Source organism: Mesorhizobium sp. P2_C5_2 (assembly GCF_056404535.1).
Genome location: NZ_JBFUDV010000004.1, coordinates 1 through 108,361, shown reverse-complemented (window position 1 = coordinate 108,361; position 108,361 = coordinate 1). Strand labels below are relative to the sequence as shown.

Below are 108,361 nucleotides of genomic sequence, written 5' to 3'. Positions count from 1 at the left end.
TCCAGCCGCTCGTTGCGGCGACGGTAGAGCGAATAGGCGGCGGTCTCGATGGTCTTGCCCCAGTCGGAATCCCAGAACATCTGCGTCGTCACCGTCGAGCCGGTGAAGCCGGGCGTGGCCGCCTCGTCCGGCGATGGCGAATGGAAGGGGATGACGAGCCCGGGCGACGGCCGGTCCGGATCGATCTGCTCCAGCATGCGGGCTTCGACGCAGCGCTCGTAGAGGATGTCGGCGGTGCGCGAGGCAACCGCATCGACGCGGTCGCCCCAGAAGCCGCGGACGTCGACCTGCGGCACCGGCAGCGGGCGGAAGGCGTGGCTCAGTTTGCCGGTCTTCCGGGCGGCGGATTTGTCTGCGGTCATCGGCTGGCTCCGTTCAATTTCGTCATTGTCATTTCACCGCGGGTCATTTCACAGCGCCGGCCATCAGGCCGCGTATGTAGAAGCGCTGCAGCAACAGGAAGAGGATCAGGCAAGGCACCATCATCACGGTGACGCCGGCCTGCACGGCGCCCCAGTCGATGGCGCCGAAGCGGCCGGATTGAAGTGCGGTCATCATGATCGGCAGCGTGAATTTGGACTGGTCGGTCATCAGCACCAGGGCGGCCAGGAACTCGTTCCAGGCGCCGAGGAAGGCGAACAGCGCGATGGTGACGATCCCGGGCCAGACCAAAGGCAGCATGACCTTCAGCAGCATGGTGAGGTTGTTGGCGCCGTCCATGCGGGCGGCCTCCTCGATCTCGCGCGGCACAGCGTCGAAGGCGTTGCGCATCATGAAGATCGAGAACGGCAGCTGCAGCGTGACATAGACGAAGACCAGCCCGGTCAGCGTGTTGTGCAGGCCGACCTTGGTCAGCACCAGGAAGATCGGCGTCAGAATCGACTGGAACGGGATCATGATCGTCGACAGGATGACGACGAAGAGCAGGTCCTTGAACGGAAAGCGGAAGCGCGAGAAGCCGTAGCCGGCAAGCACGCTGACGATGACGGAAAACACCACCGTCATGACGGAGACATAGAGGCTGTTTTGCGCCGGCAGCAACAACCCGTCGCCAAAAGTGTTGAGCGTGCCGTAATTCTCGACCGAAAAACCGGTGGTCGGCCAAGGCGGCAGCGGCGGCAGGCGCGCCTCCTGCGACGGCTTGAACGCCGACAGCACTGTCCAGACGATCGGCGCCAGGAACAGCACCGAGGCGATCATGCCGGTCAAGTGCTCGGCGATGCCGAGGCGCAAGCGGCTGTTGCGGCTTCTTGCCTGCGCCATCAGTCGACCCCCTCGGGCTTGCGCAGCAGCCAGAGCTGGAACGTGCTGAGCGCGACCAGGATGGCGAGCAGGATCATCGACAGTGCGGCGCCATAGCCCAGCTTGAACGACACGAAGGACTGGTTGAATATCCAGTAGACGGCGGTCAGCGTCTGATTGCGCGGGCCGCCGCGCAGGATGATGTAGAACTGGTCGAAGGCGAGGATGGAGCCCGCGACCGACAGGATCAGCGCGAGCGCCAGGGTGCGGCGCATCAAGGGCAGCGTGATGGCGCGAAAGCGTGCGAACGGCCCTGCCCCGTCGATCATCGCCGCCTCCTGCAGATCGGTCGGGATCGACTGCAGGCCGGTCATCAGGATGATCATGGTGAAGCCCGCCACCTTCCACACGACCATGGCGATGATCGACCAGAAGGCCGGCTGGAAGGTGGCCAGAAGGTTGAATTTCTTCCCGGTCAGGCCGAGGTCGTAAGCGGCCGGGCTGAACAGGCCGGAATCGACATTGAGCAGCCACGACCAGAGCAGGCTCGCTGAAGCAAAACCGATGACCGCCGGCATGAAGAAGGACGTGCGGTAGAAGCCGGTGAGCCGCCGGGGACGCTCGATGAACAGCGCCAGCGGAAAAGCGACGGCGAAGATCGCGATCGTCACCACCACCGTGTAGAGGCCGGTGAAGCGCAGCGCGTTCCAGAACCTGGTGTCGCGCAGGATCGCCGCGTAATTGGCAAAGCCGATATAAGAGTGCTCGCCCATCAGCGGCCAGTTGTTGAGCGACATCCAGGCCGTCATGCCGAGCGGGATGATGAAGAACACGACCACCAGCGCCACCGCCGGCGCGACATAGAGCAAGCCGATCCACTGCCGGCGGCCGGCACCGACCAGTTTCCTGGGGCGCGCCGAGGCGGAGGTTGCTGCTGCGATCGATGTCATGCTTGCTCTTCCGTTGACGATGCGATGTCCGGCCGCCCGTCCAGGGAGACGGGACGGGCGGCCGGGTCAGGACCTCGGACGGCAGGGCGTTGCGCCACCGCTGCCGTCCAGCCAGTCCCTATTTCTGCGGCGCCTGGTCGATGATCGACTGCATGGTCTCCTGCGCGTTCGAAATCGCGCCGTCGACATCGTCGCCGAAGAAGACCTCGTTGACCATCTGCGTCCACGGGCCGTTGGCGGAGTTGATCAAATCGTTGAACACCACCGAATAGGGCGTGCGGCCCTTGGCCATGGCCTCGGCGGCGATCTGGTAGCGCGGGTCGAGATCCTTCAGCGCCTCCTTGGCGATGTCGCCGCGCACCGGCAGGCTGCCGTATTTCGCCAGGATGGTCTGGCCCTCCAGCGAATAGGCGAAGTCGAGAAACTCCTTCACCACGGCGAGCTTTGTGGTGCCCTTGGTGACGACGAAATTGTCACCGCCGGCGAAGGACGACCAGCCGCCATCCTTACCCGGCAGGAAGGTGACGCCGTAATCGACATTAGGATACTGCGTGTTGAGCGCGCCGATGGCGAAGGCGCCGGAGGGCGAGATGCCGATATTGCCGGCGGCAAAGGCGGCAAAGAAGTTGGAACCGGTGTCGGTCTGCGCGCCGGCCGGCACCAGATCCTTCTTGACCATCGACCGGTAGAGGTCGATGGCGCCGCGCAATTGCGGGCTGTCGAGCGTCGCCTTGGAGCCGTCCTCGGAGAGGATGTCGCCGCCCGAGGCCCAGACCAGCGGCGTGAAGGTGAAGATGTTGCAGCCGCCGCAATTGCCGGAGAAGTAGAAACCCTTGATATCACCGCCGAGCGCGTTGACTTTCTCGGCGTCGGCTTCGATTTCGGCCCAGTTGGTCGGGCCCTTTTCAGGGTCGAGCCCGGCCTGCTTGAACAGCTTCTTGTTCCAGATCAGCACCGAGCTGTCAGCCGAGAACGGCAGGCCGTAGATGCGGCCCTTGTAGGTGCCGGTCTTGACGTGCGCCGGCGACAGGCTGGCGAAATAGGGCAGCGACTTCGCCCAGTCGGTGATGTCTTCTAGCTGGCCGGCGGCAGAAAAGGCCGGCGTGTAGATCAGGTCGAGTGACAGCGCGTCGGGCGCAGTGCCGCCGGCGGCCGCGGCGCCATATTTCGGAATGATCTCGGCATTGGGAATGATGTCGAGCTTGACCTGGTTCTCATGCGCCTTGTTGAAGGCATCGACGATGCGCGGCATGAAGTTCGAGCCGTCGGCGCGCACCCAGATGTTGGCGGTGTCGGCGGCCATCGCAGGCATGGCGAAAATACTCGCGGCAAGGGCAAGCCCGGCAGTGATGGTCTTCATGGTTTTCCTCCTCATGGTTCTGTTCTCCTCCTATTTTTCGGCCGTGCCTCCCGCGCGACGGCCTTCATCTCAGCCGCCTGGTGAGCGGCCGCATGACTGACGCACCACCAGCCGGCACGGCAGTTTCCGGATACCCGGCGCAGCCGGTTGGCCGCCGACGAGCAAAAGCAGCGCCAGCCCGGCCTCGCGGCCAAGCGCTGAAAGGTTCATGTCGACCGAGGTAAGCGGCGGCCGCGTCGCTTCCGCCACGATCTCCCAATTGTCGAAGCCAATGACGCCGACATCGCCGGGCACGTTGATGCCGCGCTCGCGTAGCGCATCGATGACGCCGCGCGCGATCTGGTCGTTGCCGCAAAAGACGGCATCCGGCGCCGCGTCCCTGTTGTTGAAAGCCTGGCCCGCCTTGTCGCCGAACAGTCTTGCCACCGCCTCGTGGCCCCAGGCTTCCGACCAGGCGCCGAGCAGAGGCTCGGCAACCGGCAGGCCCTGTTCGGCCAGCACCTCGCGATAGGCGCGGGCGCGCTCATGCACCACGGCGAAGCTCGCGGGACCGCTGACATGGGCGATGCGCCGCCGCCCGAGCGCGCAAAAATGCTCGACGGCCAGCCGCGCGCCACCGGCATCGTCGGAGACGAAGCCGATGGCGCCGGGATCGGGCTGGGTGAAGGCGTAGATCACCGGAACACGCAAATTGGCGAGATCGACCGGCAGATGGCGGTCGATGCGCTTGCCGGTGGCGATGATGCCGTCGACGCGCTTGTCGAGCATGGCCTCGACATGCAGCTGGCCGAGCCGCTGGTCGTCCTCGACGTTGCACAGGAACACCGAGACGCCGGCATCGACCAGCGCATCGGAGACGCCGGCCATCAGCGGCAGCGAGAAGCGGCCGTAGGTATCGTTGGTAAGCAGCCCGACGGTGAAGGAGCGCTTGCGCAACAGGCTCTGCGCCAGGCTGTTCGGCCGGAACCCGAGCCGCTGCGCCGTCTCGCGGATACGCTCGCGCGTCTGAGCCGTCATCCGCCCCTGCCCGTTCAGCGCTTTAGAGGCCGTGGCGACACTGACGCCGGCGACCGAGGCCACCTCGCGCAGGGTGACCGGTGGCTTGGCGGGCGAGGCGTCGGAGGACATGGCGCGCGGCGGATCCCTTAGCTGGGAAAAGGTTTTCTCCTAGTGCCCCTGTGGAGTGATGACTGGTGAGGTCAGCGGCCGCGGGGCGATTTGGGAAAAGGTTTTCTCAGAGGAGATTAGGGGAAGGATTTAGGGATGGCAAGGGGGAAGGCTAGAGCGATGATTGCGTTCGGCGAACAGCGGATTCGTTATCGACAAAGCGCCGCGCTACTTTTTTCGAAGCGTGTAGCATCGGCTCAGCGCCATCCGTCCTCTGACTAAAGAAGGAGAACGTCATGCGAAACTTGATCGTCACCGAATTCATTAGCGTCGACGGCATTGCCGAAGTCGAGAAGCTGCCCAAGGTGACCTGGAACGACGAGATGCAAAGGTTCAAGGAAGACGAGCTTGCCGACAGCGGCGCCATGCTGTTGGGACGCAAGACCTATGAGATCTTTGCTGGCTCATGGCCGAGCGAAACCGGCGATTTTGCCGACCGGTTCAACGCGCTGCCGAAATATGTCGCCTCGACCAGCCTGAAGGCACTGGACTGGAAGCCGGCGGAATTGCTTACGGGTTCCTTGCCGGAAGCGGTGAGCAAGCTGAAGCAAGGCAGCGGCGGCAACATCTATGTGCATGGCAGCCTCAGCGTCGCGCAGGAATTGCTGCGCCACGGCCTGGTCGACCGCGTCAGGTTGCTGAGCTACCCCGGCTCTGTCGGTGAGGGCAAGAAGCTGTTCCCGTCCGATATGCCCGTGGCGCTGGAGCCGGTCTCGGCCATGACGTTCAGCAATGGCGTGGTGGCGCTGGAATATGCGGCTGGGAATTGAAGGCTAATTTCCCCCCTCGTGGGGGAGATTAGCAGCTCCCCCTACCCAGCCTTCTTCCCTCGCTTGCCCTTGGCGCGCGCCTCTACCACTCGCTCCACCTCGCGCTTCAGCTCGTCCTTGATCTCCTCGGTCTCGGCCATCAGCGTGTCGATCTTCATGAAATCGAGCACGCGGTATTTCGACACCGGCGGGCGGATCAATATGTCGGGAGGGTGTTGGTTCAGCTTGTGGGCGATGATCGACTGCATCATCAATTGCGTGGCGCCGTACATCAGGTCGACGGTGGTCGGGTGCTTGCGTTCGGCCTCGCTGGGTGCGCCGACGACGTCGATGGCGATGATGATGTCGGCGGCGTTTTCGATGAGGTCGAACGGCACCGGATTGTAGATGCCGCCGTCGATCAGCACGCGGTCGTCGCGCGTTACCGGGCGGAACACGGCTGGGATGGCAGCCGAAGCGGCCAAAGCCGAATGCAGGTCGCCATCGTCGAAGACAGCCAGCTTGTGGCCGAAATAGTCCGTCGCCGTCACCTTGAGCGGGATCTTCAGTTCGGCGAAGGTTTCGGGGATGGCTTCGGGCAGGAAGGCCTTCAGGATACGCTCGATGTTGAACTGGCTGACGCGGATGCCGCCCTGCATGGCCTCGGCGATGGTGCCCGGCCGCGAGCGCCACATGCGTGCCGCGACCTCGGCGCGGCGGCCCAGGATCGATCGGGCATAGTCCTCGATCTCCTTGCCGCTCATGCCCGAGGCCATGCCGGCGCCCATGATGGCGCCGATCGAGGAGCCGGCGATGGCCACCGGCTTGATGCCGAGTTCATCCAGCGCCTCGACGATGTGGATATGGGCAAGGCCACGGGCGCCGCCGCCGCCAAAGGCGATGCCGAAGGTGGGACCTGTCATTTGGCCTCCAGCTTCGGGCCGATGCTCATGATCGCGGGCTCAGGCGTCAGCAGCTTCTTCGCCGCCGCCTTGACCTGATCGAGCGTCACGCCGTTGATCAGCGCCGCGCGGCGCTGCATGTAGTCGATGCCGAGATTGTCGAGTTGCAACTCCACCAGCGTGGCGGCAATGGAGCTGGAAGAATCCAGATTGCTGATGGCATAGGCGCCGACCATGTATTTCTTGGTCGCGTCCAGTTCGGCCTCGGTCGGGCCCTCCTCAGCCATCTTCTTGACGACATCCTTGACGATGCCGAGCGTCTCTGCCGCGCGGTCCGAACGCGTCGCCGTGGTGATGATCAGCGCGTTGGAATGCTGGTGATCGACCAGGTTGGAATCGACGCTATAGGCAAGGCCGCGCTTTTCGCGCACCTCGTCATAGAGGCGCGAGGTGAAGGTGCCGCCACCGAGAATCTGGTTCATCAGCACCGCTGCGAAGAAATCCGGCGCATCGCGCTTCACGCCGGGATAGGCAAACTGCAACGAGGTCTGCGGCAGGTCGTAATCGACCTCGAGCTGCTGACCGAGTTTCAGCTCGGTATCGGCAACCGGCTGCAGCAGCTGCTTTTCCGGCAGACCGCCAAAGACGTCATCGAGCTTCTGTTTCAGCGTTGCGGCGTCGATGTCGCCAACCACCGCAACATGCAGGCCGTTGCGGGCGAAATTGGCCTTATGGAAGGCAGCCAGATCCGCCGCCGTGATGGTGGCGATACTGTCCTTGGTGCCCTGGTCGGGCCTGGAATAGGGATGGTCGCCATAGATGGCGCGCAGCCATTTGGTCTGCGCGACGGTGTTGGGGTCACGCTCACTGGCGATGATGCCGGACAGGATCTGGGAGCGGATGCGGTCGATCGGCGCCTGGTCGAAGCGTGGGCTGGTGACCGCCAGCCGCAGCAGGTCGAAGGCAGCATCCTTCTGCTCGGCCAGCATGCGCATCGAGCCATAGGTGCCGTCGCGCGCCGCGTCGAAACCCATTTCGGCGCCGGCATCGTCAAGCTTGGTCTGAAAGGCCTCGCTGTCGAGGTCGCCGGCGCCCTCGTCGAACAGGCCGGTCATCAAATTGACCAACCCTTCCCGCCCCGCCGGATCCTGCGTCGAGCCGCCATCGAAGACGAAGCGAATGGCGATGATCGGGATAGAGTGATCTTCGACCAGCCAGGCGTTGATGCCCTTGGAGGAGGTCACCTGCTGGATGTCCATCGCACGCGCGGAAAGCGCCGGCAGGACGAGGAAGAAGACGGCGAGGAACAGGGTGGTGAAGGCGCGGAGCGCCTTACCTTCTCCCACAAGGGAAGAAGGGGGAGTCCGGCGGAGAGAAGAAAGCGATACGTCCATGGAAACCAGGCTCATCATCAATTCCCCGCCTGTTGCTGCGGCAAGAGATAGCCGGTGGTCGAACGGTCGAGCAGCAAATAGCGTGCGGCGACCGCCTTGATCTCGTCGGCGGTGACCTTGCGGATGCGGTCCGGCCATTCCTCGATATCCTTGACGTTGCCGCCGGTGGCGAGCTCGGCGCCGTAGAGATTGGCCATCTCGTCCTGCTTGTCACGAGCGAAGATCATGGCCCTGATATAGCGGGCCTTGGCCTTCTCCAACTCGTCAGCGGTGACGCCATCCTTGACGATGCGGGCGATCTCGGCGTCGACGGCCGCCTCGACGTCGCTGAGCTTGGCGTCGCCGCGCGGTGCGCCATAAACGGTGAAATTGGTGGCGTCGAGCATCGAGCCCTGGAAGAAGGCGCCGGTCCCCGATGCGATGCCTTGCTTGACCACGAGCTGCTGGTAGAGCCGGCTGCGGGTGCCGCCGCCAAGGATCTCTCCCAACAGGTCGAGCGCCTCGGCCTCGCCGGGTTTTGCCGTGTGGTAGGACGGAACCACCCATTGTGTCGAAAAGCTCGGCACCGAAACACGCGCATCGGTGAGCGTCACTGTGCGCCTGGTGTTCTGCTCCGGCTCGACCGGGCGGATGCGAGGGGGCAGATCCGGACCGCGTGCGACCTTGCCATAGGTCTTTTCGGCCAGCGCCTTCACCGCGTCCGGCTCGACATCGCCGGCCACGATCAGCACGGCATTGTTGGGGCGGTAGTACTTGTCATAGAAGGCAACCGCATCGGTGCGGTTCAGCTGCTCCATCTCCTGCATCCAGCCGATCACCGGAATGCGGTAAGGCTGGTTCTGCCAGAGCGTCGCATCGACCTCTTCATCGAGCACGGCCTCGGGGTTGCTGTCGATGCGCGAGCGGCGCTCTTCCAGGATCACGTCGCGCTCGGTCTTGATGACCTCGTCGGTCAAGATAAGGTTGCGCATGCGGTCGGCCTCGAAGCTCATCATCAGTTCGAGCGCCGAGGGCGTCACCGTCTCGTGGAAGGCGGTGTAGTCATAGGAAGTGAAGGCGTTGTTGGAGCCGCCTATGTCCGAAATGGCGCGGTCGAATTCGCCCGCGGCGTGGTTGGTCGTGGCCTTGAACATCAGATGTTCGAAGAAATGCGCAATGCCGGATTTGCCTGCCGGCTCGTCGGCGCTGCCGATCTTGTACCACACCATATGGGTGACGATTGGAGCGCGGTGATCGGGGATGACCACCACCTCCATGCCGTTGTCGAGCAGGAAGTTCGCCACCTTGCCGTCGTCCGCGGCCAGTGCCGGGCCGGCGACGGTCAGCGCGGTGGCGAGCAGCGCTCTCCGCAGCCATTCAGTATGAAGTGTCATTGATGGCTCCGGTTTGTTATCGCGCGACGATAGGCAGGTTAGCCATGGAGGCAAAGTGAATTGTGCGTCATTTTGAAGGCGCCAATCGCGCCGCCCTCACCCAGCCTCGATGAACCGGATCACCGTCTCGCCGTAGTTGCGCTCATCAACCACCGAGAATTCGAGCCCAACCTCGAAGGGCGCCGAGGCGGCTTCCTCGACCACGCAGAGCGCGCCGGGCAGCAGCCACCCGCCTGCCTTGGCCGAACGCAGCGCTAGCTCGCCGAGGCCTTTGCCATAAGGCGGGTCGGCGAAGATCAGGCCGAATGCCGCAAGCGTACCGGCCTCACCCAGGGCCGACGCGTCGCGGCGAAAGATCTTGGTGCGCCCGGTGAGGCCAAAGGCTTCGACATTGGTGCGGATCAGGCCGCGCCCCTCGGCCGATTCTTCGATGAAGACGCCATAGGAAGCGCCGCGCGACAGCGCCTCAAGGCCGAGCGCGCCGGTGCCGGCGAACAGGTCGAGCACGCGGGCGCCCTCGAGCTTGTCGGCGAAGCGGTGCGCCAGCACGTTGAAGACGGCCTCGCGGGCGCGGTCGGTGGTCGGGCGGATGGCATGGTCGCGCGGCGTCGCCAGCGGACGCCCGCGAAATTGGCCGCCGACGATTCTCATTTAAGTCCGGGTCTCATTTAGGTCCGGCTCTCATCTGGTCCGGGGACCCTTGGGACCATTGCGCGGCCGCTCGGCGCCTCGACCGCCATCCGGACGCTCGCCGCGCGGCTTGCCGAACGGCTTGGCGCCGCCCGGTTTGCCATAGGCCGGCTTGAACGAGGCCTTGCGCGCCTTGGCGTCGGCCGCCTTGGCGGCATCGGCTTCCGCCCTGCCCTTGCCGATCGGACGTGCGCCCGGTGCCATCCAGACATTGGCCTTGCGCTGGCCCGGCGGTTCGATCGGCCGCTGCTCGCGCTCGGGTTTCTTGCCGCCGCGTGGCTTGTCGCCAAAACCGCCGCGGGGTTTATCGCCAAAACCACCGCGCGGCTTATCGCCGAAATCGCCACGTGGCTTGTCACGAAACTCACTGCGCTCGGGCCGAGGGCCGCGCTCGCCAAAGCTCTTTGCCGGCGCAGCGCCTCTTTCGGGGCTGGTCGACAGCTTGCCAAGCGCTTCGTCGCGGCTGCCCTCGCGACGCTTGCGGTTCTTGATCAGACCGCCCTCGCCGATCGGCCGGCGGTCGCCCTCGCGGGTGAATTTCGGCCGCTCCGGCTCCACTTCGCGCTCACGCCGCACCGGATGGTTGGAGAACGGCTTGGTGATCTCGGCGTCGAAATTGGCGCCGGAATCCTCGATCAAGCGTTCGCCGAGCTGGTCGCGCAAGACACGGCCCTTGATCTCCAGCACATGGCCTTCGGCGAGGTCGTCAAGCTGGAACGGCCCGTAGGAGATGCGGATCAGCCGCGTCACGTCGAGGCCGAGCGAACCAAGGATGTTCTTCACTTCCCGATTCTTGCCTTCACGCAGGCCGATCGTCAGCCAGGCGTTGGTGCCTTGCTCACGGTCGAGCGTCGCCTCGATGGCGCCGTAGAAGACGCCGTCGACGGCAATGCCTTCACGCAGGCCTGCGAGCAAGCTTTCCTCGACCTTGCCATGAACACGCACGCGGTAACGGCGCAGCCAGCCGGTGGCCGGCAGTTCGAGTACGCGCGACAGCCCGCCATCATTGGTGAGCAGCAGCAGGCCCTCGGTGTTGATGTCGAGCCGACCGATGGTCATCAGCCGCGGCAACTCGGCCGGCAGCACGTCGAACACGGTCTTGCGTCCCTCGGGGTCGCGGTTGGTGGTGACGACGCCGGCCGGCTTGTGGAACAGGAACAGCCTTGTGCGCTCGATCGGCGGGATTTCCATGCCGTCGAGATGGATGATGTCGCCGGGCATGACGTTGAAGGCCGGCGAGGTCAAAGCCCGGTTGTTGACCTTGACGCGGCCCGCCGCGATCAGGTCCTCGGCATCGCGCCGCGAGGCAAGGCCGGCGCGGGCCAGCCGCTTGGCAATGCGCTCGCCTGCTTCTTCAGCCTCGGCGGGACGCGGGCGCGGCTTGAAGCCGCCGCCAGATGCACCTTGTGGCCGGTCGCCGCCGAAATCGCGCTTGGGGCGATCGCCAAAATCGCGCTTTGGCCGGTCGAAACGCTTTTCGCCTTCGGCGGAAGCGGGCCGATCACCGCGCGGTGCGTAGGGCTTGCGGGGACCTTCGCGCTTCTCATAGGGCTTGCCTTCAGGGCGCGGCCCTTTGCTGAACGGCCGGTCGCCGCTCTTGAAGTCGCGCTTCGGCCGCTCGCCATCGGCCGCCATCGGCCGGTCGCCGCGCGGCGCATAGGGCTTTCGCGGCCCTTCGCGCTTTTCATACGGCTTGCGTTCACCCTCGGCTGCCATAGGGCGATCGCCACGCGGTGCGTAGGGTTTGCGCGGCCCTTCGCGCTTTTCATACGGCTTGCGCTCGCCCTCGGCCGCCATCGGCCGGTCGCCACGCGGCGCATAGGGCTTGCGCGGCCCTTCGCGCTTTTCGAAAGGCTTGCCTTCCGGGCGTGGTCCCTTGCTGAACGGCCGGTCGCCGCTCTTGAAGTCGCGCTTCGGCCGCTCGCCTTCAGCCGCTGCCGGCCGGGCGCCGCGCGGCGAGTAGGGTTTCTTGGCCCCGAAGGAAGGCTTGCCGCCTTTTCCGGCGGCGCCATCACGGCGCGGCCCCGCGGCTCTCGGGCCGCTTTTGCCCGAGCCTTTGTGGCGCGAAGATTTCTTGTCGTTGTCGTCCATGTGGCCTTTGTCCGTTTGCGCTGCTACAGCGTGGCGCATCCTTTGGGGCGCGCAACGAACGCTATAGCACTTTGATGTGGCGCATGATCATTTCCGAAAATCTGTTCCGACGTTCGGGTTGACGCGCTCCATAACAGGATCACCGCTAAGTGGCGAGGAGATAATCGGGATGGAAACCGCGTGAAGCGGCCGGATTTCATGGCGCTGGCGCTGAAAGAGGCGAAAGCCGCCGCCTTGCGCGGCGAAGTTCCGGTCGGCGCTGTCATCGCCAGCGGCGATACGGTGGTGGCATCCGCCGGTAACCGCACCCGCGAACTTGCCGATCCGACGGCGCATGCCGAAATGCTGGCGATCCGTGCGGCCTGCCAAAAGCTCTCCAGCGAGCGGCTGACCGGGCACGACCTCTATGTGACGCTGGAGCCCTGCGCCATGTGTGCCGGCGCCATTTCCTTCGCCAGGCTGCGCCGGCTCTATTTCGGCGCGGCCGACGAGAAGGGTGGCGCGGTGGTCAACGGCGTGTGCTTCTTCGCCTCACCGACCTGCCACCATACGCCCGATATCTATCCGGGCATGGCCGAGGCCGATGCGGCCTTGCTGCTCAAGGAATTCTTCAGGGAAAGGCGGGAACCGTAGAGCCTTGGGAAGGCGTACGGTCCTACCAGGAGGGCAGCCAGTCGAACAGCCCGCCGCTCTTGGTCTTGGCGGCAGCTTCCTTCTTGAGGCGGCGTTCCTTCTTGTATTCATCCTCGCCGAGTTCGCCCTGCGGCGCGGTGTCGGCGGCGGCGCGATAGGCCAAAGGCGGCTCGCTCAGATATTTGCGGCTGGTGGGATCGCCCTGCTTGGCCTCCGCCGTGCGGCGCTGGATTTCGGCGGCGCGGCCCTTGTCCGAATCCGCGGGCGACCAGCGCGGCGGGTGGCTCGAGCCTGAATCCGCCATAGCCTTCTTCACCGCAGCCGGATCGCTCTGCACATCGTCGACGATCTGTGACTGATAGGACGGATCGTCCTGATGAGCGGTGGCGTCTGCACGCAGGCGGGCGCGGCGCTGTTCCGGCGATTCGGGCCAATCGGTGCTCGCCGTCTCGATGCTTTCCTGCGGCGCCGGCAGCACTTCCTTTTGCCCCGGTGCGGGCTTCACCAGCTCCGGACGCGGCTTGTAGTCAATCTGTTCCTTGCGCTTCGGCGAGACCGCGAAAGCGCCGGACAGGTCACCGGCAAGCTGCTCGCCAGCCGTCTTGTCGGTGCCGTAGGTCGGCGAACTCATGCAGCCGGACAGAGCGAGGCCGGACGCGACAAGCGGCGCCAGCAGCGCAACGCGCACGGAAGTTCTGTCGGTCATGCCAAAAAGTCCCACTCTAGACAGCCTCTTGATCGTCACCGGCCAAAGGTCCGGTCCCCATCGTCCACGCTCTTGCGACGGAAATCCGGCGACAATTTGTCTTCCGGAGTTTCGCGTGTTTACCTCAACCACCCGTTAAGGGCAACGCGCGGGCGGTTTCCGCCCACGCGGCGTGGCTTTTGTGCACCGCCTTATGCACTCACAAACGTCCCAGAGCCTGCAGTTCATGCAGCACGGCGGCATCGCGGGCCGAAACATCGGAGAATTCGGCGTCCTGCCCGACATCGGCCGTATAGCGCCACGAGCGCGCGCATTTGACCAGGCCGCGGTCCTCGGCCTTTTCGACCACCACGGCGACACCTTTGACATCGTCGAGCGCAAAGGCGCCTTCCGGCGCCTTGCCATGGGCGATGACAAGATCGCTGGTGATCGCCATTTCGGCCATGTCGACATCGGCGATTGCGGCTTCAAGCGCGGCATCGTCGAGGGTCACGACCGGAACCGCTTCCAGCGATGAGCCGATGACCTTCTGGGCCCGGGCGATCTCGAGGGCGCCGGTGACGACGCGGCGGACCTGCCGCACCTTGCGCCATTTCTCCGCCAGCGCCTCGTTCTTCCAGTTGGCCGGAATTTCAGGGAACTGGTCAAGATGCAACGAGACCGCATCGGGATGACGGTCGAGCCAGGCTTCTTCCGTGGTGAAGGGCAGCATCGGCGCCAGCCATTTCACCAGGCAGTCGAAGAGGTGGCGCACCACTTGCACCGAGGCCTTGCGCTTCACGCTGGAAGGCCCGTCGCAATAGAGCGCGTCCTTCCTGATGTCGAAATAGAAGGCCGACAGCTCGACCACCATGAAGTCGAGCAAAGTGCGGGTGATGCGCTTGAACTCGAACGCGTCGTAGCCCGAGCGCACGACCTCATCGAGCTCGGCCAGCCGGTGCAGCATCAGCCGCTCCAGCTCAGGCATTTTTTCCAGCGGCACCTCTTCGCCATCGTCATGGGCGAGCGTGCCCAGCATCCAGCGAATGGTGTTGCGGAGCTTGCGGTAGGCATCGATGTTGGTCTGCAGCACATTCTTGCCGAGCCGCTGGTCTTCCCAATAATCCGTCGTCACCACCCACAGCCGCAGGATGTCGGCGCCGGACTGCTTGATGACGTCCTGCGGCACGACGGTGTTGCCAAGCGACTTCGACATTTTGCGCCCCTCCTCATCCATGGTGAAGCCATGGGTGACGACGGTGTCGTAGGGCGCCCTGCCCCTGGTGCCGCAGCTTTCGAGCAGCGAGGAGTGGAACCAGCCGCGATGCTGGTCGGAGCCTTCGAGATAGACGTCGGCCGGCCATTTGAGGTCCGGACGATCCTCGAGCGTGAAGACATGCGTCGAGCCCGAATCGAACCAGACGTCGAGAATGTCCATCACCTGCTTCCATTTGGAGGCATCGTGATTGCCGAGGAAACGCTCCTTGGCGCCGGCAGCGAACCAGGCGTCGGCGCCTTCCTGTTCGAAAGCATCCATGATGCGCTGGTTGACCGCTTCGTCCTTCAGCACATTGCCGTCCTCGTCGGCAAAGACGGCGATCGGCACGCCCCAGGCGCGCTGGCGCGACAGCACCCAGTCGGGGCGCTCCTCGATCATGGCGCGGATGCGGTTCTGGCCGGCCGCCGGCACGAAACGCGTGTCGTCGATGGCCTTCAGCGCGCGGCTGCGCAGCGTCGTGCCGTCGCCGAGGTCCTTGTCCATATAGACGAACCATTGCGGCGTGTTGCGGAAGATGATCGGCTTCTTCGAGCGCCACGAATGCGGATAAGAGTGCTTCAACCGGCCGCGCGCGAACAGCGCGTTGCGCTTGATCAGCTCGTCGATGACCGCCTGGTTGGCATTGCCCTTCTTGCCATTGTCGTCGATGACGCGCGCAGCGCCACCTTCGCGGTCCGGGCCAAAGCCCGGCGCATCCCGGGTGAAGAAGCCGGCATCGTCGACGGTGAACGGGATGGCGGGGTCGATGCTGCGCGCCCGCAAATCCGATGCCGCATCCATCCAGGCGTCAAAGTCCTCGCGGCCATGGCCGGGGGCGGTGTGAACGAAACCGGTGCCGGCGTCGTCGGTGACGTGATCGCCGGCAAGCATTGGAACAGCGAATTCATAGCCGCCGCCGAGCCCTTTGAAGGGATGCGAAAGCGTAAGGCTTCCAAGCTCTTCAGCCGAAACGCTGCGAAGCCGATTCAAGGTGACCTTGGCCTTGGCCGAGGAGTCTTCGGCCAGTGCGTCCGCAAAGATCAGCTTTTCACCGGGCTGTGGACCGAACGCATTTTCGGCTGCCGTGACCTCATAAAGGCCATAGCCGATGCGTGACGAATAGTTGACGGCACGGTTGCCGGGGATCGTCCACGGGGTCGTCGTCCAGATGACGACGTGAGCCTGCAGCAGATCGAGCGCGCCTTCCGTCAGTTTGGCCTCGCCACCATCGATCGGGCTGACCAGACTGGCGACGGGAAACTTCACCCAGATCGTATCGCTCTCATAATCCTGGTATTCGATCTCGGCCTCGGCCAGAGCGGTGCGCTCGACCACGCTCCACATCACAGGCTTGGAGCCGCGATAGAGCTGGCCCGACATGGCGAACTTCAACAGTTCGCCGGCGATGCGTGACTCGGCGTGGAAGGCCATCGTCGTATAGGGGTTCTTGAAGTCGCCGACGACGCCGAGGCGCTGGAATTCGCCGCCCTGGACCGAAATCCAGTGCGCGGCGAAGTCACGGCATTCCTTGCGGAATTCGTTGACAGGCACCTCGTCCTTGTTCTTGCCTTTGGCGCGGTATTGCTCCTCGATCTTCCATTCGATCGGCAGGCCGTGGCAGTCCCAGCCCGGCACATAGTTGGAGTCATAGCCGCGCATCTGGAACGAGCGGGTGATGACGTCCTTGAGTATCTTGTTCAGTGCATGGCCGATATGGATGTTGCCGTTGGCATAGGGCGGGCCATCATGCAGAACGTATTTTTCGCGGCCGGCGGCCTCCTCGCGCAGCTTGCGATAAAGGTCCATGTCCTGCCAGCGCTTGACCAGCAGCGGTTCCTTCTCCGGCAAGCCGGCCCGCATCGGGAAATCCGTCTGCGGCAGATAAAGCGTCTTGGAATAGTCGATCGTTTCAACAGTGTCGGTCATTGGTCTGCCATATGCATTGCCCGGCGGCATCGAAGCTCGGGCGTTGAACTATCATCTTATGGAAAAAGCGCGAGGGGGCGCGCAGAACTCCCGGCGGCTCCGGCGGCGCTCAGGCCACCCGGAACACCGGGCCTGTAATTCGTATCGCAATCGCGAAAAGGCGCGAAAAGCTGGTCATGGCTGGGCTTTTAGCCGAAGCCACGGCAGGAATAAAGCGCGTAAATCGCCTACATTGAAAAGTTGAAACGGTAGGTGGTCGAGACGCCGACCGTAAATTGGTCGCGCTGGCCGCGCTCCTTGACCAGGCTAGAATCGGCGGCCGGGCCCATCAGGCGCGCATATTCGCCGAACAGGCTGGCGGTCATCGGCTCAGTTACCTTCCAGGTAATGGCGCCGCCGAGGCCGGTCGATTTCAGGCCGCCGCCTGGATGGTATTCGCTGAGGCCCGAGGCCGCGGCCTCCTTGGCGTTGACGCCGTAATAAGAGTCGAAATAGCCCGATGAGGCAAAGGACACGCGCGGGCCGCCGGAAATCCTGACCGTCGGCGTGATATCGTAGAAGGCATCGGCGGCAATATCTGCGACAAAGCCGTCATGGGCGCGGATGCCGTGGCGCAGTTCAGCGCGGGCGCGCAGCCAGTCCGTCGGGTAGAATTCGAAGAAACCGCCGACCTCGCCGCCCCAGCGAACGGGATCCAGCCCCTTCAGCTCGTCCTTGCTGCTGCGGGAAAACAGGAACTTTCCGGTCAGGCCGGCGCGGACGCCCCCATCATCGACCAGCGCTAGCGAAATGTTGTCATTGCGCGAGGTGAAGCGGGCAGCGGGGCCGACCTTGCCCAGCGAGATGATCGGCGCGGCGCTGAACAGAAGGCTGTTGGAGCCCTCGAATTTCGGCGCGACCATCCCGCTGGCGCCAAGCGTCAGATACCAATCGCCGGACAGCCAGCCGAAGGTCCCCTCGCCCGCATTTGCCACCGTGGGCGCACCCAGCATGACAGCCGCCACAACCGCAGACATTTTCCTGACCGGACTCATGGTCACTCCACTAACACAACACAGCCGCACCCCGGCCACAGCTTTGACGGCCGTTTGGTAAAATTTGATTTAAATCCGAGACAGAGATCGCGGTTTGCCGGTTCGGAGCTGCCCGGCATCGCTGGACGGGTGCCGACGCCGGGACTAACCTCAGGGACGGCGACAAGCCAGGCGATCTTTGATGCAAAGTGACTTTGAGGAGAAGCGGCTATGACCCTGCACGGTGACACCCTGAAAGACGCGATCGGCCGGACACGCGACAAATGGGGGTGGTTCGTCGCGCTCGGCGTCCTGCTGCTCATCTTCGGCGGCATTGCCTTCGGCAATCTGTTCATCGCCACCGTCGCCTCGGTCTACGTCGTCGGATGGCTGATGCTGATGGCCGGCATCATCGAGATCGTGCATGCCTTCGGCGTCAAGAGCTGGAGCCGCTTCTTCTATTGGCTGCTCAGCGGCCTGCTCTATGCGGTTGCCGGCTTTTTTGCCTTCGACAATCCGCTGCTGGCATCGACGGTACTGACCTTCCTGCTGGCAGTGGCGCTGGTCGCTTCAGGCGCGCTCAGGGCCTGGGTCGGCTACAGCCACCGGCCGGAAAATGGCTGGGGCTGGGTCGTTGCGACCGGCCTGATCAGCGTGCTGGCGGGCCTGACCATCGCCATGGGCTGGCCGGTCAACAGCCTGTGGGTGCTCGGCCTGTTCCTGGCCATCGACCTGATCTTCCAGGGCTGGAGCTTCATCGCCCTCGGACTGGCGTTGAAGAAATAGGGCCTTGAAGAGGTAAGCGGCTGGAAAGCTCAAAAAGCGATCGCGCTGTCCAGCTGCGACAGCGGCCTGACGCCGGCCAGCAGCGCGCGCGCCTCCGTCTCGTCGCGCTTGATTTGCGCCACAAGCGCGTCGAGCCCGTCGAACTTCACCTCGGGGCGCAAAAAGCCGAAGAACGAGACTTCGCAGATCTCGCCATAGAGATCGCCGGAAAAGTCGAAGACAAAGGTTTCGAGCAGCGGCGCGCCATTGTCGTCGACGGTCGGGCGGCGGCCGAAGCTGGCCACACCGTCGTAAAGCGTGCCATTGGCGCGGCGGAAGCGGACGGCATAAATCCCTTCCTTCAGAGTCGCTTCCGGAGAAAGCCTCATGTTGGCTGTCGGGAAGCCGAGCGTGCGGCCGAGCTGCTGGCCACCGATGACTTCGCTCTCGACGGTGAAGCGGTAGCCAAGCAGGCCGGCGGCCTCGGCGACTTCGCCCTCACACAACAAGGCGCGGATGCGGCTCGACGACACCACCTCGGCGCCTTCGTCGCGAAAAGCGTCGACCAGGGTGACGCCGAAACCGTGGCGCTCGCCTGCCGCCATCAGAAAGGCCGGGCCGCCTTGCCGGTCCTTGCCGAAGTGGAAATCGAAGCCGGTGACGGCATGGGTGATGCCGAGGTTCGTCTCCAGCACATCAGTCACGAATGCCTCGGCCGACAGGCTGGCAAAGGCGCGCGTGAATGGCTGTTCAACGAGTGCTGCAAAGCCCAGATGCGACAACAGCCGCGCCTTCATCGGCGGCGGCGTCAGCACGAACAGCGGCATGTCGGGCCTGAACACCTTGCGCGGATGCGGCTCGAAGGTCAGCACCAGTGCCGGCACACCGCGCCGCATGGCTTCGCCAAGCGCGCGTTCGAGCACGGCCTGGTGGCCGCGATGAACGCCGTCGAAATTGCCGATAGCCACCACGCCGCCACGCAAATGCGCCGGCAGCGGCGCGGTCGCGGAAATATGCTCGAAGGCTGCGCTCATGGAAGCGACCCTACCGCAGTCTCGGAATGACCGCGACCGGCCGGTAGCCGTGCTTTTGCAGAAAGGCTGCAAGCCTGGCGGGGTCCGGCTGCATGGGATCGCCATAGTCTCGCGCGTGAATGCCGCCCGAGACGTAAAGCACGTCGATACCGTTGTCGGCTGCGCCCTTGACGTCGGTCATCATGCCGTCGCCGACGGCCAGCACCTCCGAGCGCTCGACGTTACGGCCAAGAAGCAAGGCGACCTCCCGCATTGCTGCGTCATAGACCGGCGCATAGGGTTTTCCGGCGATCAGCGTGCGGCCGCCGAGCTGGGCATAGTCGCGCGCCAATGCGCCCGCACACCAGATCATGCGCTCGCCGCGCTCGACCACGATGTCGGGATTGGCGCAGATGAAAGGCAGGTTCCTGGCGCGTACCCGGCGCAGCAGTTCGGCGTAATCCTCAGGTGTTTCCACCTCGTCGTCGAACAGCCCGGTGCAGACGACGCCGGAGGCCTCGAACTCTTCGACAAGATCGACGTCGAGACCGTCATAGAGGGTGAAGTCGCGGTCGGCGCCGATATGGAAGATTTTTCGCGGGCCGTCGGCGATGAGGTCGCGGGTCACATCGCCTGACGTGACGACACGGTCGTAGGCAACGGTGGGAACGCCGATCGCATTCATCTGCGCCACCACATCGGCATTGCGGCGCGGTGAATTGGTGATCAGGACAACCGGAACCTTCGCGGCACGCGCGGCGGCAAGCGCCTCGGCGGCGGCCGGGAAATGCCATTCGCCATTGTGGATCACGCCCCAGACATCGCACAGGATGGCCGAGTACGCTCCCGACAAATCCGCGAGCGAGCCGATGATGTCAGGCGAATCCGCCATGCCGTTTTCCTGATGAGACGATCGTTGCGAGAGCTGCGGCCGACGGTCCGCCGCAACCGGCCCCGCATTAACCGAAGCGTTTCATCCTGTCACCAGCTTTCGGCGTTTTCGACACCGTCGCGTCACGGCTTGATGGCGGTTGCATCTCGCAGAAAGCGCCCTTCCCCAAGCTTCGGTCGATCGAAAAATGTCGCATCGCCGATCGCCAGGGCCGAGTGGTTAACGAGCCTTGAAAAGATGGGCCGACCTTGAACGCATTCCAGCAACCTGAAATTTAACGATTTGTGGGCATCCTCGCGCCGATATTCGATATTTGGGTCCTGGCAGGGGTGCTGAAGGCATGATCCGCAGATTTCTAAGCGACAGGCGCGGCAACTATGCCTTGATGACAGTGATCGTCATGGTTCCCTTGATGGGCGCCCTGGCGCTCGCCATCGACTACACCGAGTTGATCCGCCAGCGCCAGGACACGCTGAACGCGCTCGATGCCGCAGGCATCGCCACTGCCCAGCAGATCGTCTCCGGCGCGACCGACGATGCGGCCAAGGCCTATGCCAAGGACTTCTTCGAGGCCAATCTCGGCCACGTCCAACCGGCCAATACGGCGCTGACCGTGACGCTTCCCAAAGACAACACCAGCGGTGGCACGCTGGTTCTGCAAGCCGCCCTGACATACAAGCCATACTTCCTGCCGGTCGCTTCCTGGATGCTTGGCAAGTCGTCCGGCAACACGGACGTCAGTTTCTCAGCCAGATCAGAGATCCGCCTCAAGAACTCGCTGGAAGTGTCGCTGGTGCTCGACAATTCCGGCTCGATGACCGAACTGGGACACGGCTCGAGCCAGGTGCGGTTCGACCTGTTGAAGAGTGCCGCCAAGCAGCTAGTCGACCAGCTTGCCGGCCAGGCACAGCTGATGAAACAGGTCAACAAGCCGGTCCAGTTCAGCCTGGTGCCGTTCGCAGCCTCGGTCAATGTCGGTCCGACGAACGCCAATGCCCCGTGGATGGACACGACGGGCGTCTCACCTCTCGATCAGGAGAATCTCGACTGGTCAACGCTCACTTCGTCTGTCCTCCCAAATCAGTACGCGGTGCAGTCCGGCAGCTACTATTACGCGAAGGGCTCGGCCTGGGATGCGACGCAGCTGAACCAGGTGCTGACGCGCTTTTCGATCTACAAATCGATGAAGCGCATTTCGTCGTGCACCAAAAACTCGAGTAATGTCTGCACGTCCAACATAGTCTACGCACCGATTGCGACCTGGGGCGGCTGCGTCGAATCCCGTCCCTATCCTTACAACATACAGGACACGGCTGCTTCGACCACGACGCCGGCGACCATGTTCGTGCCGATGTTCGCGCCTGACGAAACCGATAATGTAGACAGCAATTCACGGCCGGCGAACAACAACTGGCACCTCGACGTGACGCCAAGCAGCAACAACGCGACGCGGCAGAAGTACATGCCAAAATATTTCACTCCGGGCACCAAGGTGACGCCGGCCTACGGCTCCAATACCGGGCCAAACACCAGCTGCAGCACGACCGCGATCACGCCTTTGACCGACGTATCGGTCGCGGCCGGCCAAACGGCGGTCAAGGCAGCCATCGACGCCATGGTCGACGTCGGCGCCACCAATGTGCCGGAAGGCATGGCCTGGGGCTGGCGGGCCCTTTCCAGCACCGCACCCTTCACCGAAGGCCGGTCCGAATCCGAAAAGGGCAACGACAAGGTGCTGATCGTGCTGACCGACGGCGCCAATACCTATTACACGCCGACCTCGGTGACAGCGCAGTCCTACTCAGGCACCAACTACCTGCAGGGCGGCAACGACCTCGCCGGCGGCAAGGCCATCTATTCGTCTCTCGGGTACCTCACCTATCCCGGCCAAACCAAGCCGTTCGGCAGCACCTATACCTACGGCCGCCCGTTCCTTGGAACCAGTAGCAGCGTTACCAAGAGCGACTATTCGAATGCCAATTACACCAAGGCGATGAACGAGCACTTCGCGACGCTTTGCACCAATGCAAAGGACGCCGGCATGATCGTCATGACGATCGCGCTGGACCTCGACGCCACCAAAACGACCGAAGCGGCACAGATGGCCGCCTTGAAGACCTGCTCATCGGATTCGCGCTTCCGCAAGGATTCGGCCGGCAATCCGCTCAAGCTGTTCTGGAACTCGACCGGCGCCACATTGTCGGACGATTTCAAGGCAATCGGCAACGAACTGTCCAACCTGCGCATCGTCAGCTGATCGGCGCTCCTCAAAGAACCAAGCGCCCTGCCCTCGGCGGGGCGCTTGCATATGGCGGCCGCCGACGCCACGCAGGCACCTTGGTTAGCGCTTGGTGAAGCGCTGGCCGCGCAATCGAGCGGTTTCCCAAACCCGTCCTTCAGCGTTTTGTGAAAGTGTGGCGGCATTGAAGAATCCGCAGGCGGGGCCGCTTACATCACATGCGCAAATTCTGGCGTGACTTCTGGCGCGACCGGCGCGGCAATTATGCTCTCATGACGGTTCTGGCCATGGTGCCGCTGATGGGCGGCGTGGCGATGGCCGTCGACTTCAGCGGCTTGGTCAGCGAGAAGCAGAAGGTGGTCAACGCGCTCGACGCCGCCAACTTCGCCACCGCGCGCCGGCTGGTGGAAGGCGCCACCGACGACCAGTTGCGGGCCTATGCACTCGACTTCTTCAAGGCGAATCTCAACAGCGTCGACCCCGCCAACACGACGCTCGACGTCACGCTGCCCAGCAGCACGGCCGGCGGCGGCATCGTCAAGCTTTGCGCCAGCCTGGTCTACAAGCCCTATTTCTTGCCCGCAGCGTCGATGTTGATCGGCAAGACGTCAGGCGACATCGACTACTCCGTATGCTCGCAGGTGCGGTTGAAGAACACGCTGGAAGTGGCCATGGTGCTCGACAATTCAGGCTCGATGTCGATCAACGGCACCGGCTCCGGACAAAAGCGTATCGATCTTCTCAAGCAGGCCGCCAAGCAGCTGGTCGACACGCTTGCCTCGCAGGCCGCGATGATCAAGCAGATCGACAAGCCGGTCCAGTTCAGCCTGGTGCCGTTCGCCGCATCGGTCAATGTCGGCGCCAGCAACGACAACGCGTCATGGATCGACGCCTATGGGCTGTCGCCCATCCATAATGAGAACTTCGACTGGACGACGCTGAACGCCGCTGACAAATATGCCCAGAAGATCGGTGGCATCTGGTACAAGAAAGGCACTGGCTGGGGTGAGCAGGAGGGGCAGATGCTGACCCGCTTCTCGCTCTACCGCGACATGAAGGTGGTCACCAGCCACGAGCGCATCGTCGGCAGCAAACGCGTGGTCTGCGACAAATACCGTGCCAATCATACATGCTCGGAGAGCCACGACGAATACGACTACAACGACACATACGGACCGTTCGCCAGTTGGCAGGGCTGCGTCGAGGTCCGGCCCTATCCCTATAATGTCAACGACGCGCCGGCCTCCGGCGGACCGAACAACACCGGCACCGGCGTCGGCGACCCCGCCACCATGTTCGTGCCGATGTTTGCGCCGGACGAGCCGGGCAACCACTGGTATATCACGCAGGATCCCGACGAGGTGGCTCCCAAGACCTATGGCGCGGTCAACAGCTGGTGGAACGACGATCCGTCGAGCACCACCGGCAAGACCAGGCAGTCCAACATGGCCAAGTATTTCCAGCCGCGGCCAATCAATGCGCCGGTGCTGGCCAAGGGCGCCGGGCCAAACTACAGCTGCACCACGACGCCGATCACGCCGCTGACCGATGTCACCAACGCCGACGGGCTGGCCAAGATCAAGGCTGCGATCGACCTGATGGCACCCAACGGCAACACCAATGTGCCGGAAGGCATGGCCTGGGGCTGGCGCACCGTCTCCAGCACCGAGCCCTTCACCGAGGGACGCCCTGAGACCGAGCGCGGCAACGACAAGGTGGTCATCGTGCTTACCGACGGCGAGAACACCTATTCGACGGTGAGCTCAGACCCGGCCGGCAACAAGTCGACCTATGCCGGCTATGGCTATACCGGCGTCGGCTACAACGGCACCGCAGTCACCCGCCTGTTCGGCGGCACGTCGAGCGCCATCGGCCAGCTCAACTATTCGTCCAGCAACTACACTGCCGCCCTCAACGAGCAGATGGCGACGTTGTGCAACAACGCCAAGGCGGCCAACATCATGGTGATGACGGTGGCGCTCGACATGTCGACGACCGACGCCGGCGACCAGAGCGCGATGGCGGCGCTGAAGACGTGTTCGTCGGACTCGCGTTTCCGCAAGGATCCGACCGACCCGAGCAAGCCTGCAAAACTGTTCTGGAATGCTACGGGCGCCACGCTGTCGGACAATTTCAAGGAAATCGCCAACGAGCTGTCGAACCTGCGCGTGGTGAGCTGAGCCGCTTTCGCCGGTTTTCGACACTGGCGTAACGGTCAGCGCCGCCAAGCCCTTGCGTGCCGGTGTCCGGCGAGGCAAGGATCAAGCGCTTCCCGGAGATTGCCCGTGCCCGAAACCGCCAACCATCTCGGCTTCGCGCTGGTCTGCCTCGGCATGGTGCTGACGCCCGGGCCGAACATGATCTACCTGATCTCGCGCTCGCTCTCGCAAGGACCGAAGGCCGGGCTGATCTCGCTCGGCGGCGTGGCGGTCGGCTTTCTGTTCTATGGCGTATCGGCTGCGCTGGGCATCACCGCGCTGCTGCTTGCCGTGCCGTTCGCCTATGACGCGCTGCGCATTGCCGGCGCGCTCTACCTGTTGTGGCTCGCCTGGCAAGCGGTGCGGCCCGGCGGGCGCTCGCCGTTCCAGGTGCGCGAACTGCCGAAGGACAGGCCGCGCAAGCTGTTCGCCATGGGCCTGATGACCAATCTCCTCAACCCCAAGGTGGCGGTGCTCTATCTGTCGCTGCTGCCGCAGTTCATCTCACTGGACAAGGGCCATGTGCTGTCGCAGCTTCTGGTGCTCGGCGCCACGCAGATTTCGATCAGCCTCACCGTCAACGCCATCATAGCGGTGACGGCTGGTTCGATCGCCACCTTCCTTGCCGGACGGCCACTATGGATGGTTATCCAGCGCTGGATGATGGGCACGGTGCTTGCCGCGCTGGCGCTCAAAATGGCGACCGACGCGCAACGCTAGGGTGCGTTGCCATCCAGGTGATGCCGGCCTGCGAAAGGCGGCTTCCTGCGCTTCCGGTGCTCACGTACTTAAGTACGCTCCGCTCCGGTTTTCGGAAGCCACCTCTCTCGGCTCGCCTGGATCTCAACACACCCTACGGCTGTGCGACCGCTACATCGGCCGCCGTGTCTGCTTCGCGCGCTCCGGCTCCACCACCTTGCGATAGAGGTGCCAGGTGGCATGGCCAAGCACCGGCATGACCACGGCGAGCCCGGCAAACAGCGGGATCGAGCCGATCACCAGCAGCACGGCGACGAGCAGCCCCCACAGCAGCATCGGCAGCGGATTTGCCATCACCGCGCGCGCCGAGGTCTCGATCGCCGATACGGCGCCGACGTCGCGGTCGAGCAGCAGTGGAAATGCAACCACCGTCGTCGCCAGAGCGATCACGGCAAAGATGAAACCGGCGGCATTGCCGAACAGGATCAGCGTCCAGCCTTTGCTGGTCGTCAGCACCTCGCTCAGAAATCCGGCGATCGAAGCCGGCGGCTGATCGCCGAACAGGCTGGTGTAGATCGACTGTGCGGTGAACATCCACAACAGGAACAGCACCAGCAGCATGGCGCCGATCACCGCGATCGACGGCAATGCCGGCGAGCGGCGCACGTCAAGCGCGTGGCGCCAGGAGGTGTTCATGCCGAGTTCGCGCCGGCGGCTGATCTCGTAGAGGCCGATCGCCGCGAACGGGCCAACCAGGGCGAAGCCCGACATCAGCGGATAGATCAGCTGGATGGCGTTGGAGCCGGACGTCCACCGCGTCAGGATCAGGCCGACGACGGGATAGATCACGCAGAGGAACACGTAATGCGAAGGCTTGGCCCAAAAATCGTCGAGACCGAGCTTGAGCGCATCCCAGAGGTCCGCGGTGGTGATATGGCGCACCGTGGGCTGCACATGCAGTCCGTGCGCGTCCGCCATGACATGAAAGCCGGCCATAACCTTCCTCCCGGGTGTCGGGGCGGTCACCGCCTGGATGGCCGCCCGCAGCTGCCACTTCTCGTAGGAGGGGTATGATAGCCGATTTGCCGGCGAATGTCGCGAAATCCTGGGATTGGATGATTGCCTAAGGACAGCTCCGCGCGGCGCCATGCTGGTGGCGCCGCGCGGCTGAAAGTGCCTGATGCGCGTCAGGCCGCGAAGCGATCGATCACCTCGGCCAGCGGGACCTGGCCGAGGCAAGCGCCCGAACCGTCTGGCTTTTCGCCATCCTCGATCGCGAGGGCGTAACGCACGGCCGGATCGGCTTCGATGCGGCGGCGCAACGCCGCCAGTTTGGGATAGGCAGCTCCATCAACCGCCTGGTGGAACTCCGCCCAGCGCGCCACGCCGATCAGCGTCGTATCGGCCAGTGTCATCCGATCGCCGACGAGAAAGTCCGTGTCAACGATCATCGCTTCAAGGCGGTCATGACGCTCGGTGACCGCCTTGCGGCCGAACTCGCGCAAGGTCGCCTTCAGCGCCGGTTCATCCGCTGCCATTTCCAATGCCACCCAGAGCGGGCTGAAGGCAGCGGTGAAACCGGTGTTCACGAAGGCCATCAGCTGGTGCATGCGGTCGGCCTCCGGCGAGCGAGGGTCGAAGCTGATTCGGCGTTGCGTGTCGCGGGCTTCGAGCCAGGCGGCGATCGCCATGGTCTCGGTGAGCACCTTGCCTTCGTCGGTGATTAACACCGGTGTTTCCTGACGGCCGTTGATGCTGGCATAGGCGTCGTTCTTCATCTCGGCCAGCATGTCGACACGACACAGACGATAGGGTTGCCCGGCGCGTTCAAAAGCGGCGACGAGCCCCATCGAACTTCCCGCCGGGAAGCCATAAAGGAGGATAGGTTCCATTTGTTTTTCTTCCATGATTTAGGGGATCACGCTGCGCAGCGAAACTTGACCCTAAGCGCTGGTCGCCCCATGTAAATTACGCACAATTCTGTAACCAGGCTCGCCCATGAAAGACGTCGTCTCACGCTGCCCGATCGAAGAGACCATGCGGGTGCTCAGCGGTCGCTGGCCGACTTTGCTGCTCTACTATCTCAAAGACGGCACCAAGCGCTTCAGCGACCTGAGGCGCGACAACCCAACCGTATCGCATCGCATTCTGGCGCTGGAACTGCGTAAGCTGGAGGAAGCCGGGATTGTACGGCGCACGGCGCATGCGGGCTATCCGCTGCGCGTCGACTACGATCTTACGGCGCCCGGCCACAAGCTTGTGCCTTTGATCGATGCGCTTGGCGCCTGGTGGGGCCATACCGACGACGAGCGAGCCGGCCGGATCATCCCCGAAACGGACCTAGACACCGCAGCTTAGACCGGTTCTAGGACGACGAGCCACGCGGTCCGCGGGCGAAATTTTCGCCGCCTGCCCGGCAAAAGCCATGATCGCCGTTATGTCAGGCAGGCATGACCGTTGCGAAAATCGACAATCACCAAGCCCCATCGAACTTGAACAGGCGCCTGCTGCTGAAAGGCGCCGGCATTGCCGCACTGGCCGGGCTCGCCGCTTGCAGCACGGTCTCGGTGCCGACCGGCGAAGGCGCCGGTGTCTCGTCCTCCGCCACCGCCACGCTGGCCGGCATCCGCGCCTCGGCCGGGCTGCCGGCGCTGGTGCCGGACGCACAGCTCGAGCAGGCGGCTCTCCAGCAGGCCGGCTATATGGCCTCACGCGAACGCATGAGCCACACGACAGGTTGGGGCAAGGATTTCGCGTCGCGGATGAAGGACAATGGCGTGCGCGGTGCCGCCGCCGAGAACATCGCCGAGGGCCGCTTCGACCAGCAGAAACTGTTCGACATCTGGATGCATTCGGCCGGCCACCGCCGCAACATGCTCGATCCGGATTTCAGCCGCTTCGGCCTGGCCTATGTGCGCGACGGACGCGACAGCGCCATCCGCTACTGGAGCCTGGTGCTGGGAAGGTAATCGCCTGCGGTTACCGACGCCCAACTCATCGTCAGCCTTTCGCGATGACCTCGCCGATATCCTCGGCCGACAGCGGTTTGCTGAAATAATTGCCCTGCATTTCGTCGCAATTGTTCTTGCGCAGGAAGGCGACCTGGTCTTCCGTCTCGACGCCTTCGGCAAGGACCCTCAGGTTCAGCTTTTGACCCAATGAGATGACGGCACTGGTAACCGCCTGATCGTTCTCGTCGGTCGCGAGGTCGTCGATAAAGGACTTGTCGATTTTCAGCCGCTGCACCGGAAAGGTCTTGAGCGCGCTGAGGCTGGAATAGCCGGTTCCGAAATCGTCGATCGAGATCTGCACGCCAAGCTTTTGCAGTCCGTTCATCGTTGCGACAGCCAGATCGAAATCCTGCATGATCAGGCTTTCGGTCACTTCGAGCTCGAGATACCTGGCCTCCAGGCCGCTTTCCTTCAATGCGTTGACGACGCGGTCGATCAGGTTCTTCTCCCTGAACTGCCGCGCCGACACGTTGACGCAGACGGTGACGGGCGGCAGACCGGCGCGCTGCCAGGCTTTGTTTTGCCGGCAGGCTTCGTGCAGGATCCAGTCGCCGATCGGCACGATCAGCCCGGTCTCCTCGGCGGTCGGGATGAACATCATCGGCGACACCACACCTCGCGCCGGGTGGTTCCAGCGTACCAACGCTTCGACGGCCAGGATCTGACCCGATCGCAGATCGACCTGCGGCTGGTAGAGCAGCGCGAATTCCGAACGGGCGAGCGCGTTTCGCAATTCCTCCTGAAGCAGGAATTTTTCGTGTGCGCTTGAGTTGAACTCGGGGGCATAGAACTGGAAATTGTCGCTGCCGAATTCCTTGGCGCGAGACATGGCGGCATCGGCATTGGCCAACAGCTTATCCGGGCTTGTCCCGTCCTTCGGGTAATTTGCGATGCCGATGCTGGCCGTTAATCGCAGGCGGTGCTCAGCGAAAGTTACCGGCTCGGCAATCGCATCCCTGATCGTCTGCAGGGTTTCCGAGATGACATCGACATTGGCGGGTTGATCGAACAGGACGATGACAAATTCGTCGCCGCCTACCCGCACGACGGTGTCGGTCGCCTTCACGCATCCAAGCAAACGGCTCGCGACAGTCTTAAGGAGTTCGTCGCCGGCATTGTGGCCCAGCGTATCGTTCACCAGTTTGAAATTGTCGAGATCGATGAACACCACCGTCACCCAACGATTGTATCGCTGCGCGTAGAGGACCGCTTGGGAAAGCCGATCCTCCAGCAAAGCGCGATTGGGCAGCCCGGTCAGCGCATCATGGTTCGCCATGAAGTGTATCTGGTCTTCAGCCCGTTTGCGCTCGATCGCGATACCGGCAATGTGGGTGGTGAATTCGATCAGGCGGGTCTCGGCCTCGGTCGGCTCGCGCACGCTCATCGAATACATGGCAAAGACGCCCAGCACGACGCCCTGATGCGACAGGATCGGGGTCGACCAGCACGAACGGTAGCCATAGGGCGCCGCGAGTTCGCGGTAGTCCTCCCAGAGCGGATTCTGCAGGATGTCGGCGACGACGACCGGTTCGCGCCGGTAGGCGGCGGTACCGCACGACCCTGTCTTGGGGCCAATGGCAGATCCATCGATGGCGCTCATATAGGCTTTGGCCAGGCTCGGCGCCGCACCGTGCCGCAAATGCATGCCATCCTTGTCGAGCAGCAGGACGGAACCGAATATCCCCTTCAGTTGGGACTCGACCAGCCGCATCAGGCTGTCGAGCACGTTCTCGAGCGGTGCGCTCGTCGCAATCATCTCCAGGATGTTTGCCTGTCCGCCGCGCAGGACATCCGCCTGCTTGCGGGCGGTGATGTCGCGGGCGATGCCAACCAGGCCGAAAATTTCGTTTTGGGCATTGCGCAACGGCACTTTGGTCGAGGAGAGCCATTTTACCGCGCCCGACGCGTTGACGACGAACTCTTCCGCGTCGATCAAGGGTTGTCCGCTTTCGAGCACCGACTGTTCGATTTGCCGAAATTTCTGCGCAACCTCCGGGGGATGGATATCGAAATCGGTCAGGCCGATCATGTCGGCGGTCTTGTCATGGCCACTGTCAGTCGCAAGTGCGCTGTTGACGACCATGAAGCGGCTTTGCGTATCCTTGACCCAGAGATAATTGGGCACCCAGTCAATCAGCGCCTGCAACGAGATGCGCTCGTCGACGATCTGTCTGTTGGCGATGAGATCGGTAATGTCGTCATGCGTGGCTACCCAGCTGCCGTCGGGCATTGACTGGTTATAAATCTGGATGGTCCGGCCGTCGGGGAGTTTGGCGGTCCAGGTTCTTGGAGCCTTGCCTGAATTGACCGATCTCGCCATCGCCAGATAGGCATCGGTGGCCAGCGCCGCCGTGCCGGCTGCGGCGCGGCGCTCGACGATTTCGCTCAGCGTAAGGCCGGGGCGCACCTGCTCGGGTGCGAGGCGGTAGATTTCCGCATAACGGCGATTGCTCAGGATCAGCCGCTCGTCGCGGTCGAAAAAGCAGATGCCTTGCGAAATGTTTTCGATCACCGTCTCGAAGCGCAGCGCCTGTGCTTCGAGTGCCGTGATCGTCGCCCGGAGGTCACGCTCCAGCGACTCATAGGAAACATCGGCCAGTTTTGCCAACGCGGCCAAGCCGACAGGCTGAGTCGTTTCTGCGGATTTCCTGGATGATTTCGTAGCCAAACAGACCTTCTCCCAGCTGGGTCTGAAAGAACGCAACGATCATTTATGTGCCATGCGACAGTCTGTTGATAGTGTTGGATATGTACTAACAGCATATCAACCGAACCGAAATCAGACGCGAGGGTTTCTGGTTACCTGAAACTTAAGCGCCATTTCCAAATCGCCATCGCCGCTACAGAATCGACATTCTTCGATATCTGGAGAGTTTTGCGACCATCTCGGCAATCGGCTCGATCTTGCATATTCGCACGCGCGCCCACGATGGCGTCATCTGCTGTCGGCAAATATCGGCGGACGTCTCAATCCATATGTGCCGCTGGCGCCGCGCCAGCTGCCGGGGCCGTCTTTGGCTTGCGCAGCAGAAACACAAACGGGATGGCAATCAGCGTCATCATCATCAGTATTTTGAAGTCGTTGACGTAGGAAATCATCATCGCCTGGATGTTGACCATGCGATCCATCTGCGAAAGCGCCATCGGATCGCCGCTTGCCGCGGCCGGCGATGCCGCCCACAGATTTGGGTTGAACGGGTTGATGAAGGCCGACAGCTCGGTGTGATTGACCTGCGTGTTGCGCACCAGCAGAACCGTCACCACCGACACGCCGATCGAGGAGCCCAGATTGCGCACCAGGCTGAACAGCGCCGTGGCGTCGGTGCGGAAGCGCACGTCGAGCGTAGCGAAGGCGACCGTCGACAGCGGCACGAACACCATGCCCATGCCAAGGCCCTGGATGACGCCGGAGCTGAGTATCAGCCAATTGTCCATCTGCGGCGTGAAGCCCGCCATCGTGTAGAGCGACTGCGCGGTGAGCAGAAAGCCGATGACGACGAGAATCCTGGCGTCGATCTTGCTCATGAGCCGCCCGACAACGAGCATCGAAATCATCGTGCCGACACCGCGCGGCCCCAAGACGACACCGATGGTGACGGTCGGATAGCCGAAGATGGTCGACAGCATCGGCGGCAGCAGCGACATCGAGGCCAGGATGAGCACGCCCATGACGAAGATGAAGGCCAGCCCGGTGACGAAGTTCCGGTCGAGGAAGATCTTGGGATCGATGAAGGGGCGCTCCGCCGTCACCGTGTGGATGATGAACACCCAGAAGCCGGTGATCGAAAGAGCAAGCTCGATCCAGATTTCGACCGAGGAGAACCAGTCGACCTCGCCGCCGCGGTCGAGCAGCAGCTGCAGCGCGCCGACGCCGAGCGATATCATGGCGAAACCGAAGAAATCGAAGCTGCGCACGCGCCGGGCAACGACCGGCAGATAGGCGGCCATGCCGAGAAAGGCGATGATGCCGACCGGCAGGTTGATGAAGAACACCCAGCGCCAGTTGAAATTCTCGGTCAGCCAACCGCCAAGCGTCGGGCCGAGGATCGGTCCCAGCATGATGCCGGCGCCCCAGATGGCCATCGCCTGGCCGTGGCGTTCCCTGGGGTTGATGTCGAGCAGGAAGGTCTGCGACAGCGGCACGATGGCGGCGCCGAACACGCCTTGCATCAGCCGGAAGAACACTATGCTCTCCAGGCTCCAGGCGATGCCGCACAGCATCGAGAACACGGTGAAGCCGACCACCGCCGCCAGGAACAGTTCCTTGCGGCCGAAGCGGTCGGCCAGCCAGCCGGTCACCGGCGTCATGATGGCGGCGGCAACGATGTAGGAGGTCAGCACCCAGTTGATGTTGTCCGGCGAAGCGCCGAGGTCGCCGGTCATGGTCGGCAGCGCGACGTTGGCGATCGTGGTGTCGAGCGCCTGCATGACCGTCGCCAGCATCAACGCCACGGTGATCAGGCCGCGATGCGGCACTTCCTTGAAAGGTTCTGGCGTGGTCATGATGCGGAACTTCCGACAGGTAACAAAAACGTGTACACTAGGTTTCCGGGCGGCGAGGCCTTCTCTGGTGAAGAGACCCTCATCGCGGTGGGACGCGATCTATCGATGTGGGGGTTACATCGACCGAAGGTCTCAACACATCAGGCGCTTGCCGCCCGGAAATCCAAGGACCGAAAGATCGGCGCCGAGATGGTCAGGCCACGATGCGGCCCGGTCCACCCCCACCCCTCGCGCAACCTGCCATCGGACCAATCCTGTCATCTCATCTCGCCTGAGCGAGCATTCTGCCCGGCCGCGATCCTGCTTTTGAGGATCACGGTCCACTCACAGTCTATTGTGCCTCACCCGCGGTGGCGTGGCCGAAGATGGCCGGGAGCCCGCGGGCAACGCCGGTATCCACCGTAACCGAGGCGCTCATGCCGGTGCGCAGCGCCATTTTGGCGTCGGCATCGGTGAGTTCCAGGCGCACCGGAATGCGCTGCGTGACTTTCACCCAGTTGCCGGTGGCGTTCTGGGCCGGCAACAGCGAAAACTCCGCGCCGGTGCCGGCGCCGATCGCTTTGACGGTGGCCTCGAAGGTGCGGCCCGGATAGGTGTCGACCACGATCTCGGCCTTCTGGCCTGTTTTCATGTGGGTGAGCTGGGTTTCCTTGAAATTGGCATCGATCCAGGTGTCGCCGGTCTCGACCAGCGCAAACAACGGCGTGCCGGAACCAACATACTGACCGACCTTGAAAGACGAGGCCTGGCTGACGACGCCGTCCGCCGGCGCCTTGACCGTGGTCTGCGCCAGATCGTAGGCGGCCTTGTCGCGCGCGGCGAGTGCGGCCATCACCGTCGGGTGCTTGTCGGTCTCGATATCGGGATTGCCGGCGAGAGCGGCCTTGGCGCTGATGATGCCTTGCTCGGCCACGGCCAGCTGCTGCCTGGCCTTGTCGAGATCGTTCTTGGCCTGATCCAACGAGGATTTGGCGTTGATGCCCTTCTGGGCAAGGTCGGCGGCGCGGTCATACTGCGACTGCGCGTAGTCGACTTCGCTGGCGTCGGACTTTTCCTGCGCCATCGCCTGGCCGTAGGCCGCGCGCAGCTGTTCGATGCCGACGCGTGCGACCGCAACCGCCGCATCAGCCTGGGCCAATGCGATCCGGTAGGGCTCGGGGTCGATGGCAAACAGCACATCACCGTGCTTGACCAGTTGGTTGTCGGAGATGTCGACCTGAACGATGCGCCCGGCCGTATCCGAGGCGATCGACACCTTGGCCTGCTGCAAATTGGCGTTCTCGGTCTCCTGATAGCGGCCGCCGGTCACCCAGACATAGCCGCCGCCAATAGCCAGGGCCGCCGGCAGGACGACCATCAACAGCAAGCGGCCGAGGCGACGCGGCTTTTTCGGGGCCGGCGTGGGCTGCACGGGCGGAGCCACCGCGATAGGGGCGGCTGCCAGCTGCGCCGGCGCTTCGGCAACCGGCTGTGCCGACGCTTCGATTTCGAGCTTGGTTACATTGTCGTCTACCTTGGCTGCCGCGTTCATGCCGCTGCCCCTTCCGTACTCTTCAGAGCCGACGTCTCGCCGTCCGCAAGGTTCTGAACGATGGTGTCCAGCGCCCGGATCAGCACGCGGCGATCTTCCGGTGAAACGCCGACCAGCGACTCCTCATAGACTTCGCCAGCCAGGCTCTTGACCTCCGCATAGGCGGCACTTGCCTTGGCGGTCGGGAAAATCATGCGTACGCGGCGATCGGTGGCATCGGGGCGGCGTTCGATCCAGCCGCCCTCCTCCATCCGATCAACAAGGCGCGAGACGCTGATCGGCTCGATTTCAAGCAGTTCGGCAAGCCGCGCCTGACTGATGCCCTCTTCCTTGGCGACGCGGACCATCAGCCGCCACTGCGCCGACGAAAGCCCGAGCCCGCTGGCGCGCGTCTCGAAGCGCTTGCGCAACAGACGCTGCACGTCGTGGATCAAAAAGCCCAATCTATCTATGCCGTCGGAAACCATGAGCGGTATATATAATAAGCGTGCTTACTATTCAAGATACCGCATTGCGCCAGAGCCGGCAAACAGGGATGGCAGCCCATGCAAGGAGATCATGGTTGCAACCGATGAACAACGTCGAGTGCCCTGGGTAAGCATCTCTGGCGCCGTCTGTGGCCGCCGCAGCGCAACGCCCGACAAACGGGAACGGTTCACGACGGCGAGTGCCTATTTCCCCAAAACCCTGTTCCGCCCTTCCCAAGAACGGCCCCTCCTTTGGCTCTAAGGCAGGCGCCTCGGTGGTCGTCGTTCCTATGTGGAGCGATTCTGGCCGAAGCGATTGAGTGAGCGGAACGGACCAATGTTGGAAGGGAGCGCCCTCGGCGCCGATTTTACGACAGGCGCAATTTCAATCAAACTGGCCTCGCGGAAAGACGGCAACATGGTGCCGCCAAATGCGAGGAGACCAATGAACCCGACCGAGAAAGCGCTGTGGTTTGTCGAGAGCCATCTGCCGGAAGCGATCTCGCTGGACGATGTCGCGCAAAGCAGCGGCGTGTCCCGCTTTCATGTGACGCGCGCCTTTGGCGCCGCCACCGGCCGTTCGGTGATGGGCTATATGCGCGCGCGCCGGCTGACCGAGGCGGCGCGCAAGCTGGCCGGCGGCGCGCCCGACATCCTCGCGGTCGCGCTCGATGCCGGCTACGCCTCACATGAGGCCTTCACCCGTGCCTTCCGCGACCAGTTCGGTACGACGCCGGAACTGGTGCGCGCACAGGGCAACCTCAGCAATCTCGATCTTGTGGAGCCGATCCTGATGGACCAGTCCTTCCTCGCATCACTGCCGCCGCCGCGCTTCGAGGCGGGCCGGCCCTTTCTCATCGCCGGCCTCGGCGAACGCTACAGCTGCGAATCCAGCGCCGCCATCCCGATGCAGTGGCAGCGCTTCGGCCCCTATATCGGCAACATTCCGGGCGAGACCGGCGATGTCGCCTATGGCGTCTGCGTCAACGGCGACGATGCCGGCAATTTCGACTATATCGCCGGGGTCGAAGTCCTGGATTTCTCCGACCTGCCGAAGGAGCTTTCCCGGGTGCGGGTGCCGGCGCAGAAATACGCCGTCTTCACCCATGCCGAGCACATCTCGACCATCCGCCGCACCGTCAACACGATCTGGAACAAATGGCTGCCGGCCTCCGGGCACGACATAGCGGACGGACCCGAATTCGAGCGCTACGGGCCGGAGTTCGACCCGCGCAGCGGCGATGGCGGGCTTGAGATCTGGATCCCCGTGAAGACCTGAACGCCGCTACAGTTCCAGGTTCCAGTTCTGGCCGACCAGATCCTTGCCGAAGGCGTGGTGGCGCTCTTCGTCGGCCAGCTTGAAGCCGGCATTCTCGTAGATGTGACGGGCGGCGGTCAGGATGTCGTTGGTCCACAGGGTCAGCGTCTTGTACCCCTTGGCGCGAGCGAAGCCGATGCACTCCTCGACCAGCCGCTTGCCGATGCCGAGGCCGCGCGCCGACGGCTCGACATAGAGCAGGCGAAGCTTCGCCACATCATCCGACTTGCGCACGACGAAGACCGAGCCGACCACCTCCCCTTGCCGTTCGGCGATCCAGCTGCGCTCCCATTTGGCATCGAAGGATTTTACGAAGGCGCCGAGGATTTCGGCGACCAGCGCCTCATAGGTTTCGTCCCAGCCATAATCCTGCGCGTAGATCTGTCCCTGGCGGCGGACGATCCAGCCGATGTCGCCGACCTGCAAGGGCCGCAGCATGTAGGGGATTTTGGGCTCCAGGCTCTCACCCAGGAGCTGCTGCACCGTCTGCATGGCCTTGACCAGCCGGTCCTGTTCGGCAGCGGGAAGCCGCTCCAGCAAGGCGGCGACCTGATCGTGCGAACCCCGGTTCAGCGGCGCGAAGGCCTCCCGTCCTGCCGACGTCAGCGTGATCGACGATTGCCGCGCATCCGACACCAGCGCCGTGCGCGAAATCAGCTGCAAGTGCTCGAACTTCTTCAGCAGTCGGCTGACATAGCCGGCGTCGAGGCCGAGATCGCGAATGAGATCGGTGGCGGTCAGGCCATCGCGATGCGCCAGTTCATAGAGCACCCGCGCCTCGGTCAGCGAGAAGGAGCTTTTCAGCAGGCCTTCGTCGAGCAGGCCGATCTGGCGGGTGTAGAAGCGGTTGAAAGCCCGCACCGCGTCGATGCGTTCCTTGCCGGGTTGATGATGGATCGTCATGGGCAATCTCCTGCTCCAGGACGATCAATCATTTATTTGACTTAGTCAAGTATCATCATACGAAACGGCTGGACGCTCACACCATCGTGTGTTCGTGAAAAGCGGTTTCGATCAGGCGATGGCGCGGCGGCGGCGCGCGACCAGGATGAACAGACCGAGCAGCACGACGCTGGCCGCGGCACTGGCGGCGGCGAATTCCGGCACCGGCCGGAAATCCTTGCCGTCGATCAGCAGCGATGCCGCGATCGGCCCGATGGCCAGGCCGAAGAGCTGTGCGGCCGGCACCAGAAGCACGGCCGTGCGCGTTTCGTCGGCGGTGATCCCCAGCCGGATCTGATAAGGCACGATGAACAGAAGAATGAAGCCCATGACCAGCGCGGCGGCCCAGAAAATCGCCAGGTCGGGGCTGCCGGCGAGCACCGCAGAACAGGCGACGGCGACCACGCCGATCGCCACGATGGCGACGCGGTAGTCGATGCGCGCCTCGAAGACGGTCGCCGTCATCGCGCCGAGGACCTGGACCGCCAGGCTCGCCGAAACGATCAGGCCGACGGTGCGTCCGTCGATGCCGTATTGTGCGCCGAGCGGCTCGAGAAAAGCCCAGACCGAGCCGAAGAACATAAAATAGCAGAAGACGCACAGCAGAGCGGTGAGCGAAGGGACGGTCAGCACATTGCTGAACTGCTCCTCCTTGGGCAGGTCGGCATAGCTATCCGGGACCATGAAGGCGACCGCCACCGAAGCGATGCAGACGACAGCAAGGACGACGAAGCCCCCAGCCGATCCGGCAGCCGGGATCACATAAAGCGCCAGCAGCAGGGCAAGCGCGCATTGCGCCAGGGTCTGGATGGTGACGAAATAGCCGCCGATGCGCTCGGCCCGACGCGAGCGGGCGATCAGTTCGGTGGCGACCGCCACAAGGCCGCCTTCGGCGAGACCGGCCACCGCGCGGGCGGCAATCAGCGAATTCGGGCTGGCCGTATAGGCGGTTGCCCAGTTTGCCAGCGCCAGCAGGACCAGAAGGATCGCACTCTTCCAGCGCATATTGTGGGCGGACAGCATCATCGCCACCACGGCCGAACCGACGCCGATGGCGATCATCTCCGCCGTGGCGACCAGCGCGAGTTCGTCGCCGCTGACATGGCCCTCGGTGTAGAGCGCGCCAAGCAGCACCGGCTGCAGGCCGAGGATAAGCAGGCCGACCGAGCCGATCCACAGCGCCGAGGCCAGTTGCGCGGCGGTCGGATTGCCGACCAGCCAATCGCCGTTTCCGGTATCGACGTTACGAACAGAAGTCACGGGCGCCTCCCAACGTCCTTGCCTGACGGCAAAAAAACTGACAATCTGTCAGTATTTAGAAACTGATACTCGATCATATTCGTTTGTCAATCACTGGTGAGGCTCGGCATTAGCAAGGCTGGGGATCGAATTGGCGATCGAGAGGGTGGCGGCATGAACGGAGCAATGAGAACGGCGACCGAACCCAGGCGCAGGCCGAAGCAGGAGCGCAGCCGCGAGCGCATCGACGCCATCCTGTCGACGACCATGCGGCTGATCGGCGAAAAGGGCATCGACGCCGTCACCATGAAGGAAGTCGGCGCGCTGGCCGGCGGGCCGATCGCCACCGTCTATCATTACTTCCCCAACAAGTCGGCGATCCTGGCGATGCTCTACGAGCGTTTCTCCGAAGTGAGCCGTGCCCGGCTTGCGGTGATCGTTGCCGACATCGGCGGGCTGGGCGACGTCATCGCGGCGGCCGATCGGCTGCTCGACGACTACTGTGAACGCGTCGCCGGCGACCCCGCCATCCAGGACCTGCAGAACGCCATCCAGGCCGACAAGGCGCTGAAGAATCTCGACATCGCCGAAACCCGGCGCCAGGCGACGATGTTCTGCGACCATGTCGACCCCTTTCTCGCGCCAGAGCGACGCGATGAGTTCGGCCGTATGGTTTTCCTGATCTTCCAACTAGCCGGCGGCGTCGTGCGCATGGCGCTGACCCAGGACCAAGAGGAAAGCCGCCATACCATCGAGGACTACCGGTCGATCATCCATACGCAGCTGGGGCTGTTTCTCTAGCGCCCGATTCGGCCCTTTGCGGCCCGGCGGATGAGGTTTTCGAAGCCGTCGGCTAGGTTAGCGGTGCCAGCGGCGACGATCTTCGACAGGTTCCTGGCGCGGCCGGGGGTCTTGTTGGCGTCGAGCAGCACCGCCCTGCCCTCATGGACGACAAAGTCGAACTTGCCGTAGTCGAAGCCGAGCTTCCGACGCAGGGCGCGCAGGTCGTCGGGAACCGGAACCGGCTCGCGGCGGATGGTATCGTCGCCCTTGACCAGACGCTGCGGCGAGACGTAGCGGGTGCAGCGCTCCCGATCGCCGCAGAATATCCAGAACCGTGCCGCAAAACCGTCGGGCTCGATTTCGGGAATGAATTTTTCCACAATCAGGTCGGCACGCCCGAAAATCTCCGGCGCCACATCGGTAAGCGAGGCATGGACCTGATAGCGATCGAAGATCTGCGCGCCCGGAAAGGTCACTGCCTTGCCGGCGCGGACGGATTTTCGGTTGAGCTGCTCCTCAGGCATTCCCCAATGATTGAGGTTGCTCTTGACGATGACCTGACCGCGCCAATCGTCCCCCTGCTCGAGGATCGCACCGCTGATGCGACGCTTGGAAATGTCGGTTGCGCCAAGGTTGAGGCACAAGGGAAATCCGCTGGCATAGTCGACATAGTCCCATGGCGTCACTGTCGCATCGACGTGCAGGACGGCAATATCGGCGTCATGATTTGCCGACGGCCCACGCTGGATTCGCACGGAGTGACCGCGCCGTTTCAGCTCCGCCAGGATGTCGAACAGCATGTAGGGGCTGTCCTGGCGCAACAGGAGGCCGTGCCGGCTCTGGAACCGGTCATATTCATGCGTTATGACGGCAATGCGGGCCACGGCTTCTCCTGCGTGAGGTAACACGTAAGGCAACCAATAGCTTGGAAGGAAATATGTCCAGCCATTCCCCAAGCCGTTCCGCATGACTGGCCACTGGGGCGCAATTCGCCGTCACTGGCGGCTTCTCGGGTCGCCGCTTTGTCCGCCGCCGGAAGCCGTCGCCGCCTATGAGCGCGAACTCGGCCTGCAATCGGTCGATGTGGTGCTGCTTGGGGTCACGCCGGAACTTGCCGGTCTCGGCCGGACCGTGCTCGCGGTCGACGAGTCCGCCGCCATGATATCGGGCATCTGGCCAGGCGATACCGCCTCGCGCAAGGCGGTCATCGGCAACTGGCTGGAGCTGCCGCTGGGCGACGAAAGTGCCGGCGCGGTGATCGGCGAGGGCTGCCTGTCGGCACTGGGGTCCTCGGTCGCACGCCAGGCCCTGCTTGCCGAGATCGCGCGTGTACTGCAGCCCGGTGCGCGGGCTGCATTGCGGGCCTATGCAAGCCCGCATGCGCCGGACGATCCGCAGGAGGTCCGGGCGCTGGCGCTCTCCGGTGGCGTTGCGACCTTCCACGAACTCAAATGGCGCATTGCCATGGCTTGTGCGGGGGGCGACCCTGACCGCGCCATTCCGGTGCGGGCGATCCTCGACGCCTTCGATGCGATGTTTGCCGACCGGGAAGTCCTTGCCGCGACGACCGGATGGGATATGCCGGTCATCGGCACCATCGACGTCTACGCGAATTCGCAGACGGTCTACAGCTTCGCCCCGGGGGCGACGCTGGTCGAAGAGGCGAGCCGGTTTTTTGACAGTGTCCGCCTCGCGCCGACAGGGACCTATGCGCTGGCGGAACGCTGTCCGCTTCTGGTGCTTGAATCGCCGAGGCGCCGCTAGGGTCCGCCGTCGGATTGCGGCACGGCTCCAATTGGCGCAATTCTGCTCGCCGCTCGCCTTGACTCTCGAAAGCCACGCGCCTATTTCAGCGCCACGTTAGCACTCGACCCAAGTGAGTGCTAACTCATGTCCGGCATCGCCGGATGGAGGAACTTGTTCTCACTGTTCTCATTCGAGGAAGAAAAAATGGCAAAGTCGAAGTTCCGCCCGCTTCATGACCGCGTGGTCGTACGCCGGGTCGAATCCGAATCCAAGACCGCCGGCGGGATCATCATCCCGGATACGGCAAAGGAAAAGCCGCAGGAAGGCGAGATCATCGCCGTCGGCTCCGGCGCCCGTGACGAAGCTGGCAAGCTGGTCCCGCTGGACGTCAAGGCTGGCGACCGCATCCTGTTCGGCAAGTGGTCGGGCACCGAAGTCAAGCTCAATGGCGAAGACCTTCTGATCATGAAGGAATCCGACATTATGGGCATCATCGGCTGATTATCGGCCTCCTCATCAACTGAATTTTCGGGCTCTCCCCGAGCCCCTGCCAGGAGCTAAAAAATGGCTGCTAAAGACGTAAAATTCTCCCGCGACGCCCGCGAGCGCATGCTGCGCGGCGTCAACATCCTCGCCGACGCGGTGAAGGTCACCCTCGGCCCCAAGGGCCGCAACGTCGTCATCGACAAGTCGTTCGGCGCCCCGCGCATCACCAAGGACGGCGTCACCGTCGCCAAGGAAATCGAGCTTGAAGATAAGTTCGAAAACATGGGCGCGCAGATGGTCCGCGAAGTTGCTTCGAAGACCAACGACATCGCCGGCGACGGCACCACGACCGCGACCGTTCTGGCGCAGTCGATCGTCCAGGAAGGCCACAAGGCCGTTGCCGCCGGCATGAACCCGATGGACCTGAAGCGCGGCATCGATCTGGCCGTGACCGAAGTCGTCGCGGCTCTCGGCAAGGCTGCCAAGAAGATCAAGACCTCCGAGGAAGTTGCCCAGGTCGGCACGATCTCGGCCAATGGCGACGAGTCGGTCGGCGCGATGATCGCCGAAGCGATGCAGAAGGTCGGCAACGAAGGCGTCATCACGGTTGAAGAAGCCAAGACCGCCGAGACCGAACTGGAAGTCGTCGAAGGCATGCAGTTCGACCGCGGCTACCTCTCGCCCTACTTCGTCACCAATGCCGACAAGATGGTTGCCGAGCTCGAGGACGTCTACATCCTGCTCCACGAGAAGAAGCTCTCCAACCTCCAGGCCATGCTGCCGGTTCTCGAAGCCGTCGTGCAGACCTCCAAGCCGCTGCTCATCATCTCGGAAGACGTCGAAGGCGAGGCTCTGGCCACGCTGGTCGTCAACAAGCTGCGTGGTGGCCTGAAGATCGCCGCCGTCAAGGCGCCGGGCTTCGGTGATCGCCGCAAGGCCATGCTGGAAGACATCGCCATCCTCACCGGCGGCCAGGTCATCTCGGAAGACCTCGGCATCAAGCTCGAGAACGTCGGCCTCAACATGCTCGGCCGCGCCAAGAAGGTGTCGATCTCCAAGGAGAACACCACCATCGTCGACGGCGCCGGCAAGAAGGCCGAGATCCAGGGCCGCGTTGCCCAGATCAAGCAGCAGATCGAAGAGACCACGTCGGACTACGACAAGGAGAAGCTGCAGGAACGTCTCGCCAAGCTGGCGGGCGGCGTTGCGGTGATCCGCGTCGGCGGCGCGACCGAAGTCGAAGTCAAGGAAAAGAAGGACCGCGTCGATGACGCCCTCAACGCGACCCGCGCGGCCGTGGAAGAAGGCATCGTTGCAGGCGGCGGCGTCGCTCTCCTGCGCGCTTCGGCCAACATCAAGGCCACCGGCGCCAACGCCGACCAGGCTGCCGGCATCAACATCGTTCGTCGTGCGCTGCAGGCTCCGGCCCGCCAGATCGCGGCCAACGCCGGTGCGGAAGCTTCGATCGTTGCCGGCAAGATCCTCGACAACAAGGGCGCGACCTACGGCTACAACGCCCAGACCGGCGAGTATGGCGACATGATCGCCATGGGCATCGTCGACCCGGTCAAGGTCGTGCGTACCGCTCTCCAGGACGCGGCCTCGGTCGCCGGCCTGCTCGTCACCACCGAAGCCATGATCGCGGAGGCTCCGAAGAAGGAGTCGGCTGGCGGCGGCATGCCTGGCGGCATGGGCGGCGGCGGCATGGGCGGCATGGGCGGCATGGATTTCTAAGAAATCCATAAAGCACGCCCATGAACTGAAGTTGCTCAAGCCCGCAAGCGGGCTTGAGTGGCGGCATGGATTTCTAATCCAGCCAACCTGGCTTATGCATACGAAAAGGGCGCCGAAAGGCGCCCTTTTTGTTTAGAGATCAGCTAGTTAGGCCGCGCTCTCCGCCTGCTGCGCAACCTTGCCCGCAAGCACCGCCTGCTCGATCAACGCAGCCACCTCATCAGCCACAGCGTTGAGCGATGAGCGGTCGCGGGTGGCCCGTGCGATCACCATCAGCCCTTCCAGCGAGGATTCGACCAGCAGCGCCAGGGCATGCGCGCGACGCTCGGGCACCCCTGCCCTGACAAAGGCCTGTTGCAGCAAGCCGATCCATTGCCCGAAAGCCGACCGGCAGAGTTCAGCCAGTTCCGGCACATCGGTGGGTGAATCCAGCACCACCGGCGCAATCGGACAGCCCAGCGAAAAGTCATTGTCCTCCAGCATGCGCCCGACCGACTGATAGATGTGATGGACGGCCACCGCCGGGTCGCTCTCGGCGGCCAACGTCTCGCCCAGCCTTTTCGTCACGTCGGCGACGCTGTCGCGCGTCACCTCGATGACCAGCTGGTCCTTGCCACCCGGAAAATGGAAATAGAGCGAGCCGCGCGGCGCACCGCTGGCACCCAGAATGTCGTTGAGCGAAGTGCCGTGATAGCCGCGCTGCCTGAGCAGCAGCGCCGTCGTCTCGAGTATGCGGGTTCGGGTGTCGTTCGCCATGTCAGCCTCTGTCAGCAATGGCCATTATAGGCCTTGCGTAAAATATGACAACCGGTCTACATAATATGTAGATCAGTCTATATACTCTCGAGGAAGAGCGACATGCGCAGCTACCGTCTTGAAGGGTTTGGTGGAACCGAATCCCTGGTGATGCGCGACGAGGCGCGGCCGGAACCGAAATCGCATGAGATCGTGGTGCGCGTTCGCGCCACCTCGCTCAACCGCCGCGACACGATGATCCTCGGCGGCACCTATCCGCTGCCACCGCGCCGAGGGGTCGTGCCGTTGAGCGACGGCGCCGGTGAGGTCTTCGCGATTGGCGATCAAGTCAGCCGCTTTGCCGTCGGCAACCGCATCACCGGCAGTTACTTCGCCCGCTGGATCGATGGCCGCATCAATGCCGGGCTGATCGACCAACTCGGCTGCACGCTGGACGGCATGCTGGCAGAATATGCCGTGCTCGACGAACAATGGGCGGTGCGGCTGCCCGACCATCTGAGCTGGCACGAAGCAGCAACGCTGACCTGCGCCGGCGTGACAGCCTGGAACGCCGTGACGGCGGCCGGAATTCTCAAACCTGGCCAATGGGTTCTGGTCATCGGTTCGGGTGGCGTGTCGCTGTTTGCGTTGCAGTTCGCCAAGCTCGCAGGTTGCCGCGTCGTGGCTGTCACGTCGCGCGCCGAGAAGGCCGACAGGCTGCGGGCGCTGGGCGCCGACCTCGTTGTCTCCAGCACCGACATGCCGGAATGGGGCGCCTGGGTGCGCGAACAGACAGGCGGCATCAATCTTGTCGTCGAAACCGGCGGCCCGGCCACCTTCGCGCAGTCGCTGATTGCCAGCACGCTTTATGGGCACATCGTGCTGCTGACACTGCAGGATGCCAAAGGCAGATCGATCGAGATGCCGGCAGCGCTTTATCAGCGCAGCCTCGTCACCATCAGCCGCCTGTTCGTCGGCAGCCGCAGCAATCTCGAGACGACGCTGCGCGCCGTGTCAGCACACCGCCTGAAGCCGGTCGTCGACAAGGTCTTCCCCTTTGCCGAAGCCCGCGAGGCCTATCGCTACTTCCAGCAAGGCGACGTGTTCGGGAAGGTTGTCATCGACGGCGCCTGACCCGTTTGCCCGCTTTTCAAGCCCAAACCAGGAGAACGACCATGACCATCCGTGAAGCTTCCGCAGAATGGCAAGGCACGCTGAAGGAAGGCGCCGGCCGCCTGCGGCTTGGCAGCGGCATCTTCGAAGGCGCCTATTCCTTTCCCTCGCGTTTCGAGAACGGTCCGGGCACGAATCCGGAAGAGCTGATCGCGGCAGCCCATGCCGGCTGCTTCTCGATGGCACTGACCTTCATCCTCGGCCAGGAAGGCCATGTTCCCCGCAACATTCGCACCGTCGCCAAGGTGCATCTCGGCGCGACCGCGGCCGGGCCGACCATCACCCGCATCGAGCTCGAAACCGAGGCGGAAGTCGCCGATCTCTCGGCAGACGAGTTCGAGCGCCTTGCACAGTCGGCCAAGGCAGGCTGCCTCGTCTCACGGGCGCTGGCCGGCGTTTCCAGCATAGATCTCAAGGCAGGGCTCATCGCCAGCGCCGCGCCTGCCGAACATTGAACTTCAGGAGGCAAAGATGAAACAGGATAGTGTCGTGACAATTCACGCGGACGAACAATCCAGCCAGACTGCCGAGATCATGCGGCGCTTCAACGATGTGTTCCAGCACCATGATCCGGCCGCGCTTGCCGAGCTGGTGGCCGACGGCTGTGTGATCGAAAACACCGTGCCGGCGCCGGATGGCGCCCGCCATGCCGGCAAGGATGCCTGTGTCGGCCTGTGGTCGGCGATCGCAACGCAAGCCGGCACAAGCTTCGACCTCGAGGAAACTTTCGTGGCCGGCGAGCGGGCGACGATCCGCTGGCGCTACTTCATGGCCGACGGCAACTCCATCCGCGGCGTCAATCTGATGCGCGTCGCGGATGGGCGGATCGTCGAGGCGATGGGCTACGTCAAGGGATAGGCCTTACCCGATGCGGCACCACGCTCGGATTGATCCGGAATCTCGCCCGGCAGGGCAGAGATTCCGGCTGTTGTCCCGTTAATGGACAAGCTTTTGCAGCTTCACCGTGGTTTTGGGGCTGTTCTGGATCGTCTGGAAGATCACGCAGTAGCGATCGGTAAGCTCAAGCAGCTGGTCAAGCTGGCTCTGCGAAGCATCGGTGTCGATGTCGAACCGCAAGCGGATTTCCTTGAAGCCGACCGGCACGCCTTCTGTGACACCAAGCGTGCCGCGAAGATCGACGTCACCTTCCGCGGAGACTTCGGCCGACCTGATCGGAATTTCCAGCACGGCCGCGGCCGCCCGCATCGAGACGCCGGCGCAGGCGATCAAGGCCTCAAGCAGCATGTCGCCGGAGCAGAGCTCCTGACCGCTGCCGCCGGCCATCGGATGGATACCGGCAAGCGCCAGTCCACGTCCGGTCTCGACCTTGCAGGTTACGGTGGAGGCGTCAGCGACACCCCTGGCCTTCAAGGTGAGAAACGCGGCCTTCGCATCTGTGCGATAAAGATCCTTGATCGGTTCCTGCGTGGCGCGGAATGTTGCGATTTCCATGGATAATCTCCTGTGGTGAATTGTGGTTGTCAAAATGGCGAGCAGTGGCCGGCCTTACTCCGGCACGGCGATGCCGGAGCCGCCGAGCTCCGAGGGAAAATCCCTGAGCTTGGGCAGTCCGTCCTTCATCGGCAGCACCGTCTCGGCATAGTTGACGTGAACCCCAGGCGTGAATTTCACGCCCGGTATCGTCGCGGCATAGACGTCGACGAGGCCGAGCGGCGGATGACCGGTCATCAGATGGCCACCGCATTTCGTACAGAACTGGCGATCACTCATTTCGGTTTTCTCAAAGCCGGACAGGAACTCCGCGCCCTTGGTGACCTTGACGTTCTCCGGCTTCCACAGCGTGAAGGCGTTCACAGGAGATGCCGACCACGATCGACAGGAACTGCAATGGCAATAGCCCATTGCCTCGGCGGACCCGTGCACTTCGATTTCCACGGCGCCGCAAAAACACCCGCCTCTATGTACCGTCATGACTTTTGTCCCATTCGTTGGTTTCGACTGCGCTCGCCGTCCGCTTTCGGCAGCGCTTGAGCACCAGCGGGGTGTAAGGCTTTCGGCTGCGAACTGAATGATACGGCGTCCGCCTTGCTTGACAGCGCGTCCGGAACTGGAAAGGGATGTCGCACCGGCACCGCCCTCCGCAGTGCGGGTGCGCCGGGAAGTGGGCGGGACACAGTGGAATGGCCGGGGATGCTCTGTCTGACCTGTTGAGGACGGTACGTCTTACCGGCGCGACCTTCTTCGACATTGAGGGCCACGAGCCCTGGGCCGTCTGCTCGCCGGCGCCATCGTCCATTCTGCCGAAGATCCTGCCCGGCGCGGACCATCTGATCTCCTACCACGTGGTGACGGCCGGCCGCTGCTTCGCCCGCATTGTCGGCCAGGAAGCGATCGCGCTGGAGGCTGGCGAAGTCGTCGTCTTCACCAGGAGCGACCCGCACATCATGTCGAGCAATCCGGCGCTGCGCGCCGATCCGCCGACAGCCGACGTTCTAGACATAGCGACCGCCGGCCGGATGCCGTTTTACATCAACTGCGCCGGCGACGGGGCGACCTCGGCCAGGCTGGTCTGCGGCTATCTCGCCTGCGACGCACAGCCGTTCAATCCCCTGCTCGAGGCATTGCCGCCGGTGATCAAGGCCGGAGATGTAAAAGGCGATGGCGGCTGGCTCGGCCAGTTCATCAAGCTGGCTGTCACGGAAGTGGCCGAAAAGCGCGCCGGCAGCGAAACGGTGCTCACCAAACTCAGCGAACTGATGTTCGTCGATGTGCTGCGCCGCTACGTGGAATCGCTGCCGCCGCAGCACACGGGCTGGCTGGCGGGCCTGCGCGATCCGCATTTGGCCAGGGCATTGGCGCTGATCCACGACCGGCCTGCGCATAATTGGACCGTGGAGGCACTGGCGAAGGACTCGGCGCTGTCGCGCACGGTGCTCGCCGAACGCTTCACCCGGCTCGTCGGCATGCCGCCAATGCACTACCTCGCCAAATGGCGCATGCAGATCGCCTCGGAGCTGCTCAGCGCCGGCAACGCCAACATGGCAAGCATCGCGGCCGAAATCGGCTACGAGTCCGAGGCGGCGTTCAGCCGCGCCTTCAAGAAGATGATCGGCGTTCCACCCTCGGCCTGGCGTCTGGGCATCCGGATCGGATCCGGAACCGACGAGGAGTTATAGGCCGAGGGGCTGCAGCTCCTGTTCTACCGATCCGCCAGCGCCAGCTTGGCGCCGAGCATGACGAACGCGCCGGCGAAGGTGCGGCGCATCCAGGTCAACACCATCGGCCGCGACACGACGTGGCTGCGGATCGAGGCGGCGAAGATGCCGTAGCCGACGAAGACGACGAAGGTCAGCAGCATGAAGACGCTCGAGAGTTCGAGCATCTTGGCGAATGCGTTCGGTTCGGTGGTGCTGACGAATTGCGGCAGGAAGGCAAAGAAGAAGATCGACAGTTTTGGGTTGAGGATGTTGATCAGGATGCCGGAGGTGATGACCTTGGCGGCCGAGCGCGGTGCTACGTTTTCATCGACGCTCAAGCCGCCCTTCTCCTTCAGCGTGTTCCAGGCCATGTACAGGAGATAGGCAACGCCGAGATACTTTAAGGTCTCGAAGGCAACAGCACTTGTGTGCAGCAGCGCCGCCAGGCCAGTGATGGCGGCGGCCATATGCGGAATGATGCCGAGCGTGCAGCCAAAAGCAGCAATGATCGAGGCGCGCACGCCGCGCGAAAGCCCGGCGCTCAGCGTGTAGAGAACGCCGGTGCCGGGCGAAGCCACGACGATCAGCGACGTCAACAGGAATTCGATGCTCATGGATCCTCCAACGCCCTGCCCGTAGCGGAAGCTATCGGGTGATCTGGGATGAAGCAAGCGGCGGTGAGAGTAATCTCCCCCCTCGTGGGGGAGATGGCCGGCAGGCCAGAGGGGGGCGCGAAGGATCGCCTACGCCACTGTCTTCCGATCGTTCGAAAGCCCTCAATCGTCCGCCCAGAACTATGGCTGAGAGGCCGGCGGGACAGCGCCCCCCTCTGCCCTGCCGGGCATCTCCCCCACTTGGGGGGAGATTGGCAGTTCGAGCGGCATCCCATGCGCCTTGCGCGCCATCAGGCAATCGTCGCCGCCAGGCATGCAGGCGCGGCAGACGTCGGGGCGGATCTCGTAAATGCCGCAGGCCGTGTGCTTGCCGACCTCGCCGGTCAGCGCCGTACAGCGAACGCCATCGCAGCGCATGCCGGACAGGTTGGCCGCCACGAATTTTTCTGGAATCCGGTCGAGCTGCGCATCGTCCTCGGTCGAGAAGCGTGGCCATTCGGCTGAGTAGGAGCAGCAGGCGCCGCAGCTCTGGCAATCGAAGATTGCGACCGTGCCGGCTTCCTCATCGCCAGACAAAAAGCCCGGGGCGCCAGCCAGGTCGGCAGGCGCGACGGAGGGGTAACCGGCAACTCGTGGCAAGGCGCTATTTCTTCTTCTTGCCCTTCGGTGCGTCCGCCGGCGACTTGAACAGATCGGTCGCGGTCTCGGCGGCCTCAGCAGCCTTCGGCGCGGCAGCGGGTTTGGCAGGCTTTGCAGCGGCAGCCGGCGTTGCCGGCTGGTCCTTGGCGGAGAATTTTATGGCCATGTCAGTCCTCGTCGGAAAAACGCGATGATGGTGCGCGCGGATTGCGCAAGCGGCCGATCAGCGCCGAGACCGCCGTGATGTTCATTTCCTCGGGCGACCAGTTCCTCGCCTCGGCGATGTGGTGCGCCGCCAGCTCGCGATGCGTGCTGCCGCTGTAGGCCGCATCCTGGTAGGTCACGCGCTCCTGGGTCTTTTTGTCCTCGCGGACATATTCAACCAGATAGTTCGGGGCTTCGGCACGGCCGCGCACGCCGACGCGCACCTGCGCATCGCCATGGGCACGCTTGCAGCGCTCGAGCTTTTCCAGCACACGCCGAACGTATTCGACCGGCTTGTCCAGGCCTGTGACCATGGACGCAATGGTCGCATCGGCATCGATCGGCGTTGGCGGTACGCGCTTGGTTGCCATCAGCGTTTGCCTGCCCGCTTCGGCAACGCCGCAAGGACTGCGGCCGCGGCCATCTCGTCGGCTTCCTTTTCCTTGCGCAGTTCGCGCAGGCGCGCGGTCTTGGCTTCGCGCGCCTCGCTGACGGCATCACGCTCGGACAGGATGCGGTTGAGCGACATCGACTGGGTTTGCGTCTTGCTGAACAGCGAGCCGGCCTGGTCGGCGGTCTTCGATTGAGTGGTCAAAACTTTCTCCTGTCGGGAGCCTGGTGCCGATCGGGCGAGACCAGTCTTCGGTCGCGACCAAAGCAATGCGGCACCGGGGCAATACGGGCGGTTCAGATTGCTGGAGCGTCCCTTAGCACGTTCCGGCCGGCGTGCAGCGCACTTTTAGCGGCATGACACGCAAAATGAAAAAGGCCAGGCACCGCCTGACCTTCCATGGAAGCGCCGCGCATCCTATTGGATGCGCAAGGCACTCCTTTCAGCCTTTCATCGGTGCCAGTACATCCGTGGTCACCGGAAGGCTGAATTTCTTGATCAGGCCGCCTTCAACTGATCGGCTGACATCTTGCCCGACTTGTTGTCGCGGGTCATCTCGTAGCCGAGCTTCTGGCCCTCGACGATGTCACGCATGCCGGCGCGCTCTACGGCCGAGATGTGGACGAAAACGTCGGCGGAGCCGTCGTCAGGCTGAATAAAACCAAAACCTTTGGTAGCGTTGAACCATTTCACTGTGCCGGTAGCCATGAAGAATCCTTTCCCTGGCAAATACTCGTTAACCGTCGTGCGAATGCACAACGGTTTTTGTCTCGATTTTTGATGGGGAAGTTCGTCAAAGGCGCGCGTACGTGCGCGGATAACAAAAGTCGGTCAAACAAATATCGACATGTTTCTTCTAGACTTCTTTTGGCGCCGAGTCAATTTCTGGTTTCTCCGCAGGCAGAATTCAACCTGGGGATGCCGGCTGCATGAGGCCTCAACTGGCGAGTTGGCGCCGGGCAAGGCGTGCGCAAAAAAATGCAGGGCACCCGGAACCAATTGCAAGCCGGCGCATTTCTATGGTGTCAGCAATTTTAGAGAGCGATCTCAGGACTGCTGGCAAAAGGACGCCTCCCGCACATTAAATGGTGCGAGAGGCGTTCTTGTACGTGCCAGGCCTTTTTTCGCTGCGTTCGACCGCCTGTCTTACACTCTCTCCCGGATCATCGTGATCGCCGGCGGCCGGACAGAGCTCGCTTGCAGCGGCACCGGGCGGCGGGCGATGCGGTAGACCGCTGCGGGCGGAATGTTCCTCAGCGTGCGCCCCATGCGGATCGCTTCGAGGCCAAGTTCATCCATCAGCTTGCCCGGGACCGGGCAGCGCGGGCCGTAGGTGAACTGATAGAAGCAGCCGTCGTCGCGCAGATGCGAGAACGATCCGGCAAGGATCGCCGACACCGTCGTTGCCGGCATGGACAACAGCGGCAGACCGCTGACCACCGCGCCGGCCTGCGCGGACTGCGTCCCGATCGCGTCGCCGATGTCGGCCGCGTCGACGCACAGCAGCCGCGCTCGCGGAAAGCGCTGGGCAAGCATAGCGGCGAACTCCGCGCCCTTCTCGACCAGGATCAGCCTGTCCTCACTGACACCTTGCCGGATCAGGGCCTGGGTAAAGACGCCCGTCCCCGGCCCCAGTTCGATCACCGATCCTGTCGACGTCGCGATCTCGGAAACCATCAACCTTGCCAGCGCAGGACTTGACGGCGTGATCGAGGCGACACGCAGCGGATCGAACATCCAGGCGCGGAAAAAGCGAAGGATGTCAGACTGCATGCGCCGCCCCAGGGTTTGCGATGATAAAGCGGACGCCGGTCAGATCCTCGGAGAGCTGCCACAGTCTTTTGGCCAGTTCGGGGTCGCGTGCCGCGTCGATCGGCTGGACAATTGTCGGATAGCCGCTCATTTCGCGCCTGCCGTCCGGTCCGATGAATTGCCCGCTTGCTGCCGCCGGTGCGGTTGCCGCGTAGAGCTGGTTGAGCGCGCCCATCGCCACGTCCTGCGCGAAGAAGCGGTTGCCGAAGCGCATGAACAGTTTGAGGATGCCCGTCGGACCGCTCAGCTGCAGATTGGTGGCGGAATAGCCGGGATGGGCAAGCAGGCTGCGCACCGGCAGGCCCACGGCTTTCAGGCGACGGTCGAGTTCCAGGGCGAACAGCACATTGGCGAATTTCGACTGGGCATAAAACGACACGCGGCCATAGTTCCGCGCGCCGACAAGGTCGTCGAAATGGATATTTCCGCGCTTGTGCAGATCGGAACTGACAGTGATCACCCGCCCGTCGCTGCTTTGCGCCAGACGATCGATGAGAAGCGCCGTCAGCACGAAATGGGCGAGATGATTGACGCCGAACTGCAGTTCGTACCCTTGGCGTGTCATGCTGCGCGGCGGCATCATGACGCCGGCATTGTTGACCAGCGCATCGACGGCCAATCCGTCTGCGATGATGTCAGCGGCAAAGCGCTTCACATGGTCGAGATCGGCAAGATCGAGCTTCCGCAATTCGAGCGAGCCGCGGACACGCTCGGCTTCGATACGGGCTTTCGCGGCTCGGCCCTTTTCTTCGTCGCGCGCGGTCATCACGACATGGGCGCCGTGGCGTGCAAGTTCGAGCGCCGTCTGGAAACCAAGACCGCTGTTGGCGCCGGTGACGATGATGGTTCGGCCGGACTGGTCGGGAATATCGGCCGCTGTCCAGCGACTTGGTGCAGGAGGATCATTGACGGCGGCATGCGGGATTGCCGACAAGGCAGCGGACGAGGGCTGGGTAGACAGGCGATTGGTGGATAAGGACTGGGTAGACATTGGGGGCATGTCTCCTGGGGTTGATCGTGCGGCGGTCATCTTAACAGTGTTAAGTGACAAATAGCGCAAAATCTGTACACTGTAAAGATTGGGTGCGGGAGAAATCAAATGGCTGTCGAAACGACGCGTGACGCCTATCACCATGGCGACCTCAGGGATGCCCTGATCAAGGCGACGGACACCATCCTGGCCGAGCGGGGCCTCGAGGGTTTTACGCTGCGCGAAGCGGCGCGGCGCGCTCATGTGTCGCCTGCAGCCCCAGCGCACCATTTCGGCAGCTCCGCCGGGCTGCTGACCGAAGTCGCCATTCTCGGCTTTGAGGAACTCGCCCGCCATATCGAAATTGAAGGGTCGGCTAAGAGCGCGACCGCGCGGCTGAAACAGCAGGCGGCCGGCTATGTACGCTTTGCCCTCGCCTATCCCGGCCGCTTCCAGCTGATGTTCCGGTATGACCTTCTGCTGCCCGATGACGCGCGGCTGGCGGCTGCGTCCGAACTGGCCAAGGTACCGATCGCGCGCACGATACTAGCCTTGCGCGGGCTGCCTGAGGATGCCGAGCTTGACGCGCCAACGAACGCCACGATGCTGGCAGCCTGGTCAACCGTGCACGGCTTTGCCCATCTGGCGCTCAGCGGCAAGTTTTCGAAGCTCACACCGGAGGCGAAGTCCCAGCACCTGCTCGACGAGCTGTTGCCACAGATGCTGGACATATTGTGGCCGGAGCCGAAGCGTTAGGCCGCTCTAGCCGCCTACAGGATCGCGCTGATCAGCGGCAGGATCTCGTAGTGGAAACCGCGGCCTGAGCACGACACCGGATCTCCATCGGTCACCGCCCTCGCCTCGGCTTCGCTTCCGACACGCAGGATCAGCAGCCCCCATGGGCCGGCCGGGTCGGCGACCGGGCCAGCCAGGATCATGGTGCCCTCGCGCAGCTTGCCGCGCAGATAGTCGGCATGCCGGCCCATCAGTTCCCTCTCCTCCTCCGTCATGGTGAAGGCGAAGTCCGGCCGAGGCGGGATCAGCCGGCAATGGAAGATTGATGGCGCCTTGGTTTTGCGCGGTCCGTCATTGCTGGCCATCGCTCCCTCCCCTAGAGCGTTTCACCGTCTCACGGAAACGGCGAACCGCTCTATCTCTTTTTTTGCAATTCCGGACGGAAAACCGCTCACACTTTTCCTGGAATTGCTCTCGGGATGTCGTCAGTCGACCTATTCGTCCGGGCCGGGTTCCGGCCACGTCTCCTTCGCCGCTTCCGCATACCAGTGCCGCATTGCCGGCGTTGCCAACACCGCGTCGACATAGGCGCGTGTATCCGGCGCAAGCTCGCCGCCATAGGTGTCGAAGCGGGTGACGACCGGCGCGAACATCGCATCTGCCGCGGTGAAATGGCCGAACAGGAACGGGCCGCCCTTGCCGTATTGTTCCCGGCACTGGCGCCAGATCGTTTCGATGCGCGCCCGTTGCAGTTCGCCTTCGGCGTCGAGCGGCTTATGGCCTTTTGGCCGGCGCAAATTCATCGGCCAGCCATAGCGGACCTCGCGAAAGCCGGAATGCATCTCGGTCGCCACCGAGCGCGCCAAGGCACGGGCGCCGATATCCTGCGGCCAGAGTTTTTTCTCCGGAAACAGGTCGGCCAGATATTCAAGGATGGCAAGGGTTTCCCAGACGATCCTGCCATTGTGAATCAACACCGGCACGAGGCCGGTCGGCGACACTTTCGCCAGATTGGCAAAGGTCTCGGGCGTGCGCAGGCGCACAAACCCTTCCTCGAATGGAATCTCCAGATGCTTCATCGCCACCCATGGCCTGAGTGACCAGGACGAAAAGCATTTGTTGGCGATGATGAGCGTGAATTCAGCCAAGATGGACTCCCCAATTTTTCGTCACACTAGCCAGCGGATGCAAGACCAGCAAAGCGTTTCGGCCGCCATGCACTGGTCCAGCCTTCACTCCTGATATCAGTTGGCCTGTGCCGTCATTTGCGCCCCAGGCGAGACACCCGCACGCGCGCGGATGGCGGCGACCGCGCTGGCGATCTCCGCATTGAACAGCAGCGCCTCGCGGCCAGCGGCGATGGTGAGATCGACCTGTTCGACCGGCAGTTTCAGGCGCGTCGGGATCAGGTTCAGCTTGACCTGCCTTGCCGGATCGAGATCGGCGAAGGACAGATGCTCGACGATGAGCTGAACATCGCGGCAGTTCCAACTGCCCGCCGAGCCGCGATAGGCGGCCACCGTCGCTACCGGCAAACTGCAGCGATAGCGCACCAGCTCATCCTGCCATTGTGAGACGGCCAGTGTCAGCGCATCGAATTCGTCACGCACCGAGGCCTCCAGCGTGGTGCCGGTCACAGCGTCGAACAGCTGGCTGAGCTTCGGCCCGTGGATCGACTTGGCCCAGGTCACATCGCGGTCGCTGCCGGCGTCGGCGACGATGAATAACAGCGTCCTCAACCTGACGGCGGCGGACGGCGACAGCGGACCGTAAGGTGTGCCGGCGGCGGAGCGTTCCAGCGTGAAGCCGGTGACGCCGATGTTGTCGGTCAGGCCACCGTCGAGCAGCTTCACAAAGTCGAGTGGATCCTCCTTCTGGTAGGAATCGAGCGCCCTGGCATGGGCCTTGAGCCGGGTCGACGCGTTGCGATCGGCCAGCGCCCGCTCCAGCCATTGCGGCCGGTGGTAGTCGCAATGCGGACTGCTGGCGGAGATCACGATCGGCGCGAAGACGACAGGCACGGCGGCGGAAGCTGCCACGGCGTCGGCCAGCCGAACCTTGTCGAGATCGCTGCACAGGGCCGCAAAGGTGTCGTAGCTGAACAGGAACGGCGTGCGGTTGTAGATATCGGACGCATTGACCCAGACGATGGGCCGGTCCGGCTTGCGGAAGGCCTCGAACGTCGCGCCGTCGAAGAGATGGTCGTTCAGCCATTTGGCAAAGCCGCTGCGGTCGTTGACGCCGCCATTGTAGGCGCGCACCAGATTGAGCGGCGACAGCGATGTCCTGAGATCGGCTTCCGCATCCTGGATGAGGAAGCGCTCGCGAAAATCCTGATAGCCGTCCTTGCCCCTGTAGCCGAAATAGGCAGCGGCGATGGCGCCGCCGGACGCTCCGGAAATCATCCTGATGTCGTCGACCAGCGTGCGGCGGTACGGCCGCTCGTCGATGACGATCTCGTCCAGCGCCCGCAACACGCCATAGGAAAAGGCCGCCGCCCTGGTGCCGCCGCCGGAAAAAGCGAGGCCGACCACGGTCGTGCCGTCGTCGCCCGGATCGGGAAGGAAGGCCGGCGACGGGTGGCCAACCCTGGAGACCTCGATGTTGATCGGCCCGACATCGTCGGCGACGCAGCCGGCCATCAGCATGGCAGCAGCGAAGACAAGGCCTGGACGAAAACGCATCCGACACCCCCGGGCCAACTCTCACCTTACGGCCCGAGCGGAGCCTATCCGGATTGAGGCATCGGGCGCAACCGGCGCGGTCGGTATGGCAGGCGTGTGGAACCAGAAGCACGCCGGCCCGTTTGCCTCTCGCTAATGAAACATCGGAATTCAAAATCCCAGGAGATGCAAAGATGGTGAACAAGGATCAGGTTGCCGGCGTGGCCAAACAGGTCAAGGGCTCGGTCAAGCAGGCCGCCGGCAGGGCGACCGGCAACAGGCAAACCGAGGCCGAGGGCACGGCCGACAAGATCGCCGGCAAGGTCCAGAAGGCCTATGGCGACGTGAAGGAGAAGGTCAAGAAAGCGCTCTGATCCGATCTTTGCAGGCAATGAAGAAGGCGGCTCAAGGCCGCCTTTTTCTTGCGGGCTGTCAGAAGGTCAGGTTCTTGCTGAAGGCGTTGGTGAACTTGACCTCGCCATGGTCGCCGGTCGCCTCGCCCAGCACCACATCCATGGCCTCGCCGGTCACCTTCACCAGCGCGAAGCCACCCATATAGGCGGCCTTCGGCTTGAACAGGTCGAGACCGCCGATGTTGTAGATCATCGGCACTTCGTGCTGGTGGCCATGGAAGATGGCGATGACATTGTAACCCTTGATCGCCGAAAGCAGCGCCTGACGATCCGCCTCGCTCCACCAGTGCGGCGCGCCGGCACCATCGTCGTCATAGGTGCGCTTGGCCGGGTCCCAGCGTTCGACCGAAAATGTATCCCAGCCATAGTGCTGGAACAGGATGACGGGACGGCCGTCCGCGGCGTAGGTCGCCAAATCCTGCTTCAGCCATGGCAGGCTGCTGACCGCACCATGGCCGGTGTCGCCGGCAAAACGGTGCGTCTGGACGAGATGCAGACCGCCCCAGTCCCAGGAATAGCAGTCGGTATCGACATCGTATTCGGTGGCCGGCACCGGCGGTTTGAAGAACACGCCGGGGCGGTGGTTGACCTCGACATAGTCGCGCAATTCACGCCGGTACCAGTCGACATGCGGCGGCGAGCCGTTCTGGTCGAGATCGTGATTGCCGAGCCCGACATAGACCGGCATGTGCACGCGGTCCGGGCCGACGCCCTGGCTGTAGCGCTGGCTGAACTGCAAAAGCTGGGTGCCTTCGCTGGGCTCGGTGATCTGGCCGCCGCCATCGTCGGTGATGTCGCCGCCGACGACGAGGCCTAGCGGCGCGCCGATGCGGCTGCCGGCCGAGCGCAGGCCGGTGGCAACGCCGTCGATCTCGGCTGGCCATTGCCGGTCGGCCAAACCATTGAGGGCCGCGACATTGCGCAACAGCGCTGCATCGGTCTTGCCTTCCTGCAGGCAATTGGGGCTCAAGCCGCTCGCCATGCGACAGGCATGGACATCGGCGATAAACAAGAAGGTGGCGTCGATCGGCTGGATGCGCTTTCCGGTCTGGCCGAGAGCGACGCGCGGCAGCAGGCCAGCCATGGCAAGGCCGGCCGCCTGTGCAAGGAAATTGCGCCGGGTCGAGATGCGATTCATGGTCTGAGTTTCAGCACAGGCGGCGCCCCGCCGTCCAGTTGTCACGCGTGGCAGATCGACACGGCACCGTGGCTCTGGCATTTTTTCCGTGCCGGTGCTCAGCGCGAGGGCAAAGGAGGATCTCATGAAAGTTGCTTCGATAGGCATTGTGCTGGCTGGGTTGCTGCCGGCGGGTGCGGTGCATGCCGCCGATTGTGTCGACGCAAAATCCGCCAAGGCCGGCTTCGTTCTGGAAATGCCCGGCATCCGCAGCGAGTTTCGGCCGGTGGCCGGCGGCATGGTCTCCGTCGCCAACACCTACGAATCGCAATCGCCGCAGACACAGTTCCTGTTCGGCGGCCTGGTCGAAGTGTTTCGCGACAGCGATACCGGTCGGGTGGCGACGATCCCGTTTTCCGATCTGCGAAAACTGTTTCCGCTGAAGACGGGGGCAAAAAGCACGATCGAATTCGTCGAACTGTCGCCGAACAAGCAGCCGAAGAGCACCAAGACGCTGAGCCTGGTCGTCAAGGGCAAGGAGACGTTCAGCGTCGGCGGCTGCAAATACAACGTGCTGGCGGTCAAGGAGACGTTCAAGAACGGAGCCGGCGAGACGCTGGACACATTCACCGCGCTTTATGCGCCCGATCTGCAAGCGGCTGTCGCCCGGCGCTACGATGAAGGCACCAGCGCTGAATCGGTGAACGGCTACACGACGATCAAACCGCTTTCCAACTAGGGCGCGGCCTTCCGCCTCAAGGTTTTCCCGGCCGCAGCAGGATCCTGCGACGTCGCTTCGCTCCGAATGGCGGCGTTGGGCTGCCCTCAAGTTCGGCCAGGCAATCGCGCAAAACGCTGGCATCCTGCGCCGTCTTGGCCATCGACATGGCGCCGGAATAAGCGGCGATAGCGAGTGCCGCAAAGCGCTCGGGGTCGGTGCCCTGCTCCCTCCCCGCCTGCTGATCTGCGCGCACCTTGTCGGCGACAGCCTGACGCCATCCGGCAAAGATGCCGGCCAAAGCGAGGCGGAAATCCGGATCGGCAAGCGACAATTCATGCGCCAGATTGTTAAGCGGACAGCCGCGGACGAAGCCTTGCTGCTCCAGTTCGGACGCCACAGCCTCGAACACCGCACGCACGCCCTCGCGCGCCGAGCCTGCCGCCCTCACCGGGCTGATCCAGGTCTCGTCCAGGGCGGCAGCCACACGCTCCTCTATCACCGCCAGAGCCAGCGCCTTCTTGGTCGGGAAATGATGATGCAGCGCGCCGCCGGTGACGCCGGCGGTAGCCATCAGCTCGCCAAGGGCGGATGCATGATAGCCGCGCGCCTGGAACGACGCTTCGGCGACATCGAGCACCTTGTTGCGCAGGCCTTCGGGATCGTTGATGCGTTTTCGCGACGGCCCTTCTGAGGCCGGAGCAATCTCTGCTGACATTCGCCAACGATAGCAGATTGACAAAACAGGACAACCGGTCTGTTTTATAAACCGGACGACCATCCTGTTTTGGAGACAACGCAATGACCCTGCCCCTCAATGTGCCCGCAACGGCCAGTCTGCTCGCCTCGCCGGTCGTCGAGTTGCGGCAATACACGCTGAAGCCCGGCCGGCGCGAAACGCTGATCGACATCTTCGACGGTCAGTTCATCGAAGGCCAGGAAGACGCCGGGATGACCATCATCGGCCAGTTTCGCGACCTCGACCGGCCCGACATGTTCGTCTGGCTGCGCGGTTTTGACGACATGGAAGCGCGGAAGGAGGCGCTCACCGCCTTCTATGACGGGCCGGTGTGGGCGGCGCACCGCGACGCCGCCAATGCGACGATGATCGATTCCGACGATGTGCTGCTCTTGAAGCCGGCATGGCCAGGCGCCGGTCTCGACCTGTCGGGCGCGCAGCGAGCCGCCTTACCGGAGGATAAAAAGCCGAGCACGGACAATCGCTTGACCGGTATTGTTGTCATCCAGATTCATCATCTGCGGCCTGGCACAGAGGCCGATTTCGCCGGCGACTTCGAAACAGACGCCGCTCCGATCCTTGCGGCCGCCGGCGGAAGATTGCTCGGCGCCTTCATCACCGAACACGCCGAAAACAGCTTTCCCCGCCTGCCGGTGCGCCTGGGCGAAAACGTCTTCATCGCGGTGACGGGTTTCGACAGTCTTGAGGCGCATGGCCGCCATGAAGCAGCGCTTGCCGCCTCGCCCCGGTTGCAAGCGCTTCTGCAAGCGGCCGACGTGACTAGGCCAATCGAAACCTTGCGCCTGGCGCCGACGTCGCAGTCCTTGCTGCGGTAAATGATCAGTACGCAACCAACCGAAGTTCATACTGAGCGATAGGCCGGCGGCTTGACCGCCCTCGCCGATCGGCATTGCTTTCGTGATCCAACAGCGAGAGCGTTCGATGCGACTTCAGGGCAAACGGGCATTGGTGACCGGCGGTTCGGATGGCATCGGCCTGGCCATATCGGAAGCCTTCTTGCGCGAAGGCGCCGAAGTACTGATCGTTGGCCGCGACACCGGAAAGCTCGAAGCAGCGCGCCGGAGGCTGGCGGCCGCAGGAAGTGTGCGGACCCTGTCGGCCGATCTCTCAACCTCTTCCGGCATCGATGCCGTGGTCGAGCGCGTAAAAGCAACCGGCCCGCTTGACATCCTCGTCAACAATGCCGGCGTTGCCTATCTGGTGCCGTTCGAGACCGTCACCGAGGACCAATTCCAGCAGTCCTTCGCGCTCAATGTGACGGCGGCGTTCTTCCTCACCCAGCGGCTGCTGCCGCATTTCGGCGCCAACGCCTCGGTCATCAACATCTCGTCCTACTTCGCCAACAAGATGATCCCGAAACGGCCGTCGAGCCTGTATTCCCTGTCCAAAGGGGCGCTCAACTCGCTGACCAAGTCGCTGGCCTTCGAGCTTGGCCCGCGTGGCATCAGGGTCAATTCGATCGCGCCCGGCACGGTCGACACCGCCATGCGGCGCAAGTCGATCGAAAACCTGCCGGCGGCAGCGCAAGCCGAGCTCAATGCCTATGTCGAGCGCAGCTATCCGCTCGGCCGCATCGGCCAGACCAGGGACCTTGCCGGCATCGCCGTTTATCTCGCCAGCGACGAGGCGGCGTGGACAAGCGGCGGCATTTTTGCGATCGACGGCGGGTATACAGCGGGATGAGAAGCGGTCGGCCGCTATGAACCACCGGAGCCCCTGAAACCAAGCACTTCAACAGCTTCGAGTATCTGATTGCGAACCCAGCGATGCGGCGGCTCGTCATCGTGGCGCGCGTGCCAGTACATCCTGATTTCGGGAACGGAAATGGGGAGAGGCGGTTCAAAGATGACGAGCTGCAGGCGCTTCGCCGCCCAAACCGCGAACTGCCTGGGAACCGGCAAGATAGTTTCCGCTCGCCACCGCCAGCGCGACAGCCTGAAAATGCGGCAACGCCAGGCTTACGCGACGCGTCCGCCCGATCTTGCTCAGCGCCTCGTCGGTGGAGCCCGACATCGAACCGTCGATGGAGCGAAGAACGTGGGGCAGTTCGCAAAAAAGGTCCATCGGCAGGGGCCCGCCGTCCGCGATCCCGGTCCGCCTGATCGCGGCGTTGTCCCTCGCCGCAATGATTGCGAATGGCGAATGGAACAGCGGTGTGCTGGAGACCCAATCGGAAACTGTCAGCGGACGTTCGAGTGCCGCGTCGATTTCATCCTCCTGGAGCAGTCTCGAAACGTCGCCGCGCGCGCTGTCGAGAAAGCGGAACGATACGCGGGGCGCCACGTCGGCGATACGTGCCGCCAGAAACGGCATCAGCATCATGGAGAAGAAGTCCGCGCCCATCAGCGTGAAGGTCCGGTCGAGCTCCGCTGGATCGAAGTCTTTCGCAGACTGGAAGACACGTTCGATTTCGCGAAGCGCCACGCGCAACGGCTCCGCCAGGCTCTCGGCGCGCGGCGTCGGCACCATTTCATTGCCGTGCCGCACGAACAGCTGGTCGTTGAGGGCATGCCGCAGGCGATTGAGCGCAGCGCTGACGGCAGGCTGGCTGAGGCCGATCTGCTCGCCGGCACGCGTAACGCTTCTTTCCCGCAAAAGCGCGTCGAACACCCGGACGAGATTGAGGTCGAGCGCGTTCAAATTCATCGCATCAATTCACACCATACGATCATTCGATTTCCGTAGCGGGCATGTCCTTGGTTAGGTCGTCGTCAGCGCCACCCAGTCGGCACAGGCGACAAAAGGAGTAGAGAGCCGTGACAATGACCCCCGGGACGATCGCAGGCAAGGAACTCTTCTGGTTCAACAACACACTCGTCGCGATCCACATCTCGTCGGCCGCGGGAGAGGACGGAATCTGCGTCGTCGAGCATCGCATGCCGTTTGGCGACTCTGCGCCACTGCATGTGCATCGCCGGGAAGATGAGGTGTTTCATGTTCTGGAAGGGCGGATGCGCTTTCAGATCGACGGCCAGGAACGACGTGCAGGCCCCGGCGATACGGTCATCGCACCGAAAGGCCTACCGCACACCTACCGGGTCGAGTCGCACGAAGGGCGCGCGCACCCTCACCGTCACGCGCGGTGCGGATTTCGAAACGCTTCTGCGCCAGGCGGGCCGCCCGGCCGAACGGTGTTGGGCCGCCGCTGGCCTGATGCCGGCTCGGCGCCATCGACGGCGGGTATACGGCGGGATAACCGTTTGGGCGGCTCTCTGCTTCGGACAGGCCGGAGCACTTGACCAAACTTCCGATACCGCGTCTGTCTAAAGATCGAGCAATATTTTCCGACATTCGTGGTGCCATGCCGTCAATAGATCCCCTGATCCTGTTCTACACCACGTTCTTCAGCAAACCAGTCGACATAGCCTCGATACAGTGCGAAGTGCCCGGGCGGTGGACACTGGACAAACGACGGATTTCCGAGGCTGCGGCAGTCGTCTTCCATATTCCGAACTTTCGCGAAGCTGGCGATGCCTACAAATACCCAGGTCAATATTGGGTCGCCTGGTCGATGGAGTGCGGCCAAAACTACAAGCGCCTTGCCGACCCCAAAATCATGCGGCACTTCGACATCATCATGACGCATGAATCCCGGTCTGATGTCTGGGCGCCCTACCTGCCCCCCGCCGTGTGGTGGAAAGAAGCGCTGGCCAGACCGATCGTGCAGAAAACGGAAGAAGCGCCGGTCGCACTCTTCCAATCGGCCGTGCTGAATTATAGCGGCCGTGGCGATCTGGCGAACGAACTGGCGCGCCACATCAAGATCGATTCCTATGGCCGATACCGCAACAATCGATCGGTCACCGGTCCCGATCTCGGCTCGAAGACCAAGATCGAAACCATTGCACGGCACAAATTCTGCTTCGCCATGGAGAACTCGATCGAGGCCGACTATGTCACCGAGAAAATCTACGACGCATTCCTGGCCGGCACGGTGCCGATCTACCTTGGTGCTCCGAATGTGGACGAGTACGTGCCAGAGAATTCCTATATCGACGCCAGTGCCTTCGCCAGCGCCAGCGATCTTGCAGCCTATCTCCAGCACCTGATCGAAACGCCGCAAGAATACGAGGCCTACTTTGCCTGGCGCTCAAAGCCATTGCCCGACAGCCACGCCTTCCGGACGGCCAACACTTCCGTTCGGCTACAGGTCCTATCTCAGTACAAAGCTGCGCCGCTGGCAGAAAAAGGTTCCGAGCTGACAGCCGGCGATCAGGCGCGCTTCAGCGGCAAATGGAAGACAAACCGCGTCTCTTGCGGCGTCGAGACGGCTTCGACCTTGCCGCCATCAATACCGGCGATAGTGGAAATCGTGTGCCACGTCTGCCCGATCAGGAATCTGTTGGCCGGCACCCTATTTGAGCGCTTGGTATCTGTCATCAAGCTAAAATGAGCGATTTTGCCCACGGTCGTGCCTGGCGCTCGCCATCTAACCGATTTGCATCCTTGCCTGCTGCAATCTCTGCTTGAAGGCCATTGTGCAACGCGATACGCCGTTGCCGAATTCGATCGTCGGAGAGACAAGTGACCGCTGCCAAGACCAGAACCGAAACCGACACGTTCGGCCCCATCGATGTTGCCGCCGACCGTTATTGGGGCGCTCAGGCGCAGCGTTCCCTCGGCAATTTCAAGATCGGCTGGGAAAAGCAGCCGGCCTCGATCGTGCGCGCGCTCGGCATCGTCAAGCGGGCGGCGGCGGAAGCCAATATGGAGCTGAAGCGGCTCGATCCCTCGATCGGCAAGGCGATCGTCGAAGCGGCGCAAGAGGTCATCGACGGCAAGCTCAACGATCATTTCCCGCTTGTGGTGTGGCAGACCGGCTCGGGCACGCAGTCCAACATGAATGCCAATGAGGTGATCTCCAACCGGGCGATCGAGATGCTTGGCGGCGTCATGGGCTCGAAGAAGCCGGTGCATCCGAACGACCACGTCAATATGAGCCAGTCGTCGAACGACACCTACCCGACGGCCATGCACATCGCCTGCGCCGAGCGCATCGTGCACGACCTGGTCCCGGCGCAGAAGCATCTGCATGCGGCACTCGAGGCCAAGACCAAGGACTTTGCGCACATCATCAAGATCGGCCGCACTCATACGCAGGATGCGACTCCCCTCACCCTCGGCCAGGAATTTTCGGGCTATGCCGCGCAGGTCGCCTCCTCGATCAGGCGCATCGAGATGACGCTGCCCGGCCTGCAGGAACTGGCGCAAGGCGGCACCGCGGTCGGCACCGGCCTCAATGCGCCGGTCGGTTTCGCCGAGAAGGTCGCCGACCGCATCGCCGCCATCACCGGCATTGCCTTCGTCACTGCACCGAACAAGTTCGAGGCGCTGGCCGCGCACGATTCCATGGTGTTTTCGCACGGTGCCATCAATGCCGCTGCTGCAGCTTTGTTCAAGATCGCCAACGACATCCGCTTCCTCGGCTCCGGCCCGCGCTCGGGCCTCGGCGAACTGTCGCTGCCGGAAAACGAGCCGGGCTCCTCGATTATGCCGGGCAAGGTCAACCCGACGCAGTGCGAGGCGATGACGCAGGTCTGCGTGCAGGTGTTCGGCAACAATGCCTCGCTGACCTTCGCCGGCAGCCAGGGCCATTTCGAGCTCAATGTCTACAACCCGCTGATGGCCTACAATTTCCTGCAGTCGGTGCAGCTGCTCGCCGATGCCTCGATCTCCTTCACCGACAATTGCGTCGTCGGCATCGAGGCACGCGAAGACAACATCAAGGCGGCGCTCGACCGCTCGCTGATGCTGGTGACGGCCCTCGCCCCGACCATCGGCTACGACAATGCCGCCAAGATCGCCAAGACCGCGCACAAGAAAGGCACGACCTTGCGCGAGGAAGCGCTGGCCACCGGGCTTGTCAGCGAAGCCGACTATGACCGGCTGGTGCGGCCCGAGGACATGACGCATCCAGGGTAAGCAATTCCAGACGCGTCGCGATTCCCTGGGAATTGCGTCGGCCAGCAGTCAGAAATTTGGCGGTGGGAAAATTTACTGCCGTCAAAGGCTGATCCGACACGAATTTTGCGTCCTTCGTCCGATCACTGAAATGTACACTCTGTGAACAATGCGTCGCCGAACTAGCGTCTTTGGTGAACAGTCGGCTTGGTCTATCTGACAGGGCATCAACCCTTTTCGGAGAGCCACCATGTCCATCAACACTTCCACCGCCGGCGCCGGCACTGCGTCCAACAGCTCCACCACCATCCTGCTCGGCCGCATCCTGCTCGCCGCCATCTTCCTGCTTTCCGGCTTCGGCAAGCTCACCGCCATTTCCGGCACCGCCGGCTACTTTGGCGCAATGGGTCTGCCGGTGCCGACCGTAACGGCCATTGTCGTCGGCCTGATCGAATTGCTTGGTGGCCTTGCCATCCTCGTTGGTTTCCAGACCCGTATCGCCGCCTGGGTGCTCGCCATCTTCACCATCGCAACGGCTTTTGTCGCTCACACCGGCTGGGCCGACCAGAACCAGATGATCCATTTCCTGAAGAACGTCGCCATCACCGGTGGCTTCCTGCTGCTGGCTTCCTCGGGCCCCGGCGCCTACTCGATCGACGCCAGGCGCGGCTGAGCTTTTCCCTCCCAAGCCTGAAAAAAGCGGCGCGGAATTTTCCGCGCCGCTTTTTCGTTGTCTGTCTAAGCGCGCCCGCGTCCCATCCCTGCTAGGATCGGGGGCAGAACAGCCGGCGGACAGACAACGGAGACGACCATGCCCCGCGACGCATTGCTTCTGCTTTCCCGGCTGTTGCTCGCCGCGCTGTTCGTTCCCTCCGGCTATCACGCACTTGCCGACATTGCCGGCACGACTGGCTATTTCGCCGGTCTAGGTATGCCGCTGCCGACCCTTGCGGCCTGGGGCACCGGCCTGTTCGAGCTGATCGCCGGGTTGTTGATACTGGTCGGCTTCCAGACGCCGCTGGTCGCGCTGCTGCTTGCCGCCTTCTGCATCGTCGCGGGCTCCATCGGCCACTACGGCCAGGGCGGCGACGACCCAATGCTCGCCTTCATGCACCAGCAGATGCTGATGAAGGACATTGCCATCGCCGGCGGCTTCCTGGCGCTGGCCATGGCTGGTGCCGGCGCCTGGTCGATCGACGGGCGCCGCTCGTCCTGAGCGCTGCTCGGCCTCGAGAGGCTACTTCACCGAAACGCTCTGCCCGCCCTCGACCGCCAGCACCAGCCGGCGGTTGGTGATCCGCGCCAGCTGCGCCAGGCGCCCGGCCGGGCGCTCGCCGTAAAGGTCGGAAAGTGCTGCCGGCAGCACCAGCGCCAGCGTGCCGTTGCCGCGGTTTTCCCATTTCAGCCGCGGCATGACGCCGGGCATGGCAGCGGTCAGCAGGTAGACGACGCGCAGCACTGCCGCCAGGATGCGGGCGCGCTCAAGATAGCGCGGCGTCGCCAGGCCGCGGATTTCCGGCGCGGCATCGTTGAACACGCCCTCATGGCGAAACAGGCCGACCAACGCCAGGAAGGCGCGGCCGGGATGGTCGACGCCGATGAAGGAGGCGTGGGCGATGATGTTGAGCGACTGCTTGCCGCGATATTCCGGGTGCGCGCGCCAGCCTATATCGGCCAGCAGACAGGCGGCGTGGCGGTAGCGCGCCTCGTCGTCGGTCTCGTCGATGCCGAAGGCGGCAAAGGTCTTGCCCGTCCATTCGACAAGCTCATGCGCATGGGTGACGGAACGCGAGCGCAGCCGGGCCAGCTCCTCCGAAGCGGACACCAGCGGATCTGCCTTCTGCTCGGCCTGATCGAGCAGCGAATAGAGGAAGCCTTCGCGCACGCCGAGCGCCGAAACGATGATCTTCGACGGTTGCATCGCCGCCATGATCTCCTGCAGCACGACCGCGCCATAGGGCAGCAGCGAACGGCGGTTTTTGGAGACGCCTTCGATGCCGCGAACTTTTTCGATCTCAGGCTTCGCCACCTGTTTGAGGAAAGCCGACGCGCTTTCGGCCGAGATCTCGTAGTGATGCATGACGCCGAGCGGATAATTGCTCATTTCCATGTGCAACCGGGCGAGGTTTCGCCAGGTGCCGCCGACGGTATAGAAGGGCCTGCCCTGCCCGCCCTTCAAAAGCTTGGCCCGCGCCAGTTGCTCGCGCGCGATCTTTGCCGCCTGGGCGAGCGAATTCTTCGCCATGTCCTGCAGCCGCAGGCCGCCCAGCGGCAGCGTGATGCCGTCGCCGATCGCCTCGCCGTTGACGTCGATCAGTTCCAGGCTGCCGCCGCCAAGGTCGCCGGCAATGCCGTTGGCGGGGTGGAAGCCGGAGATGACGCCGAGCGCCGAATAATGCGCCTCCTGCCGGCCGGTCAGCACGCGGATCTCGGTTTTCAGCACATCCTCGGCGCGGTGGATGAAATCGGGGCCGTTGATTGCCTCGCGGGCCGCAGCCGTTGCGAGCACGTACATATGCTCCGCGCCGGCCTGGTTCGACAGCGCGCGGAAGCGGCGGAACTCTTCCATCGAGCGGGTCACGCCCTCGGGATCGAGCTTTCCGGTCGAAACGATGCCGCGGCCGAGGCCGGCCAGCATCTTTTCGTTGAACAGCGTGGTCGGCGAACGCGCCAACCCTTCATAGATGACAAGGCGGATCGAGTTCGAGCCGATGTCGATGATGGACAGCGGTCGGCGATCCTGAAGCCGGCCCTGGGAAGTTGAAATCATCAGCCGGACGCTGCAGCGTTTTTCTTGCGGCGCTTGAACTGCGCGATGCGCTTGGGCGCATGCGACTTCAGCGCATCGCCCCGTCCGGACAGGCTAGGATTGGTCATGAAATATTCCTGCGCGTTGAACGGTTCCTCACCCTCCTCCAGCACGACGCGCCGGGAGGTTCCGTCAGCCAATACGTCGAAACTTTGCTGGTTGTCCATGATGTTGCCCAGCATGATCTGGCCAAGTATCTGTTCATGCACAGTTGGATTGGTGATCGGCACCATGGTCTCGACGCGGCGGTCGAGATTGCGCGGCATCAGGTCGGCCGAGGAGATGTAGACGATCGCCTCGTCCGAGGGCAGGCCGTGGCCATTGCCGAAGCAATAGATGCGGCTGTGTTCGAGGAAGCGGCCGACGATCGACTTGACCCGGATGTTTTCCGACAGGCCCGGCACCTGCGGTCGCAGGCAACAAATGCCGCGCACGACGAGATCGATCTCGACGCCGGCGCGGCTGGCGTCATAGAGCGCGTCGATGATGTTCGGGTCGACGAGCGCGTTCATCTTCATCCAGATACGCGCCGGCCGGCCCGCCAGCGCATGGGCGATCTCGTCGGCAATGTGCTTCAGGATGCGGCTGCGCAGCGTGAACGGCGAGATGGCGATCCGCATCTCATCGGTTGGCTCGGCATAGCCGGTGATGAAGTTGAACAGCTGCGCGACATCGCGCGCGATCGTCGGATCGGTGGTGAAGAAGGACAGGTCGGTGTAGATGCGCGCGGTGACCGGATGGTAGTTGCCGGTGCCCAGATGCACATAGTTGCGCAGCTTGCCGTCCTCGCGCCGCACCACCAATGACATCTTGGCATGCGTCTTCAGCTCGAGGAAGCCGAACACGACCTGGACGCCGGCGCGCTCGAGGTCACGCGCCCAGCGGATGTTGGCTTCCTCGTCAAAGCGCGCCTTGAGCTCGACCAGTGCGGTCACCGACTTGCCGGCCTCTGCCGCGTCCACCAGCGCTCGCACGATCGGGCTGTCGTTGGAGGTGCGGTAGAGCGTCTGCTTGATCGCCACCACTTCCGGATCGGCCATCGCCTGGCGCAGGAACTGCACCACCACGTCGAAGGATTCGTACGGGTGGTGGACGACGATGTCCTTCTCGCGGATGGCGGCGAAACAATCGCCGCCGTGCTCGCGGATGCGCTCGGGAAAGCGCGGATTGTAGGGCCTGAATTTGAGGTCGTCGCGGGGCACGGCGACAATCTCGGAAATCTGGCTGAGCGCCAGTGGGCCGGTCAGAACGCTAATGCGGCTCGAAGAGACGCCAAGCTCACCGGCAACGAACTCGCGCAATTCGCCGGGCATCAACTTGTCGAATTCGATGCGGATGACCGAACCGCGGCGGCGGCGCTTCAGCGCCGTCTCGAACAGGCGCACGAGATCCTCCGACTCCTCCTCGACCTCGATGTCGCTGTCCCGGATGATGCGGAAGGTACCGGAGCCCTTGACCTCGTATCCGGGGAACAGCTTGCCGATATAGAGGCCGACCGCCTCTTCGAGCGGGATGAAGCGAACATGCTGCTTGCGGTCGGGCAAACGGATGAAGCGCTTCAGCGCCACCGGCAGGCGCAAGAGCGCGCTCATCTCCTCGCCATTCTTGCGATGGCGCAATTGCAGCGCCATCGAGAAGCCGAGATTGGGAATGAACGGGAACGGATGCGCCGGGTCGATCGACAGCGGGGTCAGCACCGGGAAGACCTGGTCCTGGAAATGGTCTTCCAGCCAGACCTTCTCATCCTTGGTCAGTGCATCGCGGGTGATGCTCTCAATACCTTCCTTGTTGAGCAGCAGCATCAGCGCCGACAGGCTGTTCTGCTGGTCCTCCTGCAGCCGCTCGACCTCGCGCAGCAATTGTTCGAGCTGCTGCTCGGGCGTGCGGCCGTCGGGGCTCTTGAGCGCAATGCCTTCGCGCACCTGGCCGGCAAGACCGGCGACGCGGACCATGAAGAACTCGTCGAGATTGGCGGCCGAGATCGACAGGAAGCGGACCCGCTCGAGCAGCGGATGGTGCTCGTTCTGCGATTCCTCGAGAACGCGCCGGTTGAACTGCAGCCAGGAGAATTCGCGGTTGACGAAACGGTCGGGATTGCCGCCCTCGGGGCTCGCCACCTCGACATTGATGAATTCGCTCTGCACCGGCTTCAGTTCATTCATGGTTTCCTGCCCGCAACCGTTTCCTTTGGAGCGCCGCATCGCCGAGATGGCCATGGACGCTCTAACATGTCTTTGTGACGCATAATCCGTCGCGGAATCGCTCAGCTTCCGGGGTCATGCGCTTAACCGGCTTAACTTATCCTCTGACAGGGTTTTACGACAGTTTCATTTCATCGATCTTGCAAAGAGAGCTGTTATGATCCAGATGCAGACGAGACTGCGTTAAGGAGACGATGATGGCAGGCGGTTCCATTCCCCATTTCCAGAACGATGCCGGCCATCCGGCGATCGACATCGGTGTCAGGGAATTCATGTGCACCGGCGCCAACCCGCCCTTCGATCATCCGCATGTCTTCCTCGACATGGGCGACGACAATGAAAAGGTCTGCCCCTATTGCTCGACGCTCTACCGCTATTCGGCGAAGCTGAAGGCGACGGAAACCCTGCCCGCCGGCTGCATTTACATCGACCAGGCCGCCTGATCCTGTCGCGGCTAGCCCGATGGAAGACATCAGGTCCCGGCAGGTCATAATCGCCGGGGCCGGCGTTGCCGGGTTGACGGCTGCCCTTGCCTTTGCCGAACGCGGTTATCCCGTAAAACTGTTCGAACAGGCGGCGCGCCTCGAAGCGGCCGGCGCCGGCATCCAGCTTTCGCCCAACGCAACACGCATTCTTCGAAAACTCGGCGTGCTCGATCGGCTGCTGCCAGCGGCATTGCGGCCCGAAGCGGTGGTGTTGAAGGACGCCGCGACGCTGCACGAACTGGCACGGGTGCCGCTTGGGCGGGCCGCCGAAGCGCGTTGGCAGGCGCCCTATCTCGTCGCCCATCGCGCCGATCTGCAGGCAGCGCTGCTGGCGCAAGTGGCTGAACAGCCGGGGGTTGAGCTCATCACCGGTGCCCGGGTGGCTAGCATCGCCATCAACCCACAAGATGTTGCCGTGACCGCCGAAGCGGATGGCCGCGCGGTCGAGGCGCGTGGCCGGCTCCTGGTTGGCGCCGACGGTGTCTGGTCGTCGGTTCGGGCGCAACTTAGGGACAAGGAACCCGCTTTCGAGAAGAGCCGCTTTTCGGGCGAACTCGCCTGGCGGGCCACGATCGCCGCCGAGAACGCCGCCGGAGAAGCCTTTGCCGCCATCGGCGCCGCCGACTGCGTCACCACTTTCCTGCATCCCGGTTTCCACATGGTCGCCTATCCCGTCAGCAAGGGCCGCGCCTTCAATCTCGCCGCCTTCACCAAGGGCGAGCGTATAGCCGAAGGCTGGTCGGGTCGTGCCGATCCCGCCATCCTCACTACTGCCCTGCGCCACACCGCGCCGGGCCTGGCGAATCTTGTGGCGCTGGCCGGCCCATGGACGGCCTTTCCAATCCACACCGTCGAACAAAGGCGGTGGACGAGCCCGCAAGGCATTGCCCTGATCGGCGACGCCGCGCATGCGATGACGCCGTTTGCGGCGCAAGGTGCGGCCATGGCGATCGAGGATGCCGTGACGCTGGCTGACGTCATTGCCGATTTCCCTGTCGATCCGGCGGAAAGTCTTCAAATCTGGGAAAACCTGCGGCGGCCACGGGTCGCCAAGGCCGCCCGTCGCGGCGCCGTCAACCGCCTGGCCTGGCATGCCGCCGGCCCGGTGGCTGTCGCCCGCAACCTGTTTCTGGCCATGCGCTCGCCCGAAAAGCTCGCGGCCGATCTCGACTGGCTCTACGGCTGGGAGCCGCCGAAAATCATCCGGCGCTAGACGTCGCCGGGATGCCTACCGTTTTCAGCTAGTTGTAAAGCCGCATCGACAGGCCGAGCGAGGCCGGCAGCGGGTTCCACCAGCCGGTGCGCAGGCCGGCGGTGCGCAGACCCGCCGCCGTCCAGGTGTTGCAGCCGACCAGCGCGTTGAAATGGCCGTTCGCCTCGAAGAAGCGGTCGAAGCGGGAATAGGCGGCATTCTCGATGACAACCGGACCGTTCGGCCCTTGCTGGAAGCTCGCGTCGATGTAATCGAGCAGTGCTGCAAAACGCTCCTCATCGATGTCGAAGCCGGTGACGGCGGGATGTGGTTCGGCGATGGCGCCGGCGATATCCACATGCATGACCGAGGCGTCCAGCGTCAGCGCCTTGAGCACAGGCACTGCTTTCAGCTCAGACCAGGTTGGCGTCTCCAGATAGAAGGCGCGGCCGCCCCAGCCGAAGACGATGTAGCGCACCTCAGGAGCGTCCGCGGGGATGCCGGCATCGACCAGGAAGCGGAAGCGTTGGCGTACCTCGTCGTCGACGGGAATGGCGATGTCGGTGTGGATCGGATTCTTCAGCACCAGAATGTGACGCGTGCCCTCACCCGCAGCGGCCGCCGGCCAGAGCGGGCGCGGCACCAAAGTGCCGAGCGCCGCGGCAAGGGCCACTGCGACAACCAACATGGCCAGGAAACGCAGGGCTTTTCTCATGCGGCGGCTTTACGGTCTCCCGGCGTCATCGTCCGGCCCCAAAAAGCAAAAAAGCCCGGCCGCATTGCGGCCGGGCTCTTTTTGTTTGCATCGAAACGATCAGTGCAGGATCTGCGACAGGAACAGCTTCGTGCGCTCATGGCGCGGATGGTCGAAGAACTCGGCCGGCGTGTTCTGTTCCACGATCTGGCCCTGATCCATGAAGATCACCCGGTTGGCGACCTTGCGGGCAAAGCCCATTTCGTGGGTGACGCACAGCATCGTCATGCCTTCTTCGGCGAGACCCACCATCGTCTCCAGCACTTCCTTGATCATTTCGGGATCGAGCGCCGAGGTCGGCTCGTCGAACAGCATGATGCGCGGGTTCATGCACAGCGAACGGGCGATCGCCACGCGCTGCTGCTGACCGCCAGACAGCTGGCCCGGATATTTGTTGGCCTGTTCGGGGATTTTCACGCGCTTGAGGAAGTGCATGGCGATCTCTTCGGCCTGCTTCTTCGGCGTCTTGCGCACCCAGATCGGCGCCAGCGTGCAGTTCTCCAGGATCGTCAGATGCGGGAACAGGTTGAAGTGCTGGAACACCATGCCGACCTCGCGGCGCACCTCGTCGATCTTTTTGAGATCGTTGGTGAGTTCCTTGCCGTCGACGATGATCTTGCCCTTCTGGTGTTCTTCCAGCCGGTTGATGCAGCGGATCATGGTCGATTTGCCGGAGCCCGAAGGACCGCAGATGACGATGCGCTCGCCGCGCATCACCTTCAGATTGATGTCCTTCAGCACATGGAACTCGCCATACCATTTGTGCATGCCGATGATGTCGATGGCGACATCGGTGGTCGAGATGTGCATCTTCTTGGCATCGACCTTGATCTCTTCGGCGCTGACGGCGTTTTCTATGACCATGGCAGGTTCCCCTTTTTGTTTTTAGCGTTTGTGGCCGGTGTCGAGCCGGCGTTCCGTGTACATGGAATAGCGCGACATGCCGAAGCAGAACAGCCAGAAGACGAAGGCTGCAAAGATCAGGCCGGACTTGGTGGTCTGCGGCGTCGCCCAGTTGGGATCGGAGAAGTTCTGCTTGACGACACCAAGCAGGTCGAACATCGAGATGATGATGACCAGGCTGGTGTCCTTGAACATGCCGATGAAGGTGTTGACGATGCCGGGAATGACCAGCTTCAACGCCTGCGGCAGCACGATCAGAACCATCTTCTGCCAGTAGCCGAGGCCTAGCGAATCCGCACCCTCATACTGACCCTTGGGGATCGCCTGCAGGCCGCCGCGCACCACTTCGGCCATATAGGCAGCGGCAAACAGCGAAACACCGATCAACGCCCTGAGGTACTTGTCGAAGGAAACGCCGGCGGGCAGGAACAGCGGCAGCATGACGCTGGCAAAGAACAGCACAGTGATCAGCGGGATGCCGCGAACGAATTCGATGAAGACCACGCACAGTGTCTTGACGATCGGCATCTTGGAGCGCCGCCCGAGCGCCAGCACGATGCCCATCGGCAGCGACACGGCGATGCCGACGAAAGACAGGCTCAGCGTCACCAGCAGGCCGCCCCACAGCTGTGTCTCGACATGCGGCAGGCCGAACATGCCGCCAACCAGCAGCACGAAGGCAACAATCGGCAGCACCAGGAAGAGCAGGATGGCGTTCAGCCCCTTGCGCGGCACGCGCGGCATCAGCAGCGGCACCAGCAGTGCCACGAACAGGATGGCGACCAGGATCGGCCGCCAGCGCTCTTCTGTGGGATAGCGGCCGAGCATGAATTGGCCGAACTTGGCGTTGACGAAGGCCCAGCAGGCGCCGGACCAGCCGTCCGGCTGAATACCGCCTTGCGCCGCCGTAGCGCATACCGTGCGGTCCGCTCCCACCCACTGGGCGCTGATGAAGGCCCAGTTGATGATTGGCGGCAGGATCATCGCCACCAGCGCGATGCCCAGGACAGTCAGGATGATGTCGCCCACCGAGCCGACCAGGTTCTTGCGGACCCAGGCTAAGGGGCCGCGCACTCCGGCAGGCGCCTGTTGCGCCAGTGCCATTTCGGTCCGCACCCAGGCGGTATCATGTTCCTGCATGGCCGTTACCTCTCCACCAGCGCCATTCTGGCGTTGACCACGTTCATGACTGCAGAGGTCACCAGGCTGATGATGAGGTAAACCACCATCATAATCAGCACGCCCTCGACCGCCTGGCCCGTCTGGTTCAGCACCGTGCCGGCTGTCGCCGTCAGGTCGGGATAACCGATGGCGATGGCCAGCGACGAGTTCTTGGTCAGGTTGAGATACTGGCTGGTCAGCGGCGGGATGACGATGCGCATGGCTTGCGGCACTACCACAAGCCGCAGGATCGATCCCGGCCGCATCCCCAGCGCGCCTGACGCTTCGGTCTGGCCCTTGCTGACGCCGAGAATGCCGGCGCGCACGATCTCGGCAATGAAGGCCGCCGTGTAGCAGGACAGTGCCAGATAGAGCGACAGGAACTCTGGCTTGACCTGGAAACCGCCAGTCAGGTTGAAGGTCGATTGCTTCGGAAAATCGAAGGTCAGCGGAAAACCGCTCAGCACGTAGGCCAGCAACGGCAGGCCGATGATCAGCGCCAGCGAGGTCCAGAGTATTGGAAACTGCTGACCGGTCGCCATCTGCCGCTGGCGTGCCGTGCGGGCGACGAACCACGCCATGGCGATACCGACAAGGAAGGCGACGAAGATCAGCCAGGAGCCGTCGCCCCAGACAGCGCGTGGAAAATAGAAGCCGCGCTGGTTGAGAAAAGAGCCGAACGGCAGGTTGATGCTTTCGCGCACCACGGGCAAGACCGCCAGCACGCCGGAATACCAGAAGAAGATCACCAGCAGCGGCGGGATGTTGCGGAAGACCTCGACATAGACCGTGCAGATCTTGCGGATCAGCCAGTTGCGCGACAAGCGGCCGATACCAACGATGAAGCCGATGATGGTCGCGGTAATGATGCCGGCAACGGCAACGATGATGGTGTTGATCAGCCCGACGACAATGGCACGCCCATAAGTGCTGTCCGAGCTATAAGCGATGGCGCTTTCCGAGATGTCGAAGCCGGCGCGGTTTTTAAGGAAGCCGAAACCGGAAGCAATGTGCAGGCGCTGCAGGTTCTCGATGACATTGTGGACAATCCACCAGACGCCCGCCACCAGCAAGATGACAACCACCGCCTGGAAGAAAACCCCGCGGACTTTTGGATCGTTTATAAAGGAACCTCGGCTCGGCTCCTCGCGAAGAACTTCCTGCGACGCCATTGGACCATCCCCTGGAAAGAGAAACCGGAAGGCAGACGATCTGCCTTCCGGATCACATTTCGATCAGCGGATGGGTGGCGCGTATTGCAGGCCGCCCTTGGTCCACAGCGCATTGATGCCGCGCGCGATCTTCAGCGGGCTGCCAGTACCGACATTGCGCTCGAACATTTCGCCGTAATTGCCGACGGCCTTGACGATGTTGACGACCCAGTCATTGCTCACGCCGAGATCGGTGCCGATCTTGGTTTCGGCTTCCTGACCGAGCACGCGCTTGATCTCGGGGTTATCCGAGGCTTTCATCTCTTCGACATTGGCCTGGGTGATGCCCAGTTCCTCGGCCTGCAACAGCGCGAAGTAGGTCCACTTGACGATGTGGTACCACTGGTCGTCACCCTGGCGCACGGCCGGGCCGAGCGGCTCCTTGGAGATGATCTCGGGCAGCACGACATGATCAGCCGGCGCGCTGAGCGTCAGGCGGATGCCGTAGAGGCCCGACTGGTCGGTGGTGTAGACGTCGCAACGGCCGGCGTCATAGGCGGCGTTGACCTCTTCCAGCTTTTCGAAGACGACCGGGTTGTACTCCATCTTGTTCGCCTTGAAGTAGTCGGCGAGGTTGAGTTCGGTCGTGGTGCCGCTCTGCACGCAGACCGCCGCGCCCGAAAGCTGCAGCGCCGAATTGACGCCCGGCAACTTCTTGGCGTTGATCATGAAGCCCTGGCCGTCATAGTAGGTGACGCCGGCGAAGTTCAGGCCAAGTGCCGTATCACGGTTGATGGTCCAGGTGGTGTTGCGCGACAGGATGTCGACCTCGCCCGACTGCAGCGCGGTGAAGCGTTCCTTGGCGCTGAGCGGGGTGAACTTGACCTTGGTGCCGTCACCGAAGACAGCGGCCGCGACAGCGCGGCAGAAGTCCACATCGATGCCCTTCCATTCACCCTTGTCGTCAGGCGCGGCGAAGCCAGCCAGACCGGTGTTGGTGCCGCACTGGATGAAGCCTTTCGCCTTGACGTCGTCGAGCGTGCTCGCCGACGCGGCCGAAGCCATAAAGCCGAGCGCGGCGGCTCCAAGGATGCCAATTGCAATGTGTTTCATAACCCACAGACCCTTTTCTGTTTTCAGGTAAACCCTGATCCTCAGGCAAATCCTGATCTTTTTCCTGTGTGAACCCGGCTCCCATCCGGTGCATCCCGGAACCCCGCGTCGTAACCGACGCCCGGCCCCTCCCATTCACGAGCTGCATCGAAGGCGATTATTCCTGTGAGGTCAAGGGAAATGACCGATTCACGACAGCTTTGAAAAGCAATTGCCGCGAATGCCTGAAATGCGCACAAGAGCACCAGGAAATCGGCAACCCGTGCAAACAAATCAGTCAAAGAAGCAGCCGCGCAAGTCCATAACTCGCGGCAGACCCCGTCGTCACTACAGCTATGCTTTGTTGGAGGCGCGAACCGATGGATTGGCCCATGTAAACCCCACCGCTTGGCGGATCCACGGCTGTTGCGCGGGCTCTGCCGCCGCTTTATGGCTGATCTCCTGACATCCTTTGACAGGCGGCGAACCATGGCGACAGACGGCAGCGAACTGGGCATCAACACGCGGCTTGCCCATTCGGGCAACAATCCGCACGACTATTTCGGCTTCGTCAATCCGCCGGTCGTGCATGCCTCGACCGTGCTTTACCCCAATGCAGCGACAATGGCGGCCCGTAGCCAGAAATACACCTACGGCACCCGCGGTACGCCGACGACTGATGCGCTGGCGCATGCGATCGACGCGCTGGAGGGCTCAGCCGGCACCATCCTGGTGCCGTCGGGTCTGGCGGCGGTGACGATCCCGCTGCTGGCTTTCCTGTCGGCGGGCGATCACATCCTGATCGTCGATTCGGTCTATCATCCGACGCGTAATTTCGCCGACACGATGCTGAAGCGGTTGGGCGTCGAGGTCGAGTATTACGATCCATATGCCGGCGCCGGCATCGCCAGGCTGATCAAGCCGAACACCAAAGTCGTGCTCACGGAATCGCCGGCCTCCAACACCTTCGAGGTGCAGGACGTCCCAGCCATTGCCAAGGCGGCGCACGCGGCCGGCGCCATCGTCATGATGGACAACACCTGGGCGACGCCGCTCTATTTCCGCCCGCTTGACCACGGCGTCGATATCTCGATCCATGCGGCGACGAAGTACCCGGCCGGCCATTCCGATGTGCTGATGGGAACGGTGTCGGCCAATGCCGGCTGCTGGAAACAGCTGTGCGAGACGTTCTACACGATGGGCTGCTGCGCCGGCCCCGACGACGTCTACCAGGTGCTGCGCGGCCTGCGCACGATGGGCGTGCGGCTCGATCACCATCAAAAGAGCGCGCTTGCCATTGCCGCCTGGCTCGAAGGCCAGCCCGGCGTGGCGCGCGTGCTGCACCCAGCGCTCCCCAGCCATCCCGATCATGCGCTGTGGAAGCGCGATTTTTCCGGCTCGAGCGGAATCTTCTCGATCGTGCTCAAGGGCGGTGGCCAGAAACAGCAGCACGCCTTCCTCGATGCGCTGAAAATCTTCGGCCTCGGCTATTCCTGGGGCGGCTATGAGAGCCTTGCCGTGCCGGTCTTCCTCGGCGATCGCACCGTCGCCAAGGGCCCCTATGACGGGCCGCTGCTCCGCCTGCAGATCGGGCTCGAGGACGTCGAGGACCTCAAGGCTGATATTCTGCGCGGACTGGCCGCTGCGGCTGCGGCATGAACGGCAGCTTGCCAAGCTGAATCCGCAAACCGGCACAAAGGCCTGAAAAGACTGGCTGGGAAGCTTTGTGGGACGCCCGATGTCGCAAAGCCGCTCATCGCTTGACCACGCGCAGTGTTATTTCCCCATTATGCGGTTTTTCGGATTGGGTTGACTTTCAAAGCTGGCAGTCAGCCCGCATTGCAAGGCGCTTCGAGCCGCAACTTCCAGCCAGACCGAGCTTGCCATGGCCTTTCGTCTCTTTGTCCCTATTCTCGCCGGCGCGACGCTGCGCGAGCGCCTCATCGCCTGTATCGGCGCGATGATCGGCATTGCGCTGACCGGGGCGATCGGCGCGCTGGTGCTCGGCAACGGCCCGCATGTGCCGCTGCTGGTGGCGCCGATGGGCGCTTCGGCCGTACTGCTGTTTGCGGTACCTGCGAGCCCGCTGGCGCAGCCATGGTCGATCGTCGGCGGCAACACCATATCGGCGCTGGTAGGCGTGATCGTGGCGCATTTCGTGCACGAGCCGATTGTCGCCACGGGCATAGCCGTGGCGCTGGCGATCGCCGCCATGTCGTTCACGCGCTGCCTGCATCCGCCGGGCGGAGCGGCCGCGCTGACCGCCGTGCTCGGCGGACCGGCCGTGATCAGCGCCGGCTTCCTGTTTCCCTTCGTGCCGGTGGCGCTGAACTCGATCATTCTGGTCGCACTCGGTTACGCTTTCCACAGGCTGTCGCGGCGCAGCTATCCGCACCGGCCCTCTCCTGTCGCCAACAGCCATGGAACGGCCGACCCGCCGGCGGCGCAGCGCGTCGGCTTCAGGCCCGAGGATATCGATGCCGCGCTTGGCGCGCTGGACGAGAGCTTCGATATCGATCGCGGCGATCTCGAATTGCTGCTGCGCCAGGTCGAATTGCAGGCCATGGTCCGTTCGCACCGGACGTTGCTCTGCGCCGACATTATGTCGCGCGATGTGGTGTCGGTGCCTGAGGACGCTTCCGCCGACCAGGCGCGACAGCAACTCCTCGACCACAACATCCGCACCTTGCCGGTGGTCGACGCGGAGGCAAGGCTGGTCGGCGCCGTCGGCCTGCGCGAATTGACGAGAGCCACCGAAACGGTGAGAGACGTGATGTCGAACGCCGGCACCGCCCCCCCCGACACACCGGCGATGAGCCTGCTTCCCGTGCTCACAGACGGTCGCAGCCATGCAGTAGTGATCATTGACAGCGAGCGCCGCATCCTCGGCCTGATCACGCAGACCGATCTTCTGGCCGCAGCGGCGCGAATGCAAACGGCAGACAAGGTGGCGACCAAAGCTATAGGGTAGATCGCCTCGGGTGGAGAAAGGTCGGGAACCTTTTGTCCGCGACCGCGTCCAATGTCTCGATCAAGCGTTTGGCCAGGGAGAGCGGTCGTGACCAGAAAGTCCGCAATACAACCCGTAGCGTTTTCCGCGTCCGGCGAGATGCTGCTTGTCCACCGCGCAATGGCGCGCGAGGCGGATGCCTTCCGCGCCATCATCAAGACGCACAACCAGCGGCTCTACCGCATCGCGCGCGGCGTCGTGCGCAACGACAGCGAGGCCGAGGACATTGTCCAAGAAGCCTATGTCAGGGCCTTTGCCGCCCTGGCGACGTTTCGCGGCGATGCTTCCCTGGCCACCTGGCTGTCGCGCATCGTCATCAACGAAGCGCTCGGCCGCTTGCGCAAAAGGCGGCGCACCGTGGCGATGCCTGCAGACCAGGAAGCACAAATCATCCAGTTCCCCCTCAACCCAAGCGACGATCCGGAGCGGACGATGGCGCAGCGACAGATCCTCAGGCTGGTCGAACGAGCGACCGACAACCTTCCCGATGTCTATCGGACAGTCTTTGTCGCCCGCGTTATCGAGGGTCTGAGTATCGAGGAAACGTCTGATCTGCTTGGCGTGCGTCCCGAGACCGTCAAGACCAGACTGCACCGGGCGCGTGCCCTGGTGCGCAAGGCGCTGGATGACGAGATCGGCCCGGTGCTGCTCGATGCTTTTCCCTTCGCGGGCCGGCGTTGCGAGCGATTGACCGAGGCGGTGATGAAGCGGCTCGGCTTGCAAAGCTGATCTTCGGTCTTCGCCGATTCCCAGGGAACGTTTCTTCCCCTCCCGCATCCAATACGCGTCAACCCAGATGAAGCCCGCCGCCTTCGCGGTCGGGCGAAGGAGATGCCATGTTTACTCGACACATAGCCGCGCTCGCCACCGTCCTGTTGATGGGCACGGCCCCATTGGCGCAGGCTGCGGACAAGCCAACCGATCCGCAGATCGCCCATATCGCCTACACCGCGGGCGTGATCGACATCGAGGCAGCCAAACTGGCTATCAAGACGTCAAAGACCAAGGAGGTCGTCGATTTCGCCAAGGACATGGAGCGCGACCATGAGGCGGTCAACAAACAGGCGCTCGACCTGGTCAAGAAGCTCAAGGTAACGCCGGAAGACAACGCCACCAGCCAGGCGCTGAGCAAGGCAGCGGAAGAGGAGCATGCCAAGCTCGCCAAGCTCGAAGGTGCCGCCTTCGACAAGGCCTATATCGAAAACGAGGTCGCCTACCACAAGCAGGTCAATGGCGCTCTTGAGACGCTTTTGATCCCCTCGGCCAGCAATGCAGAGCTGAAGGATCTGCTCGAAACCGGCCTCAAGATCTTCCAGGGCCACGAGCAACATGCCGAACACGTCGCCGGCATGTTGAAATGATAATGGCTGCGCGGATACTCTCGGCCGCGCTGACCCTTGTGCTTTTCGCGTCACCGGCGATGGCGGCAACGATCGAGGTTACGATCGAGAAGCTCGCCTTCTCGCCGGCAAGCATCGAGGCCAAGATAGGCGATACGATCGAGTGGGTGAACAAGGATGCCTTCGCCCACACCGCCACTGTGAAAGGCGGCTGGGAGGTGATGATCGCGCCCAAGTCGACGGGAAAAATGACCCTCAAAGCAGCAGGAGCAGTCGACTATTTCTGCCGCTTCCATCCCAATATGAAGGGTCACCTGGACGTAGTGCAGTGAATCAACAAGGGTTGGCGGCGGAAAGAGGACCGCCGCCGGCTCGGCGATACTATCACACCTGCTCCTGCGCAAGCAGCCAGTCGATCATCTGTGCGGCCTGGGCGGGCGGACGGTCCGGCGCCAGGATCGACAGGCTGAGGCCGGTGGCGACGCGCCTCGGGAACGGCGCCACCAGCGAACCTGCGGCGAGTGCGCGCGACACCAGCGCCTCGTGCCCCATCAGCACGCCGGCGCCGTCGATCGCCGCCTGCAGCGCCATGCTGTAGAGCGAAAACTCGGAGCCGGTGTCGATCGATGGTCCCTTGATCCCGGCAGCCTCGAACCACAGGCTCCAGTCGCCGGTCCAGGTGGTATCCCAAAGCAGAAGTTGCGACGACAGATCGGCCGGCGTTTTCAGTTGCTGCGCCAGGGCCGGCGCGCAGAGCGGAAAGATGACGTCGTCGCAAAGCTTGAACGCGCGGCTGCCGGCTGGGGCATGCCTGGTCAGGAAGATGGCGAGGTCGAAGGGCTCGCGCCTGAAGTCCGGCGGCTCCTCCAGCGCATGAATGGATGGGCGAAGCGCCGGAAGGGTTGTACGCAGCGCCGGCAGGCGTGGCGCAAGCCAAAGCTGGGCGATCGACGGCAGCGCGGCGATGCTGACCTGCGGCCTCGGCGCCGAGATGCGCAATTCCTGAACGGCAAGGCCCATCGCGTCGAATGCCGTGGAGAAGGCCGGCAACGCTGCGCGGCCGGCCTCGGTCAGATGCAACCCTTGTGCATGGCGTGCGAACAGCGCCGAGCCCAGCCATGCCTCGAGCGCCTTGACCTGATGCGATACGGCGGCAGGCGTGACGCCGAGCTCGTCGGCAGCCTTGGCAAAGCTTTCATGACGGGCGGCCGCCTCAAAGGCCCGCAAGCTGTTGAGCGGCGGCATTCGGGGTCGAGGCGGATTGACGGCCATCGTCCGGCTCCCTGGGGCATCGGCGACCGGTGCCCCAGACGCCGATGCGAAGTTCTATTTAAGGGCCACTGGGGTCAGCTTGCCGTTGACCTCTTGCCACTCAAATACGACGAAGCCCGGCTGCTTGATATCCCCCTTGCCGTCATAGGAGATCGAACCGAGCACGGTCGAGATGCTGGCGCCCGAATGGAGATAGTCGGACGCGGCCCTGGGATCGTCGGCTTTGGCCTTGGCGATCGCCTCGGCGATGATCTGCGTCGCGGCATAGGCATAAAGCGTCACCGCCTCAGTCGGCACGTTCTTGGCTTTCAGGTCGGCAACGGCGTCCTTGGCCTCGGCGAAGGTCGCAGGGTCCGGGAACGACGTCATCAGGGTTCCGGCAGCGCCGTCGCCGCCGATGGCGCCGAACTCGCTGTTGGAGATGCCGTCGCCGCCCATCAGGATCGTGGCGGCGCCTTGATCATGCATCTGCCTGACGATCAGCCCAGCCTCGGTGTGCTGGCCGCCATAGTAGACGAGGTCCGCGCCCGACTGCTTGATCTTGGCGACGAGCGAGGCGTAATCCTTCTCGCCGGGGTTGATCTCCTCGTGCAGGACTTCCTGGCCGCCGCCGGCATTGTAGGCCTTGGCCATCTCGTCGGCGAGGCCCTTGCCCGCCGTCGACTTGTCGTCGACGATCGCGACCTTCTTGTCCTTGAAGCGTTCGAGCACGAATTTGGCGGCGATGATGCCTTGCTGGTCGTCGCGGCCGCAGGCCCTGAAGGCGTTCCACAGACCGCGCTCGGTCACCATCGGATTGGTGGCCGTCGGCGTGACGAACAGAACGCCGTTCTCGGCGTAGACTTCGGAAGCCGGAATGGTGACGCCGGAATTGTAGTGACCGACGACATAGTGGACGCCGTCGGCCACAAATTTGTTGGCGACGGAAACGCCCTGCTTCGGATCGGAGACATCGTCACCAACCGAGACGGCAAGCTTCTGGCCGAGCACGCCGCCATTGGCATTGATGCGCTCGACGGCCGTTTCGACGCCGATGCGATACTGTTCGCCATAGGCGGCGTTCGGCCCCGACATCGGACCGGCCACCCCCAGCACGATGTCCGCCCTCGCAACACCTACGGCGGCGGCCGTCATCAGGGCAGCAGTCATCATCTGCACGATCATGCGCATTTTATTCCCCTTTGTTTTTGAGAAAGCGGGCTTTGCCCGCGGGTTCAGGCGGTCAGTTCACGAAATGCATTTTCTGGAACCGGCGCCGGAATAGCGTCACGTCGGCTGCGACCGCTTCGCTGGCGTCGTTGCCGCGCAGCCCCCTGGCGATAAGAGTGGCCAGCTCGGGCATATCGTCTTCGGTCATGCCCCAGCGTACGATCTCCGGCGTGCCGAAGCGCAGGCCGTTCATGTCGCCCTCGACCGCGTCGATGGGCAAGCCGATGCCGCAGGTCAGAATGTTGGCCCGCCGCAGTTTCTTTGCCGCCGCCTGGCCGCCGCCGAATTCGGCGGCCGCAATGGCGAACTGGTGCGAGGTCGTATGGCCCTTGCTCGTCGAGAAGACCGGCAGGCCGCGATCCGCGAGTTCGCTCGCCAATGCCTTGGCCGTCCCCGCCATAGTGGCCGCGTAAGCCTTGCCATGGTCTTTCCAGTCAAGAAGCGTGATGGCGAGGGCGGCCGATTTGGCGGCATCGAAATTGGCCGTCATGCCGGGAAAGGCGATCCTGTCCAGCTTCTCGGCGACATCGGCATCGTTGGTCACGATCAGGCCCGAAGGCGGTCCGCCGAGGCTTTTGTAGGTGCTCATCGTCATCAGATGGGCGCCCTCTTCCAGCGGCTGCTGCCAGGCATGGCCGGCGATCATGCCGCAGAGATGCGCCGCATCGAAGAGCACCAGCGCGCCGACCTCGTCGGCGATCGCGCGGATCTCGCGGATGGGATGCGGCAGAAGGTTGAGACTGCTGCCGATCGTGATCATCTTCGGCCGGATCGAGCGGGCGAGTTCGCGCAACCTTGCGACATCGATCGTATAGCCATCGGCATCGACGGGCGCGGCATGGATGTCGAGCCCATAGAGGCCGGCGCAGCCCGCCATGTGATGCGTGACATGGCCGCCAATGGCAGGCGAAGGCACGATGATCGCGTCCCCCGGCCGTGCGGCGACCATGAAGGCGTACAGGTTGGCGATGGCGCCTGACGGCACGCGGATTTCGGCATATTTCGCGCCGAAGACTTCAGCCGCGAGCTCGGCGGTGATGACCTCGACCTGCTCGACGCCTTCCAGTCCCATCTCATATTTGTCGCCGGGATAACCGAGTGAAGGGCGGGAGCCGAGGCCGGACGCAAGGGCCGCCTCGGCCTTCGGATTCATCACATTGGTTGCCGGGTTGAGGTTGATGCAGTCGGCCTCATGGATCGACCGGTTCAGCGCGACGCCGTTCTCGATCGCCGCAAGCACGGCGTCGCTCCGCTGTTCGCTTGTCGTCCCGGCGAGCCGCTGTGCGAAGTCGTCGCAATGCGAGGGAACCCAGGGCCTGCGAGCAAGAGCGACCATTTCTGCCTCCGATCTGCCAACCGCCGATACCGGCATTGGATGAGAGATGGTGGCTTTGGCAGCTGGCCTGGTGCAAACGAGTAGTTCTAGCGCCTAGGCTTAGAAAAACTAGGTCTATCGATGCTTCGTTCAACCGTCATCCCGATTTCGATCGCGGTTTAGATGGCTGCGGAGCGCCATCCTGCCCGGCGCGGTCGAGCCGCAGCGAAGTCCGCCTTGCCTCGTCCGGCCGCGTGACATGCGTCCAAGAGCCGTCATCGGCGGGTCTACGGCGTTCGATCCAGGCGTCGAGGCCTTCGCGCAGGTCGGCGGTCGGAGCCATGCGCGCGAACTGCTCGGCCTCGACCAGCAAACCCTCCGCCATGCTTTGGTTGAGGCCACGCGCCACCGCGGTGAGGATCGAGGCAATTGCCGCCGGGGAGTGCGCGACGATGCGTCGGGCGAGATCGAGCGCGGCCGGCATCAACTCCTCGTGCGGCACCACCTGGTTGACAAGGCCGAGTTCAAGGGCGCGCGGCGGCGGGAACCAATCGCCGGTCAACAGCAACTCGAGCGCCCGCTTGCGCCCGGCCAGTCTCGGAAGCCGCTGCGTGCCGCCGAAGGTCGGCGGCATTGCGAGGTTGATCTCAGGCTTGGCGAACAAGGCGCGGTCGCTGGCGATAGCGAGCGGCACGGCTTCGGTGATCTCGCAGCCGCCGCCGAAAGCGATGCCGTTGACGGCGGCGATGACAGGCTTGCGAAACGCTTCCAGCCTCGCCGTCAGCCGCTGTCCGCGCATGACGAAGTCGCGCAGCGCGACATCGGCGCCACAGGCCACGCTGCCTGAGAATTCATGGATGTCGCCGCCGGCGGAGAAGGCGCGCTCTCCTGCTCCGGTGAGGATGATGGCGCGGATGGCATCATCTGTCTCCATCGCATCGAGGAGTGTAAGCAGGCGATCGATCAGCGCATAGTTCAAGGCGTTGAGCTTTTCGGGGCGATTGAGTGTGAGGACGGCTATCCGGTTGCGGGCCTCAGTGAGCACAAGCTCGGTCATGTCTCTTCCCTTTCCTGCGTTTGCCACCGGAAAGGATCAGGCTTTCGATTGTATGTATATTCACTAGTCGGTATACTTGGTGGATGAGCGAAGCACCGAGCCCCACCCGCAAACGCATTGTCGATGCCGCGACGAAGCTGTTCTATGCCGAGGGGATCGGCCGCGTCAGTGTCGATGCGGTGGCTGAAAAAGCCGGGCTCACCAAGCGCACGGTCTACTATCACTTCAAGAGCAAGGACGATTTGATCGCCGCCTATCTCGACGGCCGCGACCAGCCGAACATCAGGCAGATGGCGGGCTGGTTCGATGCGGCCGAGGGCGATGTCGAGCGCAAGGTCGAGGCGATCTTTACCAATCTGGCGCGTGTGGCGCGGCATCCCAAATGGAAAGGCTGCGGCTTCCTGCGCACGGCAGCCGAACTCGCCTCGATGCCCGGGCACCCGGCGGTCAAGGCCGGATCACGGCACAAGAAGAATTTCGAGGCATGGCTGGCCGGCGCACTCTCAGATCATGGCGTCAACGAGCCGCAAATCCTGGCGCGCGAAATCGTGCTTTTGATGGACGGGGCCTTCTCGATCATGCTGATCCACCGCAACCCCGATTATGTCGAGGCGGCGGGACATGCCGCTGCAACGCTGGTTCGAGCAAGGTCGAGATCAGCGACGGTCCGCTAGAAGCCAGCCGCCAGCCAAGCCGTGCCGGCGGCAAGCGTCAGCAACGTCAGCGGCAGGCCGACCTTGAAGAAGGCCGAAAAGGACAGCTGCATGCCGGCCGCCCGCGCCTGTTCGGCAACGATCAAATTGGCGACCGAGCCGAGCAAGGTGAAGTTGCCGGCCAGCGTCGAACTCATCGCCACCACCAGCCAGGCGCGCTCGGGGTTTTCAAGGCCAGGTATGAACGGCCTCAGCGCCAGCACCGCCGGAACATTGCTCATGATGTTGGAAAGCACAGCGGTAAAGCCGGACAGCCGCCAGACGTCGTCCAGCCCGAGGTTCTTGGCCGAGGCGATGATATCCGGCGTAAGCAGTGTTTTCTCGGCGCCGGCAACGACGATGAACAGGCCGGCGAACATGAACAGCAACGGACCGTCGATCTCGCGGTAGATTCGTGCGGGCTTGATGGCGCGGGTGAGCAGCAGGATGGCGCCGCCGATCAGTGCTGCCTTGGCAACCGGAACGCCCGCGAAGAACGCGACCGCCAGGCCAATACAGACAACCACTGCCTTCAGCACCTGCCCAGGCAGCATGCGGCCGCGATAGACTTCCGGGCTGAGCTCGGCACTGCGCGCGAATTCGGCCCGGTAGACGATGCGCACGATGACGACGACGGCGACGAGGCCGAACAAGGCAACCGGCGCAAGTGCTGCCGAAAAGGCCGGATAGGAAATTCCCGACAGCGCACCGATGACCATGTTCTGCGGGTTGCCGGTGATGGTGGCGACGCTGCCGCAATTGGACGCGGTGGCGGTGGCGATCAGATAGGGAATGGGATTGCGGTTGATGACACGGGTGACGTGGACGACGATCGGCGCCATGACCAGGCAGATCGCGTCGTTGACCAGGAAAGCCGACAAGACACCGGTCAGGAGCGTCACCATCACCAAAAGCATGAACGGCGCGTGCGCATGCTCGATAGCGTAAGCGCCGAGAGCGCGGAAGGCGCCCGAGACCTTCAGATGCGCAACGACGATCATCATGCCGAGCAACAGGGTGATGGTGTCGAAATTGATGGCGCGATAGGCGTCTTCCATGCTGAGCGCGCCGATGGCGATCATCGCCGCACCGCCGAGCAAGGCGATCCCTGCCCGGTCGAGACGCAGGCCCGGGATGCGGCCGATGGCGACGCCGGCATAGGTCAGGATGAGGATCAGCAATGCCGCCGCGCCCATCAATGTCATTGGCAGACCATCCCTGTTCAAACGAACCGACGCCGGAATGGATTGTTCCCGCTCAGCATTTGCCGCGCAGCTTTAACGCCGGTCCAGTAAAGCGAAAGCGCCTATGACGATCCGGATGCGAAAATCGGTGGGCAAATCACGGGCCGACCAACGCCGGGAGCGACCGGAACATTATCCTGACACGGCCGAGATTGTGAATGAGACAAGCGCAGTGGCCTGACATTGCCATTCGCGAAACTTCGCTGTTGCCAAGGTCGTGGCTTATATAATTAAATTCTAATTTATCCTTTCCGGGTATGGATAGCTTAGCCGTATTTTGGCCTTGGGGTTTCAGATGGTCCAGATCCTTGAGAGGGAATGCCGCGTTTCGGAGAACGAGACCTTGCTGGCGCGCCCGATGGAATGTCCGCGCTGCCAAGGAGCCCGCAAGGTCTTTGTTTGCGCCCGGTGGATGAGTTCGAACGGCCATTGCTGCCCCGGAGGAACACACCGGCTCAGCTGCCCAGGTCACAGTGTCGTGTGCCTGGAGTGCGGCGGACAGGAATCTTAAACTGATCTGAAACGATCGCGACAGGATCTGTGTGAGCCGTCCAGCATGTTCCGGTTCGACGTTCCGGTGCGCAAATCTCCCGGAAACGAAAAAAGCCCGCCCCGGCGAACCGGAGCGGGCTTGCAACCATAGCGGTAGATGTCCCGCTGCGAGCGGGCCGCGTGCGCTTTTCCCCCACACGGCCGCACATAGTTGATAGCGCCATTTCCAGACGAGGCGATTGATGGTTAGTCGCCGCCGGATTATTCGCCCGGCGATCCGTCGCCATTGCTCAGAATTCCAAAGTCCTGGGACTTTGTTCCTTGTCCAGCCTTCAGAAATCCGTCGGCGTCGAGACCGCGCCGCAGCAATTCCCGCACTGCCGCGGACCGGCTTGGCATGCGCTTTTCGAAGCGCCAGTTTTCCAAGGCAGCCAATTCCTCAGCCGTCAGCATGATCTGCAATCGCTCGGGTCGTTCCAGTTCGGCCATTTTGCGCTCCAACCGCCAAGACCAAAAATACAACGAGTTAGTATGTACCTCAATAACAGTATAATTAGGAGTCTCCGCACAGCACGTCAAGAGGGGCTGATCGGCAACCCACATCCAAAACCAACGATGAGAGTGAAGCGTCGATTGCACAACTCACATCATCTACTAACTAATTGATTTATTTGATAATATTTGAGATTCTTCTTGTCATCCGAAGACCGTTGGCGCATCTTGCTCACAAGGGACAAACCGCTCCTGAAAGGGAGAGTTTTCATGCGCAACGGATATTCGGCTCAGCTACGAGAGGATCTCAATTCAAGGATTCTGGCGGCCCTGCGCACCCGCGGAATGGTCAATATCGCCGTGGTCGCCGAGGAAGTGCGATTGCGCAACCTGGACGAGAACATCGCCCTCGAAGATGTCGAGCGGCTCGTGATGCAGACAGCCCAACTCTACGGCGCGGTGATGGAATTGGATGGCCTGACCGCCGTCGAGGCGGGAAGATTGACTTCGCTTGCCGACAATCAGCACGACCTGATTGGCATCGACAATTCCGACACCATAGGCGGCCAAACCGTGCGCCCTCCCCTGCAGGGATAGCCCCAGGACGACGCGACCCGCTTTACTCCCCTTCAATCGACCCGAAATCTGCGAAAGAGGTTTGGACGGAGCGCAGCGGCGCTTCGAGCGTCCAGACGACGCCTTGTTCCCCAAAGTCCAGTTGTCCGGTGCCGCTAAGCGCTTGTGGCGCAACCCGCTTGAGCACAACGGAGCCAAAACCGCGGTGCATCGTTCCACTCAGGCCCGGCCCATCCAACTCCCGCCAGGTCAGGTGAAAGGCATCGGTGCCGTCGGTCGCCGGCGCCGTATCCCATTTGATTTCGACTCGTCCGCCGTGGCGCGACAGCGCACCGTGCTTTGCAGAATTGGTGGCCAGTTCGTGGAAAGCGATGCCCAGATACTGCACGGCATTTGGTTGAAGGGTGATCACCGGGCCGGCCACCGACAGACGGTCGTGCACCGCGAATGCCTTGAGTTGCGCCTTGATCAGGTCGCCAATGGTCGCGCCACGCCATTCGGCATCGACCAGGAGATCGTGGGATTGCGAAAGCGCCGTGATGCGCTCTCGCACCTGTTCGACGAAAACTGCCGGAGTGCCAGCCGATTTGCTGGTCTCGCGGATCATCGAAATAATGACCGAATATTGGTTCTTCACCCGATGGTTGACTTCGCGCATGAGCAGACGGATGCGTCGCTCGCTCTCCTTGTGGGAGCTGATGTCGCGCGCGATCTTGGAAGCGCCGACGATCCGCCCGATGCCGTCACGGATCGGCGAGACGGTCAGCGAGACCGGGACAAGGCTGCCGTCCTTGCGCAGGCGCATGGTTTCGTATGACTGCACACGCTCGCCGGCACGTATGCGCGAGATGATCAAGGCCTCCTCGCCGAGGCGCTCGGGTGGAATGAGCATCGTCACCGGCCGGCCCACTGCCTCGGCGGGCGTGTAGCCGAAGAGGTGTTCGGCCGCATCGTTCCAACTGGTGATGATACCGTTAATGTCCTTCGAAACGATCGCGTCCATGGACGATTCGACAATTGCAGCCAGCCGCATTCGCGCCTCGTCAGCCTGCGTCTGCGTGCGCAGGTCAAGCAGCGTGTTGATGGCGCCGACAATTTCGCCCGACCGGTCGCGAAGCAGGCGTGGGTGGGCTCTGAACGGGACAAGTTCGCCGTCCGGCCGCTCCGCTATTGCTTGATCCCATGGAATATCGCGTCCTTCCAGCAATGAAACGGCCATCGGGCACTCGCCATGCGCCATCGGTCGGCCATCGAGATGGCGCAGCTTCCAGGAGCCGCACCAAAGGTCTCGACCTATAACCGGACGGTGGCCCCACAGATCAGCCGCGGCATCGTTGAAGAAAGTGATGCGACCCTGTTTGTCGATCGTGTAGACGGCAACGGGCAACGCCTCCATCAAACGAGCAGAGGAAACCCCTGGAATTCCAGACTCCAGTGGTTGGACATCAGCATATTCCCCTGCCACGAATTCCCCTACGCGCTCGATTTTTTGCAGCTTGCTGCGATAGCTGAAATGCACGCGCGAGGTTTCGGTTCCGTCGCACCCTTGGTGGGGCAGTTGTTCTCCTGCGAAAAGGCAATCCCCAACGCAGGCGGCACCGATCTCTGGGATTGCACAAATGCCGAAAAGACGAGCCGGAACCCTTGCGGCAAGCTGCGATCGCCAACAGCCAAAGGCCGCGGAACGCAGTTTCGCGGCCTTGCTCTTAACTGTCAGCTTCGCACCGACAGGAACCAATCAACGGCCGGAGCGTTTGCCGCTGCGTACTTTTTTCAGACCTAGCCAAACGGAGTGAGGGACATGGCTTCATCGGTACTTATCGGCATCCTGATCACCTTTCTGGTGATCATCCTGGTGCTCTATCTCGTCCAGCGCCTGCCTCTCGACGGTCGTACGAGACAGATCGCGCAGATCGTTGTCATCATTATCGGCATCATTTCGCTGCTGAAATACCTGGCGGTGTTCTAGTATAAGGACGCTATGAGATTCCAAAGGCTCGCATGGATCGTCGGAACAGCGTTGGTTGCAGTAACAACCACGGCCTACGCTCGTCCGGACACGCGCAGGATGACCTGCGAGGAGACACAGCGCCTGATCCAGAGCCATCGCTCGGCCGTGCTGACGACAGGCCGAAACACTTACGATCGCTACGTTCGTCAATTTGGCAACGACTGCGACTGGCCGGAGGTGCCGGTCGCCGCCACGGTTCCAACACGTGATGGACAATGCCGCGTCTATTGGTGCCGGGAGCCGGTGTTCGACTTCCCGAACTGACAGAACCAACTGGGGTGCTGACGGCGCCAGCAAATGCACTCCGCGCGGCGACGTGGAACCCTTGCGCTCCGCGTGAATTGATTCTGGTATGGCGCTGCGAGGTGTAGCGATGTTGATGCCCAACAAGACGGAGGAGCGGTCATGGCCAATGATACAAGGCGAAGCGGCAGCTGCCTTTGCGGCGGCATCCAGTTTTCGGTGACGGGAGACCCGTTTCGGGTTGGCCTTTGCCATTGCAAGGACTGCCGCAAGGCGAGCGGGTCGACTTTTTCGGCGTTCGCGGTATGGCCGCTCGAGGCGTTTGAAACGGCGGGTATCGTCAGCAGCTATGGCGATAGAAGCTTTTGTCCAACCTGTGGCGGCCGGGTCCCTTTGGTTCGCGAGAATGAGGTGGAGGTGACTATTGGTAGCCTCGATGAGGTCCCCACCGAAGGACTGGAACCCAGCTATGAACTCTGGGTCAACCGCCGCGAACACTGGTTGCAGCCTTTGCCCGGTGCCCGGCAGTTCGAGCATGACCGTGTGGAAGACGGGGCGAAAAATGATGGCCTGACAGCCGATCTGATTTCTGATGGGGCCGAGACACAGTCGAGCAACTTGCCGCGACGCAAGTCGGCATAGTGCAAGCGCTGCGGACAGCCTTGGCCAGTCGAAGGCTGGAATTCGTTCTTGAACACCGCCCGATGCGACAAAGCCGGTTTCGACAACATTTCACCAGGCGGAAGCCAAACGCAAAAAAACCCGCCTTGGCGTTAAGCCGAAGGCGGGCGGGTCGATTATTTGGCTTGCGCTGCACGGTCGCCGCGGAACCATCGAGGCCCAGTGTCTTTTGCAACCGGCGATCGATTTCGTGGGGATGGCCGCGGTCAGTTGGAATTCGTCTTGCGGTTGCAGAGCGGTGCTGGTTTTGTTTAAAAACGAGAGCTTAAGACCACGTAATATCGTTACGTCAACTATGCTGTCCAAGTATGTTTTGGCGTGACATAAGGAAATCTTGCCGCCTCGTACAAAAGGACAAGTTTGTTTATTTCCTTTTTTGCCACATAGTGTAGAGAATCTTGAAGCCGAATGGGGCGGTTTTCATGCAGCCAGCGCTTGGGCAGGGTCGCAGTCCGCACGTGCAATATCCACCGATTGATGGGTTCTGGACCTGGGACATCAAGCGCAACCGTGTTTACGGTGATGCCAATCTTTCCGACTATCTCGGGCTGACGCTCGAAGAGTTCTCGCACGGCGCATCGATGGAAAGATGCATGCAGAGCATCGACGCCGAAGATCGGGTCCGGGTGCATATCGCGATCCGCAAGGCGGTGGAGCGGAGAGCGGGGTTCAGGGAGATATATCACGTCCGCTCAGACAAGATGGGGCTTCGCAGAATCCTGGCGGTTGGCCAATGCTATGTAGACGGCCAGGGAGAAGCAGCCTTGTACCCCGGCTGGTTCATCGATCTGACCCGCAACGTCGATTCGGGGGAGACAGCGCTTCGCGAGGTTCACCGCCATATCGAGCAGGCCAAGGAGATCTCACAATCGATGGGACAGGACCTGCTGTTCTACCTTCTCGAAAATGCCCAGGAAGAGGCGCAGCAACGCCTTGACGGCAGGGCGATGCGGCGCAAATCGGCTTGGAGCAGATCTTGTTAGCTTTTGCGGGAAACCTTGCCGCGGCCGCGGAGTTCAGCCGTCACCATGCGGGCAAAATGGTTTTGAGGCGAGCGGCGCTCCAGCAGGCTGGCGCGCTCAAGAGCAGCGTCGCCGTAAAACTCGACCAACACCGTCGCGGCGCTGGCGGCGTCGACCCTGAGCCGGCCAAGATCGGAGTGTCCGTCCCGACTGGACGACACGCTGCCGGCAATGACATCCAGCATGGCCTGCAACTTGTCGGGGAAACTGCCCTCGTCTTCGTGCATCGTCGCGGTCCGATTGGCGGCGTAAAATATCGACATTTTCGCAAAAAATGCAATAGGGTCGTTGATCAAGCGCTAATACAACCTGATACAGCTCCACCGTGAGCTTCACCGCAATCTTCATGCAAGCATAGTCAGCGCACAGTTCATGCGCAGACATTGGGGGCACCGATGGACCAGCCGAGCAAAATGGAGAACCTGCAGTTCGCGCAAGGCATACTGCGGGAACTTCGGCAGAAAGCCGAAGCCGACGGCGAGAAGCTTCTGACCTATCTCATCGACATGGCTTACCTTGAAGCCAGCGATCGCATTCGCGCGCATTGGGTCGGCAATCACGAGCCCGAAAGCCGCAGGGCCAAGGGGTAAAGCCGAAACGGAGCGATGGCGGCGCCCTCATCGGCGCGTTTTGGATCAGGCGCCCGAGGCCGTCCAGACCACCGTCAGCTGTGAATACCGGCTGAAAGGCCAGCCAGCGCCTCCCTCACCCGGGTTTCGCTGATCCCGCGCGTATCCTTGACCCAGCTGGGCGTTGAGAGCGGCGGCTCGATAAAGCGAACATGGTTGTTTACGGGACCGTGCACGTAGGGGCGATTTAGCCCGTAGATGAGCGCACATGGGACGTTCAGGGCAGCGGCAGCGTGGGAAATGCCGCCGTCAACGCCGAGGAACATGGTCGACGCAGCGATCTGGCACATCGCGTCAGCAATCGACGGGGTCGAGGTGAAGTCGATTGCCTCAGGAATGGCGGCGCGGATTTTTGCGGCGCCGGCGCGCTCGCGCGGTCCGCCGACAATCCAGATTGCCCAGCCGCGATCACGATGGTCCCGGGCGACCGAGATGAAGCGCTCGATGGGCCACGAGCGAAAATTCTCGATGCCTGCCGTATAGAGCGCCAGCGCCGGCCGGCCGGCATCGATCTTCAGGCGCTGACGCCATTCGTCCAGCTCGGCATGATCGACCACAAGCCGGGGCGCCGGCCATTCTGTACCCGCAGCCGGCTTTTCGCCAAGAGAAGCAATCGAGCAGACCTCCTCGAAGAGCCGCGTCTTGCGCGGACCGAAAGCCCATAGATGTGCCAACCAGCCGGCGGGGAAGCGATTGAGGAGGCCGAATTGCAACTCCTGCGGATAGCCGATGCGCTCCTCTATGCCGGCCATGAACACCATCAGCGCCGCCTTGGTGCTGCTGGTCATCAGATAGGCCGTACGATAGTTCTCCTTGCGCAGCTCACGGACGAGGCGGCCGCGCTCCGCAAAACCGGGCCGCTGGTGATGCTTGGAAAGTGCCCAGCCCTTCCTGACATGCGGCATCAGGCGCGCCAGCGGCGCGGCGACAGGCGAGGTGACGACATCTATGGGGCGACCAGGAAATCGCTCGGCAATGATCTGGATGGCGGAGTGGCAACGGACGAAGTCGCCGACCGCCGGAAAGCCGACGAAGAGGATTGGATCGGTGGTCGTCAAGGAAGCGCTTCGCCGTCAAGGATGCGGGCATAGAGATCCAGATAGCTACGCGCCGCTTTCTGGATCGGAAATCGCGTCGCGGCCGATTCGCGGCATTGCTGAGGCGTAAGGTCGGCGACGGCTTCGAACGCGGCCGCAAATTCTTCATCGGTCTCAAAAAAGCGGCCGCTGTCGGCATCGACGGTCTCGGGCAACGCGCCTCGCGGAGTCGTCAGCACCGGAGTGCCGCACAGCATGGCTTCGACCGGTGCGTTGCCGAACGGCTCCTCCCAGGCGATCGGGTTGAGGAAGGCTCGCGCCTCACCGAGAAGGCGAAGCTTAGGCTCGCCGTCAACAATGCCGTGGAAACGGTATCGGCCGCCAAGGCTCTTGAAAAACAGACCTTCGCGGCGGGTCTGAGTTCGGCCGAGCAGCTTCCAACGCGAACCGCCGGCGATATCGAGACCGAAATCGAATTTTTTGGCGAGATCGACGGCGCGGTTGAGGCCTTTGCTCGATCGCGCAATGCCTGCGAGAAACAGCAGGCGGTCTCCCTTTGCCGCCGACAAACGATAGTCATCTACCGGAAAGCCATTGTAGACGAAGGTTTTGCGACCATGCTGGCGGGCATGATTGGCGCTGATAAAGCTCCAGTTCGCAACCGGCATGGGCTGATCCGGCATAAAGCCGCGCTGCGTATTCAGCGTTGGAAATGGCACCTCGACGGGCCAGCTGTGTGTGTGGACGATTTGCGTGTTGCGCGGAATGGCCGCCCGGCATTCGGCATCGGTCGAAGCGTGCCGGACTTCGAAGAGCGAGTGGCTGGAACCAGGACCGGCGATCACCACGACATGATGGCCGAGACGAACCAGCTCCGTGGCCAACCATTCGACCTGACGCTGAATCCCGCCGTAACCCCGACAGGGGATTACGCCCTTCAAAACGAGCGTCACCCGCATTGACCTGCCTCACATGCTTTCAAAGACGGTTCAGTTGCGTCACGGGCTGGGCATTGTCAAGGTCGCGCCGGAATCGCGAAAAGCCACACCCGCTGTCGGCGTTGCGCCTTTATCACCGGGTTACGGAATCGTTAATCAGCGCTTGCTACTATGCCCAATGACTAAGAATCTCGGCAATGCACCCAGGACCATCCCCAGGCAACAGCCTGAGAGCTCCGCTCTTGGTCGGCTGACGCCTGCCCTGTTTCCCCTCGTGGTCGTTGCGCTTGGATACATGATCGGCCGGCAATTCTTCGGCTTCTAGGCGAGCCTCTCCGGATGCGCTCGCGGTGGAAACGCCACGAACAACCGCAAAAAACGCCACACCCTTTCGGGTGCGGCGTTCTGAACCGATACCGGTATCGGCCGGTTATGACTGTGTTACGAAACGGCCTTTTCGCGGACCGGAAGCTTCCAGCCTGGCCTGACAAAGTGGCAGGTGTAGCCGTTGGGATATTTCTCGAGATAGTCCTGATGCTCGGGCTCGGCCTCCCAGAAATCGCCTACCGGAGCAAGCTCGGTGACGACCTTGCCCGGCCATAGCCCGGAAGCATCGACATCGGCGATGGTGTCTTCGGCGACGCGCTTCTGCTCGTCGGTGGTATAGAAGATCGCCGAGCGATAGCTCATGCCGACGTCATTGCCCTGGCGGTTCTTCGTTGTCGGATCGTGAATCTGGAAAAAGGATTCGAGCAGCGTGCGAAAGCTGATCCTGGCCGGATCGAAAATGATCTCGATGGCTTCGGCATGGGTGCCATGGTTGCGGTAGGTGGCGTTGAGCACATCGCCGCCGCTGTAGCCGACGCGGGTCGAGATCACGCCGGGATAGCGCCGGATCAGATCCTGCATGCCCCAGAAACAGCCGCCGGCAAGCACTGCACGTTCGGTGGACGTCGCCATATCATACCTCCTTTGGATTGCTCTTTAAGTAGGCATTGTCGCTGGCTTCTTCCAGAACCTCAAGCGCATCACTCGTTGCCTGCCGAGCCGAACCGCCGCACGATCGCCTCGAAGACGATGTCGGAGATCCACATGGCGGAGACGCCGATCAGGAAGGCGGCGGCCAATGTCGTGGTGTCGTCGGCCGGATCTGGGATAGGCACCCCTGTCGCCTTGAACCAGGCGACGGCGGGCAGCGTCAGATAGGCTGCGGCCAGCGCGCCGCAGATCGGCGAAGCGATCATCTCGCGCAGCTTGTAGCGGTGGCGTGACAGCGCCCGCAGCACGCCACCGGCCAGTCCGGCGGCGACGACGGGCCCCTTGATGCCAAGCATATCGAAGAGGTCGTGCATCGGCTTAAAGTCTCCATCCGCAAAGCTTTTGTCCCTTGCGGTTGTGCGCCAAGAGCGCCCGCGCCTCGGCGTCCGAGAGCGCATCGACGGCTTTGGATGACAGGCGCAGCGGGCTCGAGACCGTGCAGAAGCCGCCGGAAGCAGTCGTACAGCCGGCCAGCGCCACAAGCAGCGCAAGCATCAGTCCCTTGCCCATGATTTCAGCTCCTTTCGAACAGCGTCCGCCGGCAATGCGCCGATATCGTTCTGCACCTGGTCGGCAACAGCGCGCGCCGCGGCTTCAGCGGCCGCCTGTTTGCCGCGTTCGGCCATGGCCCCGGCCAGGCGCTGGTGAAAGCCCCAGCAAAGGGCAGCGATGACGGATGCGAAGAAGCCCAGCAGCGCCTTGTTGCCGAGCAGGAAGGCGAGCAGCGCGCTCACAGCAGCAACCCGGCCACGAGCCCGGCCGCAAAGCTGATGGCATAGGGTTTGGCGGCTTCGAGATAGGCGATGAGCAGTTGTTGAAACCCTTCCATGTCAGTGCTCCCAGTCGAATTTGCGGGAAAGCCAGTGCCAGGTCTCGGTGACTGAGGCGATGGCAAGACCGGCGGCGATCTCCAAACAGGCCTGGATATCGGGGTCGGAAGAAAATGCCGCCGCGTCGTCGGCGCCGAGCAGGCCACGCGCGACCAGAACGCCGGCGCCGTAGCGCAGGCCGACGCGGATGAGGACGGCGATCATGTCGAACTCCTTGCGACAATGGATTTCAGGATCTGAAACAGCGTGTGCCAGAACGGCCGACGTTCGACGGGGGGCGCAATGGAAGCCCCGGCTGGCGCGTGCGATGGCGTAGAGCCGGGTGCGGGGGACGGCCCCGGTGGATGTCGTGAGTCAGATGCATCCGGCGCAGGGGCCGGAGCGGGCTGAGGGGCAGACATCAACAGCGCCTGGGAACGGACCGACCGGACGCGGTCGCTCCAGCCCTTGCCGAAAACCGGCCAGGTCGGCAGCCGCCGCAGGAATGCCAGGCGGGCGTCGCAGAGGTCGTCGATGACTGCGCCCGATGGCCTGGCGCCGACAGCCCTGAGCGTGGCCGGGCCGATCCTGCCGTCCTGCGCCGCACCCACCGCCGCCTGCAGATATTTCGCCGCCCTGCCCGGCCCGCTGTTCACGGCAAAATCGAACACGGCATAGTCGACGCCGCTGGGAAGCTCAGCGCCGGCCACCGCGTCCCAGTAGAAGCGGCGATAGACGGTCGCCACCTGCTCGCCGCTGATCTCTTGCAGATCGGCCTTGCTGGCGTCCGCCTTCACATAGCGGCGGAAATTGGCCAGCGTCACGCCCTTCATGGTGGCGCCGCCCGGATCGGCCGGATTGTCGGACCAACCGCCTTCCGATTTGAGGACGAGCGAAAGCGCCCGCGCGAAATTGCGGTCCATGGGTAGTTCCTTTCCGCCCTCTCGGGCAGGCTGTTCGATTTGCGAAACTGGTTGCGGTTAGGCGTCGATCACCGAGACGACTTCTCTGGCGACGTTGGCGCGGCCATATTTACTGGCGTCGACCTGGAGAAGAGATAGGAAGGGCTAACCGGAGCGACGGTGCCATTGCTACCTTTAATTTTAAGCCCATGCCCTAACGACAAGGCGCCAGCTTGCGTTGGTAATATTCAAATATCCACCAGTGTCTTTGCGAGTGATCTGGAGGGCACTAGAAGCCTGTGATCCGAACCGAACGACCAAATTTGTAGCGTCAGGAACTACACTCAAACCTCGATTGGTGCTGGCTTCGTGCGATCCAATTGAGACAGGTTCTTCGTCCCCCACGGAGTAGCCACCCTCGGCAGTGGTGCACTGTAGGAATGCTAGGTAGTTTTTCGGCTTCACTCCTAGACCATGCGCGAGGGTGAGCGCACCGCCGGACGTGATGGTCTGCTGCGCGCTTTCATAGGACTTCGAGAAGGGCAGCCCGGTGATTGCCGCCGCCAGTTCGGCCAAGGTGTCGAAGGAGGCCGACACGCCGCCCAGCACGACATCCATCGCTGCCTTGACAAACCCCGTCGTCGCAAGCTGCGTCGTGTTGGTTCCCGGTGCCGCCGTAGGTGCAGCCGGCGTTCCGGTGAAGGTCGGGCTCGCCTTTGGCGCGAGGCTCGACACCGCAACCCCGCTGTCCTTGGCCAGCTTGCCCGTCGTGCCGTTGAAGGTCGCGATGTTGTCGGTGACGGCGGAGGCCGGGCCAACCATGAGGTCGCTCGCCTTGACCCCACTGTCCTTCCCCACCTTGCCCGTCGTGCCGGCGAAAGTGACAATGTTGTCGGTCACCGAAGAGGCAGGCCCCGAAAAATCCCCCGTCCCCGTCCCGTCGGCGCCCTTGTCGCCCGTGCGGTCGAACATCAGCCAGATGCCGTTGGCCGTCGTCGGCAAGGTCCCGGCGCCGCTGACATAGGCGAGCGTCAGCTTGCGATAGCGCGTCGCGGCCATCAAATCGTCCCTCAGCTTGACCACGAGCCCATCCTTTCGATGGTAAAGCCGGAATTCCTCGAACCAGGGCTGCAGCGTCGAAAACACCTTGAAGCGGCCGGATTGCATGCGGTCGAGCATGTCCATCAGGCCGGCCTCGACGGAGACCGAACCGTCGGCGAAGCGGGCGTGGCCGGTGAGCATGTTGAGCCCGTGCGCGGCATATTGTTTGGCGAGCGCGGTGCCCGCCCCTTCCAGCGTCTCGCGGCGGCCGTCGCGCGGCCATGCCCAGGGCAGCCAATCGCCCCACGGCTTCAGCGCCAGCACCTGCATGGCCGGCGTCTGCTGCGAGGCCCGCGCCGCCTTGGTGACGTAGACGACATCGGCTTCGGTGTCCCAGGCGAGTTCGACCGCGGCCGACGGATGGTCCCAGCCGAAATCGAGCGCGCCGATCCTCGGCCAGTAGCGCGGCAGCCGGAACGGCTTGCAGGCGATCAGCCCTTCGGCGATCGGGAAGATGCGGCCGGAACCCATGACGGGGACACCTCTGGCGCGCGCCTCGCGCTCATGCTCGGGATAGGCGGCAATGATCGCGGCGCGTTCCTGCGGCGAATAGTGCTCGGCATCGTCGATGGTCATGAAGGTGACGTGACGGGACATGCCTCACCTCGGTCATTGATGGCCAGGAAGGGTCAAACCAATCTTGCCGGAGCCGCGTCCGTCAGTCGGAGGCCAATGGTATTCTCAACGGGACGCTAATATACGTACACGCTCCAACGAGCAGCGCCTGCCAGATGCTTGAGGAATGCCATGCGAAGATTGATCTTCACGGCGATGTGTGTAGCGGCCGCGACGGCCGCTAGCGCCCACGATTGGTACGAAGACAGGATTGACCCACAGACGAAATTCAAGTGTTGCGGTGGTTCTGATTGCCGCGCCATACCTCGGTCTTCGGTGCGGTCCAGGATCGACGGTGGTTACATCTATTTGCCGCATAATTTCATCATTCCAGCGGACCGTGTGCAGGACTCCCCGGACGGCCAATTCCATATCTGCGAAAGTACCTACGTCATAACCAATCAGCTGTATTTGCGTTGCTTCTTTGCACCTCGTGTAAAGGTCTCTCTACTTCTTCCGCGTTGAGGTAGATACCGAGCGTCGCTGCGACAGCACCGGCTGTCCTCCCTTGCGGACGGCTCGACTTCACCCCCCCGCCCTGCCCTCCACCTCCTGGGCAGACAAAAACCGCAGCACCACATCGCTCATGCCGAGCAGCGGCGTGAACGTCACGATCGTGATGCCGCCCGTAGCGTTGGTGCGGGTCAGGCCTTCGGAGTAGATATCCAGCGGCGGCTCCTCGTCGAACCAGACGCCGTGCAGGGTTTCGCCCTGCCACTTTTCGCGGCCCTTCTCATAGCTCTTGAACGACAGCACGGACTCATCGGCCTGCGTGTCGCCGCCGCCGCCCCAGCGCACCACGATGCTGTCGAGCGCGCCCGGCGCGCCGCGGCCCATTGTGGTCTGCGCGATGGCATCGGCCGGGATCATGCCGGTGCCCCAGGCAGCCTGCTGCTGTGGCGGGCCGACCAGCACGCGCTGCGGGTTGTCGCGCGTGCCCTCGCCGGTCACGCCGGCTGCCCATAACCGCACGGCGGTATCGAAGGTCTTGCCTTGCCACCAATCGGGGTAGCGGCCCGTAAGGTGCATGGCCCATTCGGCGCCACCGGCCCTGGTCTTGCCGAGCTGGTTGCCGGCCATGAACAGCCGCTCGCGGTTCAACGCTCCCGCCGCGTGGAATTCAGCCTGGCGTTCATACGGCTTGTAGGACGCGAGCTGGTTATTCCTGCGCCTGCGGTCCAACTCCTGCAGCAGCGCCAGATAGTGGCGGCGTGCCACCCGGCTGGTCGCGGAAGGACCCGAGGACGGCTTCGAGGCCGCGGATGCGGCGGCGGATCTCGTCATCGCTCAGGGCTTCCAGATTGTCGATGGAGACATGTAAATCCTTGGCCAGATCTTTGGGCAGCACCGATTGCACGATCTTGAGATACTGGTCGGGCTTGTCGGCCCGGACCGCGGCAATGACGCCGGTGCCATGGGCGCGAAAATCGGCGCGTACCGCGTCGAGAAAATCATCGCCGAGCGTCTTCTTCGTCCGTTTCGTTGTCGCAGCACCGGCGGGCGCTTTGCGGCCAGGGCGCGCACGCGGCGCCGTCCGGTCAGCCATGATCCGGGATCCCGGCGGGCTCTGCCGTGGGCTGCTTCACCGGCCTTGCCCGCTTGACCTTGCCGGCCTTGCGCCGGGCCGGTTTTGCCCTTGCCGGTTTTTGCGTGGCGTTGCGGGCAACGGCATCGGCTGGCGCGTTGCGCTTTTCGGCAGGCGCGGCTTTCAGGCTTGCCCTGGCAAGACCGATCGCCCTGCCCTCGACGCCTTGCGCACCGCGCGGAAAGCCGAAGCCGCCGATCGCATCGACGGGGCCGCCGCGAACCATGCCGATCAGCACGCCTGGTGCGACCCGTTCGATGCGGCCGATACGCGCCTGCGGGGCAGTGCCTTCGAACACGCCGATGGCGCTGACGACCTCGCGGCCGTCATCGTCGGTGATGATGGTGGCATAGCGGTTGGACATCGGGATTTCTCTCGAAGAGCGTTTTACCAAGACAATCACAAGCCCGGCGTTTCTTCCCACCCCCCTCTGTCCTGCCGGACATCTCCCCCGCAAGGGGGGAGATCGGATGTCACGACGGCATTCGCCAACCATCAACACCGGAAGGCGGGGTCAACCGCGAAACTGCCAATCTCCCCCCTTGCGGGGGAGATGTCCGGCAGGACAGAGGGGGGTGCTGTCCCACCTACATTCGATAATCGGCGCTCTTGCTTTTGGATCGCCCTGAAAACACAAAACCCGCCTCGGCGGCGGGTTGCTGGCGCAAATCAGCACCATGGAGAAATAATACGATAGTTGCCCTCATCCGTCAACAGGAAATAAGAAACAATTCCTACATCAGTCAAAGACTCGACGATGTTAGCGCTACCATACTCGGCGTCAAGTCATATGCATATGTTCTAAAGTGCCATGCCGCCCACCGGTTTTGTCTGATAATTTATTCTTTGGCATCAAGGGGGCAACAGAAGCCATGTCTGACGACAAAATCCGAAATATAAACTTGACCGCCGACATCGTCGCGGCATTCGTGCGCAACAATTCAGTGCCTCCGGAAGGCCTGCCTGCGTTGATCGAAAGCGTCAATTCCGCCCTGGCGGCCGTGGACAATCCGGTTGCTCCCCCGCAACCGGCACCCGAGCCTGCCGTCAGCCGCAAGCGCTCGGTGACACCGAACTTCATCTTCTGCCTCGAGGATGGCAAAAAGTTCAGGTCGCTGCGGCGCCATCTCGGCTCCGCCCATGGCATGACGCCGGAGGCCTATCGCACCAAATGGGATCTGCCCGGCGACTATCCGATGACGGCGCCCAGCTACGCCGCCAAGCGATCCGAGTTGGCAAAGGAGTTCGGGCTCGGCATCAGAACAGAGGCGCCGGCCGCCAAAGCGCCGGCCAAGCGCAAGACCAAGGCGTAACGCGACGCCCCTCTGCGCTGTTTGCCTGCCGGAGGACGATCATGGTGGCCGGAGAGCCCGATGACGTTCGTGTCGAACGCGTTGGCCGCCGCCAATGGGCGGTGCTGGTTGCCGAGAATGGCACGGTGACCCAACAACTGTTCGAGGCCCAGGCAGCGGCCGAGGATTTTGCGGATGAAGAGCGAACGAGGCTCGGCCTGCCCGCCAGGCCGCCGGCGGCGGATTCTCTGGCCTGAACAGTCCTTCAGTTGGCTGCGGGATATCGCCCGAAACGAAAAACCCGCCTTGGCGGCGGGTCGCTGGCGCAAATCAGCACCATGGGCAAATCATAGCATAACTGCCCCCACCCGGCAATCGCAGCGGATCGCAACACGCAGCCTTCGACAGGCATCGACCGACTGGTCATTAGCTGGCTCTTATGGAATCATTCCGCTCCGACTCGGGGAGAATGCAGCATGGACAAACCAGCCATGGCATCCGTGTTCAGGCTGCGGCATGCGCCGGCCACTGTTTCGGGCGTTCGCAGTGTCGGCCAGGGCCAGGCCGATCCGGTCATCAGCAGAAGACCGCTCGGCGAGGCGATCCGCTTCGTCATCGACGCCCACCCCCATTACGACATCAGCGCCGTGTCGATCGCCTATGGCGACGGCTCGGCCCTGGGCAGCAGGGAGGTCAAGGCGCTGTGGGCCGAATATGGCCGCCGGTGGATGGAAGAATAAGACGACACCCGGAACCTCGGCATTCGCCTCCCTGGATCGGAACGGAGGCTGGCGCGTTGAGCCTGAACCAATGGGAGCAACAGCAATGAATGTCGCCAATCTGCAACTCGAAGGCCTGCTGATGGCCGTCGCCTCGATCAACCAGGTGCTGGTCCGCAAGGGGGTGCTCACGGTCGAGGACATCGACATCGCGCTGCGCAAGGCCGAAGCAGGCGAGACCGGCGAGGAACGCTCGAGCGGCATGTCGGAGTCGAGCCGCGATGCCGTCAACTTTCCGATCCGGCTGCTGGAGCTGGCCAACCAATGCCAGCCGGAGACGGACATGCCATCCTTCTCGAAACTGGCGCGCATGGTCGGCCAGATGAAGGAACCCTACAACGACCAGATGTGAGGCTTGCCGCCTCACCACCGGCCGAGCTTCGAGGCCAGCACGGTGCCCGGGCCGTGCACAGCGGCAAACAGCAGGCCGGCGGCGAATGGGAAATGAGACATGAAGGCGCCGAACTCGGCCTGGTTGCCGGCCCAGTGCGACGGACCGTGGAACGCAAAGCCGAGGAAGACGACGTAGACGGCGGCGACCAGGGCGGCGGGCGTAAAGAACGCGCCGGTCAGGAAGGCGATCACGAGCAGCGTTTCGAGGATCGCGGCGCACCAGGCCAGAAACAGCGGGAACGGGAAGCCGGCGGCGGCGATGTAGCCGGCGGTCATGTTCATATCCATGAACTTGAAGGCCACCCCCATCGCGAACATGGCGGCCAGGATCAGGCGGGCGATGAGAAGGGCGGCGGTCTGCCACGGCGTTTGAACGGTTTCCATAATGTCCTCCTGGGATTGCTGGGGTTTCGCTCCAAGGACGGGCGACACGCCGCCGATCCGACATCGTCCCGCAAAAATCTTGGCTGGCAAAGTTGGACTGCTCCAGGTCCTGGCTTGCAATGCTCTTGGCGGTGTTGGGGGAATCGCGGCTCAGAGCTTCGCCATCAGCTCCCGTCCCAGCCGTTTCGGCGGCTCGGCGCGCAGCACAACATTCGTCGTCACCGCGCCGTAGCGGCCGATGGCGTCGACAATGCTTTCGAGGTCGGGCGGCGACGGGACGACGACCTTGACGAGAAAGCAGTCCTCGCCGGTCACCCGCAACACCTCGACGACTTCCGGCATGGCAGCGAATTTCTTCAGGCAGGTCTGGATGTGCTCATGCGTGGTGCGCAGGCGGATCATCGCCGTGGTGCCGAGGCCAAGGGCGACGGGATCGATTGCTGCGCGGTAGCCGGCGATGATGCCGCGCTCCTCCAACCGCTTCACCCGCTCCGAGGTGGCGGGCTGGGACAGGCCGACGCGGCGGCCGAGTTCGGAAATGCCGATGCGGCCATCCTCCTGCATGATCTCGATGATCGCCATGTCTGTGGGGTCGAGCCGTGGCCGATAGTCGCCGTTTGCCATGAGCACCTTCAATCCATCGGAATTCTTCTCCGCTTTCCGATGATCTCTCATTCCGTCAATGAGGAGAAGACCTAGAATTGGCGCTATCTCTGGCGAACAGACAGGACTTTCCATGACCGACTTCATCATTCTGCCGGGCAGCGGCGGATCGGGCGAGGCCCATTGGCAGACGCGCTGGCAGCGGGCCAATCCGGCGATGCGCCGCTTCAACCCGGCGAGCTGGCACCTGCCGGATTTCAACGACTGGGTGGCGGCACTGGAAACCGCGGTGTCACAGGCAACAACGCCGCCGGTGCTCATCGCCCACAGCCTCAGCTGCCTGCTGGTGGCGCATTGGCAGACGATGTCGAGCCGCCAGATCGGCGGCGCGTTTCTGGTTGCGGTTCCCGATCCGGCATCGACGGTCTATCCCGCTTACGGGAAACCGTTCGCAGACACGCCGCGCGATCCGCTCCGCTTTCCTTCGCTGATCGTCGCCAGCACGAACGACCCCTATGACCCGCACGGCTACGCCAAGGCGAAGGCCGGGCAATGGGGCAGCGCGCTGCATATTGCCGGGCCGCTCGGCCACATCAACAGCGACAGCGGCCTCGGCGACTGGCCGGAAGGAATGGCGCTGCTTGTGGCTTTCGTCAGGAGCATCGAATTGAGGGGCGATTGTCGAGCATCGGTTGACGCTGGCGGCCGCTCGTCTTCGCACAATGTCCTGAATTCAGGTGGCTAGAAGTCCCTCACGCGCTGGGCCCTGCCCCTGCTGCCCTTCCCGCTGCCGCTCGGCGTCGGCTTTGCGCTTCGGGCAATCCTCGTAGTCATGCTCGCGCGAACCGCAATAGGAGCAGCATTTTGCCGGGTTGTCGGAGTGGAGCATCGAGGCCATTCCCAAGAATGCACGAAAAGCTTTCCGGTTGCAGCAATTCGTGAAGCCGCTCCGGTCAAAGCCCTGTGCCCCGATAGTCCAAGGAGCCCGCCGCTCCCGCGCCGGGCCCCCGCCTACCCTGCCGTCACCGGTCACGCATGCGCGTGCGGGTGACGGAAGTCCCAGACCGCCCAGGCCGACGCGGCAACCACCAGCGCGCCGAGGACGACATGCGTCGCCATCGCGTTGGTGCTGGCCATGAAGCCAAGCAGCCAGGGCGAAACGATCAGCCAAAGCCCGATGACGAGGTTCACCCACTCTTCCCATTCGGCGAACACCGAAAGCGTCGCGAGAGCCAGGCCGCCGAGCACGAAGCCGGCAATCCAGGCGTTCCACGCAGGCGTGGTTTCAGCGGTAAAACCGATGATCCAGGGTGAGATGAACAGGCAGATCGCAAGGACCAGATTGATCCAATCCTGGCCCTTTCTTCCTTCCATCAGTTTCATTGCCATGACAACCTCCATGAATGAAGCTTGACAAAAGCACTACGTTTCGCGTGCACCGCACGCTTAGTCATTGATATAATTACGCTTCAATGGACCTTCAAGGGCGCGGCCCCGGCGCCACTGTCCGGTGGAGTTGCAGCTGCGTCGGCGCCGCCGGGCGTCGGTCGCCGACGGGGCCGGTCGCATCGCCTTGCCTACCATCACGTGGCACAATATCGAACTTTTGCATTGGCAAACAAAGACACTATATTAGCTGACTATTGATTTAGCGCTTGCGAAGCCATGGCCAAGAAGAAATCCAGACCGGTATTGCCCGGCATGTCGGCGGTCTCCCAGGCGGAAGCCTATGAGGAGGCGAGTTATTTTGCGCGCAAATGCGGCCTGACCCGGGACGAAGCGCTGAGGATGATGCGCGAGGCGCAAGGCTCGCTGAGCATGGCGAAGGGGTCCGCCGGCCGGCGGAAGAAGTAGCCGAGCCCGCTCCCGCCTGCCTTCCTCCTCAAAGGCGGGGAGATTGCAGCTTCAGCGGCGTAGATCAGTCGTCGCCGCCGCTATCGCCGCCACCGTCACCGCCCCCATCGCCACCGCCCCCATCGCCACCGCCGCCGCCGCCGTCATGGCCATCGCCATCGTGATCGCCGCCCTGATGATCGCCATCTTCGTGATCGCCTTCATCGTCACCCTGGTCGCCCTGGTGCGAGCCGCTGTCGACGCCGTCGTCATCGTGATCGCCTTCGTCATTTTCAACGGCGGCGTGATCGCCCTCATGGCTGGCGGTGGCGCCCTGGTCGTCTTCGTCCGATACGGGCGCCGTCACTTGGTCGCCATGATCCGAGAACTCGCCTGCGAACGATTGCCCCGCTGCCAGAGCGCCAAGCAGGCTGACCGAAGCCACCGCTACCAGCAGAGGAAAAGCTTTCATCGTCGTCTCCCATCCGGCACGCCCGGCCGCCATTGTCGATGGTGGATCATTGTCCGGCCGGATTACGGCGCCCTTAAATGAGTAATTGCAATTTTAGCAGTTGCTTATTTTGTTCGGCGATGCCTCGACAGGCGTCGCCAGCCATCCGCACCATGTGTCGGGCTACGAAGCGAAATTCCGAAGCGTTCGAGAAAGCCCGACAAGAAGGGGTTACGCTGGCCGCCTCTTCGGCGAAACCCCCTATCCGCTCGCCCTTGCGACGATCGCTTCCAGCGGTTCCGGCCGGCAAGCAACATGTAGCGTACCGGGCCTGCAACCACTCTGCGATTTCCTCGTTATGGCGATCGCGTTTTGCGGAGGTTATCCATGAAATCGGTATCAACAAACATTCTGGTCCTGGGCGCCGCTGCCTTTCTGGTCGCGCCTTTCGTCGGGCTTTTGTGGCGGACGCGGGAATGGTTTGGATGGTGAGTTTCCGATGAGCAGATTTCTGCCCCTGACGATCAAATTCGTGGATTGCAGTTAAATTCGTGGATTGCAGTTCG

At 62.9% G+C, this 108,361-nt stretch carries 119 protein-coding genes and 1 pseudogene (1 of these 120 cut by a window edge); 48 read left to right on the top strand and 72 right to left on the bottom strand.

Features of this window, described 5'->3' with window-relative positions; genetic code table 11:
- From AC1D1B_RS15650 to AC1D1B_RS15630, 5 genes are all read right to left on the bottom strand, one after another.
- Window positions 1-362: the 5' portion of a glycoside hydrolase family 127 protein gene (locus tag AC1D1B_RS15650; protein WP_477333427.1), read on the bottom strand. Its footprint begins 1,618 nt before the window's first position; the window shows 362 of its 1,980 coding nt (coding positions 1-362); it begins with the start codon at window positions 360-362; its stop codon lies beyond the left edge, outside the window.
- A gap of 43 nt (window positions 363-405) precedes the next feature.
- Window positions 406-1,263 carry a carbohydrate ABC transporter permease gene (locus AC1D1B_RS15645; protein ID WP_477333426.1) on the bottom strand — a complete coding sequence of 286 codons (858 nt, stop codon included), beginning with the start codon at window positions 1,261-1,263 and terminating at the stop codon, window positions 406-408.
- A complete protein-coding gene (locus tag AC1D1B_RS15640) occupies window positions 1,263-2,192 on the bottom strand; it encodes a carbohydrate ABC transporter permease (protein WP_477333425.1) in 930 nt (309 codons plus the stop codon). Before AC1D1B_RS15640 ends, AC1D1B_RS15645 begins: the two co-directional genes overlap by 1 nt.
- 118 nt (window positions 2,193-2,310) lie before the next feature.
- The gene (locus AC1D1B_RS15635; RefSeq protein WP_477333424.1) at window positions 2,311-3,552 is read right to left on the bottom strand and encodes an ABC transporter substrate-binding protein; all 1,242 of its coding nucleotides are present in this window, start codon (window positions 3,550-3,552) and stop codon (window positions 2,311-2,313) included.
- 69 nt (window positions 3,553-3,621) lie between these two features.
- On the bottom strand, window positions 3,622-4,680 hold the full coding sequence (locus AC1D1B_RS15630) for a LacI family DNA-binding transcriptional regulator (RefSeq protein WP_477333423.1): 1,059 nt from the start codon (window positions 4,678-4,680) through the stop codon (window positions 3,622-3,624).
- A 275-nt stretch (window positions 4,681-4,955) separates the two neighbouring features.
- Between AC1D1B_RS15630 and AC1D1B_RS15625 the strand changes: the two genes are divergently transcribed.
- A complete protein-coding gene (locus AC1D1B_RS15625) occupies window positions 4,956-5,489 on the top strand; it encodes a dihydrofolate reductase family protein (protein ID WP_477333422.1) in 534 nt (177 codons plus the stop codon).
- 41 nt (window positions 5,490-5,530) lie between these two features.
- Here the strand turns inward: AC1D1B_RS15625 and AC1D1B_RS15620 are convergent, their stop codons facing one another.
- The 5 genes from AC1D1B_RS15620 to AC1D1B_RS15600 all read right to left on the bottom strand — a co-directional run bounded on the left by AC1D1B_RS15620 (window position 5,531) and on the right by AC1D1B_RS15600 (window position 11,918).
- Entirely contained in the window at window positions 5,531-6,391 is an 861-nt protein-coding gene (locus tag AC1D1B_RS15620) for a patatin-like phospholipase family protein (protein WP_477333421.1), read from the bottom strand.
- Complete coding sequence (locus tag AC1D1B_RS15615) at window positions 6,388-7,764, bottom strand: M16 family metallopeptidase (RefSeq protein WP_477333898.1); 1,377 nt, start codon at window positions 7,762-7,764, stop codon at window positions 6,388-6,390. The genes AC1D1B_RS15620 and AC1D1B_RS15615 overlap by 4 nt, the downstream gene beginning before the upstream one ends.
- 17 nt (window positions 7,765-7,781) lie before the next feature.
- Window positions 7,782-9,137, bottom strand: a complete 1,356-nt coding sequence (locus AC1D1B_RS15610) for a M16 family metallopeptidase (RefSeq protein WP_477333420.1) — start codon at window positions 9,135-9,137, stop codon at window positions 7,782-7,784.
- A 96-nt stretch (window positions 9,138-9,233) separates the two neighbouring features.
- Window positions 9,234-9,788, bottom strand: a complete 555-nt coding sequence (gene rsmD, locus AC1D1B_RS15605) for a 16S rRNA (guanine(966)-N(2))-methyltransferase RsmD (RefSeq protein ID WP_477333419.1) — start codon at window positions 9,786-9,788, stop codon at window positions 9,234-9,236.
- Between the two features lie 30 nt (window positions 9,789-9,818).
- Complete coding sequence (locus AC1D1B_RS15600; protein WP_477333418.1) at window positions 9,819-11,918, bottom strand: pseudouridine synthase; 2,100 nt, start codon at window positions 11,916-11,918, stop codon at window positions 9,819-9,821.
- Window positions 11,919-12,098: 180 nt separating this feature from the next.
- Between AC1D1B_RS15600 and AC1D1B_RS15595 the strand changes: the two genes are divergently transcribed.
- Window positions 12,099-12,551 (top strand): nucleoside deaminase, encoded by a 453-nt coding sequence (locus AC1D1B_RS15595; RefSeq protein WP_477333417.1) that lies wholly within the window; start codon window positions 12,099-12,101, stop codon window positions 12,549-12,551.
- A 22-nt stretch (window positions 12,552-12,573) separates the two neighbouring features.
- On the opposite strand, the gene AC1D1B_RS15590 is transcribed toward AC1D1B_RS15595, so the two are convergent.
- The 3 genes from AC1D1B_RS15590 to AC1D1B_RS15580 all read right to left on the bottom strand — a co-directional run bounded on the left by AC1D1B_RS15590 (window position 12,574) and on the right by AC1D1B_RS15580 (window position 17,412).
- A complete protein-coding gene (locus AC1D1B_RS15590; protein ID WP_477333416.1) occupies window positions 12,574-13,257 on the bottom strand; it encodes a hypothetical protein in 684 nt (227 codons plus the stop codon).
- Between the two features lie 199 nt (window positions 13,258-13,456).
- Entirely contained in the window at window positions 13,457-16,420 is a 2,964-nt protein-coding gene (ileS, locus tag AC1D1B_RS15585) for an isoleucine--tRNA ligase (RefSeq protein ID WP_477333415.1), read from the bottom strand.
- Between the two features lie 227 nt (window positions 16,421-16,647).
- Entirely contained in the window at window positions 16,648-17,412 is a 765-nt protein-coding gene (locus AC1D1B_RS15580; protein ID WP_477333414.1) for a MipA/OmpV family protein, read from the bottom strand.
- Between the two features lie 252 nt (window positions 17,413-17,664).
- Here AC1D1B_RS15580 and AC1D1B_RS15575 point away from each other — a divergent pair, with 252 nt between their 5' ends.
- Entirely contained in the window at window positions 17,665-18,219 is a 555-nt protein-coding gene (locus AC1D1B_RS15575; RefSeq protein WP_477333413.1) for an HdeD family acid-resistance protein, read from the top strand.
- Between the two features lie 29 nt (window positions 18,220-18,248).
- Here the strand turns inward: AC1D1B_RS15575 and AC1D1B_RS15570 are convergent, their stop codons facing one another.
- Window positions 18,249-19,232 carry a bifunctional riboflavin kinase/FAD synthetase gene (locus AC1D1B_RS15570; protein WP_477333412.1) on the bottom strand — a complete coding sequence of 328 codons (984 nt, stop codon included), beginning with the start codon at window positions 19,230-19,232 and terminating at the stop codon, window positions 18,249-18,251.
- A gap of 10 nt (window positions 19,233-19,242) precedes the next feature.
- A complete protein-coding gene (locus tag AC1D1B_RS15565; protein ID WP_477333411.1) occupies window positions 19,243-20,103 on the bottom strand; it encodes a TIGR01459 family HAD-type hydrolase in 861 nt (286 codons plus the stop codon).
- Between the two features lie 340 nt (window positions 20,104-20,443).
- On the opposite strand from AC1D1B_RS15565, the gene AC1D1B_RS15560 reads away from it, so the two are divergent.
- The 3 genes from AC1D1B_RS15560 to AC1D1B_RS15550 all read left to right on the top strand — a co-directional run bounded on the left by AC1D1B_RS15560 (window position 20,444) and on the right by AC1D1B_RS15550 (window position 25,260).
- Complete coding sequence (locus tag AC1D1B_RS15560) at window positions 20,444-22,360, top strand: TadE/TadG family type IV pilus assembly protein (RefSeq protein WP_477333410.1); 1,917 nt, start codon at window positions 20,444-20,446, stop codon at window positions 22,358-22,360.
- A gap of 200 nt (window positions 22,361-22,560) precedes the next feature.
- Entirely contained in the window at window positions 22,561-24,522 is a 1,962-nt protein-coding gene (locus AC1D1B_RS15555) for a TadE/TadG family type IV pilus assembly protein (protein ID WP_477333409.1), read from the top strand.
- A 105-nt stretch (window positions 24,523-24,627) separates the two neighbouring features.
- Window positions 24,628-25,260 (top strand): LysE family translocator, encoded by a 633-nt coding sequence (locus AC1D1B_RS15550; RefSeq protein WP_477333408.1) that lies wholly within the window; start codon window positions 24,628-24,630, stop codon window positions 25,258-25,260.
- A 150-nt stretch (window positions 25,261-25,410) separates the two neighbouring features.
- On the opposite strand, the gene AC1D1B_RS15545 is transcribed toward AC1D1B_RS15550, so the two are convergent.
- Complete coding sequence (locus AC1D1B_RS15545; RefSeq protein ID WP_477333407.1) at window positions 25,411-26,235, bottom strand: DUF2189 domain-containing protein; 825 nt, start codon at window positions 26,233-26,235, stop codon at window positions 25,411-25,413.
- A 191-nt stretch (window positions 26,236-26,426) separates the two neighbouring features.
- Window positions 26,427-27,131, bottom strand: a complete 705-nt coding sequence (locus tag AC1D1B_RS15540; RefSeq protein WP_477333406.1) for a glutathione S-transferase family protein — start codon at window positions 27,129-27,131, stop codon at window positions 26,427-26,429.
- Between the two features lie 106 nt (window positions 27,132-27,237).
- Here AC1D1B_RS15540 and AC1D1B_RS15535 point away from each other — a divergent pair, with 106 nt between their 5' ends.
- Together AC1D1B_RS15535 and AC1D1B_RS15530 are read left to right on the top strand one after the other, a co-directional pair.
- On the top strand, window positions 27,238-27,597 hold the full coding sequence (locus AC1D1B_RS15535; RefSeq protein WP_477333405.1) for a winged helix-turn-helix transcriptional regulator: 360 nt from the start codon (window positions 27,238-27,240) through the stop codon (window positions 27,595-27,597).
- A gap of 92 nt (window positions 27,598-27,689) precedes the next feature.
- A complete protein-coding gene (locus AC1D1B_RS15530) occupies window positions 27,690-28,208 on the top strand; it encodes a CAP domain-containing protein (RefSeq protein WP_477333404.1) in 519 nt (172 codons plus the stop codon).
- Between the two features lie 31 nt (window positions 28,209-28,239).
- Here the strand turns inward: AC1D1B_RS15530 and AC1D1B_RS15525 are convergent, their stop codons facing one another.
- The 4 genes from AC1D1B_RS15525 to AC1D1B_RS15510 form a co-directional block, all read right to left on the bottom strand.
- Entirely contained in the window at window positions 28,240-30,918 is a 2,679-nt protein-coding gene (locus tag AC1D1B_RS15525) for an EAL domain-containing protein (RefSeq protein WP_477333403.1), read from the bottom strand.
- A 299-nt stretch (window positions 30,919-31,217) separates the two neighbouring features.
- Window positions 31,218-32,753 carry a DHA2 family efflux MFS transporter permease subunit gene (locus AC1D1B_RS15520; RefSeq protein ID WP_477333402.1) on the bottom strand — a complete coding sequence of 512 codons (1,536 nt, stop codon included), beginning with the start codon at window positions 32,751-32,753 and terminating at the stop codon, window positions 31,218-31,220.
- Between the two features lie 331 nt (window positions 32,754-33,084).
- The gene (locus AC1D1B_RS15515) at window positions 33,085-34,284 is read right to left on the bottom strand and encodes an HlyD family secretion protein (RefSeq protein ID WP_477333401.1); all 1,200 of its coding nucleotides are present in this window, start codon (window positions 34,282-34,284) and stop codon (window positions 33,085-33,087) included.
- Window positions 34,281-34,751 (bottom strand): MarR family winged helix-turn-helix transcriptional regulator, encoded by a 471-nt coding sequence (locus AC1D1B_RS15510; RefSeq protein WP_477333400.1) that lies wholly within the window; start codon window positions 34,749-34,751, stop codon window positions 34,281-34,283. The genes AC1D1B_RS15515 and AC1D1B_RS15510 overlap by 4 nt, the downstream gene beginning before the upstream one ends.
- A gap of 445 nt (window positions 34,752-35,196) precedes the next feature.
- Between AC1D1B_RS15510 and AC1D1B_RS15505 the strand changes: the two genes are divergently transcribed.
- Window positions 35,197-36,030 carry an AraC family transcriptional regulator gene (locus tag AC1D1B_RS15505; RefSeq protein ID WP_477333399.1) on the top strand — a complete coding sequence of 278 codons (834 nt, stop codon included), beginning with the start codon at window positions 35,197-35,199 and terminating at the stop codon, window positions 36,028-36,030.
- 6 nt (window positions 36,031-36,036) lie between these two features.
- On the opposite strand, the gene AC1D1B_RS15500 is transcribed toward AC1D1B_RS15505, so the two are convergent.
- Together AC1D1B_RS15500 and AC1D1B_RS15495 are read right to left on the bottom strand one after the other, a co-directional pair.
- Window positions 36,037-36,972, bottom strand: a complete 936-nt coding sequence (locus tag AC1D1B_RS15500; RefSeq protein WP_477333398.1) for a bifunctional helix-turn-helix transcriptional regulator/GNAT family N-acetyltransferase — start codon at window positions 36,970-36,972, stop codon at window positions 36,037-36,039.
- A 111-nt stretch (window positions 36,973-37,083) separates the two neighbouring features.
- Complete coding sequence (locus tag AC1D1B_RS15495) at window positions 37,084-38,271, bottom strand: MFS transporter (RefSeq protein ID WP_477333397.1); 1,188 nt, start codon at window positions 38,269-38,271, stop codon at window positions 37,084-37,086.
- Between the two features lie 153 nt (window positions 38,272-38,424).
- Here AC1D1B_RS15495 and AC1D1B_RS15490 point away from each other — a divergent pair, with 153 nt between their 5' ends.
- Entirely contained in the window at window positions 38,425-39,051 is a 627-nt protein-coding gene (locus AC1D1B_RS15490; RefSeq protein ID WP_477333396.1) for a TetR/AcrR family transcriptional regulator, read from the top strand.
- Here AC1D1B_RS15490 and AC1D1B_RS15485 read toward each other — a convergent pair.
- Entirely contained in the window at window positions 39,048-39,917 is an 870-nt protein-coding gene (locus AC1D1B_RS15485) for a hypothetical protein (protein WP_477333395.1), read from the bottom strand. The two genes, AC1D1B_RS15490 and AC1D1B_RS15485, sit on opposite strands and share 4 nt — an antisense overlap.
- An 82-nt stretch (window positions 39,918-39,999) precedes the next feature.
- On the opposite strand from AC1D1B_RS15485, the gene AC1D1B_RS15480 reads away from it, so the two are divergent.
- The 3 genes from AC1D1B_RS15480 (at window position 40,000) to groL (ending at window position 42,999) form a co-directional block, all read left to right on the top strand.
- Window positions 40,000-40,797 carry a class I SAM-dependent methyltransferase gene (locus tag AC1D1B_RS15480; RefSeq protein WP_477333394.1) on the top strand — a complete coding sequence of 266 codons (798 nt, stop codon included), beginning with the start codon at window positions 40,000-40,002 and terminating at the stop codon, window positions 40,795-40,797.
- Window positions 40,798-40,983: 186 nt separating this feature from the next.
- A complete protein-coding gene (gene groES, locus AC1D1B_RS15475; RefSeq protein WP_006203049.1) occupies window positions 40,984-41,280 on the top strand; it encodes a co-chaperone GroES in 297 nt (98 codons plus the stop codon).
- Between the two features lie 63 nt (window positions 41,281-41,343).
- Window positions 41,344-42,999, top strand: a complete 1,656-nt coding sequence (gene groL / locus AC1D1B_RS15470; RefSeq protein WP_477262552.1) for a chaperonin GroEL — start codon at window positions 41,344-41,346, stop codon at window positions 42,997-42,999.
- Window positions 43,000-43,146: 147 nt separating this feature from the next.
- On the opposite strand, the gene AC1D1B_RS15465 is transcribed toward groL, so the two are convergent.
- Window positions 43,147-43,755 (bottom strand): TetR/AcrR family transcriptional regulator, encoded by a 609-nt coding sequence (locus tag AC1D1B_RS15465; RefSeq protein ID WP_477333393.1) that lies wholly within the window; start codon window positions 43,753-43,755, stop codon window positions 43,147-43,149.
- 102 nt (window positions 43,756-43,857) lie between these two features.
- On the opposite strand from AC1D1B_RS15465, the gene AC1D1B_RS15460 reads away from it, so the two are divergent.
- Genes AC1D1B_RS15460 through AC1D1B_RS15450 form a run of 3 tightly spaced genes read left to right on the top strand, consistent with a single transcriptional unit; the run spans window position 43,858 to window position 45,765 of the window.
- Window positions 43,858-44,868, top strand: a complete 1,011-nt coding sequence (locus AC1D1B_RS15460) for a zinc-dependent alcohol dehydrogenase family protein (RefSeq protein WP_477333392.1) — start codon at window positions 43,858-43,860, stop codon at window positions 44,866-44,868.
- 41 nt (window positions 44,869-44,909) lie between these two features.
- Window positions 44,910-45,362, top strand: a complete 453-nt coding sequence (locus AC1D1B_RS15455) for an OsmC family protein (RefSeq protein WP_477333391.1) — start codon at window positions 44,910-44,912, stop codon at window positions 45,360-45,362.
- A gap of 16 nt (window positions 45,363-45,378) precedes the next feature.
- Window positions 45,379-45,765: a nuclear transport factor 2 family protein gene (locus tag AC1D1B_RS15450; RefSeq protein WP_477333390.1), complete on the top strand. Its 387-nt coding sequence runs from the start codon at window positions 45,379-45,381 to the stop codon at window positions 45,763-45,765.
- A 78-nt stretch (window positions 45,766-45,843) separates the two neighbouring features.
- Here AC1D1B_RS15450 and AC1D1B_RS15445 read toward each other — a convergent pair whose 3' ends face one another.
- A complete protein-coding gene (locus AC1D1B_RS15445; protein ID WP_477333389.1) occupies window positions 45,844-46,359 on the bottom strand; it encodes an OsmC family protein in 516 nt (171 codons plus the stop codon).
- Window positions 46,360-46,413: 54 nt separating this feature from the next.
- Complete coding sequence (locus AC1D1B_RS15440; protein WP_477333388.1) at window positions 46,414-46,839, bottom strand: GFA family protein; 426 nt, start codon at window positions 46,837-46,839, stop codon at window positions 46,414-46,416.
- A 209-nt stretch (window positions 46,840-47,048) separates the two neighbouring features.
- On the opposite strand from AC1D1B_RS15440, the gene AC1D1B_RS15435 reads away from it, so the two are divergent.
- A complete protein-coding gene (locus AC1D1B_RS15435) occupies window positions 47,049-48,044 on the top strand; it encodes an AraC family transcriptional regulator (RefSeq protein WP_477333387.1) in 996 nt (331 codons plus the stop codon).
- A gap of 23 nt (window positions 48,045-48,067) precedes the next feature.
- Here the strand turns inward: AC1D1B_RS15435 and AC1D1B_RS15430 are convergent, their stop codons facing one another.
- The 8 genes from AC1D1B_RS15430 to AC1D1B_RS15395 all read right to left on the bottom strand — a co-directional run bounded on the left by AC1D1B_RS15430 (window position 48,068) and on the right by AC1D1B_RS15395 (window position 52,716).
- Window positions 48,068-48,679 (bottom strand): LysE family translocator, encoded by a 612-nt coding sequence (locus AC1D1B_RS15430; RefSeq protein WP_477262538.1) that lies wholly within the window; start codon window positions 48,677-48,679, stop codon window positions 48,068-48,070.
- A 180-nt stretch (window positions 48,680-48,859) separates the two neighbouring features.
- Window positions 48,860-49,255: a YkgJ family cysteine cluster protein gene (locus AC1D1B_RS15425; RefSeq protein ID WP_477333897.1), complete on the bottom strand. Its 396-nt coding sequence runs from the start codon at window positions 49,253-49,255 to the stop codon at window positions 48,860-48,862.
- 67 nt (window positions 49,256-49,322) lie between these two features.
- Window positions 49,323-49,484 (bottom strand): hypothetical protein, encoded by a 162-nt coding sequence (locus AC1D1B_RS15420; protein ID WP_477262536.1) that lies wholly within the window; start codon window positions 49,482-49,484, stop codon window positions 49,323-49,325.
- A gap of 1 nt (window position 49,485) precedes the next feature.
- Window positions 49,486-49,893 carry a hypothetical protein gene (locus AC1D1B_RS15415; protein WP_477262533.1) on the bottom strand — a complete coding sequence of 136 codons (408 nt, stop codon included), beginning with the start codon at window positions 49,891-49,893 and terminating at the stop codon, window positions 49,486-49,488.
- Window positions 49,893-50,117: a hypothetical protein gene (locus AC1D1B_RS15410; protein WP_352655850.1), complete on the bottom strand. Its 225-nt coding sequence runs from the start codon at window positions 50,115-50,117 to the stop codon at window positions 49,893-49,895. Before AC1D1B_RS15410 ends, AC1D1B_RS15415 begins: the two co-directional genes overlap by 1 nt.
- 294 nt (window positions 50,118-50,411) lie before the next feature.
- The gene (locus AC1D1B_RS15405) at window positions 50,412-50,621 is read right to left on the bottom strand and encodes a cold-shock protein (RefSeq protein WP_023671502.1); all 210 of its coding nucleotides are present in this window, start codon (window positions 50,619-50,621) and stop codon (window positions 50,412-50,414) included.
- 438 nt (window positions 50,622-51,059) lie between these two features.
- The gene (locus AC1D1B_RS15400) at window positions 51,060-51,686 is read right to left on the bottom strand and encodes a class I SAM-dependent methyltransferase (RefSeq protein ID WP_477333386.1); all 627 of its coding nucleotides are present in this window, start codon (window positions 51,684-51,686) and stop codon (window positions 51,060-51,062) included.
- Window positions 51,676-52,716, bottom strand: coding sequence for an oxidoreductase (locus AC1D1B_RS15395; RefSeq protein ID WP_477333385.1), 1,041 nt, complete (start codon window positions 52,714-52,716; stop codon window positions 51,676-51,678). Before AC1D1B_RS15395 ends, AC1D1B_RS15400 begins: the two co-directional genes overlap by 11 nt.
- Window positions 52,717-52,824: 108 nt before the next feature.
- On the opposite strand from AC1D1B_RS15395, the gene AC1D1B_RS15390 reads away from it, so the two are divergent.
- The gene (locus AC1D1B_RS15390; RefSeq protein ID WP_477333384.1) at window positions 52,825-53,451 is read left to right on the top strand and encodes a TetR/AcrR family transcriptional regulator; all 627 of its coding nucleotides are present in this window, start codon (window positions 52,825-52,827) and stop codon (window positions 53,449-53,451) included.
- Between the two features lie 14 nt (window positions 53,452-53,465).
- Here the strand turns inward: AC1D1B_RS15390 and AC1D1B_RS15385 are convergent, their stop codons facing one another.
- The 3 genes from AC1D1B_RS15385 to AC1D1B_RS15375 all read right to left on the bottom strand — a co-directional run bounded on the left by AC1D1B_RS15385 (window position 53,466) and on the right by AC1D1B_RS15375 (window position 56,114).
- Window positions 53,466-53,795, bottom strand: coding sequence for a YciI family protein (locus tag AC1D1B_RS15385; protein WP_477333383.1), 330 nt, complete (start codon window positions 53,793-53,795; stop codon window positions 53,466-53,468).
- A gap of 129 nt (window positions 53,796-53,924) precedes the next feature.
- Entirely contained in the window at window positions 53,925-54,578 is a 654-nt protein-coding gene (locus tag AC1D1B_RS15380) for a glutathione S-transferase family protein (RefSeq protein ID WP_477333382.1), read from the bottom strand.
- Between the two features lie 96 nt (window positions 54,579-54,674).
- Window positions 54,675-56,114, bottom strand: a complete 1,440-nt coding sequence (locus AC1D1B_RS15375) for a patatin-like phospholipase family protein (RefSeq protein WP_477333381.1) — start codon at window positions 56,112-56,114, stop codon at window positions 54,675-54,677.
- A 173-nt stretch (window positions 56,115-56,287) separates the two neighbouring features.
- Here AC1D1B_RS15375 and AC1D1B_RS15370 point away from each other — a divergent pair, with 173 nt between their 5' ends.
- Complete coding sequence (locus tag AC1D1B_RS15370) at window positions 56,288-56,467, top strand: CsbD family protein (RefSeq protein WP_477333380.1); 180 nt, start codon at window positions 56,288-56,290, stop codon at window positions 56,465-56,467.
- 58 nt (window positions 56,468-56,525) lie between these two features.
- On the opposite strand, the gene AC1D1B_RS15365 is transcribed toward AC1D1B_RS15370, so the two are convergent.
- Window positions 56,526-57,644: a metallophosphoesterase gene (locus AC1D1B_RS15365; protein WP_477333379.1), complete on the bottom strand. Its 1,119-nt coding sequence runs from the start codon at window positions 57,642-57,644 to the stop codon at window positions 56,526-56,528.
- A 124-nt stretch (window positions 57,645-57,768) separates the two neighbouring features.
- On the opposite strand from AC1D1B_RS15365, the gene AC1D1B_RS15360 reads away from it, so the two are divergent.
- Window positions 57,769-58,362, top strand: a complete 594-nt coding sequence (locus tag AC1D1B_RS15360; RefSeq protein WP_477333378.1) for a hypothetical protein — start codon at window positions 57,769-57,771, stop codon at window positions 58,360-58,362.
- Window positions 58,363-58,378: 16 nt separating this feature from the next.
- On the opposite strand, the gene AC1D1B_RS15355 is transcribed toward AC1D1B_RS15360, so the two are convergent.
- Window positions 58,379-59,059, bottom strand: a complete 681-nt coding sequence (locus tag AC1D1B_RS15355) for a TetR/AcrR family transcriptional regulator (RefSeq protein ID WP_477333377.1) — start codon at window positions 59,057-59,059, stop codon at window positions 58,379-58,381.
- An 83-nt stretch (window positions 59,060-59,142) separates the two neighbouring features.
- Here AC1D1B_RS15355 and AC1D1B_RS15350 point away from each other — a divergent pair, with 83 nt between their 5' ends.
- Complete coding sequence (locus AC1D1B_RS15350; RefSeq protein ID WP_477333376.1) at window positions 59,143-59,916, top strand: NIPSNAP family protein; 774 nt, start codon at window positions 59,143-59,145, stop codon at window positions 59,914-59,916.
- Between the two features lie 106 nt (window positions 59,917-60,022).
- On the top strand, window positions 60,023-60,784 hold the full coding sequence (locus AC1D1B_RS15345; protein ID WP_477333375.1) for an SDR family NAD(P)-dependent oxidoreductase: 762 nt from the start codon (window positions 60,023-60,025) through the stop codon (window positions 60,782-60,784).
- 156 nt (window positions 60,785-60,940) lie between these two features.
- Here AC1D1B_RS15345 and AC1D1B_RS15340 read toward each other — a convergent pair whose 3' ends face one another.
- A complete protein-coding gene (locus AC1D1B_RS15340) occupies window positions 60,941-61,741 on the bottom strand; it encodes a LysR family transcriptional regulator (protein WP_477333374.1) in 801 nt (266 codons plus the stop codon).
- 122 nt (window positions 61,742-61,863) lie between these two features.
- Here AC1D1B_RS15340 and AC1D1B_RS15335 point away from each other — a divergent pair, with 122 nt between their 5' ends.
- The 5 genes from AC1D1B_RS15335 to AC1D1B_RS15315 all read left to right on the top strand — a co-directional run bounded on the left by AC1D1B_RS15335 (window position 61,864) and on the right by AC1D1B_RS15315 (window position 66,218).
- Window positions 61,864-62,340 (top strand): cupin domain-containing protein, encoded by a 477-nt coding sequence (locus tag AC1D1B_RS15335; RefSeq protein ID WP_477333896.1) that lies wholly within the window; start codon window positions 61,864-61,866, stop codon window positions 62,338-62,340.
- Window positions 62,337-63,494, top strand: coding sequence for a glycosyltransferase family 10 domain-containing protein (locus tag AC1D1B_RS15330; RefSeq protein ID WP_477333373.1), 1,158 nt, complete (start codon window positions 62,337-62,339; stop codon window positions 63,492-63,494). Before AC1D1B_RS15335 ends, AC1D1B_RS15330 begins: the two co-directional genes overlap by 4 nt.
- Window positions 63,495-63,625: 131 nt before the next feature.
- The gene (fumC, locus tag AC1D1B_RS15325) at window positions 63,626-65,023 is read left to right on the top strand and encodes a class II fumarate hydratase (protein WP_477333372.1); all 1,398 of its coding nucleotides are present in this window, start codon (window positions 63,626-63,628) and stop codon (window positions 65,021-65,023) included.
- 229 nt (window positions 65,024-65,252) lie between these two features.
- On the top strand, window positions 65,253-65,675 hold the full coding sequence (locus AC1D1B_RS15320; protein WP_477333371.1) for a DoxX family protein: 423 nt from the start codon (window positions 65,253-65,255) through the stop codon (window positions 65,673-65,675).
- 138 nt (window positions 65,676-65,813) lie between these two features.
- Window positions 65,814-66,218, top strand: a complete 405-nt coding sequence (locus AC1D1B_RS15315; protein WP_477333370.1) for a DoxX family protein — start codon at window positions 65,814-65,816, stop codon at window positions 66,216-66,218.
- A gap of 21 nt (window positions 66,219-66,239) precedes the next feature.
- Here the strand turns inward: AC1D1B_RS15315 and ppx are convergent, their stop codons facing one another.
- Complete coding sequence (gene ppx, locus AC1D1B_RS15310) at window positions 66,240-67,772, bottom strand: exopolyphosphatase (RefSeq protein ID WP_477333369.1); 1,533 nt, start codon at window positions 67,770-67,772, stop codon at window positions 66,240-66,242.
- Window positions 67,772-69,973, bottom strand: coding sequence for an RNA degradosome polyphosphate kinase (locus tag AC1D1B_RS15305; RefSeq protein ID WP_181060255.1), 2,202 nt, complete (start codon window positions 69,971-69,973; stop codon window positions 67,772-67,774). Before AC1D1B_RS15305 ends, ppx begins: the two co-directional genes overlap by 1 nt.
- A gap of 236 nt (window positions 69,974-70,209) precedes the next feature.
- On the opposite strand from AC1D1B_RS15305, the gene AC1D1B_RS15300 reads away from it, so the two are divergent.
- Window positions 70,210-70,455: a zinc-finger domain-containing protein gene (locus tag AC1D1B_RS15300; RefSeq protein WP_477262504.1), complete on the top strand. Its 246-nt coding sequence runs from the start codon at window positions 70,210-70,212 to the stop codon at window positions 70,453-70,455.
- Between the two features lie 19 nt (window positions 70,456-70,474).
- A complete protein-coding gene (locus AC1D1B_RS15295) occupies window positions 70,475-71,710 on the top strand; it encodes an FAD-dependent monooxygenase (RefSeq protein ID WP_477333368.1) in 1,236 nt (411 codons plus the stop codon).
- Between the two features lie 28 nt (window positions 71,711-71,738).
- Here AC1D1B_RS15295 and AC1D1B_RS15290 read toward each other — a convergent pair whose 3' ends face one another.
- The 5 genes from AC1D1B_RS15290 to AC1D1B_RS15270 form a co-directional block, all read right to left on the bottom strand.
- Window positions 71,739-72,404, bottom strand: a complete 666-nt coding sequence (locus AC1D1B_RS15290) for a TIGR02117 family protein (RefSeq protein ID WP_477333367.1) — start codon at window positions 72,402-72,404, stop codon at window positions 71,739-71,741.
- A gap of 99 nt (window positions 72,405-72,503) precedes the next feature.
- Window positions 72,504-73,307, bottom strand: coding sequence for an amino acid ABC transporter ATP-binding protein (locus AC1D1B_RS15285; RefSeq protein ID WP_023671483.1), 804 nt, complete (start codon window positions 73,305-73,307; stop codon window positions 72,504-72,506).
- Between the two features lie 21 nt (window positions 73,308-73,328).
- Window positions 73,329-74,486 carry an amino acid ABC transporter permease gene (locus AC1D1B_RS15280; RefSeq protein WP_477333366.1) on the bottom strand — a complete coding sequence of 386 codons (1,158 nt, stop codon included), beginning with the start codon at window positions 74,484-74,486 and terminating at the stop codon, window positions 73,329-73,331.
- A 5-nt stretch (window positions 74,487-74,491) separates the two neighbouring features.
- Complete coding sequence (locus AC1D1B_RS15275; RefSeq protein ID WP_477333365.1) at window positions 74,492-75,679, bottom strand: amino acid ABC transporter permease; 1,188 nt, start codon at window positions 75,677-75,679, stop codon at window positions 74,492-74,494.
- A 63-nt stretch (window positions 75,680-75,742) separates the two neighbouring features.
- Window positions 75,743-76,771: an amino acid ABC transporter substrate-binding protein gene (locus AC1D1B_RS15270; protein ID WP_477333364.1), complete on the bottom strand. Its 1,029-nt coding sequence runs from the start codon at window positions 76,769-76,771 to the stop codon at window positions 75,743-75,745.
- 468 nt (window positions 76,772-77,239) lie between these two features.
- On the opposite strand from AC1D1B_RS15270, the gene AC1D1B_RS15265 reads away from it, so the two are divergent.
- The 5 genes from AC1D1B_RS15265 to AC1D1B_RS15245 all read left to right on the top strand — a co-directional run bounded on the left by AC1D1B_RS15265 (window position 77,240) and on the right by AC1D1B_RS15245 (window position 81,432).
- Window positions 77,240-78,409 carry a cystathionine beta-lyase gene (locus tag AC1D1B_RS15265; RefSeq protein WP_477333363.1) on the top strand — a complete coding sequence of 390 codons (1,170 nt, stop codon included), beginning with the start codon at window positions 77,240-77,242 and terminating at the stop codon, window positions 78,407-78,409.
- A gap of 226 nt (window positions 78,410-78,635) precedes the next feature.
- On the top strand, window positions 78,636-79,721 hold the full coding sequence (locus AC1D1B_RS15260; RefSeq protein WP_477333362.1) for an HPP family protein: 1,086 nt from the start codon (window positions 78,636-78,638) through the stop codon (window positions 79,719-79,721).
- A gap of 87 nt (window positions 79,722-79,808) precedes the next feature.
- Window positions 79,809-80,489 (top strand): RNA polymerase sigma factor, encoded by a 681-nt coding sequence (locus AC1D1B_RS15255; protein WP_477333361.1) that lies wholly within the window; start codon window positions 79,809-79,811, stop codon window positions 80,487-80,489.
- A 107-nt stretch (window positions 80,490-80,596) separates the two neighbouring features.
- A complete protein-coding gene (locus tag AC1D1B_RS15250; RefSeq protein ID WP_477333360.1) occupies window positions 80,597-81,121 on the top strand; it encodes a DUF4142 domain-containing protein in 525 nt (174 codons plus the stop codon).
- A gap of 2 nt (window positions 81,122-81,123) precedes the next feature.
- Window positions 81,124-81,432, top strand: coding sequence for a cupredoxin domain-containing protein (locus tag AC1D1B_RS15245; RefSeq protein ID WP_477333359.1), 309 nt, complete (start codon window positions 81,124-81,126; stop codon window positions 81,430-81,432).
- A 52-nt stretch (window positions 81,433-81,484) separates the two neighbouring features.
- On the opposite strand, the gene AC1D1B_RS15240 is transcribed toward AC1D1B_RS15245, so the two are convergent.
- The 4 genes from AC1D1B_RS15240 to AC1D1B_RS15225 form a co-directional block, all read right to left on the bottom strand.
- Complete coding sequence (locus tag AC1D1B_RS15240; protein WP_477333358.1) at window positions 81,485-82,372, bottom strand: LysR substrate-binding domain-containing protein; 888 nt, start codon at window positions 82,370-82,372, stop codon at window positions 81,485-81,487.
- A 54-nt stretch (window positions 82,373-82,426) separates the two neighbouring features.
- Entirely contained in the window at window positions 82,427-83,542 is a 1,116-nt protein-coding gene (locus AC1D1B_RS15235; protein WP_477333357.1) for a branched-chain amino acid ABC transporter substrate-binding protein, read from the bottom strand.
- 52 nt (window positions 83,543-83,594) lie between these two features.
- Complete coding sequence (locus AC1D1B_RS15230; protein ID WP_477333356.1) at window positions 83,595-84,917, bottom strand: aminotransferase class I/II-fold pyridoxal phosphate-dependent enzyme; 1,323 nt, start codon at window positions 84,915-84,917, stop codon at window positions 83,595-83,597.
- 136 nt (window positions 84,918-85,053) lie between these two features.
- The gene (locus AC1D1B_RS15225; RefSeq protein ID WP_477333355.1) at window positions 85,054-85,953 is read right to left on the bottom strand and encodes a crotonase/enoyl-CoA hydratase family protein; all 900 of its coding nucleotides are present in this window, start codon (window positions 85,951-85,953) and stop codon (window positions 85,054-85,056) included.
- An 83-nt stretch (window positions 85,954-86,036) separates the two neighbouring features.
- Between AC1D1B_RS15225 and AC1D1B_RS15220 the strand changes: the two genes are divergently transcribed.
- Window positions 86,037-86,627 carry a TetR/AcrR family transcriptional regulator gene (locus AC1D1B_RS15220; protein ID WP_477333354.1) on the top strand — a complete coding sequence of 197 codons (591 nt, stop codon included), beginning with the start codon at window positions 86,037-86,039 and terminating at the stop codon, window positions 86,625-86,627.
- Here the strand turns inward: AC1D1B_RS15220 and AC1D1B_RS15215 are convergent.
- Window positions 86,624-87,850, bottom strand: a complete 1,227-nt coding sequence (locus AC1D1B_RS15215) for an anion transporter (protein ID WP_477333353.1) — start codon at window positions 87,848-87,850, stop codon at window positions 86,624-86,626. The genes AC1D1B_RS15220 and AC1D1B_RS15215 overlap by 4 nt on opposite strands.
- A gap of 792 nt (window positions 87,851-88,642) precedes the next feature.
- Window positions 88,643-88,870: a hypothetical protein gene (locus tag AC1D1B_RS15210; protein WP_477333352.1), complete on the bottom strand. Its 228-nt coding sequence runs from the start codon at window positions 88,868-88,870 to the stop codon at window positions 88,643-88,645.
- 273 nt (window positions 88,871-89,143) lie between these two features.
- Between AC1D1B_RS15210 and AC1D1B_RS15205 the strand changes: the two genes are divergently transcribed.
- Window positions 89,144-89,470 (top strand): hypothetical protein, encoded by a 327-nt coding sequence (locus AC1D1B_RS15205; RefSeq protein ID WP_477333351.1) that lies wholly within the window; start codon window positions 89,144-89,146, stop codon window positions 89,468-89,470.
- A gap of 22 nt (window positions 89,471-89,492) precedes the next feature.
- Here AC1D1B_RS15205 and AC1D1B_RS15200 read toward each other — a convergent pair whose 3' ends face one another.
- Window positions 89,493-90,968 (bottom strand): PAS domain S-box protein, encoded by a 1,476-nt coding sequence (locus tag AC1D1B_RS15200; protein WP_477333350.1) that lies wholly within the window; start codon window positions 90,966-90,968, stop codon window positions 89,493-89,495.
- Between the two features lie 282 nt (window positions 90,969-91,250).
- Here AC1D1B_RS15200 and AC1D1B_RS15195 point away from each other — a divergent pair, with 282 nt between their 5' ends.
- The 4 genes from AC1D1B_RS15195 to AC1D1B_RS15180 all read left to right on the top strand — a co-directional run bounded on the left by AC1D1B_RS15195 (window position 91,251) and on the right by AC1D1B_RS15180 (window position 93,367).
- Window positions 91,251-91,418: a Thivi_2564 family membrane protein gene (locus AC1D1B_RS15195; protein ID WP_023694668.1), complete on the top strand. Its 168-nt coding sequence runs from the start codon at window positions 91,251-91,253 to the stop codon at window positions 91,416-91,418.
- 99 nt (window positions 91,419-91,517) lie between these two features.
- Window positions 91,518-91,724: a hypothetical protein gene (locus AC1D1B_RS15190; RefSeq protein WP_477333349.1), complete on the top strand. Its 207-nt coding sequence runs from the start codon at window positions 91,518-91,520 to the stop codon at window positions 91,722-91,724.
- Window positions 91,725-91,865: 141 nt separating this feature from the next.
- Window positions 91,866-92,345: a GFA family protein gene (locus AC1D1B_RS15185; RefSeq protein WP_477333348.1), complete on the top strand. Its 480-nt coding sequence runs from the start codon at window positions 91,866-91,868 to the stop codon at window positions 92,343-92,345.
- 461 nt (window positions 92,346-92,806) lie between these two features.
- Window positions 92,807-93,367 (top strand): hypothetical protein, encoded by a 561-nt coding sequence (locus AC1D1B_RS15180; RefSeq protein ID WP_477333347.1) that lies wholly within the window; start codon window positions 92,807-92,809, stop codon window positions 93,365-93,367.
- Here AC1D1B_RS15180 and AC1D1B_RS15175 read toward each other — a convergent pair.
- Window positions 93,364-93,633: a hypothetical protein gene (locus AC1D1B_RS15175; RefSeq protein WP_477333346.1), complete on the bottom strand. Its 270-nt coding sequence runs from the start codon at window positions 93,631-93,633 to the stop codon at window positions 93,364-93,366. The two genes, AC1D1B_RS15180 and AC1D1B_RS15175, sit on opposite strands and share 4 nt — an antisense overlap.
- 168 nt (window positions 93,634-93,801) lie before the next feature.
- On the opposite strand from AC1D1B_RS15175, the gene AC1D1B_RS15170 reads away from it, so the two are divergent.
- A complete protein-coding gene (locus tag AC1D1B_RS15170) occupies window positions 93,802-93,996 on the top strand; it encodes a hypothetical protein (RefSeq protein ID WP_112392710.1) in 195 nt (64 codons plus the stop codon).
- 74 nt (window positions 93,997-94,070) lie between these two features.
- On the opposite strand, the gene waaF is transcribed toward AC1D1B_RS15170, so the two are convergent.
- The 12 genes and pseudogenes from waaF to AC1D1B_RS15110 all read right to left on the bottom strand — a co-directional run bounded on the left by waaF (window position 94,071) and on the right by AC1D1B_RS15110 (window position 102,424).
- The gene (gene waaF / locus AC1D1B_RS15165) at window positions 94,071-95,093 is read right to left on the bottom strand and encodes a lipopolysaccharide heptosyltransferase II (protein WP_477333345.1); all 1,023 of its coding nucleotides are present in this window, start codon (window positions 95,091-95,093) and stop codon (window positions 94,071-94,073) included.
- The gene (locus tag AC1D1B_RS15160) at window positions 95,090-96,031 is read right to left on the bottom strand and encodes a glycosyltransferase (protein WP_477333344.1); all 942 of its coding nucleotides are present in this window, start codon (window positions 96,029-96,031) and stop codon (window positions 95,090-95,092) included. The genes waaF and AC1D1B_RS15160 overlap by 4 nt, the downstream gene beginning before the upstream one ends.
- Before the next feature lie 420 nt (window positions 96,032-96,451).
- Window positions 96,452-96,970 carry a peptide-methionine (S)-S-oxide reductase MsrA gene (gene msrA / locus AC1D1B_RS15155; protein ID WP_477333343.1) on the bottom strand — a complete coding sequence of 173 codons (519 nt, stop codon included), beginning with the start codon at window positions 96,968-96,970 and terminating at the stop codon, window positions 96,452-96,454.
- Between the two features lie 68 nt (window positions 96,971-97,038).
- A complete protein-coding gene (locus AC1D1B_RS15150) occupies window positions 97,039-97,362 on the bottom strand; it encodes a hypothetical protein (RefSeq protein WP_477333342.1) in 324 nt (107 codons plus the stop codon).
- A gap of 4 nt (window positions 97,363-97,366) precedes the next feature.
- Complete coding sequence (locus tag AC1D1B_RS15145) at window positions 97,367-97,558, bottom strand: hypothetical protein (protein WP_477333341.1); 192 nt, start codon at window positions 97,556-97,558, stop codon at window positions 97,367-97,369.
- Window positions 97,543-97,782 (bottom strand): ABC transporter permease, encoded by a 240-nt coding sequence (locus AC1D1B_RS15140; protein ID WP_477333340.1) that lies wholly within the window; start codon window positions 97,780-97,782, stop codon window positions 97,543-97,545. The genes AC1D1B_RS15145 and AC1D1B_RS15140 overlap by 16 nt, the downstream gene beginning before the upstream one ends.
- A gap of 96 nt (window positions 97,783-97,878) precedes the next feature.
- Window positions 97,879-98,082, bottom strand: coding sequence for a hypothetical protein (locus tag AC1D1B_RS15135; protein ID WP_477333339.1), 204 nt, complete (start codon window positions 98,080-98,082; stop codon window positions 97,879-97,881).
- Window positions 98,079-98,780 carry a glycoside hydrolase family 108 protein gene (locus tag AC1D1B_RS15130; protein ID WP_477333338.1) on the bottom strand — a complete coding sequence of 234 codons (702 nt, stop codon included), beginning with the start codon at window positions 98,778-98,780 and terminating at the stop codon, window positions 98,079-98,081. The genes AC1D1B_RS15135 and AC1D1B_RS15130 overlap by 4 nt, the downstream gene beginning before the upstream one ends.
- Before the next feature lie 1,020 nt (window positions 98,781-99,800).
- Window positions 99,801-100,451 (bottom strand): annotated as a pseudogene (locus tag AC1D1B_RS15125) (phage terminase large subunit family protein); the annotation flags it as partial.
- 549 nt (window positions 100,452-101,000) lie between these two features.
- Window positions 101,001-101,693: a terminase large subunit domain-containing protein gene (locus AC1D1B_RS15120; RefSeq protein ID WP_477333337.1), complete on the bottom strand. Its 693-nt coding sequence runs from the start codon at window positions 101,691-101,693 to the stop codon at window positions 101,001-101,003.
- A complete protein-coding gene (locus tag AC1D1B_RS15115; protein WP_477333336.1) occupies window positions 101,635-102,021 on the bottom strand; it encodes a hypothetical protein in 387 nt (128 codons plus the stop codon). Before AC1D1B_RS15115 ends, AC1D1B_RS15120 begins: the two co-directional genes overlap by 59 nt.
- Window positions 102,014-102,424: a hypothetical protein gene (locus AC1D1B_RS15110; RefSeq protein ID WP_477333335.1), complete on the bottom strand. Its 411-nt coding sequence runs from the start codon at window positions 102,422-102,424 to the stop codon at window positions 102,014-102,016. Before AC1D1B_RS15110 ends, AC1D1B_RS15115 begins: the two co-directional genes overlap by 8 nt.
- 538 nt (window positions 102,425-102,962) lie before the next feature.
- On the opposite strand from AC1D1B_RS15110, the gene AC1D1B_RS15105 reads away from it, so the two are divergent.
- The 4 genes from AC1D1B_RS15105 (at window position 102,963) to AC1D1B_RS15090 (ending at window position 104,483) form a co-directional block, all read left to right on the top strand.
- On the top strand, window positions 102,963-103,373 hold the full coding sequence (locus tag AC1D1B_RS15105) for a Ros/MucR family transcriptional regulator (RefSeq protein ID WP_477333334.1): 411 nt from the start codon (window positions 102,963-102,965) through the stop codon (window positions 103,371-103,373).
- Window positions 103,374-103,414: 41 nt separating this feature from the next.
- A complete protein-coding gene (locus AC1D1B_RS15100) occupies window positions 103,415-103,609 on the top strand; it encodes a hypothetical protein (RefSeq protein ID WP_477333333.1) in 195 nt (64 codons plus the stop codon).
- Between the two features lie 219 nt (window positions 103,610-103,828).
- A complete protein-coding gene (locus AC1D1B_RS15095) occupies window positions 103,829-104,092 on the top strand; it encodes a hypothetical protein (RefSeq protein WP_181060194.1) in 264 nt (87 codons plus the stop codon).
- Between the two features lie 85 nt (window positions 104,093-104,177).
- Entirely contained in the window at window positions 104,178-104,483 is a 306-nt protein-coding gene (locus tag AC1D1B_RS15090; protein ID WP_477282132.1) for a hypothetical protein, read from the top strand.
- Window positions 104,484-104,494: 11 nt separating this feature from the next.
- On the opposite strand, the gene AC1D1B_RS15085 is transcribed toward AC1D1B_RS15090, so the two are convergent.
- Window positions 104,495-104,908 carry a DoxX family protein gene (locus AC1D1B_RS15085; protein ID WP_477333895.1) on the bottom strand — a complete coding sequence of 138 codons (414 nt, stop codon included), beginning with the start codon at window positions 104,906-104,908 and terminating at the stop codon, window positions 104,495-104,497.
- A gap of 150 nt (window positions 104,909-105,058) precedes the next feature.
- The gene (locus tag AC1D1B_RS15080; RefSeq protein ID WP_477333332.1) at window positions 105,059-105,532 is read right to left on the bottom strand and encodes an Lrp/AsnC family transcriptional regulator; all 474 of its coding nucleotides are present in this window, start codon (window positions 105,530-105,532) and stop codon (window positions 105,059-105,061) included.
- A gap of 112 nt (window positions 105,533-105,644) precedes the next feature.
- Here AC1D1B_RS15080 and AC1D1B_RS15075 point away from each other — a divergent pair, with 112 nt between their 5' ends.
- Window positions 105,645-106,256 carry an RBBP9/YdeN family alpha/beta hydrolase gene (locus AC1D1B_RS15075; protein WP_477333331.1) on the top strand — a complete coding sequence of 204 codons (612 nt, stop codon included), beginning with the start codon at window positions 105,645-105,647 and terminating at the stop codon, window positions 106,254-106,256.
- Between the two features lie 284 nt (window positions 106,257-106,540).
- On the opposite strand, the gene AC1D1B_RS15070 is transcribed toward AC1D1B_RS15075, so the two are convergent.
- On the bottom strand, window positions 106,541-106,900 hold the full coding sequence (locus AC1D1B_RS15070) for an SPW repeat protein (RefSeq protein ID WP_477333330.1): 360 nt from the start codon (window positions 106,898-106,900) through the stop codon (window positions 106,541-106,543).
- A gap of 276 nt (window positions 106,901-107,176) precedes the next feature.
- On the opposite strand from AC1D1B_RS15070, the gene AC1D1B_RS15065 reads away from it, so the two are divergent.
- Together AC1D1B_RS15065 and AC1D1B_RS15060 are read left to right on the top strand one after the other, a co-directional pair.
- Window positions 107,177-107,365 carry a hypothetical protein gene (locus tag AC1D1B_RS15065; RefSeq protein ID WP_477333329.1) on the top strand — a complete coding sequence of 63 codons (189 nt, stop codon included), beginning with the start codon at window positions 107,177-107,179 and terminating at the stop codon, window positions 107,363-107,365.
- 43 nt (window positions 107,366-107,408) lie between these two features.
- The gene (locus AC1D1B_RS15060; RefSeq protein ID WP_477333328.1) at window positions 107,409-107,897 is read left to right on the top strand and encodes a hypothetical protein; all 489 of its coding nucleotides are present in this window, start codon (window positions 107,409-107,411) and stop codon (window positions 107,895-107,897) included.
- Here the strand turns inward: AC1D1B_RS15060 and AC1D1B_RS15055 are convergent.
- Window positions 107,890-108,361: hypothetical protein (locus AC1D1B_RS15055; protein ID WP_477333327.1), on the bottom strand; the 472-nt coding region annotated here is incomplete at its 5' end. The two genes, AC1D1B_RS15060 and AC1D1B_RS15055, sit on opposite strands and share 8 nt — an antisense overlap.

What these genes read in the sequence shown, in the direction of transcription:
- AC1D1B_RS15645 (WP_477333426.1), bottom strand. Translation starts at nt 1,263, where the DNA reads ATGGCGCAGGCAAGAAGCCGCAACAGCCGCTTGCGCCTCGGCATCGCC.
- AC1D1B_RS15640 (WP_477333425.1), bottom strand. Translation starts at nt 2,192, where the DNA reads ATGACATCGATCGCAGCAGCAACCTCCGCCTCGGCGCGCCCCAGGAAA.
- AC1D1B_RS15635 (WP_477333424.1), bottom strand. Translation starts at nt 3,552, where the DNA reads ATGAAGACCATCACTGCCGGGCTTGCCCTTGCCGCGAGTATTTTCGCC.
- AC1D1B_RS15630 (WP_477333423.1), bottom strand. Translation starts at nt 4,680, where the DNA reads ATGTCCTCCGACGCCTCGCCCGCCAAGCCACCGGTCACCCTGCGCGAG.
- AC1D1B_RS15625 (WP_477333422.1), top strand. Translation starts at nt 4,956, where the DNA reads ATGCGAAACTTGATCGTCACCGAATTCATTAGCGTCGACGGCATTGCC.
- AC1D1B_RS15620 (WP_477333421.1), bottom strand. Translation starts at nt 6,391, where the DNA reads ATGACAGGTCCCACCTTCGGCATCGCCTTTGGCGGCGGCGGCGCCCGT.
- AC1D1B_RS15615 (WP_477333898.1), bottom strand. Translation starts at nt 7,764, where the DNA reads ATGGACGTATCGCTTTCTTCTCTCCGCCGGACTCCCCCTTCTTCCCTT.
- AC1D1B_RS15610 (WP_477333420.1), bottom strand. Translation starts at nt 9,137, where the DNA reads ATGACACTTCATACTGAATGGCTGCGGAGAGCGCTGCTCGCCACCGCG.
- rsmD (WP_477333419.1), bottom strand. Translation starts at nt 9,788, where the DNA reads ATGAGAATCGTCGGCGGCCAATTTCGCGGGCGTCCGCTGGCGACGCCG.
- AC1D1B_RS15600 (WP_477333418.1), bottom strand. Translation starts at nt 11,918, where the DNA reads ATGGACGACAACGACAAGAAATCTTCGCGCCACAAAGGCTCGGGCAAA.
- AC1D1B_RS15590 (WP_477333416.1), bottom strand. Translation starts at nt 13,257, where the DNA reads ATGACCGACAGAACTTCCGTGCGCGTTGCGCTGCTGGCGCCGCTTGTC.
- ileS (WP_477333415.1), bottom strand. Translation starts at nt 16,420, where the DNA reads ATGACCGACACTGTTGAAACGATCGACTATTCCAAGACGCTTTATCTG.
- AC1D1B_RS15580 (WP_477333414.1), bottom strand. Translation starts at nt 17,412, where the DNA reads ATGCTGGGTGCGCCCACGGTGGCAAATGCGGGCGAGGGGACCTTCGGC.
- AC1D1B_RS15575 (WP_477333413.1), top strand. Translation starts at nt 17,665, where the DNA reads ATGACCCTGCACGGTGACACCCTGAAAGACGCGATCGGCCGGACACGC.
- AC1D1B_RS15570 (WP_477333412.1), bottom strand. Translation starts at nt 19,232, where the DNA reads ATGAGCGCAGCCTTCGAGCATATTTCCGCGACCGCGCCGCTGCCGGCG.
- AC1D1B_RS15565 (WP_477333411.1), bottom strand. Translation starts at nt 20,103, where the DNA reads ATGGCGGATTCGCCTGACATCATCGGCTCGCTCGCGGATTTGTCGGGA.
- AC1D1B_RS15560 (WP_477333410.1), top strand. Translation starts at nt 20,444, where the DNA reads ATGATCCGCAGATTTCTAAGCGACAGGCGCGGCAACTATGCCTTGATG.
- AC1D1B_RS15555 (WP_477333409.1), top strand. Translation starts at nt 22,561, where the DNA reads ATGCGCAAATTCTGGCGTGACTTCTGGCGCGACCGGCGCGGCAATTAT.
- AC1D1B_RS15545 (WP_477333407.1), bottom strand. Translation starts at nt 26,235, where the DNA reads ATGGCCGGCTTTCATGTCATGGCGGACGCGCACGGACTGCATGTGCAG.
- AC1D1B_RS15540 (WP_477333406.1), bottom strand. Translation starts at nt 27,131, where the DNA reads ATGGAACCTATCCTCCTTTATGGCTTCCCGGCGGGAAGTTCGATGGGG.
- AC1D1B_RS15535 (WP_477333405.1), top strand. Translation starts at nt 27,238, where the DNA reads ATGAAAGACGTCGTCTCACGCTGCCCGATCGAAGAGACCATGCGGGTG.
- AC1D1B_RS15530 (WP_477333404.1), top strand. Translation starts at nt 27,690, where the DNA reads ATGACCGTTGCGAAAATCGACAATCACCAAGCCCCATCGAACTTGAAC.
- AC1D1B_RS15520 (WP_477333402.1), bottom strand. Translation starts at nt 32,753, where the DNA reads ATGACCACGCCAGAACCTTTCAAGGAAGTGCCGCATCGCGGCCTGATC.
- AC1D1B_RS15515 (WP_477333401.1), bottom strand. Translation starts at nt 34,284, where the DNA reads ATGAACGCGGCAGCCAAGGTAGACGACAATGTAACCAAGCTCGAAATC.
- AC1D1B_RS15510 (WP_477333400.1), bottom strand. Translation starts at nt 34,751, where the DNA reads ATGGTTTCCGACGGCATAGATAGATTGGGCTTTTTGATCCACGACGTG.
- AC1D1B_RS15505 (WP_477333399.1), top strand. Translation starts at nt 35,197, where the DNA reads ATGAACCCGACCGAGAAAGCGCTGTGGTTTGTCGAGAGCCATCTGCCG.
- AC1D1B_RS15500 (WP_477333398.1), bottom strand. Translation starts at nt 36,972, where the DNA reads ATGACGATCCATCATCAACCCGGCAAGGAACGCATCGACGCGGTGCGG.
- AC1D1B_RS15490 (WP_477333396.1), top strand. Translation starts at nt 38,425, where the DNA reads ATGAACGGAGCAATGAGAACGGCGACCGAACCCAGGCGCAGGCCGAAG.
- AC1D1B_RS15480 (WP_477333394.1), top strand. Translation starts at nt 40,000, where the DNA reads ATGACTGGCCACTGGGGCGCAATTCGCCGTCACTGGCGGCTTCTCGGG.
- groES (WP_006203049.1), top strand. Translation starts at nt 40,984, where the DNA reads ATGGCAAAGTCGAAGTTCCGCCCGCTTCATGACCGCGTGGTCGTACGC.
- groL (WP_477262552.1), top strand. Translation starts at nt 41,344, where the DNA reads ATGGCTGCTAAAGACGTAAAATTCTCCCGCGACGCCCGCGAGCGCATG.
- AC1D1B_RS15465 (WP_477333393.1), bottom strand. Translation starts at nt 43,755, where the DNA reads ATGGCGAACGACACCCGAACCCGCATACTCGAGACGACGGCGCTGCTG.
- AC1D1B_RS15460 (WP_477333392.1), top strand. Translation starts at nt 43,858, where the DNA reads ATGCGCAGCTACCGTCTTGAAGGGTTTGGTGGAACCGAATCCCTGGTG.
- AC1D1B_RS15455 (WP_477333391.1), top strand. Translation starts at nt 44,910, where the DNA reads ATGACCATCCGTGAAGCTTCCGCAGAATGGCAAGGCACGCTGAAGGAA.
- AC1D1B_RS15450 (WP_477333390.1), top strand. Translation starts at nt 45,379, where the DNA reads ATGAAACAGGATAGTGTCGTGACAATTCACGCGGACGAACAATCCAGC.
- AC1D1B_RS15445 (WP_477333389.1), bottom strand. Translation starts at nt 46,359, where the DNA reads ATGGAAATCGCAACATTCCGCGCCACGCAGGAACCGATCAAGGATCTT.
- AC1D1B_RS15440 (WP_477333388.1), bottom strand. Translation starts at nt 46,839, where the DNA reads ATGACGGTACATAGAGGCGGGTGTTTTTGCGGCGCCGTGGAAATCGAA.
- AC1D1B_RS15435 (WP_477333387.1), top strand. Translation starts at nt 47,049, where the DNA reads ATGGCCGGGGATGCTCTGTCTGACCTGTTGAGGACGGTACGTCTTACC.
- AC1D1B_RS15430 (WP_477262538.1), bottom strand. Translation starts at nt 48,679, where the DNA reads ATGAGCATCGAATTCCTGTTGACGTCGCTGATCGTCGTGGCTTCGCCC.
- AC1D1B_RS15420 (WP_477262536.1), bottom strand. Translation starts at nt 49,484, where the DNA reads ATGGCCATAAAATTCTCCGCCAAGGACCAGCCGGCAACGCCGGCTGCC.
- AC1D1B_RS15415 (WP_477262533.1), bottom strand. Translation starts at nt 49,893, where the DNA reads ATGGCAACCAAGCGCGTACCGCCAACGCCGATCGATGCCGATGCGACC.
- AC1D1B_RS15405 (WP_023671502.1), bottom strand. Translation starts at nt 50,621, where the DNA reads ATGGCTACCGGCACAGTGAAATGGTTCAACGCTACCAAAGGTTTTGGT.
- AC1D1B_RS15400 (WP_477333386.1), bottom strand. Translation starts at nt 51,686, where the DNA reads ATGCAGTCTGACATCCTTCGCTTTTTCCGCGCCTGGATGTTCGATCCG.
- AC1D1B_RS15395 (WP_477333385.1), bottom strand. Translation starts at nt 52,716, where the DNA reads ATGTCTACCCAGTCCTTATCCACCAATCGCCTGTCTACCCAGCCCTCG.
- AC1D1B_RS15390 (WP_477333384.1), top strand. Translation starts at nt 52,825, where the DNA reads ATGGCTGTCGAAACGACGCGTGACGCCTATCACCATGGCGACCTCAGG.
- AC1D1B_RS15385 (WP_477333383.1), bottom strand. Translation starts at nt 53,795, where the DNA reads ATGGCCAGCAATGACGGACCGCGCAAAACCAAGGCGCCATCAATCTTC.
- AC1D1B_RS15375 (WP_477333381.1), bottom strand. Translation starts at nt 56,114, where the DNA reads ATGCGTTTTCGTCCAGGCCTTGTCTTCGCTGCTGCCATGCTGATGGCC.
- AC1D1B_RS15370 (WP_477333380.1), top strand. Translation starts at nt 56,288, where the DNA reads ATGGTGAACAAGGATCAGGTTGCCGGCGTGGCCAAACAGGTCAAGGGC.
- AC1D1B_RS15365 (WP_477333379.1), bottom strand. Translation starts at nt 57,644, where the DNA reads ATGAATCGCATCTCGACCCGGCGCAATTTCCTTGCACAGGCGGCCGGC.
- AC1D1B_RS15360 (WP_477333378.1), top strand. Translation starts at nt 57,769, where the DNA reads ATGAAAGTTGCTTCGATAGGCATTGTGCTGGCTGGGTTGCTGCCGGCG.
- AC1D1B_RS15355 (WP_477333377.1), bottom strand. Translation starts at nt 59,059, where the DNA reads ATGTCAGCAGAGATTGCTCCGGCCTCAGAAGGGCCGTCGCGAAAACGC.
- AC1D1B_RS15350 (WP_477333376.1), top strand. Translation starts at nt 59,143, where the DNA reads ATGACCCTGCCCCTCAATGTGCCCGCAACGGCCAGTCTGCTCGCCTCG.
- AC1D1B_RS15345 (WP_477333375.1), top strand. Translation starts at nt 60,023, where the DNA reads ATGCGACTTCAGGGCAAACGGGCATTGGTGACCGGCGGTTCGGATGGC.
- AC1D1B_RS15335 (WP_477333896.1), top strand. Translation starts at nt 61,864, where the DNA reads ATGACCCCCGGGACGATCGCAGGCAAGGAACTCTTCTGGTTCAACAAC.
- AC1D1B_RS15320 (WP_477333371.1), top strand. Translation starts at nt 65,253, where the DNA reads ATGTCCATCAACACTTCCACCGCCGGCGCCGGCACTGCGTCCAACAGC.
- AC1D1B_RS15315 (WP_477333370.1), top strand. Translation starts at nt 65,814, where the DNA reads ATGCCCCGCGACGCATTGCTTCTGCTTTCCCGGCTGTTGCTCGCCGCG.
- ppx (WP_477333369.1), bottom strand. Translation starts at nt 67,772, where the DNA reads ATGATTTCAACTTCCCAGGGCCGGCTTCAGGATCGCCGACCGCTGTCC.
- AC1D1B_RS15305 (WP_181060255.1), bottom strand. Translation starts at nt 69,973, where the DNA reads ATGAATGAACTGAAGCCGGTGCAGAGCGAATTCATCAATGTCGAGGTG.
- AC1D1B_RS15300 (WP_477262504.1), top strand. Translation starts at nt 70,210, where the DNA reads ATGGCAGGCGGTTCCATTCCCCATTTCCAGAACGATGCCGGCCATCCG.
- AC1D1B_RS15295 (WP_477333368.1), top strand. Translation starts at nt 70,475, where the DNA reads ATGGAAGACATCAGGTCCCGGCAGGTCATAATCGCCGGGGCCGGCGTT.
- AC1D1B_RS15290 (WP_477333367.1), bottom strand. Translation starts at nt 72,404, where the DNA reads ATGAGAAAAGCCCTGCGTTTCCTGGCCATGTTGGTTGTCGCAGTGGCC.
- AC1D1B_RS15285 (WP_023671483.1), bottom strand. Translation starts at nt 73,307, where the DNA reads ATGGTCATAGAAAACGCCGTCAGCGCCGAAGAGATCAAGGTCGATGCC.
- AC1D1B_RS15280 (WP_477333366.1), bottom strand. Translation starts at nt 74,486, where the DNA reads ATGCAGGAACATGATACCGCCTGGGTGCGGACCGAAATGGCACTGGCG.
- AC1D1B_RS15275 (WP_477333365.1), bottom strand. Translation starts at nt 75,679, where the DNA reads ATGGCGTCGCAGGAAGTTCTTCGCGAGGAGCCGAGCCGAGGTTCCTTT.
- AC1D1B_RS15270 (WP_477333364.1), bottom strand. Translation starts at nt 76,771, where the DNA reads ATGAAACACATTGCAATTGGCATCCTTGGAGCCGCCGCGCTCGGCTTT.
- AC1D1B_RS15265 (WP_477333363.1), top strand. Translation starts at nt 77,240, where the DNA reads ATGGCGACAGACGGCAGCGAACTGGGCATCAACACGCGGCTTGCCCAT.
- AC1D1B_RS15260 (WP_477333362.1), top strand. Translation starts at nt 78,636, where the DNA reads ATGGCCTTTCGTCTCTTTGTCCCTATTCTCGCCGGCGCGACGCTGCGC.
- AC1D1B_RS15250 (WP_477333360.1), top strand. Translation starts at nt 80,597, where the DNA reads ATGTTTACTCGACACATAGCCGCGCTCGCCACCGTCCTGTTGATGGGC.
- AC1D1B_RS15245 (WP_477333359.1), top strand. Translation starts at nt 81,124, where the DNA reads ATGGCTGCGCGGATACTCTCGGCCGCGCTGACCCTTGTGCTTTTCGCG.
- AC1D1B_RS15240 (WP_477333358.1), bottom strand. Translation starts at nt 82,372, where the DNA reads ATGGCCGTCAATCCGCCTCGACCCCGAATGCCGCCGCTCAACAGCTTG.
- AC1D1B_RS15235 (WP_477333357.1), bottom strand. Translation starts at nt 83,542, where the DNA reads ATGCGCATGATCGTGCAGATGATGACTGCTGCCCTGATGACGGCCGCC.
- AC1D1B_RS15230 (WP_477333356.1), bottom strand. Translation starts at nt 84,917, where the DNA reads ATGGTCGCTCTTGCTCGCAGGCCCTGGGTTCCCTCGCATTGCGACGAC.
- AC1D1B_RS15225 (WP_477333355.1), bottom strand. Translation starts at nt 85,953, where the DNA reads ATGACCGAGCTTGTGCTCACTGAGGCCCGCAACCGGATAGCCGTCCTC.
- AC1D1B_RS15220 (WP_477333354.1), top strand. Translation starts at nt 86,037, where the DNA reads ATGAGCGAAGCACCGAGCCCCACCCGCAAACGCATTGTCGATGCCGCG.
- AC1D1B_RS15215 (WP_477333353.1), bottom strand. Translation starts at nt 87,850, where the DNA reads ATGACATTGATGGGCGCGGCGGCATTGCTGATCCTCATCCTGACCTAT.
- AC1D1B_RS15210 (WP_477333352.1), bottom strand. Translation starts at nt 88,870, where the DNA reads ATGGCCGAACTGGAACGACCCGAGCGATTGCAGATCATGCTGACGGCT.
- AC1D1B_RS15205 (WP_477333351.1), top strand. Translation starts at nt 89,144, where the DNA reads ATGCGCAACGGATATTCGGCTCAGCTACGAGAGGATCTCAATTCAAGG.
- AC1D1B_RS15195 (WP_023694668.1), top strand. Translation starts at nt 91,251, where the DNA reads ATGGCTTCATCGGTACTTATCGGCATCCTGATCACCTTTCTGGTGATC.
- AC1D1B_RS15190 (WP_477333349.1), top strand. Translation starts at nt 91,518, where the DNA reads ATGACCTGCGAGGAGACACAGCGCCTGATCCAGAGCCATCGCTCGGCC.
- AC1D1B_RS15185 (WP_477333348.1), top strand. Translation starts at nt 91,866, where the DNA reads ATGGCCAATGATACAAGGCGAAGCGGCAGCTGCCTTTGCGGCGGCATC.
- AC1D1B_RS15180 (WP_477333347.1), top strand. Translation starts at nt 92,807, where the DNA reads ATGCAGCCAGCGCTTGGGCAGGGTCGCAGTCCGCACGTGCAATATCCA.
- AC1D1B_RS15175 (WP_477333346.1), bottom strand. Translation starts at nt 93,633, where the DNA reads ATGCACGAAGACGAGGGCAGTTTCCCCGACAAGTTGCAGGCCATGCTG.
- AC1D1B_RS15170 (WP_112392710.1), top strand. Translation starts at nt 93,802, where the DNA reads ATGGACCAGCCGAGCAAAATGGAGAACCTGCAGTTCGCGCAAGGCATA.
- AC1D1B_RS15160 (WP_477333344.1), bottom strand. Translation starts at nt 96,031, where the DNA reads ATGCGGGTGACGCTCGTTTTGAAGGGCGTAATCCCCTGTCGGGGTTAC.
- msrA (WP_477333343.1), bottom strand. Translation starts at nt 96,970, where the DNA reads ATGGCGACGTCCACCGAACGTGCAGTGCTTGCCGGCGGCTGTTTCTGG.
- AC1D1B_RS15150 (WP_477333342.1), bottom strand. Translation starts at nt 97,362, where the DNA reads ATGCACGACCTCTTCGATATGCTTGGCATCAAGGGGCCCGTCGTCGCC.
- AC1D1B_RS15145 (WP_477333341.1), bottom strand. Translation starts at nt 97,558, where the DNA reads ATGGGCAAGGGACTGATGCTTGCGCTGCTTGTGGCGCTGGCCGGCTGT.
- AC1D1B_RS15135 (WP_477333339.1), bottom strand. Translation starts at nt 98,082, where the DNA reads ATGATCGCCGTCCTCATCCGCGTCGGCCTGCGCTACGGCGCCGGCGTT.
- AC1D1B_RS15130 (WP_477333338.1), bottom strand. Translation starts at nt 98,780, where the DNA reads ATGGACCGCAATTTCGCGCGGGCGCTTTCGCTCGTCCTCAAATCGGAA.
- AC1D1B_RS15115 (WP_477333336.1), bottom strand. Translation starts at nt 102,021, where the DNA reads ATGGCTGACCGGACGGCGCCGCGTGCGCGCCCTGGCCGCAAAGCGCCC.
- AC1D1B_RS15110 (WP_477333335.1), bottom strand. Translation starts at nt 102,424, where the DNA reads ATGTCCAACCGCTATGCCACCATCATCACCGACGATGACGGCCGCGAG.
- AC1D1B_RS15100 (WP_477333333.1), top strand. Translation starts at nt 103,415, where the DNA reads ATGGTGGCCGGAGAGCCCGATGACGTTCGTGTCGAACGCGTTGGCCGC.
- AC1D1B_RS15095 (WP_181060194.1), top strand. Translation starts at nt 103,829, where the DNA reads ATGGACAAACCAGCCATGGCATCCGTGTTCAGGCTGCGGCATGCGCCG.
- AC1D1B_RS15090 (WP_477282132.1), top strand. Translation starts at nt 104,178, where the DNA reads ATGAATGTCGCCAATCTGCAACTCGAAGGCCTGCTGATGGCCGTCGCC.
- AC1D1B_RS15085 (WP_477333895.1), bottom strand. Translation starts at nt 104,908, where the DNA reads ATGGAAACCGTTCAAACGCCGTGGCAGACCGCCGCCCTTCTCATCGCC.
- AC1D1B_RS15080 (WP_477333332.1), bottom strand. Translation starts at nt 105,532, where the DNA reads ATGGCAAACGGCGACTATCGGCCACGGCTCGACCCCACAGACATGGCG.
- AC1D1B_RS15075 (WP_477333331.1), top strand. Translation starts at nt 105,645, where the DNA reads ATGACCGACTTCATCATTCTGCCGGGCAGCGGCGGATCGGGCGAGGCC.
- AC1D1B_RS15070 (WP_477333330.1), bottom strand. Translation starts at nt 106,900, where the DNA reads ATGGCAATGAAACTGATGGAAGGAAGAAAGGGCCAGGATTGGATCAAT.
- AC1D1B_RS15065 (WP_477333329.1), top strand. Translation starts at nt 107,177, where the DNA reads ATGGCCAAGAAGAAATCCAGACCGGTATTGCCCGGCATGTCGGCGGTC.